The 115,343-nt window shown below is 30.1% G+C and carries 106 protein-coding genes, 1 pseudogene, 2 riboswitches and 2 other annotated features (1 of these 111 running past the window's edge); of the genes and pseudogenes, 31 read left to right on the top strand and 76 right to left on the bottom strand.

The window, feature by feature from the left end:
* The 3 genes from BET03_RS11905 to BET03_RS11895 all read left to right on the top strand — a co-directional run.
* Nucleotides 1–358, top strand: partial view of a Na+/H+ antiporter NhaC family protein gene (locus BET03_RS11905; RefSeq protein ID WP_243096931.1) — the 3' end only. The gene continues 1,295 nt to the left of window position 1, outside the view; only the last 358 of its 1,653 coding nucleotides appear in the window; the start codon falls outside the window, past its left edge; the stop codon is at nt 356–358.
* A gap of 133 nt (nt 359–491) precedes the next feature.
* Nucleotides 492–2,105 (top strand): glycosyl hydrolase family 18 protein, encoded by a 1,614-nt coding sequence (locus BET03_RS11900; protein ID WP_120170521.1) that lies wholly within the window; start codon nt 492–494, stop codon nt 2,103–2,105.
* A 91-nt stretch (nt 2,106–2,196) separates the two neighbouring features.
* On the top strand, nt 2,197–2,625 hold the full coding sequence (locus BET03_RS11895; protein ID WP_120170520.1) for a DUF2935 domain-containing protein: 429 nt from the start codon (nt 2,197–2,199) through the stop codon (nt 2,623–2,625).
* Between the two features lie 21 nt (nt 2,626–2,646).
* Here the strand turns inward: BET03_RS11895 and proC are convergent, their stop codons facing one another.
* On the bottom strand, nt 2,647–3,447 hold the full coding sequence (gene proC / locus BET03_RS11890; RefSeq protein WP_120170519.1) for a pyrroline-5-carboxylate reductase: 801 nt from the start codon (nt 3,445–3,447) through the stop codon (nt 2,647–2,649).
* Nucleotides 3,448–3,603: 156 nt separating this feature from the next.
* Between proC and BET03_RS11885 the strand changes: the two genes are divergently transcribed.
* From BET03_RS11885 to BET03_RS11875, 3 genes are all read left to right on the top strand, one after another.
* Complete coding sequence (locus BET03_RS11885; RefSeq protein WP_120170518.1) at nt 3,604–4,131, top strand: peroxiredoxin; 528 nt, start codon at nt 3,604–3,606, stop codon at nt 4,129–4,131.
* A 184-nt stretch (nt 4,132–4,315) separates the two neighbouring features.
* Nucleotides 4,316–4,762: a hypothetical protein gene (locus BET03_RS11880; RefSeq protein WP_120170517.1), complete on the top strand. Its 447-nt coding sequence runs from the start codon at nt 4,316–4,318 to the stop codon at nt 4,760–4,762.
* Nucleotides 4,762–5,190, top strand: coding sequence for a ferritin-like domain-containing protein (locus tag BET03_RS11875; protein WP_120170516.1), 429 nt, complete (start codon nt 4,762–4,764; stop codon nt 5,188–5,190). The genes BET03_RS11880 and BET03_RS11875 overlap by 1 nt, the downstream gene beginning before the upstream one ends.
* A 42-nt stretch (nt 5,191–5,232) precedes the next feature.
* Here BET03_RS11875 and BET03_RS11870 read toward each other — a convergent pair whose 3' ends face one another.
* Together BET03_RS11870 and BET03_RS11865 are read right to left on the bottom strand one after the other, a co-directional pair.
* Complete coding sequence (locus tag BET03_RS11870; protein WP_183108851.1) at nt 5,233–5,790, bottom strand: ECF transporter S component; 558 nt, start codon at nt 5,788–5,790, stop codon at nt 5,233–5,235.
* A 32-nt stretch (nt 5,791–5,822) separates the two neighbouring features.
* Complete coding sequence (locus BET03_RS11865; protein ID WP_183108850.1) at nt 5,823–6,359, bottom strand: nucleoside-triphosphatase; 537 nt, start codon at nt 6,357–6,359, stop codon at nt 5,823–5,825.
* Between the two features lie 136 nt (nt 6,360–6,495).
* Here BET03_RS11865 and BET03_RS11860 point away from each other — a divergent pair, with 136 nt between their 5' ends.
* A complete protein-coding gene (locus tag BET03_RS11860) occupies nt 6,496–7,107 on the top strand; it encodes an NUDIX hydrolase (protein WP_120170513.1) in 612 nt (203 codons plus the stop codon).
* Between the two features lie 32 nt (nt 7,108–7,139).
* On the opposite strand, the gene tyrS is transcribed toward BET03_RS11860, so the two are convergent.
* Both tyrS and BET03_RS11850 read right to left on the bottom strand, forming a co-directional pair.
* Nucleotides 7,140–8,366 carry a tyrosine--tRNA ligase gene (tyrS, locus tag BET03_RS11855; RefSeq protein WP_120170512.1) on the bottom strand — a complete coding sequence of 409 codons (1,227 nt, stop codon included), beginning with the start codon at nt 8,364–8,366 and terminating at the stop codon, nt 7,140–7,142.
* Nucleotides 8,367–8,421: 55 nt separating this feature from the next.
* Nucleotides 8,422–8,627: a binding site (T-box leader), on the bottom strand.
* 201 nt (nt 8,628–8,828) lie between these two features.
* Nucleotides 8,829–10,214: an alanine/glycine:cation symporter family protein gene (locus BET03_RS11850; protein WP_120170511.1), complete on the bottom strand. Its 1,386-nt coding sequence runs from the start codon at nt 10,212–10,214 to the stop codon at nt 8,829–8,831.
* Between the two features lie 333 nt (nt 10,215–10,547).
* Here BET03_RS11850 and BET03_RS11845 point away from each other — a divergent pair, with 333 nt between their 5' ends.
* Nucleotides 10,548–12,071 carry a phosphoenolpyruvate carboxykinase (ATP) gene (locus BET03_RS11845; RefSeq protein ID WP_120170510.1) on the top strand — a complete coding sequence of 508 codons (1,524 nt, stop codon included), beginning with the start codon at nt 10,548–10,550 and terminating at the stop codon, nt 12,069–12,071.
* An 8-nt stretch (nt 12,072–12,079) separates the two neighbouring features.
* On the opposite strand, the gene BET03_RS11840 is transcribed toward BET03_RS11845, so the two are convergent.
* The 5 genes from BET03_RS11840 to BET03_RS11825 all read right to left on the bottom strand — a co-directional run bounded on the left by BET03_RS11840 (nt 12,080) and on the right by BET03_RS11825 (nt 15,949).
* Complete coding sequence (locus tag BET03_RS11840; protein WP_120170509.1) at nt 12,080–12,889, bottom strand: nitroreductase family protein; 810 nt, start codon at nt 12,887–12,889, stop codon at nt 12,080–12,082.
* A 209-nt stretch (nt 12,890–13,098) separates the two neighbouring features.
* A complete protein-coding gene (locus BET03_RS14000; RefSeq protein ID WP_279230398.1) occupies nt 13,099–13,230 on the bottom strand; it encodes a hypothetical protein in 132 nt (43 codons plus the stop codon).
* A 176-nt stretch (nt 13,231–13,406) separates the two neighbouring features.
* Nucleotides 13,407–14,219 carry a metal ABC transporter permease gene (locus tag BET03_RS11835; RefSeq protein ID WP_120170508.1) on the bottom strand — a complete coding sequence of 271 codons (813 nt, stop codon included), beginning with the start codon at nt 14,217–14,219 and terminating at the stop codon, nt 13,407–13,409.
* Nucleotides 14,212–14,961 carry a metal ABC transporter ATP-binding protein gene (locus BET03_RS11830; RefSeq protein ID WP_120170507.1) on the bottom strand — a complete coding sequence of 250 codons (750 nt, stop codon included), beginning with the start codon at nt 14,959–14,961 and terminating at the stop codon, nt 14,212–14,214. The genes BET03_RS11835 and BET03_RS11830 overlap by 8 nt, the downstream gene beginning before the upstream one ends.
* Before the next feature lie 58 nt (nt 14,962–15,019).
* Nucleotides 15,020–15,949 carry a metal ABC transporter solute-binding protein, Zn/Mn family gene (locus BET03_RS11825; RefSeq protein ID WP_120170506.1) on the bottom strand — a complete coding sequence of 310 codons (930 nt, stop codon included), beginning with the start codon at nt 15,947–15,949 and terminating at the stop codon, nt 15,020–15,022.
* Nucleotides 15,950–16,132: 183 nt separating this feature from the next.
* On the opposite strand from BET03_RS11825, the gene BET03_RS11820 reads away from it, so the two are divergent.
* Complete coding sequence (locus tag BET03_RS11820; protein WP_120170505.1) at nt 16,133–16,567, top strand: Fur family transcriptional regulator; 435 nt, start codon at nt 16,133–16,135, stop codon at nt 16,565–16,567.
* 52 nt (nt 16,568–16,619) lie between these two features.
* On the opposite strand, the gene BET03_RS11815 is transcribed toward BET03_RS11820, so the two are convergent.
* The 11 genes from BET03_RS11815 to BET03_RS11760 form a co-directional block, all read right to left on the bottom strand.
* Complete coding sequence (locus tag BET03_RS11815; RefSeq protein ID WP_183108849.1) at nt 16,620–17,981, bottom strand: MATE family efflux transporter; 1,362 nt, start codon at nt 17,979–17,981, stop codon at nt 16,620–16,622.
* Between the two features lie 106 nt (nt 17,982–18,087).
* Nucleotides 18,088–21,300: a carbamoyl-phosphate synthase large subunit gene (carB, locus tag BET03_RS11810; RefSeq protein WP_120170504.1), complete on the bottom strand. Its 3,213-nt coding sequence runs from the start codon at nt 21,298–21,300 to the stop codon at nt 18,088–18,090.
* Nucleotides 21,301–21,335: 35 nt separating this feature from the next.
* Nucleotides 21,336–22,379: a carbamoyl phosphate synthase small subunit gene (locus tag BET03_RS11805; RefSeq protein WP_120170503.1), complete on the bottom strand. Its 1,044-nt coding sequence runs from the start codon at nt 22,377–22,379 to the stop codon at nt 21,336–21,338.
* Between the two features lie 396 nt (nt 22,380–22,775).
* A complete protein-coding gene (gene ribH, locus BET03_RS11795) occupies nt 22,776–23,237 on the bottom strand; it encodes a 6,7-dimethyl-8-ribityllumazine synthase (protein WP_120170501.1) in 462 nt (153 codons plus the stop codon).
* Nucleotides 23,238–23,239: 2 nt separating this feature from the next.
* On the bottom strand, nt 23,240–24,451 hold the full coding sequence (locus BET03_RS11790) for a bifunctional 3,4-dihydroxy-2-butanone-4-phosphate synthase/GTP cyclohydrolase II (protein WP_120170500.1): 1,212 nt from the start codon (nt 24,449–24,451) through the stop codon (nt 23,240–23,242).
* Nucleotides 24,452–24,532: 81 nt separating this feature from the next.
* On the bottom strand, nt 24,533–25,183 hold the full coding sequence (locus tag BET03_RS11785; RefSeq protein WP_120170499.1) for a riboflavin synthase: 651 nt from the start codon (nt 25,181–25,183) through the stop codon (nt 24,533–24,535).
* A 3-nt stretch (nt 25,184–25,186) separates the two neighbouring features.
* A complete protein-coding gene (gene ribD, locus BET03_RS11780; protein ID WP_120170498.1) occupies nt 25,187–26,287 on the bottom strand; it encodes a bifunctional diaminohydroxyphosphoribosylaminopyrimidine deaminase/5-amino-6-(5-phosphoribosylamino)uracil reductase RibD in 1,101 nt (366 codons plus the stop codon).
* Between the two features lie 215 nt (nt 26,288–26,502).
* A riboswitch (FMN riboswitch) is annotated at nt 26,503–26,622 on the bottom strand.
* Nucleotides 26,623–26,672: 50 nt separating this feature from the next.
* Complete coding sequence (locus BET03_RS11775) at nt 26,673–27,446, bottom strand: L,D-transpeptidase (protein ID WP_120170497.1); 774 nt, start codon at nt 27,444–27,446, stop codon at nt 26,673–26,675.
* A 95-nt stretch (nt 27,447–27,541) separates the two neighbouring features.
* The gene (locus tag BET03_RS11770; protein WP_120170496.1) at nt 27,542–27,919 is read right to left on the bottom strand and encodes a hypothetical protein; all 378 of its coding nucleotides are present in this window, start codon (nt 27,917–27,919) and stop codon (nt 27,542–27,544) included.
* A gap of 26 nt (nt 27,920–27,945) precedes the next feature.
* Complete coding sequence (locus BET03_RS11765) at nt 27,946–28,956, bottom strand: SPL family radical SAM protein (protein WP_120170495.1); 1,011 nt, start codon at nt 28,954–28,956, stop codon at nt 27,946–27,948.
* Nucleotides 28,922–29,755 carry a 5'-methylthioadenosine/S-adenosylhomocysteine nucleosidase family protein gene (locus BET03_RS11760; RefSeq protein ID WP_120170494.1) on the bottom strand — a complete coding sequence of 278 codons (834 nt, stop codon included), beginning with the start codon at nt 29,753–29,755 and terminating at the stop codon, nt 28,922–28,924. Before BET03_RS11760 ends, BET03_RS11765 begins: the two co-directional genes overlap by 35 nt.
* Nucleotides 29,756–29,994: 239 nt before the next feature.
* Here BET03_RS11760 and BET03_RS11755 point away from each other — a divergent pair, with 239 nt between their 5' ends.
* Nucleotides 29,995–30,972 (top strand): HD-GYP domain-containing protein, encoded by a 978-nt coding sequence (locus tag BET03_RS11755; RefSeq protein ID WP_120170493.1) that lies wholly within the window; start codon nt 29,995–29,997, stop codon nt 30,970–30,972.
* 16 nt (nt 30,973–30,988) lie between these two features.
* On the opposite strand, the gene cooS is transcribed toward BET03_RS11755, so the two are convergent.
* The 10 genes and pseudogenes from cooS to BET03_RS11705 all read right to left on the bottom strand — a co-directional run bounded on the left by cooS (nt 30,989) and on the right by BET03_RS11705 (nt 43,136).
* Nucleotides 30,989–32,881, bottom strand: coding sequence for an anaerobic carbon-monoxide dehydrogenase catalytic subunit (gene cooS, locus BET03_RS11750; RefSeq protein WP_120170492.1), 1,893 nt, complete (start codon nt 32,879–32,881; stop codon nt 30,989–30,991).
* A 121-nt stretch (nt 32,882–33,002) separates the two neighbouring features.
* A complete protein-coding gene (locus BET03_RS11745) occupies nt 33,003–33,416 on the bottom strand; it encodes an RrF2 family transcriptional regulator (RefSeq protein WP_120170491.1) in 414 nt (137 codons plus the stop codon).
* 98 nt (nt 33,417–33,514) lie between these two features.
* Complete coding sequence (locus tag BET03_RS11740) at nt 33,515–34,165, bottom strand: hypothetical protein (protein ID WP_120170490.1); 651 nt, start codon at nt 34,163–34,165, stop codon at nt 33,515–33,517.
* 22 nt (nt 34,166–34,187) lie between these two features.
* A complete protein-coding gene (locus BET03_RS11735) occupies nt 34,188–35,096 on the bottom strand; it encodes an amidohydrolase family protein (protein ID WP_120170489.1) in 909 nt (302 codons plus the stop codon).
* 90 nt (nt 35,097–35,186) lie between these two features.
* A pseudogene (locus tag BET03_RS11730) lies at nt 35,187–35,759 on the bottom strand (peptide-methionine (S)-S-oxide reductase MsrA); the annotation flags it as partial.
* A gap of 397 nt (nt 35,760–36,156) precedes the next feature.
* On the bottom strand, nt 36,157–37,167 hold the full coding sequence (locus BET03_RS11725; RefSeq protein WP_120170487.1) for a LacI family DNA-binding transcriptional regulator: 1,011 nt from the start codon (nt 37,165–37,167) through the stop codon (nt 36,157–36,159).
* A 31-nt stretch (nt 37,168–37,198) separates the two neighbouring features.
* A complete protein-coding gene (locus tag BET03_RS11720) occupies nt 37,199–39,553 on the bottom strand; it encodes a glycoside hydrolase family 65 protein (RefSeq protein WP_120170486.1) in 2,355 nt (784 codons plus the stop codon).
* Nucleotides 39,554–39,679: 126 nt separating this feature from the next.
* The gene (locus BET03_RS11715) at nt 39,680–41,080 is read right to left on the bottom strand and encodes an ABC transporter substrate-binding protein (RefSeq protein WP_207666072.1); all 1,401 of its coding nucleotides are present in this window, start codon (nt 41,078–41,080) and stop codon (nt 39,680–39,682) included.
* A 117-nt stretch (nt 41,081–41,197) separates the two neighbouring features.
* Complete coding sequence (locus tag BET03_RS11710) at nt 41,198–42,070, bottom strand: carbohydrate ABC transporter permease (protein WP_120170485.1); 873 nt, start codon at nt 42,068–42,070, stop codon at nt 41,198–41,200.
* Complete coding sequence (locus tag BET03_RS11705) at nt 42,060–43,136, bottom strand: carbohydrate ABC transporter permease (RefSeq protein ID WP_120170484.1); 1,077 nt, start codon at nt 43,134–43,136, stop codon at nt 42,060–42,062. The genes BET03_RS11710 and BET03_RS11705 overlap by 11 nt, the downstream gene beginning before the upstream one ends.
* Nucleotides 43,137–43,618: 482 nt before the next feature.
* On the opposite strand from BET03_RS11705, the gene BET03_RS11700 reads away from it, so the two are divergent.
* Nucleotides 43,619–45,037: an alanine/glycine:cation symporter family protein gene (locus BET03_RS11700; RefSeq protein WP_279230397.1), complete on the top strand. Its 1,419-nt coding sequence runs from the start codon at nt 43,619–43,621 to the stop codon at nt 45,035–45,037.
* Between the two features lie 80 nt (nt 45,038–45,117).
* Here the strand turns inward: BET03_RS11700 and BET03_RS11695 are convergent, their stop codons facing one another.
* From BET03_RS11695 to BET03_RS11645, 11 genes are all read right to left on the bottom strand, one after another.
* A complete protein-coding gene (locus BET03_RS11695) occupies nt 45,118–45,687 on the bottom strand; it encodes an indolepyruvate oxidoreductase subunit beta (RefSeq protein WP_120170482.1) in 570 nt (189 codons plus the stop codon).
* Nucleotides 45,688–45,699: 12 nt separating this feature from the next.
* The gene (locus tag BET03_RS11690) at nt 45,700–47,484 is read right to left on the bottom strand and encodes a thiamine pyrophosphate-dependent enzyme (RefSeq protein WP_120170481.1); all 1,785 of its coding nucleotides are present in this window, start codon (nt 47,482–47,484) and stop codon (nt 45,700–45,702) included.
* A 125-nt stretch (nt 47,485–47,609) separates the two neighbouring features.
* A complete protein-coding gene (locus tag BET03_RS11685) occupies nt 47,610–48,050 on the bottom strand; it encodes a PilZ domain-containing protein (RefSeq protein ID WP_279230401.1) in 441 nt (146 codons plus the stop codon).
* Nucleotides 48,051–48,158: 108 nt separating this feature from the next.
* Nucleotides 48,159–49,571, bottom strand: coding sequence for an amino acid permease (locus BET03_RS11680; protein ID WP_120170479.1), 1,413 nt, complete (start codon nt 49,569–49,571; stop codon nt 48,159–48,161).
* 243 nt (nt 49,572–49,814) lie between these two features.
* On the bottom strand, nt 49,815–50,840 hold the full coding sequence (locus BET03_RS11675; protein WP_120170478.1) for a lysylphosphatidylglycerol synthase transmembrane domain-containing protein: 1,026 nt from the start codon (nt 50,838–50,840) through the stop codon (nt 49,815–49,817).
* Nucleotides 50,841–50,978: 138 nt separating this feature from the next.
* Entirely contained in the window at nt 50,979–52,112 is a 1,134-nt protein-coding gene (locus tag BET03_RS11670; protein WP_120170477.1) for an MGDG synthase family glycosyltransferase, read from the bottom strand.
* Between the two features lie 175 nt (nt 52,113–52,287).
* Nucleotides 52,288–53,088 carry a M55 family metallopeptidase gene (locus tag BET03_RS11665; RefSeq protein WP_120170476.1) on the bottom strand — a complete coding sequence of 267 codons (801 nt, stop codon included), beginning with the start codon at nt 53,086–53,088 and terminating at the stop codon, nt 52,288–52,290.
* Between the two features lie 189 nt (nt 53,089–53,277).
* Entirely contained in the window at nt 53,278–54,231 is a 954-nt protein-coding gene (locus BET03_RS11660; protein ID WP_120170475.1) for a 4Fe-4S binding protein, read from the bottom strand.
* A 182-nt stretch (nt 54,232–54,413) separates the two neighbouring features.
* Nucleotides 54,414–55,295, bottom strand: a complete 882-nt coding sequence (locus tag BET03_RS11655) for a LysR family transcriptional regulator (RefSeq protein ID WP_120170474.1) — start codon at nt 55,293–55,295, stop codon at nt 54,414–54,416.
* A gap of 90 nt (nt 55,296–55,385) precedes the next feature.
* Complete coding sequence (gene asnS, locus BET03_RS11650) at nt 55,386–56,777, bottom strand: asparagine--tRNA ligase (protein WP_120170473.1); 1,392 nt, start codon at nt 56,775–56,777, stop codon at nt 55,386–55,388.
* 105 nt (nt 56,778–56,882) lie between these two features.
* Nucleotides 56,883–57,101: a binding site (T-box leader), on the bottom strand.
* Nucleotides 57,102–57,234: 133 nt separating this feature from the next.
* Nucleotides 57,235–57,933: an RluA family pseudouridine synthase gene (locus tag BET03_RS11645; protein WP_120170472.1), complete on the bottom strand. Its 699-nt coding sequence runs from the start codon at nt 57,931–57,933 to the stop codon at nt 57,235–57,237.
* A 317-nt stretch (nt 57,934–58,250) separates the two neighbouring features.
* Between BET03_RS11645 and BET03_RS11640 the strand changes: the two genes are divergently transcribed.
* A complete protein-coding gene (locus BET03_RS11640) occupies nt 58,251–59,495 on the top strand; it encodes a DUF401 family protein (protein WP_147417157.1) in 1,245 nt (414 codons plus the stop codon).
* 52 nt (nt 59,496–59,547) lie between these two features.
* Here the strand turns inward: BET03_RS11640 and pflA are convergent, their stop codons facing one another.
* The 4 genes from pflA to BET03_RS11620 all read right to left on the bottom strand — a co-directional run bounded on the left by pflA (nt 59,548) and on the right by BET03_RS11620 (nt 64,303).
* Nucleotides 59,548–60,246, bottom strand: coding sequence for a pyruvate formate-lyase-activating protein (pflA, locus tag BET03_RS11635; protein WP_279230396.1), 699 nt, complete (start codon nt 60,244–60,246; stop codon nt 59,548–59,550).
* 17 nt (nt 60,247–60,263) lie between these two features.
* Complete coding sequence (gene pflB, locus BET03_RS11630) at nt 60,264–62,492, bottom strand: formate C-acetyltransferase (protein WP_120170470.1); 2,229 nt, start codon at nt 62,490–62,492, stop codon at nt 60,264–60,266.
* A 72-nt stretch (nt 62,493–62,564) separates the two neighbouring features.
* Nucleotides 62,565–62,647, bottom strand: a riboswitch (ZMP/ZTP riboswitch).
* Nucleotides 62,648–62,791: 144 nt separating this feature from the next.
* A complete protein-coding gene (locus BET03_RS11625; RefSeq protein WP_120170469.1) occupies nt 62,792–63,220 on the bottom strand; it encodes a DUF2383 domain-containing protein in 429 nt (142 codons plus the stop codon).
* Between the two features lie 144 nt (nt 63,221–63,364).
* Complete coding sequence (locus BET03_RS11620) at nt 63,365–64,303, bottom strand: M15 family metallopeptidase (RefSeq protein WP_120170468.1); 939 nt, start codon at nt 64,301–64,303, stop codon at nt 63,365–63,367.
* A gap of 274 nt (nt 64,304–64,577) precedes the next feature.
* On the opposite strand from BET03_RS11620, the gene BET03_RS11615 reads away from it, so the two are divergent.
* Nucleotides 64,578–65,603, top strand: a complete 1,026-nt coding sequence (locus tag BET03_RS11615; protein ID WP_120170467.1) for a branched-chain amino acid aminotransferase — start codon at nt 64,578–64,580, stop codon at nt 65,601–65,603.
* Nucleotides 65,604–65,645: 42 nt separating this feature from the next.
* Here BET03_RS11615 and BET03_RS11610 read toward each other — a convergent pair whose 3' ends face one another.
* On the bottom strand, nt 65,646–67,937 hold the full coding sequence (locus BET03_RS11610) for an ATP-dependent Clp protease ATP-binding subunit (RefSeq protein ID WP_120170466.1): 2,292 nt from the start codon (nt 67,935–67,937) through the stop codon (nt 65,646–65,648).
* Nucleotides 67,938–68,013: 76 nt separating this feature from the next.
* Entirely contained in the window at nt 68,014–68,733 is a 720-nt protein-coding gene (locus BET03_RS11605) for a GntR family transcriptional regulator (protein WP_120170465.1), read from the bottom strand.
* 186 nt (nt 68,734–68,919) lie between these two features.
* On the opposite strand from BET03_RS11605, the gene BET03_RS11600 reads away from it, so the two are divergent.
* The 8 genes from BET03_RS11600 (at nt 68,920) to BET03_RS11565 (ending at nt 80,362) form a co-directional block, all read left to right on the top strand.
* Nucleotides 68,920–70,245 (top strand): 6-phospho-alpha-glucosidase, encoded by a 1,326-nt coding sequence (locus tag BET03_RS11600; protein ID WP_120170464.1) that lies wholly within the window; start codon nt 68,920–68,922, stop codon nt 70,243–70,245.
* 104 nt (nt 70,246–70,349) lie between these two features.
* Nucleotides 70,350–71,891 (top strand): PTS transporter subunit EIIC, encoded by a 1,542-nt coding sequence (locus tag BET03_RS11595; protein ID WP_120170463.1) that lies wholly within the window; start codon nt 70,350–70,352, stop codon nt 71,889–71,891.
* A 97-nt stretch (nt 71,892–71,988) separates the two neighbouring features.
* The gene (locus BET03_RS11590) at nt 71,989–72,435 is read left to right on the top strand and encodes a staygreen family protein (protein WP_120170462.1); all 447 of its coding nucleotides are present in this window, start codon (nt 71,989–71,991) and stop codon (nt 72,433–72,435) included.
* 339 nt (nt 72,436–72,774) lie between these two features.
* A complete protein-coding gene (locus tag BET03_RS11585; RefSeq protein WP_120170461.1) occupies nt 72,775–74,133 on the top strand; it encodes an NCS2 family permease in 1,359 nt (452 codons plus the stop codon).
* A gap of 119 nt (nt 74,134–74,252) precedes the next feature.
* Nucleotides 74,253–75,359 (top strand): tRNA-queuosine alpha-mannosyltransferase domain-containing protein, encoded by a 1,107-nt coding sequence (locus BET03_RS11580; RefSeq protein ID WP_120170460.1) that lies wholly within the window; start codon nt 74,253–74,255, stop codon nt 75,357–75,359.
* Between the two features lie 26 nt (nt 75,360–75,385).
* Nucleotides 75,386–77,065, top strand: coding sequence for a hydantoinase/oxoprolinase family protein (locus BET03_RS11575; RefSeq protein WP_120170459.1), 1,680 nt, complete (start codon nt 75,386–75,388; stop codon nt 77,063–77,065).
* Nucleotides 77,058–78,371, top strand: coding sequence for a histone deacetylase family protein (locus BET03_RS11570; protein ID WP_120170458.1), 1,314 nt, complete (start codon nt 77,058–77,060; stop codon nt 78,369–78,371). Before BET03_RS11575 ends, BET03_RS11570 begins: the two co-directional genes overlap by 8 nt.
* Nucleotides 78,372–78,715: 344 nt before the next feature.
* The gene (locus BET03_RS11565) at nt 78,716–80,362 is read left to right on the top strand and encodes a BCCT family transporter (protein WP_120170457.1); all 1,647 of its coding nucleotides are present in this window, start codon (nt 78,716–78,718) and stop codon (nt 80,360–80,362) included.
* A gap of 60 nt (nt 80,363–80,422) precedes the next feature.
* Here the strand turns inward: BET03_RS11565 and BET03_RS11560 are convergent, their stop codons facing one another.
* The 3 genes from BET03_RS11560 to BET03_RS11555 all read right to left on the bottom strand — a co-directional run bounded on the left by BET03_RS11560 (nt 80,423) and on the right by BET03_RS11555 (nt 81,594).
* Nucleotides 80,423–80,725, bottom strand: a complete 303-nt coding sequence (locus tag BET03_RS11560; RefSeq protein WP_120170456.1) for a spore coat protein — start codon at nt 80,723–80,725, stop codon at nt 80,423–80,425.
* Nucleotides 80,726–80,774: 49 nt separating this feature from the next.
* Nucleotides 80,775–80,945, bottom strand: coding sequence for a hypothetical protein (locus tag BET03_RS13720; RefSeq protein WP_183108847.1), 171 nt, complete (start codon nt 80,943–80,945; stop codon nt 80,775–80,777).
* 142 nt (nt 80,946–81,087) lie between these two features.
* Entirely contained in the window at nt 81,088–81,594 is a 507-nt protein-coding gene (locus BET03_RS11555; protein WP_120170455.1) for a hypothetical protein, read from the bottom strand.
* A gap of 198 nt (nt 81,595–81,792) precedes the next feature.
* Between BET03_RS11555 and BET03_RS11550 the strand changes: the two genes are divergently transcribed.
* The 4 genes from BET03_RS11550 to BET03_RS11535 all read left to right on the top strand — a co-directional run bounded on the left by BET03_RS11550 (nt 81,793) and on the right by BET03_RS11535 (nt 83,645).
* Nucleotides 81,793–81,993, top strand: coding sequence for a hypothetical protein (locus tag BET03_RS11550; RefSeq protein ID WP_120170454.1), 201 nt, complete (start codon nt 81,793–81,795; stop codon nt 81,991–81,993).
* 274 nt (nt 81,994–82,267) lie between these two features.
* Entirely contained in the window at nt 82,268–82,450 is a 183-nt protein-coding gene (locus BET03_RS11545) for a hypothetical protein (RefSeq protein ID WP_120170453.1), read from the top strand.
* A gap of 212 nt (nt 82,451–82,662) precedes the next feature.
* Nucleotides 82,663–83,094, top strand: a complete 432-nt coding sequence (locus BET03_RS11540; RefSeq protein ID WP_120170452.1) for a hypothetical protein — start codon at nt 82,663–82,665, stop codon at nt 83,092–83,094.
* A gap of 359 nt (nt 83,095–83,453) precedes the next feature.
* Nucleotides 83,454–83,645, top strand: a complete 192-nt coding sequence (locus BET03_RS11535) for a hypothetical protein (protein ID WP_120170451.1) — start codon at nt 83,454–83,456, stop codon at nt 83,643–83,645.
* A 100-nt stretch (nt 83,646–83,745) separates the two neighbouring features.
* Here the strand turns inward: BET03_RS11535 and BET03_RS11530 are convergent, their stop codons facing one another.
* Nucleotides 83,746–84,981, bottom strand: a complete 1,236-nt coding sequence (locus tag BET03_RS11530) for a serpin family protein (RefSeq protein ID WP_120170450.1) — start codon at nt 84,979–84,981, stop codon at nt 83,746–83,748.
* A 216-nt stretch (nt 84,982–85,197) separates the two neighbouring features.
* Here BET03_RS11530 and BET03_RS11525 point away from each other — a divergent pair, with 216 nt between their 5' ends.
* On the top strand, nt 85,198–86,613 hold the full coding sequence (locus BET03_RS11525) for a glycoside hydrolase family 18 protein (protein ID WP_120170449.1): 1,416 nt from the start codon (nt 85,198–85,200) through the stop codon (nt 86,611–86,613).
* A gap of 189 nt (nt 86,614–86,802) precedes the next feature.
* Here the strand turns inward: BET03_RS11525 and BET03_RS11520 are convergent, their stop codons facing one another.
* The 7 genes from BET03_RS11520 to BET03_RS11490 all read right to left on the bottom strand — a co-directional run bounded on the left by BET03_RS11520 (nt 86,803) and on the right by BET03_RS11490 (nt 94,251).
* Nucleotides 86,803–87,000 carry a cold shock domain-containing protein gene (locus BET03_RS11520; RefSeq protein ID WP_120170448.1) on the bottom strand — a complete coding sequence of 66 codons (198 nt, stop codon included), beginning with the start codon at nt 86,998–87,000 and terminating at the stop codon, nt 86,803–86,805.
* A gap of 178 nt (nt 87,001–87,178) precedes the next feature.
* Nucleotides 87,179–88,408 carry an aminopeptidase gene (locus BET03_RS11515; RefSeq protein WP_120170447.1) on the bottom strand — a complete coding sequence of 410 codons (1,230 nt, stop codon included), beginning with the start codon at nt 88,406–88,408 and terminating at the stop codon, nt 87,179–87,181.
* A 207-nt stretch (nt 88,409–88,615) separates the two neighbouring features.
* On the bottom strand, nt 88,616–89,749 hold the full coding sequence (locus tag BET03_RS11510; RefSeq protein ID WP_120170446.1) for a glycerate kinase family protein: 1,134 nt from the start codon (nt 89,747–89,749) through the stop codon (nt 88,616–88,618).
* Nucleotides 89,750–89,795: 46 nt separating this feature from the next.
* Nucleotides 89,796–91,346 carry a PTS transporter subunit EIIC gene (locus BET03_RS11505; protein ID WP_120170445.1) on the bottom strand — a complete coding sequence of 517 codons (1,551 nt, stop codon included), beginning with the start codon at nt 91,344–91,346 and terminating at the stop codon, nt 89,796–89,798.
* A 15-nt stretch (nt 91,347–91,361) separates the two neighbouring features.
* The gene (locus tag BET03_RS11500; protein WP_120170444.1) at nt 91,362–92,684 is read right to left on the bottom strand and encodes a 6-phospho-alpha-glucosidase; all 1,323 of its coding nucleotides are present in this window, start codon (nt 92,682–92,684) and stop codon (nt 91,362–91,364) included.
* 225 nt (nt 92,685–92,909) lie between these two features.
* Entirely contained in the window at nt 92,910–93,659 is a 750-nt protein-coding gene (locus BET03_RS11495; RefSeq protein WP_120170443.1) for a MurR/RpiR family transcriptional regulator, read from the bottom strand.
* A 127-nt stretch (nt 93,660–93,786) separates the two neighbouring features.
* Nucleotides 93,787–94,251 (bottom strand): YbaK/EbsC family protein, encoded by a 465-nt coding sequence (locus tag BET03_RS11490; protein WP_120170442.1) that lies wholly within the window; start codon nt 94,249–94,251, stop codon nt 93,787–93,789.
* 180 nt (nt 94,252–94,431) lie between these two features.
* Here BET03_RS11490 and menA point away from each other — a divergent pair, with 180 nt between their 5' ends.
* On the top strand, nt 94,432–95,379 hold the full coding sequence (gene menA, locus BET03_RS11485; RefSeq protein WP_120170441.1) for a 1,4-dihydroxy-2-naphthoate polyprenyltransferase: 948 nt from the start codon (nt 94,432–94,434) through the stop codon (nt 95,377–95,379).
* Nucleotides 95,380–95,579: 200 nt separating this feature from the next.
* Here menA and BET03_RS11480 read toward each other — a convergent pair whose 3' ends face one another.
* A complete protein-coding gene (locus BET03_RS11480; RefSeq protein ID WP_120170440.1) occupies nt 95,580–96,329 on the bottom strand; it encodes a DUF438 domain-containing protein in 750 nt (249 codons plus the stop codon).
* Nucleotides 96,330–96,571: 242 nt separating this feature from the next.
* Here BET03_RS11480 and BET03_RS11475 point away from each other — a divergent pair, with 242 nt between their 5' ends.
* Nucleotides 96,572–96,781, top strand: coding sequence for a zinc ribbon domain-containing protein (locus BET03_RS11475; protein ID WP_120170439.1), 210 nt, complete (start codon nt 96,572–96,574; stop codon nt 96,779–96,781).
* Nucleotides 96,782–96,850: 69 nt separating this feature from the next.
* Here the strand turns inward: BET03_RS11475 and BET03_RS11470 are convergent, their stop codons facing one another.
* The 10 genes from BET03_RS11470 to BET03_RS11425 all read right to left on the bottom strand — a co-directional run bounded on the left by BET03_RS11470 (nt 96,851) and on the right by BET03_RS11425 (nt 106,028).
* Entirely contained in the window at nt 96,851–98,161 is a 1,311-nt protein-coding gene (locus BET03_RS11470; protein WP_120170438.1) for a hypothetical protein, read from the bottom strand.
* Nucleotides 98,162–98,486: 325 nt separating this feature from the next.
* Nucleotides 98,487–100,070 carry a DEAD/DEAH box helicase gene (locus BET03_RS11465; protein ID WP_120170437.1) on the bottom strand — a complete coding sequence of 528 codons (1,584 nt, stop codon included), beginning with the start codon at nt 100,068–100,070 and terminating at the stop codon, nt 98,487–98,489.
* Nucleotides 100,071–100,271: 201 nt separating this feature from the next.
* Complete coding sequence (locus BET03_RS11460; RefSeq protein ID WP_120170436.1) at nt 100,272–101,204, bottom strand: DMT family transporter; 933 nt, start codon at nt 101,202–101,204, stop codon at nt 100,272–100,274.
* A 98-nt stretch (nt 101,205–101,302) separates the two neighbouring features.
* Entirely contained in the window at nt 101,303–101,512 is a 210-nt protein-coding gene (locus tag BET03_RS11455; protein ID WP_120170435.1) for a hypothetical protein, read from the bottom strand.
* A 139-nt stretch (nt 101,513–101,651) separates the two neighbouring features.
* Nucleotides 101,652–102,368 (bottom strand): hypothetical protein, encoded by a 717-nt coding sequence (locus tag BET03_RS11450; RefSeq protein ID WP_120170434.1) that lies wholly within the window; start codon nt 102,366–102,368, stop codon nt 101,652–101,654.
* 151 nt (nt 102,369–102,519) lie between these two features.
* On the bottom strand, nt 102,520–103,008 hold the full coding sequence (locus BET03_RS14080) for a Csac_0668 family 2Fe-2S cluster-binding (seleno)protein (protein ID WP_341255964.1): 489 nt from the start codon (nt 103,006–103,008) through the stop codon (nt 102,520–102,522).
* A gap of 494 nt (nt 103,009–103,502) precedes the next feature.
* On the bottom strand, nt 103,503–104,063 hold the full coding sequence (locus BET03_RS11440; protein WP_120170432.1) for a DJ-1/PfpI family protein: 561 nt from the start codon (nt 104,061–104,063) through the stop codon (nt 103,503–103,505).
* Nucleotides 104,064–104,282: 219 nt separating this feature from the next.
* The gene (locus tag BET03_RS11435; protein WP_120170431.1) at nt 104,283–105,101 is read right to left on the bottom strand and encodes a CPBP family intramembrane glutamic endopeptidase; all 819 of its coding nucleotides are present in this window, start codon (nt 105,099–105,101) and stop codon (nt 104,283–104,285) included.
* Nucleotides 105,102–105,192: 91 nt separating this feature from the next.
* Complete coding sequence (locus BET03_RS14075; RefSeq protein WP_279230399.1) at nt 105,193–105,390, bottom strand: 4Fe-4S binding protein; 198 nt, start codon at nt 105,388–105,390, stop codon at nt 105,193–105,195.
* A 74-nt stretch (nt 105,391–105,464) separates the two neighbouring features.
* Nucleotides 105,465–106,028: a TetR/AcrR family transcriptional regulator gene (locus BET03_RS11425; protein ID WP_120170430.1), complete on the bottom strand. Its 564-nt coding sequence runs from the start codon at nt 106,026–106,028 to the stop codon at nt 105,465–105,467.
* A gap of 454 nt (nt 106,029–106,482) precedes the next feature.
* On the opposite strand from BET03_RS11425, the gene BET03_RS11420 reads away from it, so the two are divergent.
* The 3 genes from BET03_RS11420 to BET03_RS11410 are packed head-to-tail and all read left to right on the top strand — an operon-like array spanning nt 106,483 to nt 108,920.
* Nucleotides 106,483–107,481: a 2-hydroxyacyl-CoA dehydratase family protein gene (locus BET03_RS11420; RefSeq protein ID WP_120170429.1), complete on the top strand. Its 999-nt coding sequence runs from the start codon at nt 106,483–106,485 to the stop codon at nt 107,479–107,481.
* Nucleotides 107,481–108,248, top strand: coding sequence for an acyl-CoA dehydratase activase (locus BET03_RS11415; RefSeq protein WP_120170428.1), 768 nt, complete (start codon nt 107,481–107,483; stop codon nt 108,246–108,248). Before BET03_RS11420 ends, BET03_RS11415 begins: the two co-directional genes overlap by 1 nt.
* 15 nt (nt 108,249–108,263) lie before the next feature.
* Nucleotides 108,264–108,920, top strand: a complete 657-nt coding sequence (locus BET03_RS11410) for a queuosine precursor transporter (protein ID WP_120170427.1) — start codon at nt 108,264–108,266, stop codon at nt 108,918–108,920.
* A 166-nt stretch (nt 108,921–109,086) separates the two neighbouring features.
* Here BET03_RS11410 and BET03_RS11405 read toward each other — a convergent pair whose 3' ends face one another.
* From BET03_RS11405 to BET03_RS11380, 6 genes are all read right to left on the bottom strand, one after another.
* Complete coding sequence (locus BET03_RS11405; protein WP_120170426.1) at nt 109,087–110,307, bottom strand: NupC/NupG family nucleoside CNT transporter; 1,221 nt, start codon at nt 110,305–110,307, stop codon at nt 109,087–109,089.
* A 135-nt stretch (nt 110,308–110,442) separates the two neighbouring features.
* On the bottom strand, nt 110,443–111,768 hold the full coding sequence (locus tag BET03_RS11400) for a pyrimidine-nucleoside phosphorylase (RefSeq protein WP_120170425.1): 1,326 nt from the start codon (nt 111,766–111,768) through the stop codon (nt 110,443–110,445).
* Nucleotides 111,769–111,788: 20 nt separating this feature from the next.
* A complete protein-coding gene (locus BET03_RS11395; protein ID WP_120170424.1) occupies nt 111,789–112,178 on the bottom strand; it encodes a cytidine deaminase in 390 nt (129 codons plus the stop codon).
* A 10-nt stretch (nt 112,179–112,188) separates the two neighbouring features.
* Nucleotides 112,189–113,364, bottom strand: a complete 1,176-nt coding sequence (locus BET03_RS11390) for a phosphopentomutase (protein WP_120170423.1) — start codon at nt 113,362–113,364, stop codon at nt 112,189–112,191.
* 22 nt (nt 113,365–113,386) lie between these two features.
* Nucleotides 113,387–114,055 (bottom strand): deoxyribose-phosphate aldolase, encoded by a 669-nt coding sequence (gene deoC, locus BET03_RS11385; RefSeq protein WP_120170422.1) that lies wholly within the window; start codon nt 114,053–114,055, stop codon nt 113,387–113,389.
* Between the two features lie 77 nt (nt 114,056–114,132).
* A complete protein-coding gene (locus BET03_RS11380) occupies nt 114,133–115,152 on the bottom strand; it encodes a LacI family DNA-binding transcriptional regulator (protein WP_120170421.1) in 1,020 nt (339 codons plus the stop codon).
* Between the last annotated feature and the right edge of the window lie 191 nt (nt 115,153–115,343).

Genomic DNA, 115,343 nt, shown 5'->3' with positions numbered 1-115,343 from the left:
TGTCCTTATGCCTATTGTTATGCCTATTGTTTATAATGTGTCTATTAATACTGGAATTGATCCTTTAACCTTTGTATTTCCTACTATTGGTGCAGTTTTAGCCGGAGCTATTTTTGGTGACCACTGTAGTCCAATATCAGATACAACAATTATGTCTTCAATGTTTACTGGGTCAGACCACATAGACCATGTAAAGACACAAATTCCATATGCAGTATTAGCGAGTATAGGTGCATTAGTAGGATATATTGGTGTAGCCTTAAGGATACCATCTATTATAAACATATTAGCTGGTGCTCTAGTAGCTATAATAATTTTTAGGTTTATATCTAAACCAATAAATGTTATTGAAAATTAATTACTTTATACGTAATAACCTATGGCGGCTTAAGCCGCTTTTTTTTATTTCCATCAATTGATTAGTTTACTAAAAGTTGTTTGTTGAATTGTCGAAGAATTTTATTTAAGTTATAAGCAAGGGGGTTAAGATGATGCCTAAAAAAATAATAATCATAAAATCTTTTATACTTGCTATAGCTTTTTTATTGGTTTTTAGTTCTTCAATCTCTGAACAACCAAATGTTGAAGCTAAAGCTAAAAAACTTAACATGTCTTATGTATATTTTGGAGAACCTGATATACATAAAAAATATGTTGAACGTACAAAGGGCTGTTTACACGTTATCTCTCCTAATTATTTTAATATAGAGGATGATGGAACATTAGAGCTTACCTCAGCTTTAAACGTTGATTTTATTAATGAAATGCACGAAAGAAATATAAAGGTAATTCCTTTTTTAAGTAATCATTGGAATAGAGAATTAGGAAGAAAAGCACTTGAAAACAGAGAAATTTTAACAGAAGAAATTGCCGAGGCTATTAAAAAATATAATTTAGATGGGATTAATGTGGATATTGAAAATTTAACAGAAATTGATAGAAGTAATTATACTGATTTTGTTAAATTACTGAGAGAAAAATTGTCTGAAGAAAAAGTAGTTTCTGTTGCAGTTGCTGCTAATCCCAAAGGACTTAATTCAGGATGGCACGGATCATATGATTACGAATTATTAGGAAAATATAGTGATTATCTTATGCTTATGACCTATGATGAAAGTTATCAAGGAAGTGAACCTGGACCTGTTGCAAGTCTTTCCTTTGTTGAAGAATCTATTAAATACGCTTTAAAAAGGGTTCCAAATGAGAAAATTGTATTAGGTATTCCTTTTTTTGGGCGTTATTGGAAAAAAGAATCTGACTATGGAGGATATGGTATAAGCCTTACAGATGTTAATACCCTTATACAAAAATATAATGGACAAGTTCTCTTTGACACTAAAAGCAAATCACCTAGAGCAATCATAACTATTAGACCAGAAGATGAAAGCTATTATGTATTTGGAAGAAAATTAACACCTGGAAAGTACACAATATGGTTTGAAAACGAAAAATCTATTAAATATAAGTTAAGGCTTGTCCAAAAATATAATCTAAAGGGATCAGGTAGTTGGAGCTTAGGACAAGAAACTAAAGACACATGGAACTATTATGATATATGGCTAAATGGCCATTACTTTGCTGATGTAGAAGGACATTGGGCCCAAACTGACATATGGGCTGTAAAAGAGAAAGGATGGATGGAGGGAGTATCAGATACTCATTTCTTTCCAGATAAACCTTTAACTAGAGTTGAAGCAGCTGTTACTCTAGTAAGAGCTATGGAAATTGAAAGTAATAAAACTAAACCCTCTTTTAAAGATATTCCCAAGGATCATTGGGCTGAAAGGGAAATCGCTATCGCTCAAGAAAACGGATTAATTTTAGGTGATGGTAAAGGAAATTTCCTGCCCGAAAAACATATCACAAGGGAAGAAATGGCTGTATTACTTGACAGAATCTTTTTTAATGATACTAATATAAAAACTGAAAGAACCCCATTTATAGATGTTAAAGAAAAAAGATGGTCTTATAATGCTATTATTAGAATGAAAAATGAGGGTATTTTTATAGGTTATAAAGACAATACTTTTTATCCTGAAGCGAAGATAACCCGTGCACAAATGGCTACATTGATGAACAGAATTTCTCATTATATAGAAAAGTAGATTATTTAGACATGCAATAACTCCTTAAAGTGGAATACATTTATATTAACTAATATTCCTAACAATTACTTCCCCTTAAGGAGGAAAAAATATGAGATTCTACTATGGTAATAAATCTATAAATAGAGTACTGGATGAAATGGAGTTTTGGAAGCGTCAAGAAGCTGAACATACTGTAGTAATTAGAAAGATAGTTACTGATCTAGAACATCCTTTTCAAGAGAAGCTTGAAGATTTAGAAAACGAATTTTCTAAAATAGAAGAAAGAACAGTTGAATATATCCAAGTATTAAATAGGTCAGGTTATAGTCCTACAATATATCAGGAAATAATGAATCTAGTTAATTTCGCCTTGCTTCAAAGCGAACATTTTGTTGTATTCTTAAACAAAATAATCAATGAAAGTCAAGCTGTAAAAAACAATAGACCAGCTATCATTGTTATTAATCATATTCAGAGGGAATCGGAGTATTTTATAGGAATAGCTCGGACAATCCTAGAAAACTATTGTTATTGGTAAAGGGCAAACTATGCCCTTTACTTAATTTTTCATTTTTTTAGTCTTTTCATAACACTTATTCATTCCCTCTATTATTACACCTCTAAAACCGTTCTTTTCCAAATTGGCCACTGCTTCTATAGTTGTCCCTCCTGGAGAACACACATTATCTTTAAGTTCACCAGGATGTTTACCAGTTTCTAAAACCATTTTTGCAGCACCTAAGACAGTTTGTGAAGCTAGTTTATATGATAACTCTCTAGGTAATCCCATTAAAACTCCAGCATCAGCCATTGCCTCAATAAACATATATACATAAGCAGGGGAACTGCCTGAAATTGGCACTATTGCATCTTGATACTTCTCATCAATAATTACAGTTTCTCCTAAACTTTTAAATATTTTTTTTACATCTTTAATCTCTTCTTCTTCAAATTCATCATTGGAAAAAGAAATGGCAGTCATACCTTCCCCAACTAGTGCTGGAGTATTTGGCATTGCACGAACAACTTTTATATCTTTTCTTAGTCGTTCCTTTATGTACTGTATTGTAATCCCAGGAGCAATACTAACTATAATATTTTTTTCATTTAATACAGAATCAATTTCACTTATTACTTGATCATAATTTTGAGGTTTAACCGCCAAAACTATGAACTTGCTTTTCTGAGCTAATTCTTTATTATCGTTAATATATTTTATTTTAAGTTTTTCTTTTATTCTTTCTTTTTTTTCTCTTGATTTGTCTGTAAATACTATATGTGAGTATAGATACTCCTTTAAAAGACCTTTCATAATAGCAAACCCCATATTTCCAGCACCTATTAATCCTATCTTGTACATTTTTATTCACTTTCCTTTCTTTTTTATTTAATTATATCAAATTATTACATTTTTTTAATGGAAAATAATTATTAATTAACAAAATTTATTGATTAAAATCAATTTTAATGGTAATATATAAAATAGATACCAAATTAATAAAAAGGAGGAACAATAATGGAAAGATTAGTAGGTAAACCTGCTCCAGATTTTAAGATGAATACTGCTTTTGGAAATGGTGAGGGTTTTGGAGAAGTCAGTCTAGAGGATTTTAAGGGAAAATGGTTAGTTATGTTTTTCTATCCATTAGATTTTACATTTGTTTGCCCAACAGAAATTACAGGTTACAGTGATAAATATGATGAATTTAAAAAAGAAGGAGCAGAAGTTTTAGCTGTTAGTACAGATAGTGAACATTCTCATAAAGCTTGGATAAATGGTGACCTTGGAAAATTAAATTTTCCATTGGCTTCAGACTTTACAAAGGAAGTTTCAAGAAAATATGGTGTTCTTGTTGAAGAAGAAGGGGTAGCATTAAGAGGATTATTTATAATAGATCCAGAAGGTGTTGTAAGATATTCAGTAATCCATGATTTAAATGTAGGAAGAAGTGTTGATGAAACATTACGTGTATTAAAGGCTTTGAAGACTGGAGGATTATGCCCTGTAAATTGGGAACCTGGTGATAGCCTACTTGAAGAATAAAAAACTAAATTTCAGTTAAGTTTTATATCCCCCATATATTTAAAAATATTAGCATTACATATTATTGTAGCTAGGCATATATGGGGGACTATTATGTGAAAAAATAGAAAAATATTAGAATAATTCTTATGGAATAATATTTGTCAAATTTAATTTCTATACCTATGTAAAATGGGGGACTATTATGGATAACATTAACTTTGACCAACTACTAAAAAGAATTGAAGAATGTTGTTTAACTGAGGATTCATGTGGAACATGTCAAAAAGATCAATGTCTAGTTGGATACTGTAAACATTGTGCAAAAGAGTGTCTAAAAAGTAAAGATGAATTCATAGATGATGGATTTGATGAAATACCTTTAACTGATACAAAAGTATATGATGAAGAAACTACAGTAAATACTATAGGATTTATATTAAATCAATGTCGTAACTGTAGGCTTTATCATGATGAAGATTGTATTGTTAATATATTAAGAAGTTCACTAGAGGTTATTTTATTTGGAGAACCTCTTGAATATAAAGGAAGTACTCTAGTGTATCTTGATGAAACAAAATCTATAAACTTAGAATTTGCTCAGCAAATATTTAAGTCTTTCCAAAATCATAAAAGAGGGGGTATTAAATAATGAATAAAAGAGAACTTACTATTGAAAATGTTATTGGAGAAACAAAGGGAACTGATCTAGAGAAAATAGTTAAACAAAATTTTAAGGGAGAAACTAAGGAGGTAGGCATATATTTAGCTATGGCAAGATTAGCTCAAAGACAGGGATATCCAGAAATAGCTGAAGTATTAAAAAGAATTGCAATAGAAGAGGCTGAACATGCTGCTAGATTTGCAGAACTAAACGGTATGATTTCTGACGATATCTTTGAAAATATTAAAGAAATGCTAGAAGGAGAAACTTTCGCTAATAAAGGTAAAAGGGAAGCTGCCATTGAAGCAGAAAAGTTAGGTCTTGAATCTGCAAGGGACTATTTTAATGAATCCTCTAAAGATGAGGCTAGACATGCTAGAATGCTTGAAGGAATATTAAATAGGTATAATAAATAAACTACATAATTAAAATTAAAGCGGAGGTTTAAATCCTCCGCTTTAATTTTTTAATCTTTGGTTATAAGAAAGGGATTTTTTTATTAATTCTAATCTTGTAATCTTAGCAAAAATAAATGTTGTTAAAAGACCACTTAATCCACCACTTATTAAGGAAGTAAAAATAACTATAACAAGTGGCTCAAATTGTTTTCCAATAAACATTACATATGATAAAACAGAACCTGTAAAATTTGCTACTGCCCCAGCCATAACATTAACCAAACAATCATTCCGATTTTTGAATGTATATAAAACTATTTCTGCTCCAACACCTGGAAAAACGAAGGTGATAGCTTTAATAAGGAAAATTCCATTTATTAAAACCGCTAAAAATCCTTGAAGCACACAAAAAAGAATTACAGAAAAAGGTTTATTTATAATTCTATAAATTAATGTAAGCCACATCATATAATAAACTCCACCTATTATACCAGCTGGGAGATTAAATGTTGATGTAAATAATGAAGAAAAATAAAACACAAAAGGCTTTGACACTATTGAAATCACTGCTAACAAAGTTATTAAAATTAATTCTTTTAATGTAAATTTTTTAGCCACAGATATCCCCCTTTTGTAAAACTATTTATTTTTCAATAAAGAATATTATTTAATATATCCTCTACTTTTTCAAATTGCTTATCACGATTATTAATATTTATGTGTAAAATAATAGTGTCTTGGCGGTTTCTAATTTTATTTAGAAAACTAGTTCTAATAGGTTTAATTACCCCAAGAACTATTTTCTCACTATCAAGACATTTAAAAACATAATCTTGAAATTTTAAAGATTTAGATTCAAAAAAGCCAAGTTCATCCATAAGTATCACATTATTTTCTGCCTTTAAGCTATTCTTTAAGATTTCAACACCTATAACATCAAAGGTACTATGTTGGATATTCCAATTGTTATTCTTGTTCTTCTTTGCTATTATGTGTAATTCATTTGAAGTATTACTATCATCTAAATTACTTTTTATATAATATCCTTTTATTTCTTGTTTTTCTTTAAAAGGCAAGGTCTTAAAGCCCGAAGGAATAATTTTTAGTTTATTAAGGACTTTATTTAAGATAGTACTCTTACCAACTTTTATTTTTCCAGTTAAAAATATATTTGAAATAAATACCACTTCCCCCATAAACTTCTTATTTAAAGTATAACTGGTATTTTGAAAATTGTAAATATTTTAAAGAATTCTTAAATTTCCTGTACTTTTTTATAAATAAAAATATGTTAAAATAGTTGTAAAAAAGCAGGTGATATATTTGGATTTAAAGCATATTAAAAATGTTATAAGTAAGAGAAAAAATAAACCCCTTGGAATAAAGAGTGATTTTGCTGTATTACTTCCTTTAATTTATGATAATGGGAAATTAAGTATATTATATGAAGTTAGAGCTAAACACCTTGATACACAGCCAGGAGAGATTTCTTTTCCTGGAGGTGGAGTTGAAAAAGGAGAAACCTTTCTTGAAGCTGCTATTAGGGAAACCGTAGAAGAATTAAACATAAAAAAAGACAATATTGAAATCATAGGAAAATTAGATTATTTAATATCACCTTTTAACTTTTCAATACATCCCTTTGTTGGTGTACTTAATGAAGTAGATAAAAAAAATATAATGTATAACAAAGATGAAGTTGATAATATCTTCACAGTACCTATAGATTTTTTTATAAATAACAAACCAACACTATATAATATGACCCTTAAGCCAAATCTAACAGATGATTTTCCTTATCATTTAATTCCAAATGGCAAAGATTATGATTGGAGAGTTGGGAAATATCCAGTTTATTTTTATAAATATAGGGACTATATTATATGGGGAATTACTGCTAGAATAACAAAAAATTTCATAGATATAATAAGATAGATAACAAATAAAAGACGGCAATTTGCCGTCTTTTACTTAAGTATTATTCTATGATGGTTCTTTTTACCTTTTCTTAATATAATACTATTATCTTCAAAATCTTCAAGTTTTACAGTTAATTCGATACCATCTACCCTCTCATCTTTAACGTATATTCCACCTTGCTTAATTAGACGTCTAGCTTCACTTTTAGAAGAAGCTAAACCTGTTTCAGTAAGTAAAGTGATTATATCTACTCCATCTTGAAACCTAGATTTGTCCATTTCAGTAGAAGGCATCGATTCAAGGTTACCCTTTCCTCCAAATAGTGCCTTTGCTGCTTTTTCAGCTTTTTTAGCCTCTTCTTCCCCATGAACTAACTTAGTTACTTCATAAGCTAATACTTCTTTAGCTTTATTTATTTCAGCACCCTCAAGGGAACCTAACCTTCTTACTTCATCCATTGGTAAGAATGTAAGTAGAGCAAGACATTTTTCAACATCTCTATCATCAACATTTCTCCAGTATTGATAAAAATCATACGGTGAAGTCTTCTCAGGATCTAACCAAATTGCACCAGATTCAGTTTTACCCATTTTTTTACCTTCACTTGTTGTAAGAAGCTTAAAAGTTAATCCATATACAGATTCTCCTTCTTTTCTTCTTACTAGATCAACACCACCTAAAATATTTGACCATTGATCATTTCCACCAAGCTGCAATTTACAATTATATTTTCTAAATAATTCTAAGAAATCGTAAGATTGCATAAGCATATAATTAAATTCTAAAAATGATAAACCTCTCTCTAAACGTGTTTTAAAACATTCTGCAGTAAGCATTCTATTAACTGAGAAATGCTTACCTATCTCTCTTAAGAATTCAACATAATTTAAGTCTAAAAGCCAATCTGCATTGTTTAATAATAAGGCTTTTCCTTCTCCAAAGTCAAGAAACTTAGAAAACTGCTCTCTAAATGATTCAATATTTTTATTGATTTGTTCTTTAGTCAACATTTTACGCATTTCAGTTTTACCTGTAGGATCACCAACCATTGCTGTTCCCCCACCTAAAAGGGCTATAGGTCTGTGGCCTGCTCTTTGCATATGCATCATAACCATTATTTGAATAAAGTGGCCTACATGTAAACTATCGGCAGTTGGGTCAAAACCAATATAGAAAGTAACTGATTCCTTTCCAAGAAGCTCTCTTATCTCTTCCTCATGTGTTGCCTGTTCGATAAATCCTCTCTCTTTTAAGACATCATAAATATTGGCCATACTCTCCCTCCTTACTCTTAGAATTAATTGTATTAAAAAAAGGCCTTTTCATCCCTATAAGGACGAGAAGACCCGTGGTACCACCTTATTTCGCATCAAAAGATGCCTTTATATCACGTAACGTGTGATAAAGCGCAATGCTTTCACATTGAAACTCCAGAGTGTAATTCGCAACTTTATGTACTACAGACTTTTCACCCACCAGTCTGCTCTCTGGGATTGTAACCATAAAGTGCTACTATGCTCCTTCATAGTTTACTATTGTTTTTTATTATACTAATATATATATACCTATTTTGTCAAGACTGTGAGTATCTTCTAATATTTGTTTTATAGTATTAACTATTTAGTTATAAATTATTATTTAATTAAACTTTTGTCTACCTTAAAAAAGTAAATAGATTTCCTGCACAAAAATAGTAGGCACTGGAATATTACAGTGCCTACTAAAAAATTATTTAATTATATATTCTTTTCCAATTTGTCTTGCTTCTTCTCATAATCTTTAGTCATCTTAAATATCATTGTACTTAATGTTATTAGTGCAATTAAGTTTGGCAGAGCCATTAATCCATTAAATACATCTGATATTCCCCATACTAATTTTAGAGAAGTAATGGAACCTAAGAAGCACAAACCAATCCATACATATTTATAAATTTCTACTGCCTTTATTCCTGCTATATACTCCAGACATTTAGAACCATAGTAGAACCAACCTAAAATTGTTGAGAATGAGAAGAATACTAATCCTAATGAAACTATATATGCACCAATTCCTGGCAATAGATTATCAAAAGCTGTAGCAGTTAAAGGTGCCCCAGAAAGATTATCTTGGATAGCCATTAACCCATCACTACCAATAGTTACAACATCTGATACTAAAATTACTAATGCAGTCATTGTACAAATTATTAAAGTATCTATGATTGACCCTAATGAAGCAATATAACCTTGTCTAATAGGGTCATCATTTTTAGATGCAGCATGGGCTATTGCCGCACTACCTAGACCTGCTTCATTGGAGAATACACCACGGGCAACACCAAAGCGAATAACTGTACCTAAAACTCCTCCACCTACTGCCTTGCCAGTAAAGGCATTACTAAATATCATACTAAAGGCCTTAGGTACTGCAGATATATTTGTAAATATTACTATAAGTGCACCTATAATATATCCTGTTGCCATAATAGGAACTATTTTATCAGTAACTTTTCCTATTTTCTTAATTCCTCCAACAATTACTAAGCCTACTAATGCTGCAAGAATTATACCTGATATGAAAAGTGGAACTCCAAAGGATTCTTGTAAAGAGCCTGCAACTGCGTTAGATTGAACCATATTACCAATACCAAATGAAGCCACAAATCCAAATAGTGCAAATAGCCAACCAAGCCAGTTCCAGTTGCCTCCAAATCTTTCTTTCATACCATTTGAGATATAATACATAGGACCACCAGATTTTTCGCCCTTTTCATTTGTTATCCTATATTTTATAGCTAATAAAGCTTCACCATATTTTGAAGCTCCACCAAATGCTGCACTAACCCACATCCAAAATACTGCTCCAGGTCCTCCTGATGCAATTGCTGTAGCAACTCCTGCTATATTACCAGTACCTATAGTAGCTGCAAGTGATGTCATAAGTGCTTGAAAAGGCGATATATCACCTTCACCTTTATGTTCCTTTGAGAAAAGTAGTTTTAAAGCTAAAGGTAATTTTCTATACTGAACAAACCTTGTCCCTAAACTTAAAAGTATACCAGTACCAACTAATAAAATAATCGTAAATGGCCCCCATGCAAAACCAGAAGCCGAACTTATAAATTCTTGTAAAGCGTCCAAAAAAAACCCCCCTTATTTTTCTTTAGATAAAAAATCCTTTCTTCTTATTTTGTTAACGTTTTCCAGATCTTTTCCATATCCCACCTCCTTTTTCCAATTAATAATAATTATATTACAAATTTGAAAAAAATTCAAGACTGTCCGAATATTTATAAGTCAAATATTTATCAATAGCATTAAATAACTTACTGTTACTAGTTAAATTAAAGTGTTTACTATTTTTTTAAATTTTAGTAACATCTATCATTTATTGTGTCATAATTCTTTATTTATGTTATACTATATATAGATTTTTGGTAAATAATATTATAATGCTATATAGGAGGCTGAAAAATGCTACACTCTTTAAGTGATGATTCTTTTAAAAAAGTTATCATAAACCCTGATATTAAAACACTTAGAAATATGAGTCAACATAAGGAAATAACTACAGAGTTTAATAGTCCGTGTTACATTAGTAAAGTTAGAAATAGAAGTGCAAAAAATACTTATGTTGTAAATGACATTCCACTAGGAGTAGATCAACAAGGTATTAATAGAATAGAAGCAGATAAAATAGTTAATGAAGTCAATCATTATTTAAAGAATAGGGAAGTACTTAGAATAGATAGAAAAATGGGAATGAACAATAAGTTTTCCTTTAACTGTAGGTTATATATAACTAAAGAGTATAGTAGGATAGCTTATATGTGGAATAATACTTTATTTTCTCCTATAGATAAAGATAATCCAGAACTAATTAGTGTATATGTACCAGAATGGCCTGAAAAAATTATTATAGTATATCCAGAAGAAGGAATTACATATATACTTGGAACAGATTACTTTGGAGAAGCTAAAAAGTCCTTTTTAAGAATGGCCATGTATAGGGTCAAGAAAATGGGAGGTCTTGGTTTACATGCAGGAAGTAAAGTCCTAAGAGTCAAGGATAAAAAAGGCAATTTAAATGATGTAGGATTTATAATGTTTGGTTTAAGTGGAACAGGCAAAACAACCTTAACTATACATGACCATGGATTAACCGGAGAAGAAAAGGTTATCATAAGGCAAGATGATGTTATTTTTATGGATAAGGATGGTTCATGTGCTGGTACTGAAAATGGCTTCTTTATAAAAACAGAAGGTCTAAATGAATCACAAAAAGTTCTTTACAATGCTGCAATTAGTCCAAATGCAATATTTGAAAATGTAAAAGTATATAATGATGGAAAAGTAGATTTTAACAATACTGAACTTACTTCCAATGGAAGAGGAATAGTTTTAAGAGAAGAAATAGAAAGTACAGATAAAAATATAGATTTAAATAAGGCCCATAAACTAATCTTCATAACTAGAAGAAATGATATAATACCTCCAGTTGTGAAGCTTACTGCATCTCAAGCAGTTACATTCTTTATGCTAGGTGAATCTATAGAAACTTCAGCTGGTGATCCAACAAAAGCTGGTCAATCTAAAAGATGTGTAGGAACTAATCCATTTATTATAGGACCTGAATCTGAAGAAGGACATAGATTATATCAGATTTTAAAACAAAACCCTGATATGGAATGTTACTTATTAAACACAGGAAGTGTTGGTAAAAAGGATGATTTTAAAGGTGAAAAAATAACCATTAAGGTTTCTACAACAATAATGAAAGAAGTCGCAAAGGATAACATTGAGTGGCAATTAGATAAGGACTGGGGTTATCTAGTACCTAAAAATGTTCCAGGAATTGATATACAAAAGTATAATCCAAAAAATTATTATACTAAAATAGAGTATAAGAATTTAATAAATAAATTAAAAAATGAAAGAACAGAATGGTTAAATAGATTCCATAGCTTAAATAAAAAGATTGCAAGTAGTATAGCTTAGAGTAAACTTTACTCTAAGCTATTTTTTTCTACTATACTTGTAATGTAAATATAGTTTTTATCTTTGTTAAATTCTATCTTTTTAAACTCTATATCTTTAGAAAAATACTTAGCAGCTATATCTATATGTCTTAATGCTATACCTATATCTATCATATTTGTTTTTTCAAGAAAATGTTTCGTTATTATATTCTTTCTTCTTATAACACAGGCATGTATTGCATTTTGTTCATTATCAACTATAAACCTCCAGGGCTGGCTATTTACTGCTGAAGGTGCATATCTTGCAGCATTTAATATTTTAGTCCAAGTTTCATCTATATCTCCAACAACTATTTCTGATAAGTCCTTTCTTTTAATTTTTTCAGGATTTCTTAAAAGAACTTCTTTTTCTTCAGGGTAACCAAAAGAAATAAGTAATATAGGAAGTTGCCCTTTTTCTAATTTTATAATATCTTTAACTAACTTTTTCTTCATCTGTCCACCAATCCAACATGTTGCTATTCCCATTTTGGTAAGTTGTAATACTACATATTCTAAAGTGTACCCTATATTTTCTAAGTATCCTTCCTTCTCTTCAGAAGATACTAAAAGGTAATGGGGAGCTTTTATCTTCCCATAACTTCCTATAATTCCTGATATTATTTTTCCTATACTTTCTCCGTCTTCTATCATATGAACCTGCATATTAATATCATTATATAGTCTATCTGTATTTTTTACTATTTTATTTATTTTTTCTAGTAATTCTTTAGATAATTTTCCCCTTGAATATTTCCTTATAGACTTTCTTTTAAAAATAGTATCATATAACTCCATTTTCCTATCCCCCTAAAATAAACTTTTAACTGTTCAAGCTTTTTGACTTTATTGCACTATTAAATACTTACCCTAAAGAACTTTCTTTATTTAATGTTTTATCTACTAGTTTACTAAGTATCTTTTTTACTGTCCAAAAATTAAAAAACGCCCACTTAAGTAGACGTTTTATTACGCATTGCTATTTTCCATTTATCTTATAACTATCTTTAAATCAATCCAGCCTTTCTAGAAAATAATAGTTTAACACCGGGAATAAAAAATATCCATCCTGGTAATACCGGTAAAATCATTCCCAAAAGCCCGATAGATATTAGTATTAATCCTAAAATCCTTCTCACAGACACCACCTCTAAAAAATATTATAACCATATTTAATTTGTTAATACCTTATATAAAATAATAAACGTACTTTTTCAATTTATATTTAACAAAATAATAACAACTTTATTACTTATCTATTACTTTCATCTTATATAATATTAAAAAATAAAAATATGATAACTTCCAAATCAAGTTATTTGACTAAATTACCTCCCTTAAACAAACTTCCTAATAGATATACAATCGCTGACACTATAATTATTGTTGCTCCAGATGGTATATTAAATTGATAGGATATAATTAGTCCTAAAATACAAAATACTATTCCCAGTAAAGTTGCCAAAATCATAAGTTTTTTAAAATCATATGTATAAAATTTTGCAACTGAAGGAGGTATAGTTAAAAGTGCTATTACTAATATAATCCCCACAACCTTTATAAGTACAACAATTGCTAAGGCAATTAAAATAAATAATAAATATTCTAAAAGAGTTACTTTTATTCCTAAAACTTTTAAAAATTCTTCATCAAATAAGAAAGCCTTCCAATAGTTATAAAGTGAAACAATTATAAATCCTATAATTAAATCTAAAACTATCATAAGTTTAATCCCAATTTTAGATACTGCAAGAATATCTCCAAATAAGTAAGAAGTCAAATCAGGTGGGTAACCTGGAGTTAATGCTATAAAAATAATTCCTAGGGCCATACCAACAGCCCAAAACATCCCTATTAAGGCATCTGAGTTAGTCCTTGTCTTTTTATTAATAGAAGTAATGCCTAAAGCCGCTAAAATTGCAAATAGTAATCCACCTATAATAGGTTCAATTCCTAATAAATAACCTAAACCTATACCTCCAAAAGATGTATGGGCTATACCCCCACTCATCATAACTAATCTTTTTTCTATTATAATTGTACCAATAATTCCACATACAATACTTGCTAATATTGCACTAATTAGAGCATTTTGAAGAAAATTGTATTCTAAAAATTCTTTAATCATTGCCATTCTCCTCATGTTTTCTTAATACTCTATGTGGAAACCCATGTGCTACTAAGTCAATAGGACATCCATAGGTCTTCTCTATACTTTCCCTACTTAGCTCTGTTTTTCCATGGTAAAAAAGACTTTGATTTATACATGCTATACTTTTAACATAGGAAGAAATTGTACCAATATCGTGGCTAACTAGAACAACTGTTACATCTTTATTTATACTTTTTAACAATTGGTAAATTTCAGTTTTTGAATTGGTATCTAGGCTTGCTGTTGGCTCATCTAACAATAGAATATTAGGTTCTACTGCCAAAGCCCTGGCAATTAGAACCTTTTGAAGCTGACCACCTGAAAGCTGACCTATTTGTCTATCTCTAAATTTTGAAATTTGAAGTTTTTCCATTATATAGTCGGCCTTTTCTATATCTTCTTTACTATATCTGTGAAAAAAATTTATGCCTTTTTTTAATCTTCCCATTAAAATTACATCTAAAACCTTAATGGGAAAGCCTCTACTAAAAGAACTAAATTGGGGTACATAACTAATAGTTGTTCCGTTCTTTTTGATTACTTTACCACTGGAAGGCTTAGTAAGTCCTAATATTACCTTTAAAAGGGTAGTTTTTCCACCTCCATTTGGACCGATAATTCCTAAAAAATCCCCTTTTTTTATTTTCAGATTAACCCCATTTAATGCACATACATTTCCATAGTGAACACTTACATTTTTCACTTCTACTTGACACATATGTATCGCTCCTGTGTAATTTCTTCATTTTTTCAATTATACCCATTTATAATAGCAATTAATCTTGTGGTTTAAGTACTTGCTTAAATGTATAGGCTATTTTTTTCATGTTTTCTATATAGTTAGGAGCTAGTGGTTCAATAATTTGTATTTTGCCACCTATTTCTTCAGCTAAAACTTTAGTCTGTGGACTGTCGATTTCAGCTTGATAAAAAATTACTTTTATATTCTTTTTCTTTGCAGTATCAATTATTTCTTGTATACCCTTAACAGTTGCTTCCTTTCCTTCCTTCTCAATAGATATCATTTCTAAATTATAATCATCAGCAAAATATCCTAAAACAGGATGGTATATAATAAATGCCCTATTATTAACATCACTTAAAACATCTCTAATATCTTTATCAAGATTATCAAGTTTTTCTATGTATTCCTTAGCATTTTTTTCATAAATGTCTTTATTATTAGGGTCTAATTTCCCTAACTCATCAGCAATTACATCTACCATTATCTTAACCCTTTTAGGAGATAACCAAATATGCGGGTCCCTTCCACTATGATTATGCTCATCTTCATTATCATGTGAATGCCTATCATTATCATTTTCAAAATATCTATGGGGGTATATCTTACCTACTTCATCAGCTAAAGAAACAACTTTAATTTTATTGTTAAAGTCTTTTATCTTAGGTAAAATATTAACTTCCTCCGTTGGAACACCTATACTAAAATATAGTAAAGATTTGCTTAAATCCTTCATTTCCTTTGGTGATGGCTGATAATTAGCTGGACTATTCCCTGGTGGAATCATCACTGTAACATCTACTAAGTCACCTGCAACTGCCTTTACAAATGTTTTTTGTGGCACGATTGAAACAACCACCATAGGCTTATTCTTACTGTTACTCTCTAATGCTTTATTACTACATCCAATTAACAGTATTGCCATAACAAATATTAAAATAGTTAAATTTCTTTTTAATTTCATTTCATTCCTCCTAATTGCAAATTATTTGCATTTACAATTTAATTATATCAACATTTATATTGTTGTCAATAATCATTATCATTTAAACATAAAATTGTTAATAAATACTAATCTTATACTTTTATTGCTGAAAACACAAAGGATATGTTATGATAAATTTAGAATTTATATAGGAGTGACTTTATGATAAGCTTAAAGGATTTAAAGAAAAAAGTTAAGGAAAATGGATATAAACTAACCCCCCAAAGAAAAGCAATATTAAAGGTTTTAATAGGGCATAATAAACACTTTATATCAGCTGAGGATATTCTTAAAGAAACAATTAAGATATATCCTAACCTTAATATTACCACTATTTATAGAAATTTAGAAATCCTTGAAGATATAAATATGCTTCATAAAACAAAGGATAACAATACTGCTTTATATTGTTTAATCTGTGAAGAATCACACCATCACCATATAATATGTAAAATATGCGGTAAGACAGAAATAATAGATTTTTGCCCTTTAAAAAAATTTTCCGATTTAGTAAAAGAAAAAAATTTTATATTAACAGACCATAAAATTGAACTATATGGCTATTGTGAAGACTGTAAAAAAGACCTTAACCCCTAAGTTAAGGCCTTTTTAAATTAAGAGATAATTATATTGTATAAAAATTATATATTTACATATATTCCACAACATTACGTACCCATTTTTTTGATATAATTCTAGGTATTCCAATTGTTGCTTTAACAAGTTCTTCTAATGAAACTAAAGTAAAAACCCAATAAACAGGAAGCCGCCAAACTAAAGCCCCTAAAAAAGCAAGTGGAACACCTACTAACCATACACTTCCTGTTTCAAGAAATAGTGAAAATTTTGTATCTCCACCACCCCTTAGTATTCCAACTACTAATATTATATTAAAAACTCGAATAGCCATAAATATTCCCATAATAATAAGTATTCTACTTGCATTCTGATGTACTACATTATTAACACTAAACAATTTTAATATAAAGGGAGATAGTAATATCAAAATTATTCCCATAACTAACCCGATAGAAGGTCCTAAAATTGAAAACTTTTTTGCATAGGAAATAGCTTCCTTTTCCTCATTTGCTCCTATTTTATTTCCTATCATTACAGAGCTTGCATTTCCCATTCCAATTGAAATTACCATGAATAAGTTTTGAATTGTTAATGTTATCTGAACTGCTGCAAAGGCTTCTGTTCCTATCCTTCCATATGCAATGGAATACATTGTCATACCAAGGGACCAAAAACCTTCATTTAATATTACCGGTATAGATGTTTTGAAGAATTTTACAATAAAATTCTTAGATAAATTGAACATTTCATTTATTCTACCAGCTAAAACACCTTTTTTACCATATATAATTTTAAGGGTTAAAAGCATCTCTAGTGTTCTAGATATAAGGGTAGCAAGGGCTGCCCCTTTAATTCCTAGTTGAGGAAAACCAAAGTTACCAAAAATCAAGAGATAATTTAAAATTGTATTACAGCCTAAAGAAATGGCACTAACAACCATGGGAAGCTTTGGCTCACCAATACTTCTAGATGCAAAACCATATGCAAAACTTATAGTGGTAAAAAAATAGCTTAAAGATACAATTTTTAGATATTGGCTTCCAAGATTAACAACATTACTATCCTGAGAAAAAATAGACATTATGAATTTAGGTATAAAAAAAGCACTACTTCCAAAGAGAAAACTTAAAAATCCCCCTACTATTAATGCAATTCCTAATATTTTACGTATATTTAATATATCTTTTTTACCCCAAAATTGGGACAAAAAAATAGATGCTCCACTATTTAGACCAAATAAAAGTAATACAAATAAAAAGAAAAATTGGTTAGCTAACCCCACTGATGCTAGGTGTGTTTCCCCCAGTCTACCTATCATAACATTATCGACCATATTTAGCGAGGAGGATATAAAATTCTGTAATGCTATAGGTGAGGCTAAAGAAATCAGCTTTTTATAAAAATTTTTATCCTTATCAATTCTTTCTATCATTGATATCCCCCTTTTACAAGCGAAACTAATTATTATCTATTATATACCTTTTTAACTATTTAATCCATAATTTTTAAAGGCGCCCACTTAAAAAGCGGGCGCCCCTTTATCTATATTCTTTTATATTAAAAATTTCAAGATTATCCTTATTAATATTTAACTTCATAATATTTAATAATGCTTTAACTGTATCGAGGGAGGTTATTATATCTACTGATGACTCTATTGCTGCTCTTCTTATTTTAAATCCATCTCTTTTAGAATCATTACCTTTAGTAGGAGTATTTATTACAAAATCAACCATCCCACTACGTATAACATCTAGTATATTAGGAACTCCTTCTCTAATTTTTTTAACTTCTGATACATCTATATTAATATTTTTTAACAATTCTGCTGTCCCTTTAGTTGCAATAAATTTATATCCTAGTCTACTAAATTCACTTGCTATAGACATAAATTCTTTTTTATCATAATCTTTTATTGTAGCTAATATTACTCCATTATCTTTCCTTAGTTTTTTCCCTGAACCTATTAATCCTTTGTACAATGCTTCATGGAAGTTTTTCCCTATTCCTAAAACTTCTCCTGTTGATTTCATTTCAGGGCCTAGACTTACTTCAACCCCTGGAAGCTTTTCTGTTGAAAAAACAGGAACTTTTACTGAGATCAATTCTGGTTCCTTGTAAAGCCCTACTCCATATTGGAGACCCTTTAACTTTTCACCCATCATAAGTCTTGTTGCAAGTTCTACTATTGGGACCCCAGTTACCTTACTTATATATGGTACTGTACGGCTTGAACGTGGATTAACTTCGATAACATATAGTTTGTTTTCAAATTCTATAAACTGTATATTAACCATTCCAATTACTTTCAATTCCTTTGCAATCTTTTTAGTATATTCTAGTACTTTTTCTTTTGTTTCATCTGAAATCTTTTTAGAAGGATAGATTGTAATACTATCCCCAGAGTGAACTCCAGCCCTTTCTAGATGCTCCATAATTCCAGGTATTAACACATCTTCTCCATCACAAAGAGCATCAACCTCTATCTCCCTTCCTACAAGGTATCTGTCAATTAAGACAGGATTCTTTTTATCTCTTTTAAAAGTACCTTCAAGATATTGTTTTAATTCTTTCTCATTATAGGTTATCTCCATTCCAAATCCACCAAGAACATAGGATGGTCTTACTAATACTGGGTAGCCTAATTTCTTTGCTTCTTTTAAGCCCTCTTCTATACTAAAAACCCCTTTACCTTTAGGTCTAGGAATATTTATTTTTTCTAAGATTTTATCAAATTTTTCTCTATCTTCTGCCTCATCTATCTGTTCAGGCTTTGTACCAAGGATAGATATATTCATTTTTCTTAAAAATTTCGCTAATTTAATTGCTGTTTGTCCCCCAAATTGTAGTATAACTCCATCAGGTTTTTCCTTCTCAATTATATTTAGAACATCCTCTTCAGTTAATGGTTCAAAATACAGTTTATCAGAAATATCAAAATCAGTACTTACTGTTTCAGGATTATTATTTACTATTATTGTTTCAACACCTAGTTTTTTTAATGCCTGCACACAGTGTACAGAACAATAATCAAATTCTATACCTTGTCCTATCCTTATAGGACCAGAACCTATTACCATAACTTTTTTGTTTTCTGTAACTTCCACCTCATCATACTCATCATAAGTGGAATAATAGTATGGTGTTACAGCCTCAAACTCCCCAGCACATGTATCCACCATTTTATAAACTGGATTAATATTCCACATTTTCCTCATTTCATATATATATTTTGGACTTACATTTAATAAATTCCCCAATCCTTTATCAGAAAATCCTTTCTTCTTTAGTAAATAAAGCCATTCTTTAGTAAGGTCTTCAACTTTTGACCTTCTAAGTTTTTCTTCTTGTTCTACAATCCACTTTATTTTATTTATATAAAATTTATCTATACCTGTTATTTCCGATACCTTCTCTATAGAATAGTTTCTTCTTAGCATTTCAGCTAAATCAAATATCCTCTCATCATCTGGCATTTTAACTCTTTCCCTTAATTCTCTTAAATCTCTTTTTGTAGAAGGCTCATGTAACAAAGAATATTTTCCTATTTCTAATGAACGGATTGCCTTTAGAAATGCAGATTCAAAATTATTTCCGATTGCCATGACCTCTCCTGTAGCCATCATCTTTGTGCCTAAAAATCTTTTTGCAAAATGGAACTTATCAAAGGGCCATTTAGGAATCTTTACTACTACATAGTCTAGTGAAGGTTCAAAACATGCATAAGTCTTTTGGGTAACCTCATTTTTAATTTCATCTAACCTATATCCTAAAGCTATTTTAGCTGCTACTTTGGCAATTGGATATCCAGTTGCCTTTGAGGCTAAAGCAGATGAACGACTTACCCTAGGGTTAACTTCTATTACTACATATTCAAAACTCTCTGGATTAAGGGCAAATTGTATATTACAACCACCTTCTACTCCTATGGCATCTATTATATCTATAGAAGCCCTTCTAAGCATCTGATATTCTTTATCTGAGAGAGTTTGACTTGGTGCTACAACTATACTATCACCAGTATGAATACCTACAGGGTCAATATTTTCCATATTACATACAGTAATACAATTACCATCACTATCTCTAATTACTTCATATTCTATTTCTTTCCATCCCTTTATACTCTTTTCTAGTAAGACTTGTCCTACACGACTTAATTGTAATCCTTGATTTAGTATTTCTATCAGTTCGTCTTTGTCTTCTGCAATTCCACCTCCTGCACCTCCTAAGGTATAAGCCGGTCTTACAACTACCGGATATCCTATTCTTTCTGCAAATTTTAACCCAGAATCTACATCTGTTACAATTTCACTTTCAACAACTGGTTGATTAATCTCTTTCATAAGTTCCCTAAAGGTTTCTCTATCTTCTCCCTTTTTTATAGATTCTATTGGTGTCCCAATAACTTTCACATTATATTTGTCTAAAACCCCATTATCGTAAAGCTCTACAGCTAAATTTAATCCTGTTTGACCTCCCATCCCTGGTAATATACTATCAGGTCTTTCCTTTTTTATGACTTTTTCTGCAAATTCTAATGTTAACGGCTCAATATATACTTTGTCAGCAATCTCTTTATCTGTCATAATAGTTGCTGGATTACTGTTTATAAGTACTACTTCTACTCCCTCTTCCTTTAATGCTCTACAGGCTTGAGAACCTGAATAGTCAAATTCGGCTGCTTGTCCTATAACTATAGGTCCCGAACCTATTACTAATACTTTTTTTATATTGTTATTTTTAGGCATAGAAATCCTCCTTATTATCAGTAGTAAATTATAATTTACAGCATTAGAAATTCATCAAAAATGTATTCTGCATCCTTTGGCCCTGGTGAAGCTTCTGGATGGAATTGTATACTGAATATAGGTAAACTTTTATGCTTCATACCTTCAATAGTATTATCATTTAAACTAATATGTGTTATTTTCATATCCTCTGGCACTCTATCTACTACATATCCATGATTTTGAGATGTAATATAAACCTTATTACTTTCTATATCTTTAACTGGATGATTGCATCCCCTATGTCCAAATTTTAGCTTTTTAGTACTACCCCCAAAGGCTAATGCAAGTAGTTGATGTCCTAAACATATCCCTGCTATAGGTTTTTTACCCGCTAGCTCTTTTACTGTTTCAATTACCTCTGGTAAATCCATTGGATCCCCTGGACCATTAGATAAAAATATTAAATCAGGATTAATTTTTAAAATTTCTTCTGCAGTTGTATATGCTGGAAACACTGTTAATTTACAATCTCTTTTTTGGAATAGACGTATTATATTTTTCTTTATTCCAAAATCTAATACTGCAATATGTTTGCCTGTACCCTCTAAGTTGTATATTTTTTTTGTCGTAACACTTTTAACTGCTTCTCGGTTATTAAAAGAGGTAAATTTTTGTTTCATTTCACTTTTTGTTAATTGTCTTAGTGAAATAACTCCCTTCATTGTTCCATGTTTTCTAAGTATTTTAGTCAATGCCCTTGTGTCTATTCCCTGTAATCCTACAATTCCATGTTGTTTTAAGTAGTCATTAAGTTTCATCTCATACCTAAAATTATTTGGATGGTCAGCATTTTCCCTAACGATAAATCCTTTAACTTTAGGAGTATTAGACTCCATATCTTCAAGGTTAATTCCATAGTTTCCTATAAGGGGATAAGTCATTGTAACTATTTGACCATAATATGATGGGTCTGTTAGTACTTCTTGATATCCAGTCATACCCGTATTAAAAACTACTTCCCCTATACTTTCCTTGATGTCTCCAAAGGCATTTCCTTTAAATATCACTCCATTTTCTAAAATTAAATAGGCCTTCACATTAAGTCCTCCTTTTTATAATTCCCTGTATATTATAAAAAAAGGATAGTAAAGAGATTGGCTAGCAATCTCTTTTACTATCCTTTTATATTTCTGAATCATATAAATAATATTTTCTAGATTAATTATTTCAAAAACTAGGATATTCTTAATATTTAAATATATATTTTTAGCATTATTAACATTTATACAAAAAAATTGTGTAGTAAACCCCTTCACAAAAACCATCTCCCTTTTTGGCCTCACGGGACCAATTTAAAGTTAGACGTATTAGTGTTATGAATGTTTATACCAAAATACGTATATTTATGTTGTCCTATTTCTTTAAAATTATACACAATAATTAATATTTTGTCAACATGAATTTTCCAATTTCAAAAACTTTCCTTCTATTTATTAAAGCTGCTTTAATAAATTAGCCATTTCAATAGCCGTAACAGCAGCCTCAAATCCTTTATTACCCGCTTTAGTTCCAGCCCTTTCTATAGCTTGTTCTATAGTATCTGTCGTTAAAACTCCAAATACTACTGGTAATTCAGTATCTAAAGATACTTTAGCTATTCCCTTCGAAACTTCATTTGCTACATAATCAAAGTGAGGGGTAGCTCCTCTTATTACTGCCCCTAAGCAAATTACAGCATCATATTTTTGGGATTCAGCCATCTTTTTTGCTGCAAGTGGAATTTCAAAAGCCCCTGGAACCCATACAACCTCTATATTTTCCTTTTCTGCTCCATGTCTATTTAAAGCATCTAGAGCACCATCTAATAGTTTACCAGTAATAAATTCATTAAACCTTCCAACTATAATACCAACCTTTAATCCCTGTGCAATTAATTTGCCTTCATACTTTTTCATAATTATTCCTCCTCCTTTAAATTAATCATATGTCCCATTTTTACTTTTTTAGTTTCTAAATAACCCTTATTTTTATCATTGCATCCTACTTGGATAGGAACCCTCTCTACTATTTCTATACCATAGCCTGATATCCCAGATAATTTTTTTGGATTGTTAGTCATTAACTTTACTTTCTTTATACCTAGATCTGATAATATTTGGGCTCCTATACCATAATCTCTCATATCTTCAGGAAAGCCTAATGCTAAATTAGCCTCAACTGTATCCATTCCCTTATCCTGTAGAGCATATGCTTTTATTTTATTGATAAGACCTATGCCTCTTCCCTCTTGGCGCATATATAAAAGTACTCCTCTTCCTTCATTACTTATTTTTCTCATAGCATCAGCAAGTTGGTCTCCACAGTCACATCTAAGGGAACCAAATGCATCACCAGTTAAACATTCAGAGTGTACTCTTACAAGGACAGGCTCTCCATTAGACACATCACCTTTTACTAAAGCAACGTGATGTTCTCCATTAAGTTTATTTATATAACCGATAATTTTAAAATCTCCATATTTTGTAGGCATGTTTGCCTCTGATACTCGTTCAACTAACTTCTCTCTCTTTCTTTTGTAGGCAATTAAATCTGCTATTGTTATTATCTTTAGATTATGTGCCTTAACATATTCCATAAGCTGAGGTACCCTAGCCATAGTACCATCTTCATTCATAATTTCACATATTACACCAGCTGGATAAAGACCTGCAAGTTTAGCTAAATCTATAGCTGCTTCTGTATGGCCTGCCCTTTTTAACACACCTCCCTTTTTAGCAACCAGTGGGAATATATGACCAGGTCTAGTAAAGTCCTTAGGTGTAGCTTTAGGATCAATCAATTTCTTTATAGTTAATGCCCTTTCATGGGCAGAGATACCAGTAGTAGTTTCCACTGAATCTACAGATACGGTAAAGGCTGTTTCCTTAGGGTCAGAATTTACCTTTACCATTTGTTCAATCTCTAACTCATCTAATCTTTCTTTAGTCATTGGGGCACATATAAGACCTCTTCCATACTTAGCCATAAAGTTTATAGCCTCTGGAGTTACTTTCTCTGCTGCCATAACTAGATCTCCTTCATTTTCTCTGTCTTCATCATCTACAACTACAACCATTTTTCCCCTTTTAATGTCTTCAATAGCCTCTTCTATAGTATTGAATTGACCCATTTAAATCACTCCTTATCTTTATTAAGCTAATTCTACTAAGAAGAGATAATAATTCTCTTCTTACAGTACTGTTCCTTGCTATTACATGAATCCATTTTCCCTTAGAAAGTTTATATCAATATCCTTTTTATTTTCTTCCTTTTTATCAAAGCTCATAAGTCTTTCAATATATTTACCTACAATATCACACTCAAGATTTACTTCATCTCCAACTCTTTTATTAATAAGTGTAGTCTCATCCCTAGTAAGGGGAATTAAAGAAACTTTAAAAATTTCATCGTCTACATATGCTACAGTTAAACTTATACCATCTATTGCAATAGATCCCTTGTTAACTATATATCTTAGTAACTCCCTAGGAGGCTTTATAGATATCCAAACTGCATTATCTTCCCTTTCAAAATCCTTAATTATACCTACACCATCAATATGTCCTGTAACTATATGTCCACCTAATCTATCTTCAACCTTAAGTGCCCTTTCTAGGTTTACTCTACTTCCAATCCTAAGATGTTTTAGATTACTTTTTCTCATTGTTTCAGGCATAACATCTACAGTAAAGCTATCATTATCAAAATCTGTTACAGTAAGACATACACCATTAGTACTAATACTATCTCCTAGCTTTACCCCATTTAATATTTTTTCAGCTTTAATTCTAATACTAGCTGATTTCACACCATTATTAATAGATTTAACTATACCTATTTCTTCAACTAATCCTGTGAACATAGATTATTCTTCCTTTCTTATATAACCTTCTATCATAATATCTTCCTCAAACCTTTTAACATTTATATCTTTCAGCTTAAAAGAATTTTTTATAAAGTCTTTTCCTTCTCCTCCCACAGGGGTTTTAGCATCTTGTCCACCGACTATCTTAGGAGCAATAAATGAAACAACCTTATCTACAATTCCCTCATTTAATGCTGCATAGTTTAGTGTACTTCCTCCTTCAAGAAGAATGCTATCTATTTTCCTTCTTCCAAGTTCACCTATTAGATACTTTAGATCAACTCTATTATTCTTAATTGGTGTTATTAACACCTCTGCTCCTTTTTCTTCAAGTGCTTTAACCTTATTTTCATTAATCCTTTTTGTTGTTGCAATTATCGTCTTTGTATCATCATCAATATTTAATACTTTTGCATCTATTGGAATTCTTCCACTACTATCTACGACTATTCTTATAGGGTTAGAACCCCTTTGATTTTCTAATCTAGTAGTTAACCTAGGGTCATCTGTTAAAACGGTACCTATTCCTACCATAATTCCTGTAACCCTGTGTCTTAATTTATGGACGTATCTTCTAGATTTTTCATTACTTATCCACTTTGAATCTCCTGTTTTTGCTGCAATCTTACCATCTAAAGTCATGGCAGTTTTCATTATGCAAAATGGTTTATTAGTGGTTATATATTTTATAAATATTTCATTTAATTTTTTTATTTCATCTTCTAATACACCTGCTACTACTTCTATTCCATTGTTTTCTAATATCTTTATTCCTTTCCCTGCCACAAGGGGATTAGGATCCTTCATGCCAATTACTACTTTTTTAATCCCCTTTTCAACTATAGCTTTAGCACATGGTGGTGTTTTGCCATAATGTGAACAAGGTTCTAATGTTACATACATTGTAGCTCCTTCTACATCCTCTTTTACATTACTAAAAGCATTTATCTCTGCATGGGGGCCACCATAATATTCATGATAACCTTCTCCTATGATCCTATTATTCTTTAAAATTACTGCCCCTACTAAAGGATTAGGGTTAGTATATCCTATACCTTGTTTAGATAATTCTATTGCCCTTTTCATGTATTCTATATCCATTTAATCACCACCTAAATAATTGGTTAATTATCTAAATAAAAAAGTGGGCAAAGCTCCCTTCCGCTAGAGGGACCTTAAATGCACTATTTACCTTTGTTGCAGTAATTCGTTTAAATATACTTTTTTAGAAAATAAAAAGCCCTGAAGGCTAACCTTCAGGGCTTTTTTCTATATTAATACACATTTTTATACAGATATAAGTTTACAAAAATCCTCTTAACCTTCTCCCATCCAGACTTTAACTGTCGGCTCTGGAATTTCACCAGATCAGCTGACTAAAGCAGCTCGCGGGCTTTACCGCCGGTCGGGAATTTCACCCTGCCCTGAAGGCTAAATCTATTCAGTTGTCTTTATCTAATATAACACTATATAATTTTTTTGTCAACTACTTATGAATATATACCTTAGCTTTAATTGGAATATTATCATAAATCCACTTAGCATCTTCAACCTTTAATCTTAAGCATCCATGGGAAGCTCTTCTACCTAGTTTTTCTGCTTCTTCTGGGATTATATTTTTATCTTTATCCATAGGAACTGTGTGGAATAAATACTTACCCCAATAAAGGAAAGATACCCAGTATTTTGCCCCTTCTTGATACTTGTAACTGTAAAACCATTCTCCCCTGTTCTGAATTTCAAAATTTCCTAAGGGAGTATCATAACCTATCATTCCTGAAGAGGTAATCATCTCTTTAACAAGAATATCTTCAAAATAAACCCTCACAGTCTGTTCACTAATATCAACATCAATATTTATAAATTTACTATCTGGAGTGATGATAAGGATTTCACCTGGATAGATTATATGACTTTCCACATTGTTTAGTCTTTTAATTTCTGCAATATTTATATTAAATTTCTGTGAAATTTTATACAAGGTATCCCCTTGTTTTACTATATATTCTATTTTTTCTAACCCTAAGGTTTTATGAGGAATCGTTACTTTCTGTCCTGGGTAAACTAAATTTGGATTAGGTAAATTATTAGCTTTAATAAGCTTGTTTAACTCTACATCATACTCATTTGATATCTTGTAAAGGGTATCTTCTTTTTCTATTTCATACAATGACATAATTTCTGATGCTTCACTAATTATTGGGGTAAAAATTATACCTATAAGAATTAAAACAATAGTTACTAGTTTATATTTTTCCACTAGCTATCACCTTTCTAGTTGGTTAACTTAAAACAATCTTATGTTAACATAAAATAAAAGATAAATCAATCCCATTAAAATTTTATCCTAATATTTTATATAATCCTCAATTTAGGTAAAATTCCATAGGGATCAGAATCAAACCCTCTAAACTTTAAAGCTTCTTTCTGTATATTCAAGTAGTATTGAAACTTTGTTGCAGTTTTCCAACTTTCGTTATACTTTCCAATAAGATATATTACTTTTTCTTTTAATCGATTATTTAAAGCATTTATATCTCTATTTTGTATTTGATATTTCTCATTTATATAAATTACTTCTTTTATTTCTTCTAATATATTCCTTTGTTCTTTTACTGCATTTTCAATCTTGTTTCCATATCTACCTAATGTTGTAGCAATTTCTTTTAATAATTCACCTTGTAATTTCTCATCAAATGATAAGTCTGACCTATATTTATAAAAATCTCCCATGTAATTTTTTATTTAAAACACCCCACTTATACATAAATCTTTTCTTCTGGAATATACTTAGAAACCTCATTATATACATATTCTATCATTTCCTTTGTATATCTCTTTGGATAACTACAAATACCACTTTGACACTCAAAGGGATAAGCTAATATTTTTGAATGTGGCCTTATCTTTTGGACTCTTTTAAGGTAATCCTTTGATATCCTAAAAACTCCAATACTTACATCATAAATATTTTTTAATTTTATACTTTTAAAGGTTTCTTCTATACAATTTCCATAATACTTTTTCCAATCTTTAATATAAAGTATAGGGTCAAAACAAATTCTTATCTTCCAGCCCTTTTTTATAGCATTGTTTATACTTTTAAGCCTTGTTTCCAAAGAAGGAGTCCCTATTTCATATTTCTTAATAATCTCATCATGAGATAATGTCCATGCAAGTATGAAATTATCTAAAGGTTTTATATTTTCAATAGCCTTAAAGTTTCCACTTTTTGTTCTAAGTTCTATCTTTAGATTATCATTCTTTCTAGCAAAATCTATCCACTTTGACACAAATGAAGTAATACCTTCAAAGGCTAAAAGGTCTGTCTCATAGGAAATACAAAGATAAATAGAATGACTTTTTAATAATTCTTCTACTTTTCTAAAAATATCTTCAATATTAACAAAAATAACGATATTAGCAGAAGGATACATCCCTTGAAGATAACAATACTCACAGTTGTAAAAACAATTCATTATTGTTGATGTGTAATAAAAATGTAGATTTCCAAAGTCTTCACACATTTCTGAACCCTTATATATAAAGTTATCTTTTTTAGTAGCCAAAATAAGTTTAGGGCTCTCTTTTTGTAATATTATGCTTTGATTTCCCCTACAAAAAACCTCTTTATAATGGTCAATCTCTATACAGGTAGCATCTTTAAATTTAGATATAATTTTTCTTGTATTTGGATGGTTTTTAGCATCCCTTTCAATATATATATGTGAAAACTTAGAAAGGACTAAGTCTTTTCTTAAGTCTTTCAAAGTAATCCTTCCCCTCTTTTTTTGTTTTTGAAGTAATATTTAAAAAGGGCTTAATTACTTCAATTAAATCTTTTGAATGAATTTTATAGTATTTTGCTAATTCTCTTAATTTATATTCCATTGTTATTGTAAGTTTTAAATTCTTAGTAACTATTTCAAGGACTTTTTCTTCTTCATCTGTGAAAATTTTATATGATAAAGAATAAGCATCTTCTATTTCTTTTATCCATTTACTAATCAAAGGAACTTTATTCTCTAGTAATTTTGATATTTCTTCTTTAGTTAGACTCTCAGAATCTAAAAAATCTGATACTATTTTTATGCAATATATTCTATGAGGTGGTAAAAATATAGATGCCGCTTTAAAGGTCCCTGCCCCTTCCATATCTACTATATCACCTTTTATTGTTGAAAACATATCTTTATTAACTACATTAGAAAAAGTCTCTAGACTTCCTTCTCTAAATGGATGTTTAAATATAATATCTGAATAATAGGTTCTCTTAGTATCATGATGAATAATCTTATTACATAAAACTACTTCTCCTTTATCTAAACCTTTATTTTTCCCACCACAAATACCGATATTAATAAAAGTATCAGAAGGCTTTGAATTAAACTCAGTAAGTAAATAGGTAGTAGCAATTGATGAGGAAATTACACCTGTGCCACTTATAATTAAAACAAACTGTTCGTTTTTGAATACCTGAAATTTTTTAATACTATTATCTCTTTTTAAATTTAAATATTTTATAAAAGGCTTAGCTTCACAATACATAGCAGTAGTTATATAAATCATTTTTCTTCACCTTACCTTATTTTTCTCTTTTTATTTTATATCTTTTAGCTACTTAATACAAAATAAAGATTCCAATATATTACTGTACAAAATTAATTATATACACTATTATATTACTAAGGGTTTTTTAGGTCTAAAACACTACAACTTAAACATAGGAATAGGCTTAAAGCATTATATTCTTTTTACCTGTTCAATAATATGTCAGAAATAAATATTTTCCACTGGAGGAGATTTATTTGCAATTAACGAAACTTGATGAGTCTGCAATAAACAAAAGATTATCATACCCTTTAAAAACTAAAGACGGTAGAAAATTAGTAAATGGAAATACTATACTATCAGAAAGATTAATAAAAAGATTAAAAAGCAGTGGATTTAATGCGGTATACATACAAGATGAAAATACTGATATTGAATTAAAAGAAACATTACCTGAAAATAAGAGGGCAGAAATAGCAGCTAAATTACAGGAAGTTTATGATAATATAGCCAATAATCAATATAATGATATAGAATTTGCAAGATTTATAAGAAACAACATTTTACCAGAAATTAAAAATGAACCTATAAGTATTCCTATAAATGAAACTATGGATAAAAATGATATTCTTCATCACTCTCTAAATGTATGTCTATTATCTGTAAGAACTGCTTTAACAATGGGACTTACCCAAGATAAAGTAGAGGCTGTGGCAAGGGCTGCCTTGTTACACGAAATAGGAAAAATTTTAAAGAAAAAAAGTAGAAATAATGCTTTAAAGAAAAAAAGCTATGAAGAGGTAGGATACAGTTTTCTTAAGAACAAACATAGCTCTGTTTTAGTATATACTACTGTAAGGTATCACAATGAAACTTTAGATGAAAAGGGTCCCTTCCATCTTTCAAAAGACAATCAGCATGAGCTAACCAAAATAATAAGTTTATGTAATTATTACGAAAACCTTTTAAGAGAAGCCAAGTTACTTCCCCATGAATGCTTTGAAAAAGTCCAAGCCCTAGTAAATTTTAAGTTTGACCCTGATGTTTTTAAAGCCTTTAGAAAGTCATTATACATATATCCTGTAGGGTTGCCAGTAAAATTAAGTAATGGTAATGAGGGAATAGTTGCAATGCAAAACAAGGCTTATCCATTAAGACCTATAATAAAAGCTGATGGTATATTTTATAATTTGCTAGAAAACTTGTCTTTATTTATTGAAAAAGTAACTATATAAATGAAGAGAAAACAGCTTAAGCTGTTTTCTCTTCATTAGCTTCAAGTCCTAAATCCTTTCTTCTCTCAATGACTATTTCTTCTAGCTTATCTGCCGCTTTTTTAACATTATCTTCAAGTATTAATTTACCACCCGTTATATCTGTTAATTTTTCCGTTAGCACTTCTGTTACAACCTTACTACCTGTAATAAATGGAGGTATTGCTAAATGTAGTGGTAAACCTAAAGCTAATCCAAAAGCACCATCTGCTAATGCCTGTTCTTCTAACCATTGTGGAGCTGAAAGAACAAGTGGTAATTGTGGTATATCTATATTTAAAGCTTCAGCCAATTCTGCTGCTACTATTTCAAGTCTTCCTATAGCAAGACATGGCCCAAAGTTTAGAACAGGTGGAATACCTAGTTTTTGGCATACTGCCCTTAGGTTCTCTCCTGCATACTTAGCAGCTTCAGGCGTCATAAGTCCTACATTTTCTAATCCACCACTTGAGCATCCAGCAGATAACACTATTATGTCTCTTTTAATTAATTCCTTTGTTAGTTCTACTGTAAATACATCGTGTCCTTTAGCTGTAAGATTAGAACAACCTACAACTCCTGCAACCCCTTTAATTTTTCCTTCTGCAATTAAATCAATTAAAGGTTTCCAGCTACCACCTAAGAATGATTTTAATGATTTCTCACTTACACCTGTTATCGTTTCATCATTTCCATGATCCTTTGGAATATCTACTTCTACCTTATCCCTTCTATTTTTATAGCTTTCTAATGCTTTATTAATGATATATTCTGAAATTTCTTCTTTTTTATCCATTGAAAATTTCTTATATTCTGCATTTACTTTCTTTGCAACATCATCTAAACATACCATGTCAACCATATATTTATCTGCAACTATTTCTAATCCTGGAATAGTACAATTAAATTCAGATAGTAGTAAATCTATTGCTCCTGTTGACAGTAAACTTTCACTTGTGAAGTTATTTCCTGCATGACCTGAGAATACTTCTTGGTAGTGTTCACCTCTAAGTTGTAAATCTTGACCTACACAAGTGCATCCTACAATTTTAAAACCCTTTGCTCCTACACTCTCAGCTCTTTTCTTAACATCTTCATCAATTAATCTTTCCTGAAGGTGTGATATTATTGAGTGTTGATGTCCTGTAACCATTATGTTAATATAACCTTCATCTACTACCTTAAACCCTACAGAATCCTTCCTAATTACTGGTTCACCTAGCATTATATCATTTAACAAGTTTGTTAAAGTAAGTCCATAAAGACCTGTTGAAATTCCTATATTTAAACAGTGCATTAACATATCAACTGGATCACTATTAAGGTTAGTAGAAGTCTTTACTAATGCATCAAATACTTCTGATTTAGCGCCACCTGGAAGTATATTAAGCTCTTTCCACCTTTCAAATCTAGGTTTATATGCCACTTTCTCAACTAATGTCATCTTTTCATCTCTAGGCTTATATAAATCATTAAGTACCATATCTGCAACTTTAACTGCCTTATCATATATATCTTCTGCTTCTATTCCAAATAATTTAGCCAGCTGGTTTAATGTATCAATACCTTTTATTTTTTCTCTTTTCTCTCCAACTGATTTTAAGTTTTTCGCTGTAGTTTCTACTATATGAAGATAACAAGCAGAACCTGCTGCTACTGACCTCAAAAAGTTTCTTGCAACAATTGTATCTGCTGTGGCCCCACAAACTCCTCTTGGTGATTTAGGAGTAATTCTACAAGGTCCATTAGCACATAATCTACAGCATACTCCCTGCATACCAAAGCCACATTTATTTCTTTGTTTTTCTACTCTGTTAAATGATGTCTCAACATTTTCTTTAGATTTTATAAAATTTTCTAGTCTAGTGTCAGCTGATTTACAAATCTTCATCGTATATTCCTCCTCTTAATCTATACTTATTTTGTATACTTTCCTTTAAAAAAATATATACTTTTTTAGTATACTTTTTATTAAAAAAATATAGACCAAACTAAAACAAATTATGAATTTATCAATTATTTTTTTCTATTAAGTCTTTAAAAGTTATACCATCTAACTCTTTTATTAAAACTTCTCTTACATTATCTAAAGCCTTATGAATTTCACATTTGTTTGCCCTATTTAGATTACAGTATTCTTTATCATAAAGACATCTATTTACACAAATAGGTCCATCTACTGCCTCTATTACCTCTCTTAAAGTTATTGATTCAGGCCTTCTATTAAGTGAATATCCACCTTTTACTCCCCTATAGGATTTTGTAAGGCCTGCCTTGGTTAATTTCCTCAAAATTTTCAATGTAAATCTTGATGGTATTAGTTCACTTTCTGATATTGTCTTAGCATCTACCTTAACATCAGTTCCTTTTTTCGATAAAAACAAAATAATTCTTAGAGCATAATCTGCTTCCTGTGTTATCCTCATTTGTTCACTCCTAATTCAAAGTATACCTTTTTAGTACATTTTTTATAATAATACATTGTTTTTAAATTGTCAATATTTTATCCTAATTTTTATTTATTTTATTCTTTATTTATCTTAATCCCATTAACCTTAATTTCCCCAACATTATTATTCAGTTTATGTTTATCTACATCTCCATTTATACTTATATCTCCTATATCCAATTTAATATTAACTGTACCATAATCCCCCTCTAATTTTACATCTCCTATTCTATTTTCAATATTTACTTTGTTAAATTTTCCCATTATGCCTATTTGTCCTATTCTATTTAATATATCAATTTCATTTATTTTTTTAGGGACCTCGATAATGCAATGTGAATTAATACTTGTTATATCATCATCTATAATTTTACCCTCTTTATCAAAGAGACCTTTATCATTAGAAATAATAGTTATTATTCCATTTTTTTCTGAAACTTTGTAATCAAACTTGCTTAAAAACTCATTTACCTTCTCTTCATTATTTCCTCCTATTTTTTTATCAATTTTGAATATTAATTCATCTGTGTTAGTCTGTTTAATATCTATATCTGATATAATACTTTCAATTTTTAATTTTTTTGCTTTATCAATTTCTATTTTTCTACTATAGGTATCTTCTTTAACAAATGGTGCTTTTATTGAAGACTTATATTCATCTATACAACCTACAACCAAAAAGTTTAGTAAGAATATAAAAATACTATAAACAATATATTTTTTCATATATACACTCCCCCTATCTATATCATTTTCCCATCAGTTGATTTAGATATTTTATTTCATCTTTATTTAAATTTAATGCATAAATTCCATTTTTATATGCCATTTCTAAAGCCTTTTCTTTTTTTATACCTGCTCTTTGTAGATGTTTGATTTCATCATAAAATCCCTTCACATGATATACTCCATATGCCCCTGAATCACTTCCTACAGCTATTTTAACTCCCATTTCATATGCCTTATTCACATTTTCAATCTGTTCATTGTATACCCTTTCAATTATTGGAAGCTCTTTTTTAAACTTCTCATCTGAGTAAATTACTAAATTACCTAATGGTGCAAGTGTAGGAACCCATATTACATCATTTTCAGCCATTAAATATAATTCTTTTTCTGTAATATAATATCCATGTTCTATAGTAGTTACTCCCGCTTTAATAGCAATTTTTACAGCTTCACTGGAATTTACATGTACCATTACTGGAATACCATTAGCTTTAGCATAATCCACCATATATTTTAATTCCTTTAATGTAAAAGCAATTTCACCTATATCTTGGTATTTTCTAAAGTTAACTAGCCCTGTAAGGGGGATTTTAAGGTGGTCTAATCCTCTCCTTTTTAAAATATCAAATTCCCTTTTAAAGTCCTCCAAATCATTTATAGCTTTACCTAAAAATTTCCCATAACAACCTTTTTTATATATTGCATATGCTGGTGATTTATAAATTAATCCTTCATCTTTAGCAATTTTTCTGATTATATTTGAAATCCCTAAGTTATCTCCACCATCCCTTAATGCATATATTCCATTTTCTTTATACTTTTTAAATATATTCCTAACAATAGTTTCAATATTACCGTTTTTTAGTTTCTCCCTTGCTTTTTTAAAGTTAATGCCATCTAGTGTTATATGAATGTGAGCATCTATCATTATTTCACCTTCTACTTAGACTTTATATTTCTTATCTTCTCCTCTTTATATATTCTATGACTTACTTTTAATTCCTTCATTATTAATACATTATTTTCCATATCCTTCTACAATTTGAGTAAGTCTCTTTTCTGACTTGTCGGATAATCCTAAGTCTTTTAACTCTTTTTGAAGCTTTTCATAGGTCCCGTATCCTTTAATATAGCCATTTACTCTAGCTGCTGATGTTGAATTTATAAAGTCGTTAAAATTAGAATAGATTTTTCTAAAGTCGGTCATTATTTCCCTTATATGCTGTAAATAATGCTTTTGATGATAATTTTCAGCAAGATAAAACTTAGAGTAAGGTATAATCTCTGTAAAAATTTTTTTCTTTGTTCTTTCCTCTTCCTCATTTTTACTTTCTTGAGCTAACCTTTTTTGTTCTTTATTATGATAAAATATTATGGACATATATTGCCTAGAATATGGTTGGTTAGTTGGGTTGTGACTTTTAAAAAATATTTTAAGTAACTCCTTGTATGTAATTTCTTCAGGATTATATTCAATTTGTACTGTTTCTGTATGATCACCTAAATCACGGTAGGCTGGATTTTCTTTTGTGCCACCAGCATATCCTACACGGGTTTTATATACACCCTTTGTTATCCCGAACCGGGCATCCGGACCCCAAAATCAACCTAAAGCAAAAGTAGCTATTTGTAATTTCTTGGGTACAGATAAATCTATAGATGGATATAACATAATATTACTCCTTTCTAAGTCAATATTTAGTAATAATGTACCCAAGTTTATCACTGTTTATAGACACACTACTAAAAACTAAATAATAAAAAAGTCAAAAAAATAAAAAAAGCGAGCAAAGCTCGCTCCGCTAGGGAAACCTAGTTCCCCTTCGACAGGTGCTTTTAACCCTTAAGCACCCATCTAATACGGCAAGGGATTGCATCCTGTAACCCTATTTTTTATTACATGTTATAACTTCTAATCTAATTTATACTATTCCTTCTCTTGTATTTTAATACTATGACAAAAATATATTCTTATACAATAACATTCTTTAGTTTCTTTTTTTAGTACTCTGCCTTATAACAAGTTTATGGGGCAAAATATAGTCTTCTTTATCAATTTTTTCTCCCTTAATAAGTTTATATACTAATCTCATAGCTACTGCACCCATATCATAGATTGGCTGTTTTATAGTAGTAAGAGAAGGGATAAAAAGTGATGCTAAAGGAATGTCATCAAAACCAACAACTGAAACGTCCTCAGGCACATTCAACCCATTTTCCACTACACACTTTATAACACCACATGCCATTTCATCGTTAACACAAAAAACTGCGGTAGGAGGATTTTCTAGCCTTAGGAATTTTTCCATTGCTTTATATCCACTTTTTGCTTTAAAATCCCCCTCCATAACTAGCCTGTTATCAAAAGGCACTTTATAGTCATCTAAAGCCTTTTTATATCCTTCAAATCTTTCTACTCCTGCTGTTTCATCTGTTTCAGCTGCTCTAATAATAGCTATTCTTTTATGGTTTAATTTTATTAGGTGTTCAGTAGCATCATATCCTGCTTTAAAGTTATCTATATCCACGTTAGGAATCTTAAACTCTTTTACCTTTCTATTGACAGTTACTACAGGTTTCTTAAAGCTTCTTAAAAAATTCCTATGCTCATCTGTTACACCTTTTGTCATGAAAATTATTCCATCTACTTCCTTATTAGATAGTATTTCTAGAAATTCAACCTCTTTTTTAAACTCATTGAAAGAGTTACAAAGGAGAATATTGTAATCATAAACATTTGCAACCTCAACTATCCCCTTTACTAGTTCAGAATAAAAGGGATTTGAAATATCTGTAATTAGCACTCCTATAACCTTTGTTTTTTTGTTAACCAAACTTCTTGCTATAGAGCTTGGTTTATAACCTGTCTTTTCTATTACTTTCATAACTCTGTTATAAGCCTCAGGACTTACATATTTACTACCGTTTAGGACCCTAGAAACCGTAGCCTTTGAAACTCCAGCAAGCTTAGCTATATCCTTAATTGTTGTTTTCTTCAATATTTTTTCACTCCTGTTTAATGGTGATAATTTATATCTTTTTTAAACTGAACCTTTTCTCTTCCCCTTCATTAATAGAAACTTTTTTATCAATATGATTAAACTCTAATCTATTACCATCTATTAATTTGTATATAACTTCTTTAGTGTTAACATTAACTTCCAACTGTCTACCTTTAAATCTAACTCTAAATCTATAGCTATCCCACTTTTCAGGTAGATAAGGGTTAAAACTTAATTTTCCATCATATACTCTCATCCCTGCAAATCCATTTATAACACACATCCAAGTACCAGCCATACATGCAGTATGGACACCATGATGTGAATTTTTATGGTAATTATCTAAATCAACCCTTGCAGTTTGCATAAAGTATTCATAGGCTTTATCATAATAACCTAATTCTGAAGCCATTACACTAAAAATACATGGTGATAAAGATGAGTCATGGGTAGTAATAGGTTCATAGTAATCATAATCTCTTTTTTTCTCTTCCCAAGTAAACTTATCTCCTAATAAAAAGAGTGCAAGAAGTACATCTGCTTGTTTACATACTTGGTGTCTATATATTACTAACGGATGATAGTGTAAAAGAAGAGGATATTTATCATCTGGTGTGTTTTCAAAATCCCATATTGGTTTTTCCAAAAATGTATCATCTTGAGGATGAATACCTAGTTTTTTATCATAAGGTAAATACATATTATCTGCTGCCTTTTTCCATTCCTGTACTTCTTCCTCTTTTAAATTTATCTTCTCCTTTAGTTTATTATAGATTTTAGGATATTCATTTTCCAAAAGCTTTGCTATATCATGAGCATACTCTAGATTCATTTTGGCCATATAATTTGTATAACAATTGTTATTAACTATAGCAGTATATTCGTCTGGGCCTGTTACACAATCTATGCAGAATTTATTGCCTTTATTAGGGATGTAACTGCCTAAATCAGCCCATAACCTTGCAGTTTCAAAAACTATTTCTGCACCATATTTTAAAAGAAAATCTATATCATCAGTTGCTTCTATATATTTTTTCAAAACATAAACTATATCTGCATTAATATGATATTGAGCTGTACTTGCTGGATAATATGCAGAACATTCATCTCCATCTATAGTTCTCCAAGGGTATAATGCACCTTTTTTATGGGCCATAGTTCTTGCCCTTTCCCTTGCCTTATCTAATATTTTATATCTATATCTTAATAGTTTTCTACTAATCTCTGGGTAAGTATATAAAAAGAATGGTAGAATATATATTTCAGTATCCCAAAAATAGTGCCCTTCATATCCTTCTCCTGTAAGTCCCTTTGCCGCTATATTAGTTTTACCATCTCTACCTACAGATTGCAATAGGTGAAATTGATTAAATCTAATCCCTTGCTGTAGTGCTTTATCACCATTTATTTCAACTAATGCATTATTCCAAAACTCTTCTAAAAATTCTTTTTGACCTTTTAGAATCTCTTTAAATCCCTTCTCCTTTGCTTTTAATAATGTATCCTTGGCCCTCTCTAGGAGTTCTTTTTCTTTATAATCTTTTGATGTATAATAACTTATATACTTAACTAAGGTAATTTCTTCTTCTCTTTCAGCGTTAATTACATACTTTGTTGTAACCATTTGGTCTGGATTATCATTTAATATTTCAAAGTCATTTTTTGTTTCTAACTCGTTCTCCATTCCACAAACTAATGTAAACTTTGTGTTTACAGTCTGTTGTTTTAAAGCACCAAATGTTTTGTTTTGATATTTTTCTATAAGTTTTAATACTTGACCATTAAATACAGACCCTACTCTAGGGTCTCCTTCTTCCTCATGATTCTTAACATTACCATCTAATGATGATATAAGAGTTATTTTCCCTGAAAAATTAATAGGTTTAACCTTATACTCTATTGTAGCTAGGTGTTTATTATTTAAAGATACTAATCTTTTAATACTTATTTTTACTTTTTTGCCTTTTGGAGACTCCCATATTAATTTTCTTTCTAAATATCCTTCCTTCATATATAGGGTTCTTCTGTAGGATAGCAGCTTACCACTAAACATATTAAATTCTTCATCATCTATATAAAGCTTAATAATTTTACTATTAGTAACATTAAGCATAGTCTGGCCATATTTAGGATACCCGTAGGCTTCTTCACCATAGCTTATTGGTGCAGACTCATAAAATCCATTTAAATAAGTCCCATCCAAAGATGTTTCCTTTGGACCATAATATCCTTCCTCAAAATTTCCTCTCATACCGATGTATCCGTTACCTAATGAAAATATAGTTTCATCTAAAAAATTTGTATCAATATCAAATTGTTCTTCTACAATATTCCATTCATCTAAAGGGTATGTCCAATCCTTCATTACTTTTTTTCTTGCCATATAACTTCACCCTTTTTCTAGTTATTTTTCTGTAATAAAAAGTCTTAATCACTCTTATGTCCGGAAATTCCTCCAACGAACTTCCGGACATAAGATTTAATTGAACATATTATATTTGTTTTAGGCTTATCTTGCCTTTGGTTCTCCTACTTCAAAGCCAGTTACATCTTGTAAGTCTAATTCTAATTCTTCTAATGCTGTTTGTGCGTCCTTTTCACCTGTTAGTACTGAGTAAACTGCCTTGAAGAATAATGTTGATACTTTATTGTAATTTGGTGCAGTTGCTGTTGAAGGACGAGCTACTGCATTAATGAATACATCATATAATTTACCCATAAATGGACTAGCTTCTAAAATATCCTCATCTTTGTATAAAGATTTTATTGTTGGGTTAAATGAACCTTCTGTTGCTCTCATTTTTTGAACTTCAGGTGAAGCAAAGAATAATGCAACATCTGCCGCAACATCTGGATGTTTACTGTATTTACTTACTGCTAACTGCCATCCACCTAATGTAGCTGCTCCCTTTCCACTCTTACCAGCTGGTAATGGAGCAACATCAAACTTGCCTTTAATTGCACTATCATCAGAGTTACCTAACTTATAAGCATATGGCCAGTTACGCATGAAAGCAGCATTTCCTGCTTGCCATATATTACGTGCATCCTCTTCTGCCATTCCAGTTACACCTTCAGGAGATATAGTTCCTACCCAACTAGCAGCTTTGTCTATTATTTCTACAGCATTTGGATTGTTAATAGTAATCTTTTTGTCTGGACTAATTATTGTTCCTCCGCCATTTGATGCTACCCACTCTAGAGCATCGCAAGTAAGTCCTTCATATGCATCTCCTTGCCATACAAATCCCCAAAAGTCTTCATTTCCTGCTTTTCTTTCACCTTCTTGTATAGTTTTAGCAGCCTTTTCTAGTTCATCCCAAGTTTTTGGCACTTCTAGGTTATATTTTTCTAATAAATCTGCTCTATAGTATAGAAGGCCTGCATCTGTAAACCATGGAATAGCAACTAATCTTCCGTCAACTGTATTATTTTGAATTAAAGCTTCAAAGTGATCATCTGCTACTTCCTTTGCACCATATTTATTTAAGTCTACAAAGTGATCTGCTAAATCTCCAGGCCAAATTACATCTATTTGATATACATCTACCTCTGGACTTTTGGCCTCTAAGAATTGTAAATATAATCCTAATCTGTCTTGAGCTAAGTCAGGAGTATCTAAAACTTTTACTTCAACATTTGGATGTTCTTCCATATACATTTGTGCAGCCTTTTTAGTAAGTTCTAACTCATTACCTACTGCACCACCTGCAACAGTAATAACTATCTTTTCTTCAGACTTGCCATTATCATTTGATTCTGTCTTTTCAGTGTCAGTGTTTTCAGTAGTTTCGTTACTAGTTTCATTACTAGTAGTTTCAGTACCAGTATTATTACTACATCCTACAGTAAATAGTGTAAATGTAAGTACAAATACTAACATTAAGGCTATTAATGATTTTTTCCTCATGATTAATCCCCCTTCATATCTTATTATTCTTTGTTTTGCCTAAAAATCATAAAAGTTATGTAAGTTTTATTTTGGGCATCCCCCCTATAACTTTATATTTATGTTTATATTTAATTATTAACCCTTTACAGCACCTGCAGTTAATCCTGCTATGATTCGTTTTTGGAATATAAGTACTAATACAACTATTGGTACAGTAACTATAACAGATGCAGCCATAATCTCACCTAAAGGTTCCTGTCTAGCAATAACCCCAGTAAAATATTGAATAGCAACTGGTACTGTTCTAGCTGTAGGTTCTATTGATGTAAATGTTAGGGCAAATAAATATTCATTCCATGCAGCTATAAATGATAGCAAGCCTGTAGTTACTAGGGCTGGAGCTGTTAAAGGTAATAATATCATTCTGAAAGTTTGGAATGGAGTAGCTCCATCAACTTGTGCTGATTCCATTATTTCTACAGGTAAATCTTTGAAGAAAGATGTTAAAACCCAAGTTGTAAATGGTAATGTAAATAACATATATGACAGTATCATACTAAGTCTGGCACTAAGCCCTAACTTATTTATAACTGCATATAAACCAGCTAAAACTGTTACCTGTGGAAACATTGTCATAGCTAATATTACATATAGTGCTGGTTTTTTACCTCTAAATCTTAACTTACCTAATGAAAAAGCAGCAAAAGAACCAACTGCCAAAGCTAAAATTGTTGTAGAAGTTGCTACTATTGTACTATTTACTAGTCCCCTTATGAATTGGCCATCCTTAAAAACTGATATATAATTCTTGAATGTTGGAGAAAAAGCTTTAGTTTCAGGGTCTCGTGGCACAAAAGTAGCTGGTGTCATTTGAAGTTGTGCCTCTGATTTAAGTGATGAATTTACTGCCCAATAAAATGGGAATAACATATATACAAATATAAAACATATAAGTAAATAAAATGCTGTTTTCTTAATTATGTACCCTGTCTTTTTCTTACCTCTCATCAGTATCAACCCCTAACATTCTGATATATATAACTGCAAATATAGAAATAAATATGAATATAATAACACCTATTGCTGAAGCAAGTCCCATGTTCCTATTTCCTATCAACTGAAAATAGTTATATGTTGCCATTGAGTATTTTCTACTTGATAGTAGAACTTGGAATACGTCAAATACCCTTAGTGCATCTAGTGTACGGAAAACCAAAGCAACTGCTATAGTTGGTTTTAACATTGGTAGGGTTATTGTAAAGAACTGACGAAGTTTACTTGCTCCATCAATTTCTGCAGCTTCATAAAGTGTGTCTGGTATAAGTTGTAATCCTGCTAAGATAAGTAATGCCATAAAAGGGGTTGTTTTCCAGACATCTACTGCTATTATAGATGGAAGCTGTAGTCCCTCAGTAGTTAAAAAGGCAATTTGTCCATTACCTATACCAAGCTTATCTAAGACAGTGTTAAAAAATCCTATTCTATTTGGCTGAAGCATTCCTTCCCACATTTTAGCAGATACAACTGTAATTACTGCCCAAGGTACTAACATTACTGTTCTCATTATTCCTCTACCTTTAAAATTACTATTAACTACCAAGGCTATGGCTAGTCCTAAGACAGTTTCCAATGCCACAGAAATCACAGTAAAAACAAGGGTGTTCCAAATTGCAGAGATAAAGTTCGGGTCTGTAGCACCTATAACATACCTTTTTCCAAACAAGGTAAACTGATTTAATTCCTTATATCTTCTAGGTTCCCGAGGGAGAATTCTTATAGCTCTTTCATACATAGGTTCATTTGTCTTAGGGTCAATTTTTTGTTTACCATTTTCATCTAATATTGGTGGCAATTCTTTTATAGTAATACTTAACAATTCCTTATAATTTTCTAAGCCTATAAATTGTGTTTCCTTGTCTGCACCGGCAAAGGTTTTATCTGTAAAACTTGTATAGAATACTGATCCAAGTGGATATAATGCAATTAATACTAGTATTAAAACAGTTGGTAAAAGCAATCTATAGGCCAGTTTTTCTTCCCTTTTGGCTAGTTTTGACATATTATTTTTAGCCATTTCTTTCCCTCCTTTCAGAAAAACTATACGCAAACTTTGTCCAAGTTATTACAAGATATTATAGTTTCATGAAACCGGTTTCCTGATAGTAAAAAAATATAAACTTGATAATTTTTAAAAATTATTCATCAGAAACTTTGCAACCGTTCCCAATAGTTCAAATTTTCTGATATTTTGCTTTAATTATAAGTGGAATTTTTTCCATTGTCAAGTTAAATTATATATTTTTACCATAAATTATCTGTTTTATACCTTTTAAAAACTAGAATTTTTTTTAAAATTATGACATTAATCAATTCTATTGATTTCTTTATTTATACCATGGTATCATTTTTATAAAAAATTATAAAAACTGTTCTTCCTAATCAATATTAGTAGTATCTCAAAATCTAAGCAAAACTAAATATAAAACCTATAAATAAAAAATCTAATTTTACTAGAAAACCATTATAGGAAAAGGAGTGATATCCTTGTTATTTTTTGTGCAGAAAATAATCGATATAGCTAATACACTTCTTTGGTCTTATATACTTATTGCACTTCTTATTATACTTGGGATTTATTTCACTATTAAAACAAACTTTGCCCAATTTCGCTTTATAAAAGAAATGTTTCGATTATTAGGAGATAGTACTAGTTCTATTTCATCAAATGAAAAAGATGGAGTTTCCTCTTTCCAAGCCTTCTGTATAAGTACAGCTTCAAGGGTTGGAACTGGTAATTTAGCTGGAGTAGCAATCGCAATTTCACTGGGCGGGCCTGGTGCAGTTTTCTGGATGTGGTTAATTGCATTAATAGGTGCTGCATCAAGCTTTGTTGAAAGTACATTAGCCCAAATATATAAAGTTAAAGATAAGTATGGATATAGAGGTGGTCCCGCATATTATATGGAAAAAGGATTAAATAAGAAATGGATGGGAGTCCTTTTTTCAGTTTTAATAACATTATGTTTTGGACTTGTTTTTAATTCAGTACAAGCAAATACAATAACACTTGCATTTAAAGAAGCATTTGGTATAGATAGATTGGTAATGGGATTATGCTTAACAATTATTACTGGTTTAGTAATATTTGGAGGGGTTAAAAGGATTGCTAGGGTAGCTGAATTAATTGTACCTATTATGGCTTTAGCCTATATACTAGTAGCCCTTTTTGTTGTATTTAAAAATATTTCTTCCCTTCCTGAAGTCTTCAGTATAATAATAAGTAATGCCTTCGGCCTTAAAGAAGCTGTAGGCGGAGGAATAGGTTCAGCTATTATGATGGGAATTAAGAGAGGTCTATTCTCAAATGAAGCTGGAATGGGAAGTGCGCCAAATGCAGCTGCAACAGCAGAGGTTAGTCATCCAGTAAAACAGGGGCTTATTCAAACTTTAGGTGTTTTTACTGATACACTTTTAATTTGTAGTGCTACTGCTTTTATTATCATATTATCAGGAAATTATACTGCTGAAGGTTTAACTGGGATACAACTTACACAAATTTCCTTAAGTAATCATGTTGGTCAGTGGGCAGAAATGTTTATAGCTATATGTATACTATTATTTGCTTTCAGTTCTATAATAGGAAATTACTATTACGGTGAAACAAATATTGAGTTTATGAACTCAAATAAGGCCTTAATGTTTTTATATAGAGTTGCAGTTCTTGGTATGGTAATTTTCGGTTCCATAGCAAAAATCAAAATTGTTTGGAGTATGGCAGATTTATTCATGGGTCTTATGGCTCTTACTAATCTGATTGCTATTTCCATGCTAGGCAAAATTGCTTTTAAAGCCTTAAATGATTACTCTAGTCAAAGAAATATAGGAAAAGAACCTGTTTTCTTCACAAGTAATATCCAAGGATTAAAAAATACTGATTGCTGGAATAGATCACAAAAAATGAAAAACATAGCTTAAAAAGAGGTGAAAAATTAATTTTTCACCTCTTTTTTACTAGCTTTACTATATTATAATTTTTTATTTACAGCATAAAATTATTACATATCATATCCCTTTTTAAAGGCTTTCATATTAGTATCTATATATTTAGAGGGGACATTCTCTTTTATAGCTTCTTCCCAAATATCCATAGGGATGTCTAAATATTTTGCCATTATGCCTACAAGAATAGTATTTGCAACCTTAGGTGTACCTAATAGTTTACCTTCATCTGTTGCATTTATAGTTATAACATCATACTTTTTAGATAGTCTTTCTTCTATGTCACCAGGATACTTTTCTTTTTCTGCCATAACATGGGCAGGTGGTATTTTTGAAATATTAATAATAACCTTAGCTTTTTCCTTTAATATCCCACTCCATCTTAAACCTTCAAGTGGCTCTAATGCTAATAAAATATCCCCAGATTTAGGAGGAATATTTGGGGAATAAACTTTTTTACCAATTCTGACACTTCCCCAAACCCTCCCTCCTCTTTGTGCTAAGCCTATTACATCATTACTTTTTACATCATATCCTGCTTTAAGTGCAGCTTCACATATTAGCTTTGTAGTCAAAACTAACCCCTGTCCACCTACTCCTGCTAAAATTATATTTTTATTAATCATATATACAACCCCCTATTCAGACCTTTTTATTGCACCAACCGGACAAACCTGTGCACAAACCGAACAACCTACACACATATCACTGTTTATAGAAGATTTTAATTTGTCAAATCCCTCATATTCTTTCATAAGTATAGGTGGACAATTTGTTTTGACACAACTTCTACATCCTATACAAATCTTAGGATCTACATAAAAATGTGTTTCCTTTATTTTAAATTTTAGGGCACATGGTCGTGTAGTTATTACTATTGACAAGCCGGGATATTTTATTTCTTCATTAATGATATTTTTAGCTTCCTTATACTTAAATTGGTCAACTACCTTTACCCTGTCAAATCCCATAGAATTTATAAGCTTAACCATATTTACATTCATATCATCTTCCTCAGCATAGCTACCTGAGCTTGCAGTATGCTGTCCTCCAGTCATAGCAGTAGTTCCATTGTTTAATATTATTATTGTCATATTTTCACCATCTTCCATCTGATGAAGCATATTTACCATACCTGGCATTCCAGAGTGGAAGAAAGTACCATCACCTATAACTGCTACTAGAGGCTCTCCTTTATCCTTCATATTTAGTGCTTTAGTCATTCCCTTTAATATCCCAATACTGGCTCCCATACTTATTATGGTATCTAACACTTCTAATGGATATAATGCTGCCAAAGAATAACATCCTATATCTCCTATAACCTTTTTTCTGGATTTCTTTAGAATATCAAAAACTGGTCTATGGGGACATCCTGAACAAAACATTGGAAGTCTCTGAACTGTCTTAACCTCATCATTTTCTTTATATTTTAATTTATCTATTACACCTGCAGAAAAAAGGCCTTTTTCTATATCTTCTGTACTCAGTTCCCCTGTAAATGAAAAATATTTTTTACCTTCACAGTCTATTCCATTTATCTTTAATTCATTTTCAATAAAAGGCATCATTTCTTCAATTACTATAACTTTAGAATATTCTTTAGCCAGTTGTTTGATTTTTTCTATTGGAAGAGGATAAACCATTCCAAGTTTATATATGCTTATATCAAGTCCTAATTCCTTTAGGTTGTTATAAACTAAACCAGAAGTTATAATAAGCACATCCTTGTTATTACCTTCTTCAAGTATATTTATATCCATATTTTCTGCAGCTTGTTTAAGCTTTTCAATTCTATCTTTCATTACATATTGCTTTTTATAAGTATTAGGTGGCACCATACAATAGTCTGAAAGATCTCCATTAAATCCAGTTATATCTCTTTCTTCTCTTTTTTCTAATTTAACTTTACTCCTACTATGGCACAATCTACTAGTTATTCTCAACATAAAAGGTGTAGAATACTCTTCACTTAATGAGAAAGCAATCTTGGTGAAATCCTTTGCTTCTTGACTATTACTAGGATCTAAGATTGCCATATTAGCAAATTTACCTATAATCCTATTATCTTGCTCATTTTGAGAACTAGACATTCCCGGATCATCACCAGTTACTAATAAAAATCCTCCATTTATCTTTGTTTGAGTGAAGGTCATTAAAGGATCAGCTGCTATATTTACTCCTACATGTTTCATACTTGCCATAGCCCTTGCCCCTGCAAAGGATGCTCCTATTGCTACTTCTAATGCTACTTTTTCATTGGTGGAAAATTCTGAATAAATTTCATCATAGTTTCTCTTTATACTTTCCATTATATCCACGGTAGGTGAACCCGGGTAACTAGCTGCCACAAGCCCTCCTGCTTCATAAAATCCTCTAGCAATCGCTTGATTTCCAGTTAGAACAACCTCTTTAGTTTTCAAATAATCACCCCTTTATAGCTATTTAGTTTTTTTATACCCATTTATTTTAATAAAACCCGTTTTAGGAGACTAAACATTAATTTTTATACTTTGTTAAACAATAAAAAAGCGAGCAAAGCTCGCTTTTAAAATCCTCTTAAACACCTTATTTTGTTTTCACTAGAACAAAAACTACAATCACTTAATATCTTTATCTTCTTTAATCTAATTAATAATCTATTTAGTAATCCCACATATTTATTTTGAGTTGCATCATCAACGATAAACTTGACACCATACTGCCATAATTCTGAATTCCTCTTTTTGCTCCATACAATTTCGCCATTAAAGGATTGGTTCTTTCCTAAAATCCTTGTATTAAACTGTAAAATTATTTCTGCATTATCAGGTAATTTCAAATAAGATAAAAACCTTAATCCTCCCGGACCTATATCTTCTATACATACTCTTGTAGTACCTGTATTAACTTTTTCCCCATTAACCATAATAATAGATATTTCGGAACATAAGGGAGCATTAAAATATATACGAAAAAACTTTCGTCTATTCGTTTCTTGATTATTTATAATATCACTTCCCTTATATTTTTCTTTTTAATTATAAGTATGTAGATTATAGCAAAACATTCTTAAAAATTATGTCGTAAAAAGTCAACTAATAATTTGGAATAGTAATCACTTCTCTCTATTACTTTTATTTAAAGTAAACATCATAAAATATATACTAAATATGACTAAAACAATAGATATACCTATAAGGAGACCAACCCTCTGGATTTTTCTAAAAGCACTTCCTATTAAAGAAAAAACAATAAATAATATACTTCCATAGGAAGTATATGGGGTTCCTATCATTTTAAATGATATTTTACCATCTTTCTTATAATAATATTTCCTATATTTTATCTCAGCTGATAATATTATTATCCAGTTTAATAATAAAAGTACCCCTGCTGCTGTTGTCATATATTCATAGATTGTTTTAGGTAATAAATAAGATAATACTATTACTATAACAAGTCCTATACCACTTGAATAAAGGGCATAGATTGGCACTCCCCTTTTATTCCTTTTTACAAATATTTTAGGAGCATCATCATTATCGGCAAGGGAAAACAAAATATTTGAACATGCATAAATTGTTCCTACTAAAGTAGGAAAGGTGGCAATAATAATAATAAAATTAAATATTGAATCAATATATGGTATAGAATAGTTAGATAAAGCCGTAACAAAAAAACTTTCAGATTCATTTATATTTTCCCATGATACCATATTAAGGGCTATAAAAATAGACAAAACATAGATAATTATAAGAATAGCAACCAAAAAATAAACAGATTTTAAAATATTCTTTTTATTATCTAGTTCATTTGAAGCTATACCAACTAACCCAACACCTGCATAAGAAAAAAGGGAAAATATCATAGATGACCAAATTCCCTTAAAACCATTAGGAAACCAGTTATATTTTCTCATTATAAAAAAGTTACCACTAATCCTATGATTATATGAAGTAAATCCTAATAATATAATGATTCCAAAAAAAATAAATATAATAAGTATTGAAATTTTTATAATGGCAAAAATAGATTCAATTTGTCCAAAGTCCTTTACACCAAGTAAATTAATACCAAATCCCATAAGTGAATAAATAATAGCAAATAAATACAAAGGAATATCAGGAAACCAATATTTTGTGAAAATAGATAATGCAGTAATTATACTAGACATAATAAGTATACCAGCTGTCCAATATATCCATCCAGAAACAAATCCCATACAGTGACCAAAAGCCTTCTTAGAATATTCTCTAAATGATCCAGGTTCTGGATCATTAACAGACATTTCAGCTAAAGCCCCAAAGGTAAAAAAAGCAACTAAACCTGCTAAAAAATATGATAATATTACAGCTGGACCTGTTAAACTTATTGATAATCCTGTTCCAAGGAAGAAGGCTGCTCCAATAATTGACCCTATACCAATTAAACTAAGCTGCCACCAAGTTATTCCTTTCATTTTTTTCTTTTCTTCTTTTTTATTTTTTATATATCTTATAATTTCTTTTAATGATGTCTCATATCTCATATATCCAATCCCTTCATTCCTATCTTCGGTATATTAGTATGTGTTCAGAATATATGTATATACATTCTTAAGGTAACAAAACAACACATTAAATTGTTTAATTATGTTTTTGTTTTGATGTATTACGAATCTATCAATAACGAGAATGGATTATGGTTTGTATTTTTTAATAACTACATACTACTATCCACTAACAAATATCTTAATTTTTTACATATAAAAAAGGCATCCTTATTCAGGATGCTAACTTATTGCTGATTTTTTCTTGCTTTGTACTAAAAAATCTATTAAGGTTACTGTACCACTAACTAATAGATTAAAATAATAGATAATTATTCTCCATAATATTATGGCATATAATAATACGTTCTTTGTAAAAAAAGAGCCAAAAAGAATATAAAATCCTCCCTCAGATACCCCTACATTTCCAGGAGTGGGAATAAATGAAACTGCCATATATAAAAGGGATTGGATAGAAATAATATCAATTAGAGACGCAGAATTAAACCCTAACGCTCTATATACAAAATAGGTAATGCTAAAATAAAAGGTTAATTGTATTATAGTAATAATTCCTATTTTAATAGACATTAATTTATTTTCTCTTATCTTTTCTATGTTTTCCTTATATTCGTTAAGATATCTATTAAGCTTCACTTCATATTTGGAAACATTTTTAATAATCTTTATTTTTCTACATAGATTTAAAACAGTAAATATAATTCTTTTAATTACTGTAGAATTCAAAAATAGAAAGACTATAATAACTAATCCTATAAAATTTAATATTATCCCAAATAAAATAAACAGAAAAACATTTTTTATTTTCCCATATATAAAACTAACTTTAAGAGTAAACATTGTAATAGAATATAGTGTGATTGATATTTGACGAATTAAAAGCTTGTTTACCATTACAGAAGTGGCTTTACCAATAGGAATTGAATTATTAACCATTGAATAACTCTGCGCAGGCTGCCCACCAGTTGAAAACGGCGTTATAGCACTATAGTATTGACCAATCATAGTTAATCTTAATGAATTTAACAAATTGTTCCTAATATTTAATGCTTTAGTAGTAGTATTTATTATCAATGCATCAGATATCCAAAAACCAAACATAGATAATATTCCTAGAAGGAGAAAAAATTTATTGGTTTGACCCATTAATTTAGGGATTTCCGAAAGCTCATTACTCCTTATCATAATCCATGTTGTTAATATTATTAAACATATTATTAATACATAATTAAATGTTTGTTTTTTCATATAATCGCCTTTCCTTTTTTGGCTTTCCTTTATATAGTTGTATCTATTTATATTAATACCCTTACTAACTAGATTACAATTATTTTATGATTCAATAACTACCTTGTGCAAAAACTACTTAAATAAAAATTATATCTATCATTTGTTAATTACTCTCTTATTATTTTTATTTCTTAGTATAAAATATTCTCCTAACTCTATAATTTTCTCAATGGAATATTGACAAGATAATTTTTTCATATTTAATTTCATTTTTTCTAGCTTTTCTGGATTATTTATCAGACAATCTATTATTGAATTTATTTCTTTAGCTTTATCAACTTTAATTGCAACCCCTGATTTCACAAGAAATTGTGCATTTTCTTGTTCTTGGCCAGGGATTAAATAAGGTATTATTATAGGAATATTTTTAACTATTGCCTCTGATATTGTAAGGCCCCCTGGCTTAGTAATTATTACATCACATAATTCCATTAATTCATGAATCTTTTTTGTAAAACCATATACTACTAATTTCTTGTCTGAATATTTTTTTATAAAGTTTTTTTCTATACTTCTTTTTAATACATCATTTTTGCCACATACAACTATAATCTCTAATGGATTATTGTTTTTAATAAGATAGTTTAGTACTTTTTTCATATTTCTCATGCCCAGACTTCCACCCATCAAGAGAATACGAAATTTACTATTATCATTTATTATTTGCTTTGGTGGTTTTTCAAGAAATTTCCTTTCTATAGGTATACCAAATGGATATACTTTACTCTTATCTACACCCTTTTTTATTAAACTATTAGCTGTATATTTATTAGCTGTTATATATGCATCAACCTTATTACTAATATATGTCTGATGGGCTTCATAATCTGTTACAATAGAGATAAATGGTGTTTTTAATAATCCCTCACATTTAATTCTATCAATAATATTTATTATAAAAGGATGGGTAGAAATAATTAAGTCAGGAGAATAACTTTTAATTATTTGGTAAATCTTACTATAGCAGGCCTTAGTAAATAATCTTGTTATGTATTTATTTATCCTTTGTTTATCACTAATTTTGTAAAGCTTACCATATATTTTAGGTAATCTATTTATAAGAACTTTATATCCATCCTCTATAAGTATTTCTAATATTTTACTAGTTTCCTTTAAAATATCTATCTTTTTAACTTTATATCCCTTTTGACTAAATTCCCTTCCTAGTGAAGAGGCTGCCTGATTATGGCCTCCACCTGTACTAGCAGTAAAGATTAAAATTTTCCCCATTTGTAACCACCTTCTACTCTACTATAAACTTAAGTTTTTTTAATTGATTAACATTTAACTAAACTTTATCAGAAAATAATTATAGTTTTATTAAAGGAATATTAGTTTTTTATTAAAAATCAACAAAACTGATGGATAATAAATCCATCAGCAAGGTCAGAAAGTTTAAATTTTTTTATATTACAAATAGTAGCATTCTAAGTACATCATCAAAACTATCGGAATTATAAACAATATTAGTATCTGAAATTTGTTTCATACCAGGGTAATATGATGCCTTAAAAGCTTTAGTATGGTTTTTATATGATATTTCTACCTTGAAATCTTTTGGTAATTTTATTTTAGAAAATTGAGATTTATCCTCTAATGCTTTTTTCACTTCTTCTTTAATTAGTTTTATAGATAAATTAGGACTAATATTTATAGTAGAGTTTCCTTTACCTTCCTTTACAGCTACAGTTTTTATATTACTATTTATCTCCTTTGCTTCTTTACATATAGCCTTATCGCCACTTATAAAAACTACTGGTACTCCAACCATAGAAGCTGCATAGGCATGTAATAAAAACTCACTAGCATATCTATCATTTATCTTAATATAGTTTAAGTTAGATGCATTCATTGTATGGGAAAGAGGATTGCCTGCAGAGCCTGAATATGTATGATATCCTATAAAAATTGCTGCATCAAATGAATTATCTAATTCTTGAACCATTAGAAATGGATGTTCACTCCATCCCCTTATAAGCTTTGTATTTTCAGGCAATTGGCTATGACTAATATTTCTACCTGACTCATGAGCATCTTTAATCCATATTTCTTTAGCACCAGCTTCTATAGCCCCTTCACATGCTGCTTTTACTTCTTTAGTCATTTGCTCAGCAAATTCTCCATAATCTGCCTTCGATTTACTTGCTTCACTCCAACTAGTAACACCAGTTACTCCTTCAATATCTGCACTAATATATACTTTCATTTTCCCACTTCCCCTCTTAACCAAATTATATATTTACTTCTAAATTATACCATATAAATTAGGATTATTCTAATAAACAAAGCCTACTTTCCCGATTTGTTAGTTAGTGTTTAATTTTTAATTTCTATAATTGTCAATTGCTTTTATTGGCCCACTACTAAAAAAAGACGGCTTTAAGCCGCCTTAGTTTTAGCAAGAAGAGGAAATTGCTGCTTCTCCACCTGTTTTATTTTTTAAGATTTCTTCTTTTTGCTCTAAGATATCATCACTTAATAGTTCCTTCTCTACTTCATTAAAGCCAATTCTATCTATCATTTCTCCAAATCTTTCTCCAGGAATACCATTCGCTTTATAGTATAATATTGCCTTTTCTATGATGTTTAAAGCTTCTTCTTCTGTATGTATTCCCTTTAAAGGTTCCCCTATTTTAGGGAATTTACCCCATTTACCCCCTATAAAAATCTTAACTCCTTCTTTATCTATTTTTACAGCATTTAAATGACATTCCTCTATACAAAGTCCACAATTATTACATTTATCAAAATCAATTGTTATTTTCTCATCTACTCTCTTTACAGCACCTACTTTACATACATCCTCAACTCTACATTTTTTACATCCTGCACATGCTTCATAATCAAGTTTTGGCTTTCTCTGAGCTATTATTCCAAAATCATTAAGATTAGGCTTAGCACAGTTATTTGGACATCCTCCAACTCCTATTTTAAATTTATGTGGAAGTATAACATTATTCCATCCTAGATAAAATCTATCGTGTATTTTCCTGTTTAACATTTGAGTATCCATTAAACCAAACTTACATACAGTTCCCTTACAAGATGTTATAGGTCTAACCTTAGGCCCTGTTCCTCCAGGGTAAAGACCAACCTTCTCTAACTCTCTTTTAACTTTCTCAACTTTTTCATACTTTATACCTGGGATCTCAACTGTAAGCCTAGATGTAAAACTTATATATCCATATCCATATTTTTCTGAAATATCTGCTAGTTTTTTAACTTCTCTAGGTTTTAAATTACCATCTACAGTTATTACTCTACATACAAAATGTTCCTTATCTCTTTGGAATATAAAACCTTCCCCTTTTAATCTTGATATTTCCTTAGCTGTTAGCCCATTACTCAATTTAAGTCCCCCTTTACTAATTAAATTTTGTTATTTTCTTGTCAATCTTATATAAAAATAAAATACATCTACACAACTTAAATAATATGTCTCTTTTTATATGGTATCACCTATTTATAATTAAATCTAATTATAATTAATAATAAAACCATAAAAATAATTTATAGTTGTAATATTAATTATTAGTTCGATATACAAAATTGACTAAAATCATCAATGAAGTCCCTATTAAAATCATCTAAGTATATAAAATTAAATTCCCTAGTAATTAAAAAGTTTTTAATAGGAACTACTTTTAAAGTATTATTTTTTACAGAATTTTTTATAGCTTCTTTTGAAATTACAGTACATCCTAAGTTAGACTGAACTAGAGAAATAAGAGCTGTAATATTCCCTATTTCCATATATACATTCATATCATCTAAGCTATATCCTGCTTTTAAAAGATGATTTTCAAAAACCTGTCTAGTCCCAGAGCCCTGTTCCCTTAATATTAGTTTTTCTTGTAAAACATCCTCTATATTTACAAAATCTTTTTCAGCAAAGGGATGTAACGGTGAAACTGCTAATACCAATTCGTCATCCTTAAACTTTTTGTATTTAACTTTTCCTCTATTAAATGGTCCTTCAATTACCCCTAAATCTATATCTCCATTAAATAATTTTTTTATTATATTTTCAGTATTATCAACATAAAGGATTACATCTATATTTTCATTTTTCTGTCTATACTTTCCAATAATTTCAGGAAGTACATATCCACCAATTGTAAGTGTTGCGCCAACATTATATCTTTTTATTAGGGATGTCTTATTCCTTAAGTTATGTTTTGCTTTCTTACTTAATCTATCAAGTTTTAAAGTGTATTTAAATAATAGTTTTCCTTCTTCTGTTAGCTTCATTTGTCTGTTCTTTTTGTAAAAGAGTTTCGCATTATAGTATTCTTCTAAGGCTTTTATATGTTGTGATATGGCAGGTTGTGTCATATTTAAAATATCAGCAGCTCTTGTAAAGTTCTTAGTCTTTGCAACAGTTATAAACGTTTTTAATTTAAAGTCTATCATATTTCTCCCCCTTAAATACAGAGCTTGTACTTTTATTATACATAAAAAAGGCTGATGGAAATAAACCATCAGCCTTTTTTAAAACTATTATTAAAATTCTACTGACTTTGGAGTTCTTGGATATGGAATAACATCTCTAATATTCTTCATACCTGTTAGGTACATAATTGCCCTTTCAAAGCCTAATCCATATCCTGAATGTTTAACTCCACCATATTTTCTCAGTTCTAAATACCACCAATACTCTTCTTTATCAAGACCCATTTCATCCATTCTTCTCTCTAGAACATCATATCTTTCTTCCCTTTGACTTCCTCCAATTATCTCTCCAACTCCTGGTACTAATAAGTCCATTGCTGAAACTGTTTTATCATCATCATTTAATCTCATATAGAATGCCTTAATATCCTTTGGATAGTCTGTTACAAATACCGGTTTTTTAAGTACTTCTTCAGTGATATATCTCTCATGTTCAGTTTGAAGGTCATTACCCCATTCTACAGGATATTCAAAATCTTTTTTAGCTTTTTTTAGTATATCTATTGCTTCTGTATATGTTATTGTTTCAAAATCAGATTCAACTACATTGTTTAGTCTATCTAATAACCCTTTATCAATAAATCTATTAAAGAATTCCATTTCCTCAGGAGCATTTTCTAATACATAGCTTATTACATACTTTAACATATCTTCAGCAAGCTCCATATTATCTTTAAGGTCAGCAAAGGCAATTTCAGGTTCTATCATCCAGAACTCTGAAGCATGTCTTGGAGTATTTGAGTTTTCTGCTCTAAACGTTGGGCCAAATGTATAAACTTTTCTAAATGCTAATGCATATGCCTCAACATTTAGCTGACCACTTACCGTTAGGTTAGCTTCCTTTCCAAAAAAGTCCTTTGAAAAATCAATCTTTCTATCCTTGTCTAAAGGTAATTTCCCTAAATCTAAGGTGCTAACTCTAAACATTTCTCCTGCACCTTCACAATCACTACTTGTAATTATAGGTGTGTGAACATATACAAAGCCTCTTTCTTGAAAAAACTTATGGATTGCATATGCTGCTAGAGAACGAATTCTAAATACTGCTGAGAATGTGTTACTTCTTGGTCTTAAATGAGCAATTGTCCTTAAAAACTCAAATGTATGTCTTTTCTTTTGTAATGGATAATCGCTATCAGATTCAGCCTCAATAGTTATATTTGTTGCCTTTACTTCACAAGGCTGTTTATTACTTGGTGATTCTACTAAAATTCCCTTTACTTTTATTGCTGTACTTACAGGCAACTTTGAAATTTCTTTAAAATTATCTAAATCTTCTTCAAATACTATTTGTAAGTTCTTAAAAAATGTCCCATCATTTAATTCAATGAATCCAAACTTTTTTGAAGCTCTAACTGTTCTTACCCATCCAGAAACTTCTATTTCTTTGTCTAGATACTTTTCCATGTTTCTATAAATATCTTTTATTAATACAGTTTCCATTTTATTATCCTCCCTTCAATTTTGTTTATCTTTATATTTTTTATATGCAATTTAAATACTTGCAAAATATACTTTAATATACAATAAAAAAACCTTTCATCTCCACAAAGGGACGAAAGGTTGTTTCGCGGTGCCACCCTATTTGTCGGTTTACCGACCATCTCTAATAATATAACGGTTTAGTACCGTCTAAGCCTACTCTCCATTAGGATTTCGGTTAGAGACTCCGAGATGTTCTTCAATATGGGCTTCGTGTCGGTCTCCCACCATCACCGACTCGCTTGGACTACATCCCATATCTACTCTTCTCTTCATAGTCTTTTTCATATTCTATTTTAAACTTAATTTTCTCTTAATTATAATACTTTTTATAAAACATGTCAAAGCTTTTTATATTTCTACATAAATGCTTATTTATCTTATTTTCCTTTTTCTTATACTTTATTATACATTTTGTCTACTGAAAACTAAACAAATTAAAGGGATATCTGTTTTCTGGATTTAATGTAAAAGTATAAGGAGTTTTTTTCTTTGGGTGGTTAAAAGATATCAAACTGGCCCAAAGGGCAATCGGAGTAAATTTTCTCATCTTAGCAAAAGTTTTATTATATTTTTTATCTCCCCATATCGGCATATTTGCATTTGATAATTGAACGCGTATCTGATGATGCCTACCTGTTTTTAACTTAATTTTTAAAAGGCTAAGTACACCATATTCATCAGTTTCAATACTATCAATAAACTCATATTCTAATATGGCCTCTTTTGCCCTCTTAGCATTTTTTGTAACTACCTTAGACATATTAATACTTCCAATTCTCTTTAAATAATTTCTCAATTCTTCCCTTTCTTTTTCTGGTTTTCCACATACTATTGCATAGTATTCTTTTTTTAATCTTTTTGTACGAATTTCTTCTGATAATTTAGCATTAGCTTCTTTAGTCTTTGCAAATACCATTAATCCACCAACAGGTCTATCTAATCTATGAACTAAACCAATATAAGGATTTTTAGCATTAGGATATTTACTTTTTAAATATTCCTTAAGGATAGTTATCATATCCTTGGCTCCAGTTTTATCACTTTGAGATGGAACACCTGAGGGTTTCTCAGTAACTATTATGTGTTTGTCTTCATGTATTATATTTAATTCCATAATACACTATTCTCCTTTTTGTAGATGTTCTCAGCCTTATTAATTATAGCATTATTAGCTTAAAAAGAAAATATTTTATTATTTATCGTCACTATCAAGTAATAGTTGGCAATTTCCCTTATACGATATTAATCATCCAATAATTATTATTTTTTTAATACTCTTAAAAATTACATATGCTTTTTGTTTTTTAACATATCTCTTTTTTATATAACTTAAATTAATTCTTTGATTTTGAATATATTTGGACTTTTAATACTACTTGATATACTATAATAGAGAAATTACAAATATATAATTTTAAGAAGGTGATATAATTGGTTATATTTTCTTTAATTTTCTCCATGGCTGTTATATTATTTCTTGTAAGTAAGAAAGTAAATATAGGATATTCTTTAATGATAGGAGCTGCATTACTAGCAATATTAAATGGTAAGAAACCTAATTATATCTTACAAACTTTTATAGAGACCATAAAAGAGCCGAAAACAATAACATTGGCTATTACAATAGGTTTTATTACAATTCTAGGCCATCTTATGGATAAGTATGGAATATTAGATAGAATGGTAATAGCCCTTGAAAAAATGCTAGGAAGTGCTAAAATAACAATACTTATATCCCCTGCAATTATTGGTACACTTTTAGTTACTGGTGGTGCCCTAATGTCCTGTCCTGTTGTTGAAGGATTAGGAAAAAAGCTTAATTTACCAGAAGATAGAAAAGCTGCTATTAATCTAATATTTAGACATGGTCTTTATTTCATTTTTCCCTTATCACCAGCTGTAATCTTAGCTGTAGAATTAGGGGGTTTTAATGTTTTCGACTTTATAAAACTTCAATTTCCTATTGCTCTAACTATGTATATTCTAGGATATATTTTTTATCTTAAAGATTGTAAACAAACAAATTTAAGTAAATTCCAATTAAAAGAATATCTACTATCAATTAAAGAATTCATCCTTTATTCATCACCTATACTGATTAGTTTATTAGGGGCAATACTATTTGGTTTACCATTTTATATTTCACTAATATTAGGTATTTTATCGAGCATATTTTTAAACTTGTATGATAAGAAAACAGATAGAGAATACCATGTAGATGAAAATTTATTTAAAACTATACGTGAAGGGCTAAAACTTCCTATGGTAATAGCTATAATAGGTATAATGATTTTTAAAAATATTGTTAATGACATTAATGAAATATATATGTATTTAGAGGGATTATTGAATAAAGGAATACCTTTAGAAATACTAATACTAGCATCAAGTGCTATAATATCTTTTCCATTAGCATCTACACAGCCAGGAGTGGCTATTTTATATCCCATGATATTACCACTAGCGCCAGATTATAATACAAAACTTCTATATGGAATGTTTATATATACAAGTTCATTTATGTTCTACTTTATATCACCCCTTCATTTATGCCAAGTGTTAACATTAGAATACTTTAAAGTAAAGCTTAAAAACTTATATAAAAATTATGCTTATATATTACCAATTACTTATATCGTAATGGTAATGATATATGTCATAAATAATTTACAATAAATAATTTACAATAATATTAAGCCAAAGGATAAGTTCCTTTGGCTTAATAAATTTACAATAACTTCTCAAGTTCTTTAATCCTCTCCTTAGACATCTGTTCTATCCCATTTAGTTTATATGGTATTCCCATAGCTTCATATTTATTTACTCCTAAGGTATGGTATGGAATAAGTTCAACATTCTCTACATTTTTAAACCCCTTAACCATTTCTTTAAACCTTTGTATATGTTTTTTGTTATCTGTTAAACCTGGTACAACCACATGCCTAATCCAAACATTTTTACTTGACTCATTTAACTTTTGAGTAAACTTTTTAAATTCCTTAATATCCCTTCCTGTTATCTTTTTATATCCTTCATTATCTACATGCTTTATATCAAGAATCACTAAATCCGTATATTTTAATATCTCTTCATAATTCCCTTTTCCAAAACCTGAAGTATCTATGGCAGTATGCAAACCATTTTCCTTACATAGTTTTAGAAACTCTATTAAAAATTTTGGCTGCATCAAAGGGTCTCCACCTGAACAGGTTATACCTCCTCCTGATTTTTTAAAATATGATTTATATCTTAATGCCTTTTCCAAAAGTGCCTTAGCTAAAATTTCTTTTCCACTATTTAAATCCCAAGTATCAGGATTATGACAGTATAAACATCTTAATTGACAGCCTTGAAAAAAAACTACAAATCTTATCCCAGGGCCATCTCTAAGCCCCATTGTCTCTATGGAATGAATTCTACCTATCATGATATCATCCTTCTATACTACATAGATTTATGGAAAGTCCTCTTAATAACTTCTAATTGTTGTTCTCTAGTTAATCTATTAAAATTAACCGCATAACCTGAAACCCTTATGGTTAAAGAAGGATATTTTTCTGGATGTTCCATAGCATCTATTAATGTTTCTCTCTTTAGTACATTTACATTTAAGTGATGGGCACCTTGCATAAAGTATCCATCTAAAATAGAAATTAGATTGTTTATTCTATTATCTTCATCTTTACCTAGTGCTTCAGGTACTATAGAAAATGTATTTGAGATTCCATCTTGACACATAGAGCGATATGGAAGCTTTGCTACTGAATTTAATGATGCTAATGCACCATTTTCGTCTCTACCATGCATAGGGTTAGCTCCAGGTGCAAAGGGTTCTCCAACCTTTCTCCCATCAGGTGTAGCACCTGTCTTTTTACCATACACTACATTAGAAGTAATCGTTAAAACTGATAGAGAATGTTCTGCTCCTCTATATGTTTTATGTTTTTTTAACTCACTTGTAAATTTTGTTAATATCTCAACTGCTATATCATCAACTCTATCATCGTCGTTTCCATACTTAGGGAAATTTCCTTCAATCTCAAAATCTACTGCTATTCCATCTTTTCTTATAGGTCTTACCTTTCCATATTTAATTGCACTTAAAGAATCTGCTACTACAGATAATCCCGCTACTCCAAAGGCCATAAATCTCTCAACATCTGTATCATGTAAAGCCATAAGGCCAGCTTCATAGGCATATTTGTCATGCATATAGTGTATTATGTTCATTGTATTCACATAAAGTTCAGCTACATACTCTAAAACTTTAAAATAGCTTTCCTTAACCTTTTTATAATTAAGTATTTCATCTTCAATCTTTTCAATTCCAGGTACAACTTCAATCCCTTTTTTCTCATCAATTCCACCATTTATTGCACAAAGAAGGGCCTTTGCTAGATTACATCTTGCTCCAAAAAACTGCATCTGTTTTCCCATTTCCATGGCAGAAACACAGCAGGCAATTCCATAGTCATCTCCATAAATATTTCTCATTATGTCATCATTTTCATATTGAATAGAATCAGTTATTACTGACATTTTAGCACAATATCTTTTGAAGTTTTCTGGAAGCTTCTCAGACCATAAAACTGTCATATTTGGCTCTGGAGCAGGTCCTAAATTTGTTAAAGTATGAAGAAATCTATAGGAAGTCTTAGTTACAAGGGTTTTTCCATTAAGGGCCATTCCACCTATGGCCTCTGTAATCCAATTTGGATCTCCAGCAAACAGTTCATTATATTCTGGTGTCCTTAAGTGTCTTACTAATCTAAGCTTTATAACAAATTGGTCTATTATTTCCTGTGCTTCTTTTTCAGTTAATATTCCTCTTTTTAAATCCCTCTCTAAATATATATCAATAAAAGTGCTTGTCCTTCCCAATGACATAGCTGCACCGTTATTTTCCTTTATTCCTGCTAGATAGGCAAAGTATAAAAACTGAATAGCCTCTTTGGCATCTTTAGCTGGTTTAGAAATATCATATCCATAGGATTCAGCCATTTTCTTCATTTTGGTTAATGCATTTATCTGTTCAGTTACCTCTTCCCTCTTCCTGATTAATTCATCATTCATTGGGCCTTTTAGTCCTTTTAAATCTTTCTTCTTTTCCTCAATTAAACAATCTATTCCATATAGTGGTACTCTTCTATAATCTCCTATTATTCTTCCCCTACCATAAGCATCTGGAAGTCCTGTTAATAGGCCTGTAGTTCTGGCCTTTCTCATTTCTTCAGTATATGCATCAAAAACCCCTTGGTTATGAGTTTTTCTATATTTATTAAATGTTTTATCTACTTTTTCATCAATGTCATAACCATAGGCTTTAAGGGCTGACTCGACCATTCTTATACCACCAAAGGGATTAATCATTCTCTTTAATGGTTTGTCCGTCTGTAATCCAACTACTACCTCATTTTCTTTATCTATATAGCCTGGCTCAAAATTATCTATTCCTGATACATTTTTAGTATCAACATCAAGTACCCCTTTTTCAAGTTCCTCTAATAATAACTTTTTACATATACTCCATACCTTCTCAGTTCTTTCAGTAGTTCCAGTTAAAAAGCTTTCATCACCTTCATAAGGTGTATAATTTTTTTGAATAAAATCCCTTACATCTACAACCTCAGTCCATCTGCCTTTTTTAAATCCTTCCCATTCTTTTTTAAACATAAAAAATCCCTCCTTGACTTTTACCTTCTAAGCCCAGGAGGTTTATCAAAAAACATAAAGACCCCCTAGGCTTAGTAGTGCCCAGGCGGTCGGCATTACTTATAAATCACACTCCCTTGTGGTCAATTCCACTTCCGCCAGTCGTGTGATCCTTTTAATGAACTAAGTATCAAATTTTTGTAGAATCATTATAGCATATAGCTAACGTTTAGTCAATATTTTTATTAAAAGTTCGGTTAATACCCCTAATATTATAGAATATTTTTAAAAACGGTTATTAATATTCGTAATAAATAATTTTAAATTAATGATTGGAGTTTACTTAATGACATTCTATCTTGGTGTAAAATATCACCGGCTAATTTTCTGGATTTATCATCTAATTTACCCCTTAAAACCTTCTCTGCCATATTTATTCCCTTTGTTTCACCTTCTATGGCTTTTTCAATTATATATAAATTGTCTTTATCATTTAATTGATTATTTAATTTATAATCAGCCATTATACCCTTTAAGCCTATATTTTCATCAGGCTGTCCTCCTAAATTTTGTATATAATCTGCCAATCTAAAAATATTTTTTCTATGTTGCTTTTGAACTTCCTGAAATATTTTTTTAGTTTCATTATCTTTTACTTTGGAAATGAAGATATTAAATGTCTCTACCGCCATCTGTTCTCCTTGAAGTAATTGATTAAGAGCTTTCCTCTCTTTTTCTTTGCTGTCCATCTTAATTAACTCCTTTTATATTTTTTATTTATTTTCTCCATTTATATAACATTTTATTTTTATAATATAAAACTATAGCCAAAACTAATTTATCTTCGGGTTATTGAGTATCAATTGTTTTTAATACTTTCTAATAATTTTAGTCTACTTTATTGCATTATCAATTATTTGAATATATTTTCTAACTTCTTCATTATCTAGAGGTACCCCATAGTACCATGGCTTATCTGATGGTGGTAGTTTAGAAAAATATTTTGATTTGATAATTAACTCTGGTCTATATTCAAAATGGAGTATATCAAAGTGTCCCCATTTACCTCCCCATATAAAATTATTTTTTTCAAAAATTCTAACCACTTCTTTTGGAAACTGTTTTAATCTTTCTTGTCCCTGACTATTTGAAGCCCATCTCCAATAATCCCTTTTATCTCTTTTAAGGTCTATAGCAATTCCAAAGGAATGGGCACTTAATCTATTAGTACCTGCAATATAACGGTAGTTAAATGTACCATTAGCCGGAAATATATAAGAATATATGCTTGATTTCCTCTTTATAAGTAACATTATTTCTTGCATAGCTGCATTTAGATTTTCTGATGCATTATTTTTCCCATTAAAAGCAAAATACCTATATCCAACTTTTACACTTACGAGATTTTTCTGAACTTCACTTTGTGTATAACCATAAACCTCCTTCAACAAAGGATATACTCTAATTCTGCCAGGGTCATAATTCTTTTCCATCAAATTTTTAATCTCACCTAGAGGATATACCTGCTCCATCATATCTTGAATATCAGGATTGTTAAGTTTTTGACTATAGTTTTTCTTATTTTTATCATCATAAAGTATTTTTTTACCTGATTTCATAACTACATATACCCTATCATCAAACCCTTTTTCTATTTTTTTAATATAATCTGGATATGCCACCATAAGACTTAAAAGATCCCTCTTCATAGTTATAATATAATTATCTTTTTCTAAATCATTTAAAACAAAATTTTTTATCATTTTGTTTCCACTAAACCAAAATACAATTGTAAATAACAGTAATAGTACAAAAGATATTATTCTTTTCATCGTATTTGTACCTCTCTATTTATTAAATCTGTATCTTTATATGATTAGTATGTGAAAAGAGTATAATATGTATTAACCTTGTATAAAATAAGTTAAAATATAGATCTATTTCGATATAATTCGACAAAAAGAAAACGTTATTAAGTATATTAAAAAATACAAGAGAACTATTAGTATACATAATTTAAAAATTATGCTATAATATTAATTGGTGAAACAAACTAATTTTTTGTCAAATTATTATTAATAAAAAACAATAATTTGGAGGGATATTATGAGCAAAAAGGTAAATATCGATTGGGAGAACCTTGGTTTTGACTATATTAAGACAGATTATCGTTATGTTTCAAGATGGAAAGATGGTAAGTGGGACGAAGGAAAGCTTGTTGAAGATAACAAACTTTCTATAAGTGAAGCTTCAACTGCCCTTCACTATGGACAGCAGTGTTTTGAAGGATTAAAGGCTTACAGAACAAAGGATGGAAAAATTCAACTTTTCAGACCAGACCAAAATGCTAAGCGTTTAAACAAAAGCTGTAAACGTCTTCTTATGCCAGAAATTCCAGAAGAAAAGTTCATTGATGCATGTATTCAAGTTGTTAAAGCAAATGAGCATTACGTTCCACCATACGGAACAGGAGCAACTCTTTATATTAGACCTTTTGTAATAGGTGTTGGTGATAATGTTGGAGTAAAACCAGCTCCAGAGTACTTATTCTGCGTGTTCTGTGTTCCAGTAGGACCTTACTTTAAAGGAGGATTAACTCCTGTAAACTTTACTGTTTCAGATTATGATAGAGCTGCTCCTGAAGGAACTGGAGGAGTAAAAGTTGGAGGTAACTATGCAGCAAGTCTTCTTCCTCATGAATTAGCAGTTAAAAAAGGTTTTGCAGATTGTATTTATCTTGACCCAAGCACTCATACTAAAATTGAAGAGGTTGGAGCTGCTAACTTCTTTGGAATTACTAAAGATGATAAGTTTGTAACTCCTAAGTCACCATCAATACTTCCAAGTATTACTAAATACTCATTAATGCATGTTGCTAAAGAATACTTAGGAATGGAAGTAGAGGAAAGAGATGTTTACATTGATAAATTAGATGAGTTTAAAGAAGCAGGTGCATGTGGTACAGCAGCTGTAATAACACCTATTGGTGGAATAGAGTACAAAGGAGATTTACATGTATTCTACAGTGAAACAGAAGTTGGTCCTGTTACTAAAAAGCTTTATGATACTCTTACTGGAATTCAATTTGGAGATGTAGAAGCTCCAGAAGGATGGATTGTAGAAGTAAAGTAAAGTTTTAATAAAAAAATGCCAGAGAAAAACTCTGGCATTTTTTTATTCTAATATAACCTTTCCATCCTTTAATAATACTTTTATATTATCTCCCTCTTTAAACCTATTTTTAAGGTATTCCTCTGCTATTTCATCTTCAATATACTTCTGAATAGTCCTTCTTAAAGGACGGGCTCCATACTTTTCATCATATCCCTTTTCTAAGATAAACTCTTTTACTTCATCAGAAACCTCTATGGTCATTCCCTTTTCCCTTACTTCCTCAGCTACTTCTTTTAGCATAAGGTCAATAATTTTTCTAAGTTCTTCTTTAGTAAGATGGTTAAATATAATAATGTCATCTATTCTATTTAATAGCTCTGGTCTAAATGTTTCCTTTAAAGCATCTTTTACCTTGTTTTCTAACCTATTAAACTCATCTCTTCCAAATCCAATACCATTTGATTTAAAGCTTGTTCCTGCATTAGATGTCATTATTATTACTGTATTATCAAAATAAACTGTCCTACCTTGGCTATCTGTAAGTCTTCCATCCTCAAGGATCTGTAAAAGCATATTAAAAACATCATGATGGGCTTTTTCAATTTCATCTAGAAGAATAACAGAATATGGTTTTCTTCTTACCTTTTCTGTTAATTGTCCTCCTTGGTCGTAACCAACATATCCTGGAGGTGCTCCAATCAGCTTAGAAACTGTATGTTTTTCCATGTATTCAGACATATCTAAACGGATTAAATCTTCTTCACTTCCAAATAATTCTTCTGCTAATGTTTTAGCTAGTTCTGTTTTTCCTACACCTGTAGGACCTACAAATATAAAAGATGATGGTTTTTTCTTCTTTCTAAATCCAGATCTATTACGTCTAATTGTTTTAGCTAAACTTTCAACTGCCTTATGTTGACCTACAACTCTTTTGTGGAGTCTTTCTTCTAAATTTAATAGCTTTTGGGCCTCTTTTTCTGTAATCTTTTGCACAGGAATCTTAGTCCATGCTTCAATTACAAAGGCAATATCTTCAGCAGTTATCTCTACTTCACTACATTCCTTTTCTATCTCTTCAATTTTTTCTTCAAGTCTGCATTCTTTCATTTTATATTCAGCAGCCTTTTCATATTCATTATTTTCTGCTGCTTCTGCTCTCTTTTCTCTAATCTTATCCAATTCATCTTTCAAAGCTTCAATTTCAACAAGCCCCTTATTTTTTAAGTTAGCTCTAGAACCAGCTTCATCTATTAAGTCAATTGCTTTATCTGGTAAATATCTATCAGTTATATATCTTTTAGATAATTTTACTGCAGCTTCGATTACTTCATCTGATATTTTCACTTTGTGATAATCTTCATAATAATCCTTTATTCCCCTTAAAATTTCTATAGATTCATCTATAGATGGCTCTTCAACTAATACCGGTTGAAATCTTCTTTCTAAAGCAGAGTCTTTTTCTATATGTTTTCTATATTCTTCAAGGGTTGTTGCACCAATTATTTGTATATCTCCTCGAGCTAGGGCAGGCTTTAAAATATTTGCTGCATTCATAACTCCTCCATGTACTTCTCCTGCACCCATAATATTGTGTACCTCATCTATTACTAAGATCACATTACCATATTCCTTTGCTTCATTAATAATAGCCTTCATACGACCTTCAAACTGCCCTCTAAATTGAGTCCCTGCAACAACAGCAGTTAAGTCAAGAAGGTATACTTCTGTGTCATACAATTTCACAGGAACCTGTTTATTAACTATACGCACAGCCAATCCCTCTGCAATAGCTGTTTTTCCTACTCCAGGTTCTCCTATTAATACAGGATTATTTTTAGTTCTCCTATTTAATATTTGTACTACTCTGTCAATCTCTCTATGTCTTCCTATAATTTTATCTACTTCATTTCTTTTAGCCTTTTCTGTAAGGTTTATCCCATATTTATCTAGATACTTTTTCTTTTTGCTAAAAAACTTCTTCTTAAATCTAATACTTGATTTACCTTTTTTCTCAGAAGAAGCTTTTTCCTCTTCAGTTTTATTTTCTTTGTTCTCAGTATTAGTAATATTTGAATCCTTACTAAAGTTATTGTCTCCAGTAAACAAGTTCATAAATGGATTGTTATCCATATCTTCCATGTCTACATCTTCAAACATATTATTCATTTGTTCTGTTAAGTTTTCAACTTCTTCAGGAGTCATACCAATCTGTTGCATTATTTGGTCCATAACGGGAAGTCCCATTTTTTTAGCACACTCTATACATAAACCTTTAACCTTTGGTTCACCATTTTCAACCTTAGTTGTAAATACAACTGCTACGTTCTTTTTGCATACAGAACATTTTTTCATATGAATCATCTCCATCGTTGGTAGTATTATATTTAGTTCCAATTACATTATATTATAACATAGATAGTTTTAAGAATTAATGCCTCTTTCCTACGATTGTAAATTTGTATTTATCACTTCTAAAGTAAAGTTCTGTATATTCGAAAACTATGTTATTATCTAGTGTTGACCAAAGTACAACCTTTAGTATGGGCATATTATCCTTTAATTTTAACATTTTTTTCAAATTGTCATCAGGCAAAAGGGGTATAATCTCCTGATAACTTTCTTTTATTCTTAGATTTTTTGCCTTCTCTATATACTCATATTTAGATGAAAGCATCACTTCATAAGAAAGATCTGGGAAAAGCTTTACTGGAAGATAAGTGTTTTCTAGAACAACTGGTATATCATCAACATACCTTAATCTTTTAACAAAAAATGTTTTTTCTCCCTCATCTATTTTTAATATCTTCCTTACATTCTCTTCAGGCTCTCCCATTTTAAATTCTAAAATCTCGTTAACTGGTTCTTTATTCAGTTTTTTCATCTCTTCTGTAAAGCCTTGAACAGTATATATATTATGTTCTATTTTTGCCTCTTTTACATAAGTTCCACTTCCTTGAATCTTATATAAAAGTCCTTCCTTTACTAAAGTATCTATAGCCTGTCTAACAGTAACTCTACTTACATTATACTGTTTAGCAAGTTTATTTTCAGATGGAATTGCTTCTCCATATGAATAATTCCCATTTTTAATTTGTTCCTTTATCTTGTATGCAATTTGTCTATATAAAGGTGATGAATTGTGTTCCACTAAAATTACCTCCTGTTTTAACATTTCAACTTACTATTAAGAATAAAACAAATACCCATATTTTTCAAGCTAAAAAATTTCCTATTGACAAATATAAAAATTTGTATTAAATTTGTATTGTAAATGTTAGTACAAATTTAATTCAAATCAATGTAACCTAATTATACATGAGAGGGGGACAAATTTATGAAAAAGCAAAGGCTAGTTATTGTAGGAGCAGGGAGTACATACACTCTCGGCATGATAATGAGTTTAGTAAAAGAAAAAGAAAACTTCCCTTTAAAAAGCCTTATTTTCTATGATATTGATGCGGAAAGACAAGAAAGGGTTGCTAAGGCAACTGAAGTTATACTAAAGGAAAAATATCCTGAATTAGAAGAATTTAAATACACTACTGATAAAGAAGAAGCTTTTAAAGATGTAGATTTCGCATTCATACAAATAAGAACTGGCGGACTTAAAATGAGAGAAAAGGATGAAAAAATTTCTCTTAAGAATGGTGTAGTTGGCCAGGAAACTTGCGGCCCAGGTGGAATGGCTTATGGAATGAGATCAATTCCTGACATGATAGAATTAATAAAGGATATAAGAAAACATTCTCCTAATGCATGGATATTAAACTATACTAACCCAGCTGCTATTGTTGCTGAAGCTTTAAGAAGAGTTTTCCCAAATGATAAAAAGATATTAAACATCTGTGACATGCCAGCAGCAATAATGGTAAGCTATGCAAAAATTTTAGGAAAAGAAATTTGGGACTTAGTACCAGAATATTTCGGTTTAAATCACTTTGGTTGGTTTACTAAAATATATGATAAGGAAGGAAATGACCTTACTGATGAATTGAAAGACCATATTTTAAACAAAGGCTTCCTTCCAGAAGATGCTGAAATAGCAAATGATCAATCTTGGATAAAAACTTTTAAACAAGTAGAAGTTATGTTAAGAGATTTCCCTGAATATCTACCTAACACATACATGCAATATTATCTATATCCGCAAAAAATGGTTGAAAAAGAAGATCCAAACTATACTAGAGCAAATCAAGTAATGGACGGAAGAGAAAAAAGGGTTAAAGAGTTATGTAAAACTCTTATTGAAAACCAAACTACTGAAGGAGCTCATTTAGAGCCAGATATTCATGGAAGATATATGATCAGAGTAGCAGCATCATTAGCTTACAATAATGGCGATATATTCATTGTTATAGTTGAAAACAATGGAATTATATCTAATCTTCCTGATGATGCAATGGTTGAGGTTCCAGCTATGATAACAAACCATGGACCAAAGCCATTTGCAGTAGGTAAAATTCCAACTTTCTATAAAGGCCTTATTGAAGGACAGTTAGCATATGAAAAATTAGTTGTTGATGCTTTCTTTGAAAATGATTATGATAAAGCATTAAAGGCATTAACTCTAAACAGAACTGTAGTAAATGCACCAGTTGCTAGAAAGATCCTTGATGAATTAATTGAAGCAAATAAAGAATATTGGCCTGAATTAAACTAATAAAGAACTTAATTTTTCACATCATGGAACCCTATTATAGTGGGTTCTATGATGTGAACTTACCATAAAACAACTAACAAACTAAATGACGAGGAGGAAATATGATGAAACCAGATTTTGGGAAATTACAGAAGTTTGGTAAAGCCCTTATGGTACCAGTAGCATTACTTCCAGCTGCAGGAATCCTATTAGGAATAGGAGCTGCTTTAACAGGACCTCTAGCTGATCAAGTTGCTTTCTTACAAAATCCAATATTTACGAAGATAAGTTCTGGAATGTTAGAATTAGGTATTAGCCTCTTTGAAAACCTTCCCATGATTTTCGCTATAGGAGTTGCAATTGGACTTACAGGTGGTTCAGGAATTGCCGCACTAGCATCCTTTATAGGATACATAATAATGAACAGTACTATTTCTTTTGTAATGGACCTAACACCTGAAATGGCAGCGAATAGCGGAAAAATAGGAATGGCCCTTGGTATTCCGACTCTAGAAATGGGCGTATTTGGAGGTATTTTGGTTGGTCTTTTAGCAGTGTATATATATGAAAAGTTCCATACTTTCCAACCACCGGAAGTTTTAGGATTTTTCTCAGGAGATAGATTTGTTGGTATTGCAATGGTTTTCAGTTCTATAGTATTAGGCTTTGTTTTAATGGTTGTATGGCCACCAATTCAAGGTGTAATTGATGGTCTTGCAAACATTATAGCTTCTGACACTACGAATCCATTATATATTGGATTATATGGTTTCCTTGAAAGACTTTTAATTCCAACTGGACTTCACCATATTTGGTATGCTCCTTTCTTATGGACTTCACTTGGAGGTAGTGTAGAAATAGCAGGTAATTTAGTTGCAGGAGATCAATACATTTTCTTAAAACAAATAGCTGAGGGAGTAGAAGTAACAGCAGGAAGATTTATGGCAGGAAAATTCCCTATTATAATGTTTGGTCTTTTAGGGGCTGCTTTAGCAATGTATAGACATGCTGATAAGGACAAGCGACCTGTTGTAAAAGGAATGTTAATTGCAGCTGCAGGTACCGCTTTCCTAACTGGAATTACTGAACCAATTGAATTTACATTCTTATTCGTAGCACCAGCACTATATTTATATCACTCAATATTGGCAGGAATCTCCTTCGCAGTATGCTATATTTTAGATGTACACCTAGGATGGGCAGGAGGTTCAGGATTAATTGATTATATATTAGTAAACGTTTTTCCTGGTACTCCTAATTGGTGGATGAATATTGTTCTTGGAGCAGGATTCTTCGTTGTTTATTATTTCTCATTCTCATATGCAATTACTAAGTGGAATTTAGCAACTCCTGGTAGAGGTGGACAAGAAGCAAAACTTTATAGAAGAAGTGACTATAACAAGAAAAAAGCAGGAAAGAAACAAAAAAATCAAGAATTAGCTTTACAAATAATTGATGCTTTTGGTGGAAGGGAAAACATTAAACATGTTGATGCATGTTTTACAAGACTTAGAGTAGAAGTTGATAATAAGGACTTAGTAAATGAAGAACAACTAAAATCACTGGGAGCAGCTGGAGTTGTAAAAGTAAAGAACAATATTCAAGCAGTATTTGGAGGGCATTCAGATATCTATAAAAATGAAATAAATAGAATAATAGCATCTTAATAGGGACAATGGTTACTCCATTGTCCCTATTCTTTATATTAATCACCCCACTTAAAACTAATGAATATTATAAAGAAAAAATAAAAGGTGGGATAACTTGGAAAGACTCAATCCACAAAAATTATTCGTTGAGTTTAGAAATGGAGTAACTAAGTTAAGACCCATTATACCAAGACGTTATACACTAACTCACTCTGATATTACTGCTGAATTGTTTTTAACTATAGGAAAATATTATGCTTATGATAAAATAAATCCAACAAGGGATGAAGTATTAGCAGAATGGAAAATTAGAAATAATAGATATATTTTTTGTGTATATGTATATGTAGATGGGAAGTTTAGACCCATGAATACCTATATCAGAAATAAAATTTTCATTCGTGAGTTACCTTTAGCCCTCGAAGCTATACGATTTGGTGATAAAGAGTTTTTTAATATCCATCCCTATTTAGATAACGCACCCGTTTTTGTATATTTCGATTCCATAAATCCATATTTTAACCGTATTGAATACTGGGGAACCCTTTCGGACTATAAATAGTTTTAAAAGGTGATAAAGCATTTGCTCTATCACCTTTTTTGCTTTATACACTTAATTGTTTAGTACAATCCTCTACTCTTATACTTTAATACCCGAACTATTTTATGTTGTTTAATCTATATATTCGTTATAATCCGAAATATATATATTCCCACTACAAAAAAATTCGAATTTCCTATTGACTATTAGATATTAAATATATTAATATATATTAATGTGCGAATATTAATCTAGTCTATAATAATATAATTCGTGCTATGTCTTATAAAATTTCTATCATTATATTTAATTTACGCCATTTTGTTTTTTAAAGCTATATTCTAAAGGGAGGCTTAATTTATGGAAATAACTAAAGTAAAAAACTCTACTTCACCATTGGAAAAAATGTTTAGACTAAAGGATAATAACACAAATGTAAAAACAGAAATAATGGCTGGTATAACTACATTTATGACTATGGCATATATACTAGTAGTAAATCCAAATATTTTATCTTCTACAGGAATGGATTCTGGAGCATTATTTACTGCAACGGCTTTATCTTCAATTATTGCTACATTAGTAATGGCCTTTCATGCTAATCTTCCATTTGCACTGGCACCAGCTATGGGACCAAATGCATTTTTTGCTTTTACTGTAGTATTAGGAACGGGATATTCTTGGGAAACTGCATTAACAGCTGTATTTTTAGAAGGTATTATATTTATTGTTCTAACTTTTCTTAATATAAGAGAAGCAATTGTTAATGCAATACCTTTAACATTAAAAAAAGCTGTTTCTGTTGGTATTGGACTATTTATAGCTTTTTTAGGCCTTTATAACTCAGGTATAGTAAAAAGTGGTATGTTCCATGTGGGAGATGGCAAACTGGATGGTCTTCCTGTTACCCTAGGTAATATTACTTCAGGTTCAGGACTTCTTGCTTTACTTGGACTAATTATAACTGGTTTCTTGTTAGCTAAAAAAATAAAAGGGGCATTACTACTAGGTATAATAATTACAACAATTATTGGTATTCCTATGGGGGTTACACAACTACCTGAAGGATTAAAGTTTATCGCTACACCACCATCTTTAAAACCTATATTTTTTAAGCTAGACTTTACCAATATATTTACTATAGAAATGTTAATAGTACTATTTACTTTTCTATTTGTTGATATGTTTGATACAGTTGGTACACTAGTAGGAGTTGCTACAAAAACAAACATGTTAGATAAAGATGGTAATGTGCCTAGAGCTAAACAGGCGCTATTTGCAGATTCTATAGGAACAACTTTTGGTGCACTATTAGGAACTAGTACAGTTACTACTTATGTTGAAAGTGCATCAGGGGTAGCTGAAGGTGGTAGAACTGGACTTACAGCTTTATCAACAGCTTGTATGTTTATAATAGCCCTATTTCTATCTCCATTATTTATAATGATACCATCTGCTGCTACAGCACCAGCTTTAATATTGGTAGGGCTTTTTATGATGTCACCAATAAAAGATATAGACTTTAATGATTTCACTGAAGCAATTCCTGCCTTCTTAACAATTATCATGATGCCATTAACCTATAGTATTTCAGAAGGTATAGTATTTGGTATGATAAGTTATGTAGTTTTAAAACTTTTAATAGGTAAGTATAAAGAGATTTCTCCATTAATGTATGGAACTGTGATACTCTTTGTAGTAAAAATATTATTTGGATAAAGGTCAATTATCGAGGGATGTTTTCATCCCTCGATTTTTTATTTATAAAATTGATAAAATTTATAATTGGATATATCATAATATTAGTTGTGAAATAAGGATAAGGTAGGTTGGATAATATGAATATTTTAATAATAGAACCCTATTATACTGGTTCCCACGCTGTTTGGGCCAATAGTTACAGAAAATACAGTAGACATAATGTAGAAATTTTAAGTATGGATGGTCGCTTCTGGAAATGGCGTATGCATGGTGGTGCTATCCATCTAGCTAAGGAGTTTTTATCAATTGACTTTAATCCTGATCTTATAATTGCTACAGATATGTTAGATTTAACAACTTTCATAGCACTAGCTAAAGAAAAACTAGATAATACAAAGATTTGCATGTATTTCCATGAAAATCAATTATCATATCCATGGTCCCCTAGAGATAAAGACGTTCAACTTAAAAGGGATTTACACTATGGTTTTATAAACTACTCATCAGTATTAGCTTCAGATTACATATTTTTTAATTCAAAGTATCATATGGATTCGTTTTTAAATTCATTATATTCATTTTTAAAGTCTATGCCAGATTATAGAGGACTAGATAATATTAAGTTAATAAAGAAAAAAGGTCGTGTTTTAAACTTAGGATTAGACCTAGAAAAATTTGATAAATATAAAGATATTGAAAAGATAAAAGAACCTCTTATCATATGGAACCATAGATGGGAATATGATAAAAATCCTGATGACTTTTTTAAAGCATTGAAAATAATAAAAAATAAAGGGGTTAATTTTAAGGTAGCAGTTTTAGGTAAAGACTACAAGGAAAAGCCTAAATCTTTTTTAATAGCAAAAGAAGAATTAAAAGATAATATTGTTGCATTTGGAATGACAAAAGAGTTTTCTGATTATGCTAAATGGCTTAATAGAGCTGATATACTGCCTGTTACATCTAATCAAGAATTTTTTGGCATAAGTGTGATGGAGGCAATATATTGTAACTGTTATCCTATTTTACCTAAAAGACTTACATATCCTGAATTAATTCCCTATGAAAAATATAAAAGCCATTTTTATCATGATTTTAATGAGCTTGTTGGAAAATTGGAAACTGCAATTAAAAATATCAATGAAATAAGAAAAATATCACTACGTCCTTTAGCATCTAAATATAATTGGAAGGTAATGGTTAAATTATATGATAACCTATTTGAAAAAGTAGTTAGTAAATAATAATTAACTTTTTGGGGGGATATAACTTGATTATTGGTCTTGATACTGGTGGTACCCATGTAGATGCTGTTATTGTTGAAGATGGCAAAATAATTGATACTGCTAAAAAAAACACTAACAAAGATAATTTGTTTATTTCTATTTGGGAAACATTAGAAGAGCTTTTAAAAAATAAAAACTTAAATAGTATTAAAAAAGTCAACTTAAGTACTACTATATCAACAAATGCTGTCATTGAGGGTAAAAATAATCCTGTAGCAATGTTTATAGAAAGTGGTCCTGGAATTGATCCTTCAAATTTTACCTGTGGTGATTATACTGTATTTCTTAATGGATATATAGACCATAGAGGAAGGGAAATTAAGCCCTTTAGCAGCGAACTTGTACATAAGGAAGCTAAAAAGATAATATCTAAAGGTGTTAAAGCTGCTTCTGTAGTTACAAAGTTTTCTACAAGAAATCTATCCCATGAGCTTGCAATTAAAAATATACTTAAAGATTATGGATTTTCACCTATTACAATGGGACATAAGCTTTCCGGTAATTTAAGTTTCCCTAGAAGAATATATACAGCTTATCTAAATTCTACTGTATATAACTCTTTTAATAATTTCTCTATTGCTATAAAAAATGCCTTTATAAATAAGGGAATTAATATCCCTATACATATATTAAAGGCTGACGGCGGTACACTTGAATTAGAAAATGCATCTATTTATCCAGTTCAAACTATTCTATCAGGCCCGGCAGCTAGTGTAATGGGCTGTCTTGCATTTTTTAATTTAAATAGTGATGCAATATTACTTGATATTGGTGGTACAACAACAGATATCTCTTTTTTAGCAGATGGAGTCCCACTACTTGTACCAAATGGAATAACTATTTCTAATTATCCTACTCTAATAAGATCTATTTACAATGTTTCAATAGGACTTGGAGGCGACAGTGCAATAAAGGTTAATGAAAAAGGAGAAATTGTTATAGGACCAAAACGTCAAGGTCCTCCAATGGCCTTAGATGGTCTTACACCAACTCCTAGCGATGCAATGATAGTATTAGGAAAGCTTAATTTTGGTAATAGAAAAAAGGCATTAGAAGCAATGAAAATTATTGGAGATAAGTTAAATATAAATCCTGAAGAAATGGCTAAGAAAATATATGATAAGTTCGGTGAAATAATTAAACATAAAGTATTTAGTCTTCTTAAAGAAATTAATAGTAAGCCAGTATATACAATCCATGAACTTCTTTATAGTAAAAAAATAAAACCTAAAAAGATTATAGCTATAGGTGGTCCTGCAAAAGCCGTTTCTCATATACTTGAGGAAAAGTTTAGAATACCTTGTAAAGTGCCTAAAAATTATGATATAGCAAATGCTGTTGGTGCTGCATTAGCAAAAAGAACCTTTGAAATTAATCTAATGGCTGATACAGAATGCAAAAAACTTTCTGTCCCAGAGATGGGTATTTATAAAAATATTGATAATAGCTATAGCCTAGATAAGGCAAAGAAAGATGCTATAGAACTACTTATAGAAGGTACAAAGGATTTTTATGTAGATTATAATCCAGATGACATTGAAATTACTGAAGAAAGTAGCTTTAATATGGTAAGGGGGTTCTTTACTTCAGGTAAAAATATTAGGGTAAAGGCGCAAATTAAACCTGGACTTATCCAAAGAATTGGAGGGATAAATAATGCTTAAGGCAAAAAAAAGATTAGGACTTGTTTTCTTTCCTGCCTTTGACTGGCAAATAAGTCCAACTCATCCTGAAAGAGAAGAAAGACTTTTATATACAATGGACCAGCTTAAAGAGGAGGGTATCTTTGACATAGATGGAATTGAACTTTTTAATCCAGTCATTGCCACAGAAAAAGATATTAATAGAGTTCATTTTTGCTATCCTGATGTAAATACAAAAGTTCCAAAATCCCATCTTATTTCTGCTGGAGGTGCAATAAGGGCTGCTGAAGCTGTACTAAATAACGAAACAGAAAAATCCTTTGCTATAGTAAGACCCCCCGGTCATCATGCCCATAGGATTGTATATGGTGATAGGGGGTTTTGTATAATTAACATTGAAGCAGTTATGGTTGAGTACATAAGGAAAAAATACGGTAATAAGAAAATTGCCATAATAGATACTGATTGTCATCATGGTGATGGAACCCAAGATATATATTGGAATGATAAAGATACTCTTTTTATATCCCTCCATCAGGACGGTAGAACTTTATTTCCCGGAAGTGGATTTCAAGATGAATTAGGTGGACCAGGAGCCTTTGGATATAATTTAAATATACCTTTACCTCCTAATACAGGTGAAGAAGGTTTTTTATATGTATTAGATAATCTTATTCTTCCTATACTTGAAGAATATAAACCTGACATCATAATAAACTCTGCTGGGCAAGATAATCATTATACTGACCCTATAACTAACATGAATTTCACGGCACAGGGCTATGGAAAGCTTAATGAAAAGTTAAACCCTGACATAGCTGTTTTAGAAGGAGGCTATTCAATTGAAGGAGCCCTTCCTTACATTAACCTCGGTATAATATTAGCTATGGCAGGACTTGACTATAGCAAAGTAAAAGAACCTGATTATACTCCTGAAAAAGTAAGTCAATCTGAGGAAATTACAAAATATATAAAAAGGTTATGTAGTGATATTTATTCAAACTGGAAAAACCGTGAAGCATTAGCTGAAAAACTATTTAAAGATAAAGAATATGTTATAAGGAATAAGAGAATCTATTATGACACAGATGGAATAATGGAAAATCAAGAAGAAAAGATAAAGGTATGTTCATCATGTTCAGGTTTAATAATAATAAAGTCAAAATCAGACAGGGGAGATAAATTATTAGCAATAATAATCCCTAGAGATGGTTGTGATAGTTGTATTAATAAAGGTTATGAACTATACAAAACAACACAAAAAGGTAAATTCTCAAAAATTTACCTTCAAGACAAAGTAAATGATGAATTTTTCTCTAAAATATAGTATAATAAATATGCTATAATATTACGTGGTATTAAAAATCTATATAATCTATTTTTATGAATGTGAAGTAGACAATAGTAGTAGCTAGGCTGGTGAGCTTAAATATGCATACTGCAGATTTAGGTAAACCAGCCATTTTAGAGTGAAACTATTGTCGAAAAACATTTCGTAGAGCTGGGGTCTGTTTAGGTTCAAAATGGGCCTAAACTATACTACTAAATCATATTAGTGGTATAAAGTGAGCTAAAGTTTAGCGAAACTTAGGCACTCTACCTCTATGGGCAACCATGGAGGTAGAGTGCCTTTTTTATTGTATAAAAAAACTATAAAAAAGGTGGTATGATATGCAAAAAAATATTACTGAACAATTAGAAAATAAGCTTTATAGTAGAAACTTCACAAAATTTGGATTGGATATGAATCCTGTTGTTTCTATTGTATCAGGCTTGTTTATATTACTTTTTTCATCCTATGCACTTTTTAATCTAGAGCATGCAAGCCAACTTTTTGAAAATATAAAAAATACTATTATATCTAAAGGTGACTGGTTGTTTATATTATCAAGTAACTTTTTTATAGTTATATGTTTGTTTCTAGCTTTCTCAAGATTGGGTAAAGTTAGGATTGGTGGTGTTGGTTGTAAGCCTGAATTCTCAAATTTTGCATGGTATTCAATGTTAATATCTGCAGGAATGGGAATTGGATTAATGTTCTGGGCGGTTGGAGAGCCTTTATATCATTTTGCAGTTAAGCCTCCAATCTTTGATAGTGCAAATAAAGCAACTTCAGCAATGGCTACTACATTTTTCCATTGGGGACTTCATCCATGGGGTATATACGCCTTAATATCATTAGCATTAGCATTTTTCGCTTACAATAAAAAACTTCCACTCTCTCTAAGATCTGTATTCTATCCAATACTAAAGGATAAAGTCTTTGGGATTATTGGTGATATTATTGATGTTTTAGCAGTTATAGCATGCCTATTTGGATTAGCTACTTCATTAGGTCTTGGAGTACAACAAATTAACAGTGGTTTATCTTATCTACTAGGAATAGATTTTGATGTTAAAATACAGGTTATGCTGATTACTGTTATTACTTTGATGGCTACTTTATCAGTAGTCTCAGGTATAGATAAGGGAGTTAAGATGCTTTCTAAGCTAAATATAAAATTAGCCTTTGTATTTATGAGTGCCATTTTACTTTTAGGGCCAACATCATATATATTAAAAATATTTTCTAATTCTTTAGGAGTCTACACAAATGACTTAATTAAGTATTCATTCTTTGTTTCATTAGAAAATAGTTCTTGGCAAGGTAGTTGGTCAGTATTTTATCTTGCATGGTGGATTTCTTGGTCACCATTTGTTGGAATGTTTATAGCTAGAGTATCAAAAGGAAGAACCATTCGAGAATTTGTTTTAGCCGTACTAATTGTACCTTCTCTTCTATCATTTATTTGGCTATCAGTTTTTGGTGGAAGTGCTATATATATAGACAACCAAATAAATGGCCAATTATTTGATGTAGTGCAAAATAATCTTCCAGTTGCTTTATTTGAAATGGTAAACCATTTAGATATATCAGTTTTAACTAAAACTTTAAAAGTTTTACTATCAACAATAGGTACACTATTGGTTATTTCCTTCTTTGTTACATCAAGTGACTCGGGTTCTCTAGTAGTAGATAATATTACTTCTGGTGGAAAGCTAGATTCACCAGTACCACAAAGAGTATTCTGGGCTTGTATGGAAGGTTTAGTAGCTGCAGTATTACTACTAATCGGTGGAGAAAAGGCACTCTCTGCTTTACAAACAGCTGTAATAAGTACAGGATTACCATTTTCTATTATACTAACCATTATGAGTATACTGCTTATTAAAAGTATTAAAACTTCCTATAGAAGACAAACTAGAGATAAAAAAATTAAATTATATGATAATAGTTTTGATAAATATAAATCTGGTAAAGGCGAAATATCAGCTTAAAATAGATTGGATATTTATAAAAGGAACCCTAAAAGCAGGGTTCCTTTTTTAGTATTAAAACTATCCTTCAGTTCTAACTACAAATTTTGATTTACTGTATTCACTAGATAATTGTTGCGTAGGTGAGTCATAAGGTTTTGCCCATCCACGCTTTAAAGCTAATTCTGATAAGGCAGCATGCCCTGACATTACTTGACTTAAACTAGAAGAATACATTGATCTTAATTCTGGAGTAGTGGAAATTAAAGATGCATTTAAATATGCATTTGCTGCTGCTTTGGCAGAAGCCATTAAATTATCTGCTATAACCTCATCATTTATATCTGTATTTTGTTTTACTTTATTACCTAGAAAAGATGTCATATTACTGTACCTCCTCTGTACCAGTAACTTGATTCTCATTAATAAACTGCTAAATCCCTTTTATTCTACCTTGAGCTGCTAATATACCAGCTTCTGCCTGTTTTTTTAATTCTTCATCAGTTATTAAAGTCTGCATGGCCTTCATTACTGCTAAGCCATCCTTCTCCATCTTTAATAAATTAGTTAAGGATAATATTTCACTCTCAGCAAGCTTTCTCATATTTTACCTCCATATTTTTCATGATATTGTCTAATATCTATTTATATTTTTTGTTCAAATTTTTATATTAATCATGTGAATTTATTGCTTTGCTTTGATTTTTTATATTCTATTCCATTTTTTGCAAATTATAAATATTCTATTAATCACAAAAGTCATGAGATTTATTATATTTAATTGGCATACTTTTAGTTTCAACTTCAACTGAGACATTTTCCTCCCTTTTCTCTACTTTTAAAAGATGGTTCCACAGTTTATCTGTTACTTTAAAGTATTTATTACCTATTTTCAATATCCCATTTTTATTTATAACAAAAACTAAAAGATTTCTTTTATCCTCTAACCTTTTAACTACAACTATTGCATATCTAGAAATACCCTCATATTTACTTGAATTTACTTCTTTGCTTTTTTTAAGCTCATCAAAAATAAACCTAACTTCTTCTTGACTAGTAGACCATATATTTTTAGTTGGAGAAACATTCCAAAATTCATAGGTTATACGTATTTTTCCCCTATATTCTTTCCAGTCTAGATAAGTAATTTCATCTTTCTTAAATGATTTCTTTTCAAAAAGATAATCACCTTTACTACAGCCAACACTTAAAATACTTAAAACTAAAATAATAATAGTTATTATTTTTTTCATTGTATCTCTCCTTTTTAATTTATATGATTTATCTATAAAAGTATTCAAATTCCTTATAAAAACAATCACACAAATTTAACTTTATTAATACTATATTATTGGAAAAAGGAACAAGCCTTCCTTTTAGAAAAATATAGAATGCCTGGGAAAAGCCAAGGATTTTATTCAATCTTATCAATGTAAAGGAGGTATAATAATATGACTGACAATATCAAAAAAGCAATTGAAGCTGTAGTTCAAAATGCTGAAAAGCTAGAAAATGCTCAGGGTGGCCAAGGTGCTCCAGTTTGTGATTTTGATGCTCCAAATGAAGTGCAATGCCTTTTCAATATTTGTAAGAGTCTTGTTTTAAACTTCTGTGTTGAAAAAGAAAATGACGGACCACCTTCAAATTGTTAATATATTCTCTTAATTAAATAATTAAGTATGCTTTAATTTCTAAATCCCTGGTATCCCAGGCATTTACCTTTCTTTTTTTATTTATAATTTTAAGCTAATTCTATCTGTAAGGTAAATAATATAAACATATTATAAAAATAGTCACACAAATATATCTTTGTTAATACTATATTATTGAAAAAAGGAACAAGCCTTCCTTGTAGAAAAATATAGAATGCCTGGGAAAATTCAAGAACTTTATTAAATCTTATCAATATAAAGGAGGTATAATAGTATGCCTAACAAAATTAAAACTCAAGGTGGAGTAGGTGCTCCAGTTTGCAGTTTTGAAACCCCAGAAGAAGTAAGTTGCCTTTTTAATATATGTAAGTGTCTTGTTTTAAACTTCTGTATTGAAAAAGAAGATGACGGACCACCTGGACCACCTGATAATGGCGGACCACCAAACAAAGATTAATTTATTTGTTGCAATTAAACAATTAAGTATGATCTAATGTAATTTGTAAACTCCCTAGGTATCCCAGCATTCTCCTTTCTATTTTATTAAATATCAGTCCCATTTATGGGACTGATATTTTTATATATAAGGTTAAATCATTTTATCTGTAACATAAATGATAGTGTAGACATATTATAAAAATAGATTAGTTATATAAGGAGGAAATATAAATGGATGAAATAAAGATACCTAAATTAGTCACACCTGAAATTATTGAAACTGTCCTAGAAAATGAAGAAGCTCTTAAAGCATTATTTCATTTACCAGAAGAAGAAGGATTTATTGATAATGGTGATTGTAAAATAGCTTGGAATTCTAAAATGATAAAATTTTTATTATGTGATGTTCAAATCTATGTCAAAACCAAAGATAGTAAAGAAGAAAATATCCAAGATATTAATACTAATAATATATCTCAAATTTATATAAATGTTTCTGCCCTATCAAACAAAAAAGATACTAAAGACGAAGATACTAAAAACTACGAAGAAGAAATCCAACAAATTAAAAAAGCCCTTAAAAAAATGAATAGAAAAATTGAAAAGCTAGAAAGAAAAATTAATGATATAGAAGACTTCCCATACACAGATATTCTGTTTTAAATAAAGTATTACATATTATATTAAATAACTAATTTATTTTGGAAATTCACCAAGGAGGCCCCTTTAATGGACTTAAAGGTATACAAGGATTGTAAAAAACTCTTACACAATAGGTAAAAATGAAACAACCTATTGTGTAAGAGTTTTTTATTTTATAAAAGTAGTCACACAAAACTAACTTCATTAATACTATATTATTGAAAAAAGGAACAAGCCTTCCTTTTAAACAAATCCTAAGATAAATAAGGAATGCCTGGGGAAAGCCAAAAATTTATTTTTCTCTTTTAAGTATAAAGTATGATAAAACTAAGAAAAATTTCCAAAATTTAATCATATAATTAAAAAGGAGGTATAATAATATGCCTAACGAAATTAAGAAAGCAATTGAAGCTGTAGCTGAAAATGCTGAAAAATTAGATAATGTTCAAGGCGGAGTAGCTGGCCCAGTTTGTGATTTTGATGCACCAGAAGAAGTAGGTTGTCTTTTCAATATGTGTAAGTGTCTTGTTTTAAACTTCTGTATTAAAAAAGAAGGTAATCTATATCAATAAAATATTTGGCTAATACCATATTATAAATATTTAATATATTTTAACATCTAATTCCTTGGCAACCAGGCATTCCACTATATTTTTATTAAATAGCATTCTGCTAATCTACATCATATAATTTACCTATAAATAGTATTGTTCCAGTTTCATCATCTGCAATCATAAATAAGAAGGGTCTGTTTGCTATAAAAGTTGTAGGCTCTACTGCGGCAGTTTCCTGCATTTCCACTACTGTAGCTCCTGCTGCCTCACTTCCTTCTTCATTAACCTCAATTACAGCTTTATGAAGGACTCTGCTTATAAAAATATTATCACGAATACCTGAAAAATTAGCAGAACTACTAAATGCTTCATCCATTCCTAATTCTTTTAAACTATTATTTAATTTCTTTATACCATATTCTATCTTAAAATGAGGTATTTGTAGTATGACATCTTCTGTTTTTGAAATACTTTCTCTTATTTTTTCCCATTTATCTTTATCCATGTTATCTATAAAGTTATTAATTGAAATCCCTTTATTAGGAAGTATACAATACATAGATACCTTTCCATTTCCATAGGGAAGTCTTACAGCTTTAAAGTTATCCCCTTGTAAATATTCAACAGTACCTTTTCTATTCATCATCATAACATTTTGTTCATTTTCTTTATCAACATAAAACTTAGTTCTAAAAGTATTTTCCTTATCAAACTCTTCAGTCCATTCTCCTTTAAAATAGATGGCATTTATAAGATACATCACAACTTGAGGTGAAATTGGTCCATTAATCATCTTTTTTATTTTTCCCTTTGTTGAATTATTAATCCAATTATTGATTTTATCTACTGCATCTTTTTCAGAAAAATCCAATTCATTTATATAGGCATCAAATATATCTTTATTAGTAGATAAAAAATCTTCATTAATTTTCTCACCTTTTCTAATCCATATTGAGTTATTAATATCTAATTCAATTTTAGGGTCTACTTGGTTTAAGTATCTTAATAAATTTTTATAACTTTCATTAAGAATATTAATATCAATTCCCTTATATCCCAAAACCTCAGCCATTCCTTCCTTAGTTATACCCCTTGCACCTTCATATGTCATGGAAAGGGCGGTTGATATACTTAATGGTGATATAAAAATATTCTTATTTCTATCTCCCTTGTTAAGCTCTTTGAATATATTAAAGGCAAATTGACTGTTCCCATCAACAACACTTGCTTTAATTTTATTTTTATTATAGTTTAAGTCTTTACTTGAAATGCTTCCATCTGTATTAATTGCACATCCAACCAATAAAGACCCGATTAAAATAATAGAAATCATTATGGTTAATACTCTTTTCATATTACTCAGCTCCTATCTAGCTTTTATATATTTGACCTCCTTTTTTTTAAAAAAGTTCCATATATACTTTTTCATACAATATCTTCACTGTTTACCAAAAATTTTATAGTTAAACTATTCTTTTTATATTTTTATCGTTTATATATATGTTTTTAGCACATATTATAAGAATCTACATAAACTGTGAATAGGAATAAAAAAAGGAGCTGTTAGTCCATGATTATTCATGTAGTAGAACCTGGGCAAACACTTTGGGAAATTGCTACCTATTATAGGGTTTCTCTTGGAGAAATAATAAATGTTAATGAATTACCAAACCCAAATCGATTGGTGGTTGGGCAATCGTTAATAATTCCAACTGAAGATGTTATTCATACTGTACGTCCTGATGAATCAATATGGCAAATTGCCCAACTTTATAGAACTACTGTTGAAACAATTATAGAAGCTAACAATATTGTAAATCCCAATTATATTTACCCTGGACTTAGATTATATATTCCTGCACCTAGACACCAAGTCCAACCAGGGGAAACATTATGGGAAATAGCACGAAGGTACGGGGTTTCTTTACAAACCTTATTAAAAATAAATAATATTGAAAACCCTAATCTTATATATCCAGGTACTATACTAGTTATTCCCTTAAGACCTAGACCTGTTATTGACGTAAATGGATATATTTATGAATTTGGAGAAGAAGCTGTTCCAATAGTAAGGAAAGATGGAGAGCACCTAACTTATTTAAGTCCATTTGCATATCTAGTTACAGAAAACGGAGATCTTGCACCAATAGATGATGTTCCAGCAATTATAGCAGCATATGAAGAAAATGTAGTTCCAATGATGTCTATTACAAATTTTACCGCAACTGAATTAGGAGAAAATTTAGCACACATTATTTTGGCTAATCCCCAAATTCAAGAACGTTTGCTTACAAATATCATTAATGTAATGAGAGAAAAAGGATATTTAGGTCTAAATATCGATTTTGAAAATGTACTTCCAGATGACCGTGAACTTTATAACCAATTTATTCAGCGAGCAGTAGACCGTTTACACCGGGAAGATTTTTTTGTTTCAACTGCATTAGCACCTAAAACAAGTCCAGAACAAAGAGGTTTATTGTATGAAGCACATGACTATGAAGCACATGGTAGAATTGCTGACTTTGTAATATTGATGACATATGAATGGGGTTATCGATTAGGACCTCCACAGTCAATATCACCATTAAACCAAATTAGACGTGTCCTTGATTATGCAGTTTCTGTTATACCTAGAAATAAAATCTTTTTTGGTTTTCAGATATATGCACGGGATTGGCTTCTTCCTCATGTCCAAGGTCAAGAAGCAGAAACTTTTAGTATTCAGGAAGCTATATTAAGAGCAGTAGAAAATGGGGCTACTATTATGTATGATTCAGTATCTCAATCACCATTTTATCGATATAGAGATGAACAAGGAAGGTTACATGAAGTATGGTTTGAAGACGCTCGTAGTGCTCAAGCAAAATTTGATACTGTAAAGGAATATGGTTTAAGGGGTATAAGCTATTGGGTTTTAGGATATCCCTTCCCACAAAACTGGGCTTTACTTGAAGACAATTTTATTATTAGAAAAAGAGTTTAATTAAAGTAAAAAAGTCTTCTATCAAAAATAGAAGATTCTCAAGATTGACTTTTGTGGAACATATGACGGAAATTATATTTTATCCACAATTTTTATTTATTTGTAATTTTCTATATGTTATAAAAAAGGGTCTATTCCAATTTATTGGAATAGACCCTTTTGGTCTTAAACATAAACATAGTTATTCATTTATAATTTAACTACATTAGCAGCTTGAGGTCCCTTTGCATGTTCAACAACATCAAATTCAACACTTTGACCTTCTTCAAGGCTTTTGAATCCATTTTCATTAATTGCTGTGTAATGTACAAAAACATCATTTCCATCTTCACATTCAATAAATCCAAAGCCTTTTTCAGAATTAAACCATTTTACTTTACCTACCATTAAATTTTGGCCTCCTTTAAACATAATTCTTAAAAAGTTAAATACTATAAAAACTATTTTCGACCTAAAATTTTAAATAAGAGGCCAAAACTAATTCCTATGTATTTCAAACTTTTTATCTTAACACTTCAATTGATTATAACATATTGTTCCAAAAATTACAAGGGAATATTCAACTTTAGTATGCAAAATTACCATTTTTAAATATAGGTATTTCTTCTCCTTCAGCTGTAATTCCTATTATCTCTAAATCCTTTGTTCCTATCATAAAATCTGCATGTACTAAAGAATCATTTACACCTAATTCTTTTAATTCTTCTTCACTCATATTCTCACTATTCTCTATACATACAGGATAGGCCTTTCCTATGGCTAAATGACATGAGGCATTTTCATCAAAAAGTGTATTGTAAAATAATATATTAGATTTTGAAATAGGTGAATCATATGGAACTAAAGCTACTTCACCAAGATAGGATGAACCTTCATCTGTTTCAATAAGTTTTTTCAAAGTATCATAACCTTTTTCTGCACTAAAATCAACTATTTTTCCATCTTTAAATGTAATTGAAAAGTTTTCAACTAAGTTTCCATTATGATTTAAAGGCTTAGAGCTTACTACTGTACCATTTACTCCTGTCTTTTTAGGTGCAGTAAAAACTTCTTCAGTAGGCATGTTTGCAATAAATTCTACTCCTTCTGGAGTAAAATCAGAACCTCCAACCCACATGTGTTTTTCAGGAAGCTCAATTCTTAAGTCTGTACCTAAGGAGTTTTTAAAATGAAGGTACTTAAATTTATTAGAGTTTAAAAAATCCATACTCTTTTTAAGGCTATTTTTATGTTTTTCCCAAGCAGCAACAGGGTCCTCTGTATCTACTCTCACCGCTTTAAGTATAGCCTCCCATAGTTTTTCAACCGCCTCGTCCTCTGATAAGTCTGGGAAGACCTTTTTTGCCCAAGCCTTTGTAGGAACTGATGCTATACACCATACATTCTTGTTACTCATAAGACTTTCCCTATATTCCTTAAGGGCAGAGCCAGCTACTTTGTTCTCTTTTGCAATTCTTTCAGGATTTACATCTTTCATAAGCTCTGGGTCAGAGGCAGCAATCCTTAAAAAAGCTGCTCCTTCTTTTACATAATGGTTATGAAATTCCTTCTTCCACTCAGGAAATTCTTCAAAAGCTTCTTCAGGAGCATGTATGTACCTAATCTTTGAAAACAATTCATCTCTCCAGTTTATAACTACATCCTTTGCCCCCTCTTCATAGGCAATCTTTGCTACCATTCTTGTAAATGAAGCACATTCAATTGGTGATGTTATTACAAGAATTTGATTGGTTTGAATATTAACTCCAGTTTTCACTAAAAGACGAGCATACTTTTCAAGTAAACTATTATTCATTGTAAAACTCCTCTCTTATTAATTTTTTCCTACTACTTTGTAATACTAAATTTTATAGAAATCCACTTCTAAAATACATCTTTCATTAATATCTAGTATAACACAAAAATAGCAATTAATAGATTTATATGGAAAAATTATATTATTTCTTTATCTATTATATCATCAATAAAATATGCAATAAAAAACTCTGCCCTTTAGGCAGAGTTAAAAGTTTATTAAATGTTTTTCATAAATGACTTTAGCTATTTTAAAAGTGTTTTCTTTGCCTCTTTTCATAGCTTCATCTATACTTTGTCCTTTTGGAGTTATGCATAGAACACTATGGATATCTAGTGATTTTAATACTTCTTCTTCAATATCAACTTTACCTGCAATAGCAATTGTTCTTTTATTATATTTCTTAGCAAGTGCTGAAATACCAGCTGGAACTTTACCGTGGAGGGTTTGGTTATCTATTTTACCTTCTCCAGTAATAACTAAATCTACATTTTTAATTTTTTCTTCTAAATTTGTTTCTTCTATGATTAATTTAATGCCAGGTACTATATCTGCATTTAAGTAGGCAACAAGGCCAGCACCTAAACCTCCAGCAGCTCCTCCTCCCTTTATCCTAGATACGTCTATGCCTAAACTTTCTTTTATAGCATTTTGATAATTTATCATGCCTTTTTCTAACTGTAAAATTTCTTTATAGCTTGCTCCTTTTTGAGAAGCAAATGTGTGAGCTGCTCCTTTTTTCCCTGTTAATGGATTGTCTACATCACAAGCTATTCTAAAATTTACATCCTTTAATCTAGAATCTAGGTTGGAAATATCTATTTTATCTACAAGGCCTAATTCAAAACCAAATCCCAATAATTCTTCACCTGACTTAGATAAAAATTTTACCCCTAAAGCTCTGGCCATTCCCATTCCACCATCATTAGTGGAACTTCCTCCAAGACCAATAATTACATTCTTACACCCTCTATTAACAGCATCTAAAATCAACTCACCAACACCATAAGATGTTGTTTCTATAGGATTTCTTTTATGTTTATCCAATAGATATAACCCTATTGCTGAAGCAACTTCTATATATGCAGTACTACCATCGTCTGATATACCATAAAATGAATCCACAATATTACCTAATGGACCTGTTACATTTAATTTAATTTTTGATCCATTATTAGCTGCTAAAAAGGCCTCAACCATACCTTCTCCACCATCTGAAATTGGTACTTTTGTTATCTCTAAACTTCTATCTATTTCCTTTAATCCTTTTTCTAAGTAATTGGCTACCTCTATAGAAGTCATACTCCCCTTAAAAGAGTCTGTTGCTATTAGAACTTTCATTTTTCCACCTCATCTATCTAATCATAGAAAGTATGTTAATTTATCCCTATGCCATCTTTTTGAATCTATCTTCTACACTATCTTTAATTATATTTACCTTTGGTCCATAAACAATTTGAATATGATTAGGAGTAGGTTTTATTATTCCATTAGGTCCAGTTTTATTAATTTCTTTCTCATCAACTTTACTCATATCGGCCACATCAACACGTAATCGTGTAAAGCAGTTTTCTATAGATAGTATATTTTCTTTTCCTCCTAAGCCTTTAATGATTTGTTCTGCTGTTAATTCAAGGTCTTTACTAGTGTTATTATTAGTATCATTATCTTGATTTAATGAGCCTTCATCCCTTCTTCCTGGGGTAGCTAAGTTAAATTTAACAATAGCCCATTTAAACACATTATAATATATTACAGAATAAGACATACCTATTAATAAAACCATATACCATTTAGAACCTGATTGTAATACTCCAAATACTAATAAATCAATAATTCCCCCTTGGGTATTACCAATTGCAACACCAAACATATGACCTAGCATGAATGAAAGTCCTGCCATAACAGCATGAAATACATATAGCATTGGTGCCACAAATAAAAATGAAAATTCTAAAGGTTCTGTTATACCTGTTGTAAATGCAGCAAGTGCACCTGCTAATAGTAATGGCTTAACTGTTTCCTTTTTAGAAGAATCAGCAGTTCTATACATTGCTAAAGCTGCTGCTGGTAATCCAAATACCATCATAGGTATTTTCCCTTGAGCTAAAAATCGTGTAACCTCCGTAATTGGCATATTATCTGGTATCATACCTGTTTCTAGATAGTTATTAAAGATCAATAATGCTCCTGTTACTGTTTCTTTTCCAAATTCAGCGACTCCACCTATCTCAGTAGTACGAACTAATGAATTTAATATATGATGTAACCCAAATGGTATTAAAGCCCTTTCGAAGAAACCAAATAGGAAGGTACCAAAATATCCGAAGTTAGAAAGTGATTTTCCGATCCCAGTAATAACTTCACTTACTGGTGCCCACACAAATGGAACAACTTGTCCTAAGGCTGCAAAAACAATTGTTACAGCGATAGCTACAAATCGTTTTCCTCCAAAAAAAGCAATTGCATCCGGTAATTTTACATTGTAATACCTATTATGGATTGCAGCAGTAACAAGACCTACTAAAATACCTCCTAATGCATCCATACGTACAGTAGTCATACCTAAAACATTACCTACTGCATCAATAGTAAGTTGAGTATTATCTAATACATACATCATACTTCTGTTAAATACTAAATATCCTATTAATCCTGCAAAAGCTGCAATAGGCTTTTCTTTCTTAGCCATACCTAAGGCTAATGACATAGCAAATAATAATGGAATGTTTCCAAATAGAGTTCCTGCTACCTTACGAATTAATTGTGTAACATACATAACATATTCTGAACCTAAAAACGGTGCAATCTTTTGAATTTGTGGGTTAGCAGAAGCAGCTGCTAACCCAAGAAATATACCTGTTGCTGCCAATAATGAAATTGGCAGCATAAATGACCTACCTAATTGTTGAAAATAATCTTTTAAATTTTGTTTCATTAAAATCCTCCCCTTCTACTTTAATTCTGGCCAATATTCTTTATTGGCTTCAATTAGTGCATCTAGAACTTTACGAGCCTTTTTAGCGTCAACTACAGTTCTATTTAGAGTTAATGCTTGTAACGCCTTTTCATATGATCCTTCAAAATAAGCATCTACTGTTAGTTTTTCATAGGCTAATTGTTGTTCAATTAAACCTTTATAGAAGGTTCCTATCTTACCTACTCCCATAGGTCTTGGACCATTTTTCCCAAGAATTGCTGCTACTTCAACCATTGCATCATCTTGTATATTTGATATTAAGCCATTATTTTCAGTGATAATTATATATATCCTATTTCTGTTATGTGCAATGGATTCAGCAACCTCAACAATCATATCTCCATGTGCATCATTATGTATAACTGAGCAATCTTTAGCTGTTCCCGCTTTAATGACTCTGCGACATTCTTCAAATACTCTTTTTTCTCTACCATCCATAACTTCATTTGCACGAGTATAATTTGGATTTAATTTTTTAACTTTATATTCTGGATAGTAATAATATTGTAAATAAGTATTTGGAAGATAATCTGGAAAATCTTGTAGCATATCTTTTACTAATGCATAAGTATCTAACCATGATTGATCACGCTGTTCTGCATCAACAGGGGCAAATCCCTTTTCTAGAATAATTTCTTTTATTTTAGGAACTAAGTCATTTCCATCTTTATCATATAGGTTAGTAAACCATCCAAAATGATTTAATCCAAAATATACAGGTTCAAATTCATTTGGGTCCATATCTAATAAACGTCCATATGAACGCAGTAGATTTACTGGTTGATCACATATATTTAATATTTTCTTATCATCTGGAAATACTCTTCTTAAGGCTTCAGCAACAATTGCTGCGGGATTTGTATAGTTTAATATCCATGCATCTGGTGAATATTTACGAACATCATTTATCATTTCTATCATATCTCTAATTGATCTCATTCCATAGGCCATTCCACCTGGGCCACAAGTTTCCTGACCGATAACCCCAAAACTTAGTGGAATTTTCTCATCCTTTTCCCTCATTTCATATCCACCAGTTCTTATTTGGCAGAAAACAAAATCCATATCTTTATAAGCTACTTCTTTATCTGTTGTATATTCAAAGTCTAGCTCAGGATATTTTTCTTTAAATAATATCTTTGCAAATTCTCCAATAACTTCTTGCCTTTCTGGATTTATATCATATAGTACAAGTCTTTTTAGTGGAAAAACATCTTTATTTTTACATAAGCTTTGAAGCAAACCAGGTGTCCATGTACTTCCTCCACCAACTATTACAATATTATATTTTTTCATATCAATACCTCCTAATTTTTTATTTATTTCTGTATAAGAAGGATAATCTTTGCTATGGCTTGTATAACTTTCAATATAATTTTACATAATTGAAGAGTCATATAGAAGCGTTTTCAAGTGGTTTGTTTTTTGCTTCTCAGTTTATAATAAAGTACATTTTATGTAATTTTGTACATAAAAAAACTCATCAGTTATAACTGATGAGTTTTACACATACTACAGGAATTATATTCTCTTTTTTCTTATATAAGTATCTAAAATTATTTGAAATAATATTAAAACAGTTGCACGAGATTTATTATCAAATTCAACAGTTTCATCATCTTGTGCATATACATATAAGTTTATATCAGCTAATTTAGATAGACTATTTATTCCCATACAAGTAATTGAAACTACAGTAGCTCCCCTTGATTTTGCAATTTTAGCAACTTTTAATGATTGCTTTGTTTCACCACTAAGAGATAAAACAAATACTACATCATTCTCATTCATTTTATCTGCTGATAAATAGGCTATATGTGTACTCGTATAGTTAATTGCTAGTAGATTGATTGATAAAAATTGGTTAATTATATACTCACAAGCAATACTCGATAGGCCTTTTCCAAAAAAGTGAACTTTTTTATCAGCTATTAATTCAATAATTCTACCTATTGTATCTTCATTAATTAATTCACAGGTCTTTTCTACATCTATTAAATGTTTTTTTATTAGCTCATCATAATTAAGTGAATTTAGTTTTGTTTTTTCTTTTCTTATTCTTTTTAATTCATATTTTAGTTCTGAAAAACCAGAATATCCAAGCTTCTTACATAGCCTTATAACAGTTGTTGTTGACACAAAGGTTTGTTTTGCTAAATCAGATATTGTCATTTTACTAATTTTATCAATATTGTTACTTATATAACTTAACACCTCAAATTCTGATTTGTTTAAAGTTTTGAGAACTTGAGGGTCAATTTCTTTAATCATTTTATCACCTCAAGTTAATTATACAATAAAATAGCATAGTAATTTAATTGTTGAACAAATTTTCTAAATATTAAAGAGTAAATGCGATAAGTGTATTTAAAATTTACTCAATATATTTATAGAAATTTTAATAATAAATTATTTTGTTTTCAGATACATCTAGAATCTTTTTTATATCTTTAGTTCTTATCTCTATCGTTATCTCTGGTTTTGCTGGTGAAAAGACAAATTTATCATAGCTAAATATATTTTTATCAATTATTAATGTAATTTCTTTAGAGTATCCAAATGGTGCTGCACATCCTGGAATACAGTCTGTCTTTTCTGTTAACTCTTTTCCTGAGGCAATGGATACTTTTTCACCTAATAATTTTTTCATCTTCTTTGAATCTAGTCTAGTACCCTTTACTGTTACAAATACATAATATTTACCTGATTTTGATTTTATAAATAGGCTTTTACTTTCAACACCTTCAAAATTAAATCTTTCCCTAACTTTTTTGGCCTTTTTATAATCAAGAACAGGCTCATGTTTAAAAGATTTATATTCTATATCTCCTTTATCTAGTAAATTTAGAATATGTTTATACAATTTATCATCCTTTCTGGATTTTCTTTGTACACAATGGGTCAAATAACTTCTTTTCCTATAGTTTAATTGTATTCTATATGCTAATCTACTTCAATTATGTTACAATTATATAGTAATATTAACATCATAAGAAAGTAATTAATTGGAATTATAAAATATTAACAAGGGGGATAGGTAAAAATGTCTATTAGAAGCTTTTTAAAACTGGTTGAGATTCAGACAAAGATTGCTAGTATAATTCCCTTTACTCTTGGCACACTATATGCTTATTATCGCTTTGATAATTTCAACTTTACTAATTTTAGTATAATGCTTATATCAGTATTGGCCTTTGATATGGTCACAACAGCCATAAACAATTATTATGATTATAAAAATGCAATAAAAACCTATGGATATAATTATGAAAGTCATAATGCTATAGTAAGATATGATTTAAAGGAATCTACAGTAATAGCTACTATCTTAACACTACTGGGCATTGCTACAATATTTGGAATACTACTAGTTTTCAAAACAAACATAATTGTTTTAATAATAGGAATGTTATCATTTGCAATAGGGATTTTATATTCCTTTGGACCTATTCCCATAAACAGAACCCCATTTGGTGAACTATTCTCAGGCTTATTCATGGGATTTATAATAGTGTTTTTGTCTGTTTATATTCACATATATGATAAAAATATTTTAACCTTTATCTATAATAAAGGACTAATAAATATAAGTATAAATTTCTTTGAAATTCTCTACATTTTTCTAATATCAATACCTACAATAAATGGGATTGCCGATATTATGCTTGCAAATAACATTTGTGATATAGAAGATGATATTGAAAATAGACGATATACTTTACCTATTTATCTAGGAAAAGAAAAGGCATTAATGCTTTTTAAAATAATATACTACATTATTTATATTGATTTTATAGCTCTATTTTTACTAGGAATTTTTCCTTCAGTATCATTACTTACACTACTTACTTTTATTCCAGTAAATAAGAATATTAATGTGTTTTTTCAAAAGCAAACTAAAAGGGATACATTTGTAATTTCCATAAAGAATTTTGTACTGATAAGCTTAAGTTATATATTAATAATTGGTATTTCGATAGTACTTAAATAAAATATACTTTGTTTATATACAGTTGGAAACAAATGTCTTTATAAAAAAGTCTTCTATTAAATAAAAACAGAAGATTCTCAAGGTTGACTTTTTTAAAACACATGACGGAAATTATATTTTATCCACAATTTTTATTTGTTTGTAATTTTCCATGTGTTATAAACAACTAAGCCCATTCTAATTAGAATGGGCTTAGTTGTTTAGTATGTGGGTGTGAAACTACAATAACCAATTTTATCAAATTGTCTTTTCATTTCTTGCCATTTTTTTGGATCCTTTATGGCCTCTAATGCTGTTGGATAAAGGATATAATTTTCCTTAAAAATATGATCTCTAAGATTAAATATTATATATTTTACAGCTTCATCAAGTTTAGTCTTAAATTCTTTAAAATCCAATTTTGATACATTTTCTGATAATTCTTTAATTAACTGTTTCCTTTCTCTTAAATCATCATGTTCCATTCTCATAATCCTAGTAGGTCCAGTGATCTTTCTTTCCTCCATCTGTATAAAAAGTACATCCTCTTCCCTTTGATGATGTTTTTCAGTTTCTAATAACCTATCCGCCAAATATTTTAGTTTAGTAAACTCTTTTTTTTCTCCAGCAAAACTTTTCATAGTTTGAATTTTATTATTTACTATTTCTAATTCATTTAGGTATTTTAGTATTTCATCATGTTCCTTAATAAGAATATCTAAAACATGCCCTTGATCAATTTGTTTTTTTAGTTTAACTAATTCATCCTTTAATACTTCCATATGAATCTCACAAAGATTTCTTAAATCCTCAGGTTTCATTCCCTTTTCTATAAGTTTCTGTTCAGCTAATGAAAGTTCAAGGGGATTTATCCTAGAAACTAATTCAATAGCTTCCTTCCTTATATCTTCAGTAATTTCCCCTGAATTTAATTTTTCTAATATCTCAGTAAGCTTATCTATTTTATTCATTCATTTACACTCCTTATTCCCTCATAATATTAAATATAATTTTTATAATTTTCTCATCGACTAAATTTTGTTAACTTAATTATATGAAATATTTAAAAATTAAACCGTGACTTCAATCAAAAGAACTAGACACAAATTAAATTTTATATAATAATATAATTATAATTGTAATATTTGGTAAAAGATGCTTTTTTTCATACACTAGTATTAGAGTAATAATACATTTGTAAGGAGGATAAGTTATGAACAATAATTGGGTTTGCCCTAAATGCTCAAACACTAGCTATGAAGCTGATCAGTTCCAAGCAACTGGAGGTGGATTTGCTAAACTATTTGATGTTCAAAATAAAAAGTTTACTACTGTTACATGTACAAGATGTAAATATACAGAGATATACAAGGCTGCCTCTAGTGAACTAGGTAATATATTTGATTTTTTCCTAGGGGGTTAAAAATAGAGAGTCAAGGATAATCCTTGACTCTCTATTTTTAGCCATATAAAAGTATTATAATATTTAATTTTATTCCCTACTAATAATTTCTTCAGAAAAATGTCCATAATTTCTAACTTTAGGGCTTATATATTTCTTCTTTCCTGTGATAGCATCATATACTATAGAGTAGGTTTCACCATTAAAATTAACATGTGCCTCATATTCTAAATGACCATCTATATTTCTTATTAAAATACAATCTTTAATAGGGTATTCTCCTTTATATTTAGAAATTATTTCATCTTTTGTAACCTTAGGAATAGGAATTTCTTTATCATCTAACACATTTCCTATTTCAAAACTAGATAATTTACCGTATTTATTAATTCTCATACTAAATCTCTTTGTTTCATCATAGATATCATTAATTTTCTTTATATAGTCATAGATTATTGTCTCCAGCTTATCACCACTATAATAAATAGTTTTTTTATAATTAACATAGCTCCCATCATTAAAATTTTTGACGATTTCATTGGCTATTTGTTCCATTTTTTCTTTGGAATGTTCTATATTTGGGTTATTTTGTATACGAAGTAAAACATAAACTGTATTATTTAATTTATTATAGGTAACTTCATAGGGTACTCCTTCATTAGAAAGTAACTCTGTAGTTGTATATTTATTGAATACATACTTATTACTATCATCTTGTCTTTTAGAATCAAAGGATAGTTCTACATCCCCAAGTCCTAACTTTGCCATAATTTTTTTAGATATTTCCCTTACTTCTTCTACACTTACCACATTTTTATTTTCTAATTCATCTTTATATACTTTTAATATAGTATATTTATCTTCTTTTAATATCTCATCTGCCTTTTCTGAAAAACTAACAAATATATCTCCTTTATAGTATTTTCTATTTGAATAACTACCGAAACTTTCAAGGAATTCATTTTGTAATTGGATTAACTTCTTATTAAAAGAAAATAAAGTATTTAAATATTTTCTTTCTCTATTACTTATGTGTTCATCCTTCAATATTTGATAAATATTTTTATTTGCGTCTATTAAAACATCATCTAAATAACTCTCTTTTATAGCCTTTTTATGTTTACGGAAACTTTTCCAATTAGTATCTTCAAAAATATATAGTTTTTTTCTATCTAATATTTCTTTATTATAGATAAACCTATCAAGATTTTCACTTGATAACATGATTTCTGCAATCTCTTGATTTAATTCCTCTAAAGCATATTGAAAATCCAAAAAGGTAAACCTTAATTGTCTGTTCATCTCTTGTTGTAGCTCTATGTATCCTGTAATGAAATAATTAGAAGCCATTAAAAATATAATATAAATTGTAAATTGTATGATTTTACGTTTCTTTTTCATCCCCTACCCCCTTAATCTAATTTGAAAGATAATTCCTTTTGCCTTTTTAATAAAATACAAATCCCTTTTGTCTATAAACTTTCCAATATAATTTGTTGTCCTATCTCTATTAATAATCTATTATCAATTCCATTTTTAGCCTCCTCTTATAAGTACTTTAAAATTATTGTAATAATGTTTTACTATATTTACTCATTTTGTTTCTCCTTTCAATATATAATTAACATAAATAAAAGTTAATTATATACCTATTAATTCCATAACGACAATGTTTTTCCTCTTTAAGTAAAAAAAATGAGTCAAAGGACCATCCCTTGACTCATTATCACCTAGCGTTTGCTAATTCTATATTCACCTTTTTCCCCTTTATTGTATTATTTTTCATAACTTTTAATACTTTTTTTGCATACTCCTTAGGTATCTCTACAAATGTATATTTACTATATATATCAATACTTCCAATTAATTTTCCCGGAATACTTGTTTCATCAGTTATTGACCCTAGTATGTCCCTTGGTTTTATTTTTTTGTTTTTGCCAATGTTAATAAATAACCTTACCATACCAGGTTCTGCTCCGGTATTTTTAAACTGCAATTCATCTTCTTGGCTATTTTCCTGATTTTTTCCCATATTAATTTTTAATAATGCTGCAGCTATATCAATAGCTGTGTAATCTTCATCTAAAAGTTTTTCAATAATACTAGCTTCATTACTTAAGTTTTCCTTTTCTATAATATGTGTTATTTTATCTAATAAAATATAGGCTTTACTTTCTTCTACTTCTCTTATAGAAGGTATACGTTCTCTTTTTATTTTGGTTTTTGTATACTTCTGTATATTCTTTAGCTTATATATTTCCTTCCCTACAACAAATGTAAAAGCTTTGCCAGTTTTTCCTGCTCTACCTGTACGTCCAATCCTATGAACATAGTATTCCTCATCCTGTGGAACATCATAATTAAATACTATTTCTATATTGTCTACATCTATACCTCTAGCTGCTACATCTGTTGCAACTAAGACCTCAGTATTTCCCATTCTAAAGCTATTCATTACCCTATCTCTTTGTCTTTGCTTCATATCACCATGAAGGCCATCTGCAAAATATCCCCTTCCCTGTAAGCGAAGTACTAGTTCATCAACCTGCTTTTTTGTATTACAAAATACTAATGATAGCTTTGGATTGTGTATATCTATCAATCGAGTTAGGACTTCAAATTTATTTCTTCTCTTCATTTCAAAGTAGTATTGTTCTATGCTTGGAACAGTTAACTTTTTATGCACTACTTTTATAATTTCAGGCTTATTTTGATATATTTTAGCTATTTCTAAGATAGCTTTAGGCATAGTGGCTGAAAATAAAATAGTCTGTCTATCTGTTGGTGTAGCCTTCAAAATTGTTTCTATGTCTTCTCTAAATCCCATGTTTAACATTTCATCTGCTTCATCAAGAACTGCCATTCTAAGATTAGTTAACTTTAATGTTTTACGTCTCATGTGATCCATAACTCTACCTGGTGTTCCTATAACTATCTGAACTCCTTTTTTTAATGGGTGTATTTGCCGACTAATTGGTTGTCCTCCGTAAATAGGTAATATTTTAATTCCTTTAATATATTTTGCCAGTCTTCTTATCTCTTCAGCAACTTGGATTGCTAATTCCCTAGTAGGACATAAAACTAAAGCTTGCACGTTTTTGTTATTAGAGTCTATCATCTCTAATATAGGAATTCCAAAGGAAGCTGTTTTTCCTGTTCCTGTTTGTGCCTGTCCTACTATATCTTTACCACTTAGTATTTTAGGTATAGATTTAGTCTGTATTGGCGTTGCCTCCTCAAATCCCATATCTTTAATAGCTCTTTTTAGTTTCTTAGATATTTGTAACTTGTCAAACTGTACTGTTTTCATATTATTACCTCACTTTAATTTATTATTATTAAAAAAAGCTGTAGATGAATACTATTCATCCACAGCTTTTTTAAAACCATTTATTGTATAGTATTTAAACATATTATATATCATTATATTTTTTAATCACAAATTGCTCTTAACTGTAAATTAATTTTGATCCCTTAGAACCTATTATACCATAGTTTGTTGTCCCTTAATTTATATATTAGTACTGGATACCTTCCTTACCTTTTTAGGAGCTTCTTCTTTTATCTGTGAATTAAGGTATACTGCTAAAACTATCATAAAACCACTAATAAGTCTTAAATATCCTAATTTTTCATTAAGAATAATTGCTGCTAAAATTACTGAAAATACAGGAACTAGATTAATAAAAATTGCTGCCCTGCTAACTCCAATCTCTTTAATAGCCATCTGCTGGATCAAATATCCTATTACTGTTGGGAATATAGCCATATAAACTACAGGTAACCAACCTTTAATTGAAATATCAAAAATACTAATCTGTAAAAATTCCCTTATTACAAATGGAAATAAAACTACTGTACATACAATAAAACTATAGGTTGTTAGGATTAAAGGACTATATCTATCCATTATTTTCTTAACAATTACAGAGTATGTAGCCCAACAAGTAACAGCTACTAACATTATTAAATCACCTTTATTAAAGGTGAAATTAACTAATGTTTTTATATTCCAATTAGTTATTGTTAAAATGACTCCTATTAGCGCTAATATTAAAATTATTATTCTTTTTATCACTAGTTTTTCATTGATAAAATATGACGCTAATACTGCCGTAACTATTGGATTAGTGGCAGCTAATATTGAAGCATTACTTGCTTGAGTATACTTTAGTGCAGTAAAAAAGAAAATATGATAACCTACCATCCCTACAACTCCAGTAATAATTACAGGAATCCAATCCTTACCTTTTAGTCTCCAGTTCTTTTTTTCGTATTTTACCATTACAAAAAAGATAATTATTGATGCAAAGAAAAACCTAAAAAAGGTTAGGGATATAGGGGATAATTCATTTACTCCTAGTTTACCTGCAATAAATGCTCCAGCCCAAAATAAAGCTGCCATAGTCATTAATAAATAAATTTTTTTATTATTCTTAGCCATTAATTACTTCCCCCAAGCAAATACAATTCTTAATAATATAATCTTCTCTATTATATTATAACAATCCTTTAATTGCACGATTTTTTATGAATTTATTTTTAAAATATATACTCATATCCAATACAAACCCTTGGTTTTAATGCATCATCTTCTTCTATCAAATTATATTTTTTCTTTACTTTTTCAAAATCATTTATTGCACAAGAGCCCCTCATTTGCCAACAATCAAATCCATCTTTTTTAAACATTTTCTTTTGTTCTTCTGTAGGAAAAACACTAAACTGCCAGTGTCTTTCTATTTCTTTCATACCTAATTTTTTATAATACTTTTATGCCCTCTCATCTTGAGAATACCAATAGGTTAGTTGGTCAAAAAGCCCTTGCATTATTACAAGGGCTCAAAATATTACTAATTTTTCTTGTTATCAAATTTTTCGAAGATCTTTTTTACTGTTTTTTGCCACGAGGTCTACACTTATGCTTTTTAAATTTTTTTCTTGGTAGAATTTTTCTTATTTTTTCTCCTTGTTCTTCAGTTATAATCTTATCTTGAATCATTTGGTCAATTATATCTATTTTTCTTTTTTTATGATTTTTAAAGTGTTCTCTTTTTTCTTCTACTGTCATATTTTTTATTTTTTCCAGTTCTTTTCTTTTTTCTTCTCTTTTATTTTCTATATATACCCTAATCTTTCCTACATCTTGTTCCTCAATTATTCCATTATCAACTAATTTATTTAAAAATCTGGTTAATTTTTTATCTCTTAGCTCTTTTTGCTTTTCTCTAATTGCTTGTGCTTCTTCGTTAGTTATTATGCCTTTTTCTTCTAACTCTTGTAATATATTTATCCTTAAGCTTAATCTTTTTTTATTATATTTTCTTTTTTGCTTATTCATTTCTTTTTTCTCTTTTACTCTTTTTTCTATATACTCTAATATAGTGTCAGCTTTATTTTGTGTTATTTTACCTTCTTCTACTAATTCGTCAAGTATATATTTCATATACCCATCATGTTTGTTGTATTCTTGAGATATCCCCAATTTTCTGCTATATCTAATAAAATTTTCATTGTTTAAATTATTTGCCAAAGCAGTTACACCTATAGTTAAAACTAAAACTACAATCAATACTGTAGTTACCATCTTAATTTTGGGATTTTTCATTTCACTTCCCCTTTCATTTAAAATAGATGGCTCTTTTTTATTTTTCCCCTTTAGTAATTATATTATAGACAGTTAGTGTGAAGATTTTGTGATAACAAAAATTAGAATTTAGGCAGAATACTCCATATAATTTTTTATATTAAATACTAGTTCAATAATCTTTAAGTACCCTGTTTATAGTTTGTTGGATTACAGAGCTACAACACTTTCCTGTTGGATGATTTATTTCACAATTATTATTTCTCATAGCTCCAGTTATCTTTATAATATCCTTAATATTCTTAGCATTCTTTTCTTTTATAGCATTAACAATATCTTCTTCTGTTACTTTATTACAATAACAAATATATTTAGGATCAGCGTTTTTCTTAAACCATATAGGTACTTTTATCTCTTCTGTTCTAATAATTGTTTTTATTTTGTTATTGTAATAGGCAACATTGCAATCTTCATTAACACATAAACAATATATATCAGTATTTATTTTTTCTACTAGATCTTCATTAACCATATTTTTTACTGTTATATCTTTTACCTCTATTCCCTCTATATTGCAAAGGGGACATACTTTATTTTCTACTAAACTAGTAGATTTTGTACTATTCTCTCAGCAAGATTGTTTACATTTGTTTTCCTTCATACAAAGTCCTCCTAATTTACATTTACTTAGATATTTTAGGAAAATTTAAAGTTAACTTTATTAAATCACATAATCAAAATTATATTATCTATAAATAACTTTTTAATAATTATAACTTTTATATTGTTTTAGCAGCTTTGTAACAAATAAACTCGTAATTCATATTATGTTATTAGCAAAGGATAATGTTGACTCAATAAGCTAAAAGGGTTATGAAAGGAGGATTATAATGTCCGAAAATAAAGGATTCTTAGGTGGCTTAGGTGGATGTGGTGACAGTAGTGAATTGTTATTCTTCTTCCTACTACTAGTTATATTATTTATGCCATATGGTTTTGGTAGATACTAAATCAGAGTAAAATGTAAAAGAAGGAGTCTGTTAAATGGACTCCTTCAATTTTTTTATTTGGAATAGTTTTGTATTAATCTTATTACACGATAATCTGCATTTATTGCAGTCATTGGACACCATGATGTGATAACATTCTTAATCTTTACTGCTTAATATTTTTAAACCATCTATAATCCATTAAGGCTTCATCATTATTTTCATATATACCCATTAATTTACATAACTCAAAGGTAAATTCAATAAAGGCTTGACCAGTAGATGTAACAATATTTCCATCAACAACTACATCTTCCTTTGTGATAACTGCATCCTTAAACAAATCAATATACTCTTTGTTCTCTTGAAGGCCAGATGAATCTCCAGTACATCTTTTACCCTTAAGCAGACCATATCTTGCCATAAGATATGTTCCTGCACATATACCTGCAACAAATTTATTCCTTTTGTTTAACTCATTAATAAAATTTTTAAGCTTAAGATTAGTATACAAGTATTTAGGATTTCCTCCTGGAATAATAAAAAGGTCAATTTCATCAGGATTAAGTTCATCGATAGTTTTATCAGGTAAATACTTTTGTTTTTCTTCACTTATATATACACGATTTTCTAATGCTACTGTAAAATGATTATCCCTAAATATTAATGCACTCAAAACAACCTCAAATTCACAAAATCCATCATAATAAAATATACATATTTTCATAAAATCCCCCTTAATTTTTACCCAGTATAGATAACTTCTACATTAACTTCTTTTTACCTTTAATTTTTATTCTTTTGTGTTTTTAGCCTTAGATCTTTTTCTTGTATATGCAGCTACTCTTTCAATTTAAATTCATACTAAGTAAAAAATTAGCCAGAAGATAATCTTCTGACTCACATCACCAAACACGTCATATCACTCTTTTATAAATCGAATATGTTAAACGAAATGTGCCCCTGTCATATTCTTGTTTCTATAATATATTATACAGGCTAATGCTACTAGTCCCTGTAAAACTGTTGATACTATCCCTGCATTAAATGTTGTTACAAAGGTTTCCCCTGTTAAATTACCAAAGTAATGAAATAGGATAACTGCCAAAATACTCTTATTGGTTTTATTGTAAATAACCCCATAAATAACAGAGATAGAAAAAGCACCAAACATGAAATTCCAAAATGAAGGACTAAATAATCCTAACTGATATTGATATGTACCTTTAATAAAAAATAAAGGTACATGCCAAGTAGCCCACATAAAACCAAGGAATAACACAGCTATAGTAAAACCAAACTTTTTTTGTAGCTCTGGTAATGCAACACCCCTCCAACCTAGTTCTTCAGGTATCGGCCCAAAAAATAATAATGTAATTCCATAGGTTAAGGTCATATGGGTCGATATTTTAAATTCAATATTATTAAATACAAATCCAGCATCAATAATGGAACCCAAAAATCTTATTAAAATTGGAAAACTAATAATTATTAAATACCATTTTACTGGTATCCGTTTAAAATCAATAGTACTTATCCAATATTCTTTCCTTTCTTTTTTATTATAGAAGGTATATATAACAAATAATGCAGCATATGTTGGACTTAGTAAGCCAATATATATTAATCCACTAAAAATCGGATTAGATATATAAATTGATTTTTCTAGCATCATAAATATTCCAGTCATTAAAAATGGAATACCATGAGAAATTATAAAAAAATAGATTATCCTTTTAAAAGAACTTTTTAAATTTTTAACCATAATAATATATCCCCCTCAATTAACTATTGTAAAAATTAAATTTACTTCCACTTTTAAACTATTATTTTATTTTTTAGTTCTTCCATTCCAATTATTTTTTGTTTATACTTATCATTTCATCTAGTTTTTCTATTGGACTTTCTACAGCTTTAAAGGGACATGTAGATACACAGTGATAACAATGAATACATTTGTTAAAATCTATACCTATACTATCGTCTATGCTTATAGCTCCAACTGGACACTCATTTATACATTTTCTACATTTCTTACATTCTTCAGTGTTAATATTGATCGGTAATTCTCTTTTTTTTCCTATTAAATGAACAATTTGGCTAAATAAAAACTAACACAAATTTCATATTAATCCCTCTTAACTATTCCTTTTAAAACCATTCTTTTTAGATTATCTGAAACTTCTTTAAAGGTTACTTTGTTATTTATATAGAAATCTGGGTCAAATATACTATTAGCCAGCTTAATTAATAAAAAAGCCACAATCTTGGGTTCAAATTCAGGGCTAATTTCACCTTTTTTAATACCAACCTCTATAAGCTTTTCAATTTTTAACCTCCATTGATTTTGTCCCTCTTTAATCTTTTCATATAGCTCTGGATACTTTTTTAAACTCTCAAATAGTCCATTATTAACTTTGGATACCTCTTTAGTAACAAAAGTTATTAATTTTTCATATTTTGAAATTTCATCATTTGGTTTTTCAAATATTTTTTCAATTTGGCTTATAATATACTTTTGCTTTTCAATAACTATAAAGCTAATTAATGCTTTTTTCGATGGAAAATATCGATACAATGTTCTTTTACTAATCCCAGCACTAGCAGCAATCTCATCAACTCGTAAATTCTTTAATCCATGTCTTTCTATTAAATCTAATGTTGCATTGATAATTTGTTTTTTTATATTCAATTTACCATCCCTCCAGGTAAACTTTTTTCACGAATTTAGTTTACCTTAATTATACTACTAATTTGGGTAATGTCAAGAAATAAATGGTAATATGTATTCCTTTTAAAAATTAAGAGGTTACGATAAGATGTTTCGTTTGTCATGCCACTTCTCATATATTAATTTTTTTACTATTGTCACACACTCTGTCGTTTCCCTATCACATCTAGAATCTTACTCTTTCATCCTGGAAAAATGTGTGAAACAAAACGTTTACGTCATCATTGTCATATACATATTAATTATGATATACTTATCTAGAACAATAGAATAAGACAGTTCGAAACCATCCTGTCTCTAAACAAAACTACGGGCCAGCTACCGGCAAAGGTAGTGTAATTTATAAGGGCAGGTATGCCCTTTTTTTGTTGTATCTAAAGGAAATTTTTTCAAAATACAAAGGAGATTAAAGGTTATGTCTATAATAGGAATTACTACAACAGTACCAATAGAAGTTTTAATAGCAAAGGGATATAAAGTAGTAGATTTAAATAACGTATTTATTACTTCTGAGTATTACCATAAGTATATAGATATTGCTGAAAGAAAAGGATTCCCAAAGAGTTCATGTGCTTGGATAAAGGGGATATATGGAGCATGTGTTGAGAATAACATCAAAGAAATTGTTGGTGTTGTAGAAGGTGATTGTTCTAGTACTAAAGCTCTCGTAGAGGTACTAAAAGCTGAAGGTGTTAAAATTTACCCCTTTTCATATCCCCATATCCATAATCTAAAAGATGTTAAAAAGTCAATTAATGAATTTATTTCGTCATTTAATGTTGATTTAAAAGAAATAGAAAGAATAAGAGCAAAACTTAATAAAATTAGAAATTTAGGTAAAAAATTAGATAAACTTACTTACATTGACAATAAAGCTACAGGTTTTGAAAATCATCTTTATCAAGTCAGCTTTAGTGATTTTAATGAAGATGTTGAAGGTTTTAAAAAATTGTTAGAATCAAAAATCAAAGAAATTAGCAAAAGAAAACCTAATTCTAAAAAAATAAGGTTAGGATTTATAGGAGTACCACCTATGACTTGTGATATATATGAATTTGTTGAAAAACTTGATGCACATTTTGTATACAATGAAGTTCAAAGGGAATTTGCTTTTCCAAGGGCTAATAATGCAAGAAATATATATGAGCAATATTATGATTATACTTACCCCTATGATTTAAATTTTAGACTTAAAGAAATAAAAAAACAGATACATGAGCGAAAAATAGATGGAATAATTCACTACACCCAAGCTTTCTGTCATAGAGCTATTGAAGATATTATAGTAAAAAAGGAACTAAATATTCCTGTCTTAAATATAGAGGGAGATAAGCTGAATACTCTTGATGCTAGAACTAAATTAAGAATTGAAGCCTTTTTGGACATGTTATCTGACCTAAAGGAGATGGAATAATGAAAATATTAGGGATAGACCTGGGAAGTAGGGAAGTTAAAGTAGTATTGATGAAAGAAGGTAAAATAGCTAAAAAGTTTAAGGTTAGTACTATGTCATTCTATAGAGATTACTGTTCTTATGATGGAAAAATCATTGTTAATATTGAAAAACTAAATATTGGTAATATAGATATAGGTGTATCCACTGGATATGGAAGAAATAATACAGATTTAAAAACCTTTAAACCTATAAACGAAATAAAGGCCCATGTATATGGGGCACTATATCAAACTGGATTTAAAAACTTCACCCTTTTAGATGTAGGTGGACAAGATGTAAAAGTAATAAAGGTCGAAAAAGGTGTTGTAACAGACCTTGAATTAAATGATAAATGTGCAGCATCCTGTGGTAGGTATCTAGAAAATATGTCAGCAATTTTAGAAATTCCTTTAGAGGATATGTTTAAATATCATAAAAATCCGGTAGATATAAATTCAACTTGTGCTGTATTCTCTGAATCGGAGCTAATAGGAAAGATTGCAGAAGGGGTTAATATTGAATCCTTATGTGCTGGTATAAACTATTCCCTTTATAAAAGATTAAGGCCCATTATAGTTAAGTTTAGAGGCGAAAAATTAATATTATCAGGAGGTGTTGCTTACAACACTGCATTAAAAGAATATTTATCTAATGACTTTAATGAAGTAATAACTTTAAATGAACCACAGTTTAATGGGGCTGTAGGTTGTTGTTTCTATGGAGAAAAGATATTAAAAAACAATTGATATGGAGGTATAGTTATGAAATACAGCATAAACAGAAGTGAAAAAATGTTTTTACTATTGGCTTCAATATTTATTGCCCTACTTGTTGTTAGTAATATAATAGCAAGTAAAATTATAATGGTTGGAAATTTAATAGGGCCAGCAGCAGTACTATGTTATGCATTAACATTTGCAATATCTGATACAATTGCAGAAATATGGGGGAAGGAAAGAACTAAATATGTAGTAACCTTAGGTTTTTTGGCAAGTGTTATTTCAGCAATAATGATTAAAATTGCTATATTAATGCCCCCTGCCCCATTTTGGCAAAATCAACAAGAGTATAAACTAATATTAGGAAGCAATATACGAATAGTAATAGCAAGTATGCTAGCATACTTAACAAGTCAATATCATGATGTATGGGCGTTTCATTTTTGGAAGAAATTAACCAATGAAAAACATCTTTGGATTAGGAATAACCTATCAACTCTAGTTTCTCAAATGATAGATACAATAATATTTATAGTAGTTGCTTTTTATGGAACAGGTACTCCATTAATGAGTATAATTATAGGTCAATACACGATAAAATTAATTATTGCTATTTGTGATACTCCTTTAGTTTATATACTTGTTAACTTTGTTAAAAGGTATATTAATTTTGAAGGAAAATATAAAGTAACAAGTTAATCATAACAAAATGCGACCAATTTGGTCGCATTTTTAGTACTAAAATTAGACATTAGTTATATAATATTAGTCTTAAATTAAATACACCTAACCCTGATAATTATTTAAACATAGTGGGACAGACCTGCCCTGCCCCCATCACTTCTATTTTAAAACCTTATACTTTTTATATTAATATACCTGCTATAGTAGCTGTCATAAATGCTGCTAAGGAACCACCTATTAATGCCTTTACTCCAAGTTTTGCTAAATCAGAACGTCTTTCTGGAGCTAAAGAACCTATCCCTCCAACTTGAATTCCAATTGAACTGAAGTTAGCAAAACCACAAAGAGCATAAGTTAATATAACAATAGTTCTTGGACTAAGTGAATTAGATTTAATTAATTCTCCTAAATTTGCATAAGCAAAGAATTCATTTATAACTATTTTTTGACCTAATAAATTACCTACCGCTATAGCATCACTCATTGGTACTCCCATGACATAAGCTAATGGTGCAAAAACTCTACCAAGAATCCATTCAAGGCTTAAATAGTCCATACCAAACAATCCACCAATCCATCCAATTATAGCATTAAATAAAGCAACTAAGGCTATAAAGGACAAAAGCATAGCTCCTACGTTTAGTGCAAGTTTTAACCCTTCACTTGTTCCCCTAGCAGCGGCATCAATAATATTTGCATCAATTTCATCCATTTGAACTTCTACCTTACCTTTTGTAACAGGAGTTTTAGTTTCTGGAACCATTATTTTTGAAATAACCAAACTAGCTGGTGCTGACATTATACTAGCAGCAATCAAGTGTCCAGCTTCTACGCCCATTGACACATATCCTGCCATAACTCCACCTGCAACTGTTGCCATACCCCCAGTCATAACTGTCAATAATTCTGACTTTGTCATTGTATTAATAAATGGCTTAATTACTAGTGGTGCCTCAGTTTGTCCAACAAATATGTTAGCTGTTGCTGATAAAGTTTCTGCTCCACTTGTTCCTAAATATTTAGCTAAAAACTTAGCTATAAAAGTAATAATTTTGTCCATTATACCTACATGATATAAAATTGCCATCAATGCGGAAAAGAAAACAATTGTAGGTAAAACCTGTATTGCAAATATATAACCAAAACTATCCACATTAAGAAGATCACCAACCAAAAAGCTTGTCCCTTCTTTTGTAAAATCTAGAAGTTTAGTAACTAAATCATTTAAATAATTAAAAACAATTTGACCTGGTTTCCACTTTAAGATTAACAGAGCAAAAATTAACTGCATTCCTACACCTGTACCAACTAGTTTCCAGTTTATGGCTCTCCTATTGTCTGATAGTAAATAAGCAATTCCTATCATGATAACTAATCCTACAAGACTTATTAAGTTTTTCATTTGTTTTTCTCCTTTCTTTTCTTTAGTATTTTTTACTTTTAGTTTGAATAAAAACATTTTTATGTTGGTCAGAAAGTATAATTCTTATGAGGAATAGGATAGCCTTCAAAACTATCCTATTGAGTTTAATGAAAATTAAAATCTTTCAATTCTATCTTTAGTAATTATTCCTTTTATTAGTTTATTTTTCTTTACTTCTTCAGTTACTATGTTATATGCTTTCAAAACTATATTTTCAGCCTCTTTTTGCTTCTTTTCTGAATTGGCATGTATCGTAGCAATTGCTTCTCCTTCTTTAACATAATCCCCTATTTTTTTGTGAAGTACAATACCTACTGATAAATCTATTTCACTTTCTTTAGTTTCACGACCTGCACCAAGCACCAACGCTGCTTTTCCTATATCATCAGCTTTTATTGACTTCACATATCCTTCCTTAGTTGCTAATACAGGTTGCACAATTGAGGCCTTAGGAAGTAAAGATGGATCATCTACATATGAGGGATCTCCCCCTTGTGCTTCTATTAATTCTTTTAGCTTGTCTAACCCTTTTCCTGAGTTTATAACATCCTCAAGCATATTTCTTGCCTCTTCTATAGTTTTTGTTGGCTCTGCTAATACTAGCATATGAGAACCAAGGGTTAAACAAAGTTCAGTAAGATCCTCTGGCCCTTCTCCTTTTAAGGTATCTATTGCTTCCTTTACCTCTAGAGCATTCCCAACTGCAAACCCTAGTGGTTGATCCATATCTGTTACTATAGCAACAGTATTTCTACCTACATTATTCCCTATATCAACCATCTCTTTTGCCAATTCAAAAGAATCCTCCTCTTTTTTCATAAAAGCTCCACTGCCTGTTTTTACATCTAATACTATAGCATCTGCACCTGCAGCTATCTTTTTACTCATGATACTACTAGCAATAAGTGAAATATTATCTACAGTAGCTGTAACATCTCGAAGAGCATAAAGCTTTTTATCGGCTGGAGCCAAATCAGCAGTTTGCCCTCCAATAGCAATTTTCTTTTCATTTACGTTCTTTACAAACTGCTCCCTTGACATTTCTACAGAGAAACCTTTAAAAGACTCTAGTTTATCTATAGTACCTCCAGTATGCCCTAACCCTCTACCTGACATTTTCGCAACAGGGACTCCTGTAGCTGCAACTATTGGTCCAAGAACTAATGTAGTAGTATCTCCTACACCACCTGTACTATGTTTATCCACCTTTACTCCCTCTATATCAGATAAATCTATTGTTACTCCACTATTTGCCATAGCTTTTGTTAAATCAGCAGTTTCTCGTTTATTCATCTTTTGAAAATAAATAGCCATCATCAAAGCTGAAACTTGATAATCTGGAATATTTCCCTTTGAATATTCTTCAATAAAATAATTTATTTCTTCAGTAGTAAGCTCTTTTCCATTTCTTTTTTTCATAATTATGTCATACATCCTCATTGTTATCACCCCATAATTTATTATTTTAAATCTTCAGGTCCAAAGCTATATGGAAATAACTCACTTAAAGTATATTCTCTATACTCTTCCTCTGATTTAGTAATAATAATTATTGCATTATTACCGAATTCTCTAATAACTTGTCTACAAACTCCACATGGATATGTCCACTCAGAATCTCCTGTTATTGCTATGGCTACTATTTCTCTTTCTCCATCAGATACAGCTTTAGCAATAGCTGTTCTTTCTGCACATATAGTAGGAGTATATGATGCGTTTTCTATATTGCAACCAGTAAAGATTTTTCCACTTTTTGTGAGCAAGGCCGCTCCTACTTTAAATCCTGAATAGGGAGAGTATGCTTTTTCTTTAGCCTCTAATGCCTTTTTAATAAGTAACTTTTTATCCATATCTAGCCTCCTATTTTTTTAGTATTAATTCTAAGAAACTCTCACCATTTTTTATAGGCTTAACATCAAATATATCAGCTACAGTTTGACCTATATCTGCAAAAGTCTTTCTTGTTTTAAGATTAACATTATTTTTTAATTTCTTACCATATGCTATAAAAGGTACATATTCTCTCGTATGGTCTGTTCCTTCAGTAGTAGGGTCACAACCGTGGTCTGCTGTAATTATTAGTACATCGGTATCTTTCATTGCATCAATTATTTCTGGAAGTCTTGCATCAAACTCTTCTAATCCTTTTCCATATGCTTTATAATTATTACGATGTCCCCACCTCATATCAAAGTCAACAAGGTTTGTAAAAATAAGTCCCTTTTTATCTTCTTGCATATATTCTAATGTTTTATCTACCCCATCCATGTTATCCTTTGTATGTATTGCTTCTGTAATCCCTTTTCCTGAAAATATATCTTCTATTTTACCTACTGCCATGACACTAAATCCTTTATTCTTAAGGTTATCTAGTAATGTATCATGTGGTGGAACTAATGAAAAATCTTTCCTATTTGCAGTTCTAGTGAAGTTTCCTGGTTTCCCAACAAATGGTCTTGCTATAACCCTAGCAACTGCATGCTCTCCAACTAATATGTTACGTGCTATCTCACACATTTGATACAACTCTTCTATTGGAATAACTTGCTCATGGGCAGCAATCTGGAATACACTATCAGCTGATGTGTATATTATCGGATTACCTGTTTCAATATGTTCCTCTCCTAGTTCTTCAATTATAGCTGTACCTGAAGCTGGCTTATTACCTAAAACTTTCCTACCTATCGCTATTTGAAATTTTTCGATTATATCTTTCGGAAAACCCACCGGATATGTAGGGAAAGGTTTATCTGAATATATACCAACCATTTCCCAGTGTCCTGTTGTTGTATCTTTACCATTTGACATTTCTGCAAATCTTCCATAGCATCCTATGGGGTTTTCTACCATTTTCACTCCTCTAATTCCCTCTATATTACCTAGGCCAAGTCTCTCTAAGTTCGGTATATTTAGTCCTCCTAAGGCTTCTGATACGTTTCCTATGGTGTTAGCTTCAATATCACCATATTTATCTGCATCTGGTAATGCGCCCATACCAACACTGTCTAAGACAATCCATATTACTCTATTAATCATTGGACATCACCTCTATTCTTTATTAATATCCAAACCCTGAATCTTTAGCTCCCTCAACAATTGCTATGGATGAACTAGCTCCTATTCTGTTTGCTCCAGTATCAATTAAAACCTCTGCAAACTCTTTTGTTCTTACTCCACCTGAAGCTTTTACTCCCATTTCAGGACCTACTGTTTCCCTCATAAGTCTTATATCTTCAACTTTTGCTCCACCTGTTGAAAATCCTGTGGAAGTCTTCACAAAATCTGCTCCAGCTTCTTTTGCAAGTTCACAAGCCTTTACCTTTTCCTCTTTAGTTAATAAGCAAGTCTCTATTATAACTTTTACTATTGCTTTTCCCTTTGCACTATCTACTACTGCTTTTATATCATCTCTTACTACATCATATTTCTTATCCTTTAATGCACCTATGTTTATTACCATATCAACTTCATTAGCTCCATTTTCTATTGCCTGTTTTGTTTCAAAGGCTTTCACCTCTTTTGTTGTAGCACCTAATGGAAATCCTACAACTACACATGTCTTAACGTCAGTTCCTTTAAGCTCCCTGCTCACTAAGGGAACATAATATGGATTTACACATACTGATGCAAAGTTGTATTTTTTTGCTTCTTCACAAACTTTTTTTATTTGCTCCTCCACAGCCTCAGGCTTTAGTAATGTATGGTCTATGTATCTTTCCAGCTTCATTTATATCATCTCCTTTTGTTTAATTATTTAAGCCTTAATATGTAACCGCTTACACATTCCAAAAAATATGTTTAAGGTCATCTAACATATTTTTCTGACCCCTTTAATACTAATTGAGGCGATAGATTAATTGTCTTTGTATCTGTAGCTTGACTATTATTCAAAATATCTATAAGCATTTTCATGGCAATTTTACCCATTTCAATAGTTGGACCATTAATAAAGCTTATGTTCATTCCTATTATATTTAATACTTCTACCTTGTCAAAACCTATAATTGCCATATCTTTAGGTATTTCTATATTATTTTCGCTAAAAGCCTTAATACAACCTAAAACCATCATATTACTACTAACAAAAATGGCTGTGGGTCGGTCTTTCATTTCTAGAATTTTTTTAGTTATTTCATAGGCTTTTTCATGAGTATAATCACCATAAAAAATATACTCTTCTTTTATTGGAATATTGTGTAGTTTTAAAGCTTTTTTATACCCAGCTAATCTCTCTCTAGCAGGTCTTGAATTCATTCTACCAGTTATTATTGCAATTTTTTCATGTCCTTCATCAATTAAAGTTTTTACTGCATCATAAGCACCCTTTATATGGTCAACAAATACTCCATTAAAATTAGAATATTTAACATGTCCATCTATTAAGACTACTGGGATACCTAAATTCTCTATAGTCCATAAATATTCGCTACTATAATCACTATCCGTTGACGTTGGAGTTATAAGTATTCCTTCTATTCTCTGTTCCTTAAGTAATTTTAGAGCCCTTAGTTCTTTTTTTATATCTTCGTCTGTATTACATAGTATCAGATTGAAATTATGTTCATCTGCAACTTCACTTATTCCCTTTATTATTTCCCCAAAGAAAGGATTATTTATTTCAGGAACAACAACTCCAATGGTATTTGTTTTCTTTTTAGATAAACTTCTAGCAATGGCACTAGGGGTATAATTTAACTCTTTTATAGCCTTTAACACTTTTTCTCTTGTTTCATCTTTTACATATCCAGAGTTATTTAAAACCCTTGATACAGTAGCACTAGAAACTCCTGCTGCCTTTGCAATATCATCTATTGTAACAGCCATAGTGTTCACCTCTAATTATGTAATCGCTTACATTCCATCAAAAAAATTACTTTCAAGTAAATGTTTTCTGTGTATTTTTTAACTCAAAAGATATTATGTATTTTAAAATAGCTTATTTATAAATATGAAATCGTTTTCATATAAATTATACATTATTTTTTTAAATCTTTCAATATTTTTTGCAAATTTAT

Source organism: Thermohalobacter berrensis (genome assembly GCF_003609645.1).
Taxonomy (GTDB): Bacteria; Bacillota; Clostridia; order Tissierellales; family Thermohalobacteraceae; genus Thermohalobacter; species Thermohalobacter berrensis.
This window is presented reverse-complemented; position numbering and strand designations above follow the sequence as displayed.

Excerpts from the sequence above, each read along its gene's own strand:
- BET03_RS11900 (WP_120170521.1), top strand. The coding sequence starts at position 492 with ATGCCTAAAAAAATAATAATCATAAAATCTTTTATACTTGCTATAGCT.
- BET03_RS11895 (WP_120170520.1), top strand. The coding sequence starts at position 2,197 with ATGAGATTCTACTATGGTAATAAATCTATAAATAGAGTACTGGATGAA.
- proC (WP_120170519.1), bottom strand. The coding sequence starts at position 3,447 with ATGTACAAGATAGGATTAATAGGTGCTGGAAATATGGGGTTTGCTATT.
- BET03_RS11885 (WP_120170518.1), top strand. The coding sequence starts at position 3,604 with ATGGAAAGATTAGTAGGTAAACCTGCTCCAGATTTTAAGATGAATACT.
- BET03_RS11880 (WP_120170517.1), top strand. The coding sequence starts at position 4,316 with ATGGATAACATTAACTTTGACCAACTACTAAAAAGAATTGAAGAATGT.
- BET03_RS11875 (WP_120170516.1), top strand. The coding sequence starts at position 4,762 with ATGAATAAAAGAGAACTTACTATTGAAAATGTTATTGGAGAAACAAAG.
- tyrS (WP_120170512.1), bottom strand. The coding sequence starts at position 8,366 with ATGGCCAATATTTATGATGTCTTAAAAGAGAGAGGATTTATCGAACAG.
- BET03_RS11845 (WP_120170510.1), top strand. The coding sequence starts at position 10,548 with ATGCTACACTCTTTAAGTGATGATTCTTTTAAAAAAGTTATCATAAAC.
- BET03_RS11840 (WP_120170509.1), bottom strand. The coding sequence starts at position 12,889 with ATGGAGTTATATGATACTATTTTTAAAAGAAAGTCTATAAGGAAATAT.
- BET03_RS11835 (WP_120170508.1), bottom strand. The coding sequence starts at position 14,219 with ATGATTAAAGAATTTTTAGAATACAATTTTCTTCAAAATGCTCTAATT.
- BET03_RS11830 (WP_120170507.1), bottom strand. The coding sequence starts at position 14,961 with ATGTGTCAAGTAGAAGTGAAAAATGTAAGTGTTCACTATGGAAATGTA.
- BET03_RS11825 (WP_120170506.1), bottom strand. The coding sequence starts at position 15,949 with ATGAAATTAAAAAGAAATTTAACTATTTTAATATTTGTTATGGCAATA.
- BET03_RS11820 (WP_120170505.1), top strand. The coding sequence starts at position 16,133 with ATGATAAGCTTAAAGGATTTAAAGAAAAAAGTTAAGGAAAATGGATAT.
- BET03_RS11815 (WP_183108849.1), bottom strand. The coding sequence starts at position 17,981 with ATGATAGAAAGAATTGATAAGGATAAAAATTTTTATAAAAAGCTGATT.
- carB (WP_120170504.1), bottom strand. The coding sequence starts at position 21,300 with ATGCCTAAAAATAACAATATAAAAAAAGTATTAGTAATAGGTTCGGGA.
- ribH (WP_120170501.1), bottom strand. The coding sequence starts at position 23,237 with ATGAAAAAGTATGAAGGCAAATTAATTGCACAGGGATTAAAGGTTGGT.
- BET03_RS11790 (WP_120170500.1), bottom strand. The coding sequence starts at position 24,451 with ATGGGTCAATTCAATACTATAGAAGAGGCTATTGAAGACATTAAAAGG.
- BET03_RS11785 (WP_120170499.1), bottom strand. The coding sequence starts at position 25,183 with ATGTTCACAGGATTAGTTGAAGAAATAGGTATAGTTAAATCTATTAAT.
- ribD (WP_120170498.1), bottom strand. The coding sequence starts at position 26,287 with ATGGATATAGAATACATGAAAAGGGCAATAGAATTATCTAAACAAGGT.
- BET03_RS11770 (WP_120170496.1), bottom strand. The coding sequence starts at position 27,919 with ATGGGAGATTTTTATAAATATAGGTCAGACTTATCATTTGATGAGAAA.
- BET03_RS11760 (WP_120170494.1), bottom strand. The coding sequence starts at position 29,755 with ATGATTTATATAACTACTGCTATGTATTGTGAAGCTAAGCCTTTTATA.
- cooS (WP_120170492.1), bottom strand. The coding sequence starts at position 32,881 with ATGAAGATTTGTAAATCAGCTGACACTAGACTAGAAAATTTTATAAAA.
- BET03_RS11745 (WP_120170491.1), bottom strand. The coding sequence starts at position 33,416 with ATGAGGATAACACAGGAAGCAGATTATGCTCTAAGAATTATTTTGTTT.
- BET03_RS11740 (WP_120170490.1), bottom strand. The coding sequence starts at position 34,165 with ATGAAAAAATATATTGTTTATAGTATTTTTATATTCTTACTAAACTTT.
- BET03_RS11735 (WP_120170489.1), bottom strand. The coding sequence starts at position 35,096 with ATGATAGATGCTCACATTCATATAACACTAGATGGCATTAACTTTAAA.
- BET03_RS11720 (WP_120170486.1), bottom strand. The coding sequence starts at position 39,553 with ATGGCAAGAAAAAAAGTAATGAAGGATTGGACATACCCTTTAGATGAA.
- BET03_RS11715 (WP_207666072.1), bottom strand. The coding sequence starts at position 41,080 with ATGAGGAAAAAATCATTAATAGCCTTAATGTTAGTATTTGTACTTACA.
- BET03_RS11710 (WP_120170485.1), bottom strand. The coding sequence starts at position 42,070 with ATGAGAGGTAAGAAAAAGACAGGGTACATAATTAAGAAAACAGCATTT.
- BET03_RS11705 (WP_120170484.1), bottom strand. The coding sequence starts at position 43,136 with ATGGCTAAAAATAATATGTCAAAACTAGCCAAAAGGGAAGAAAAACTG.
- BET03_RS11695 (WP_120170482.1), bottom strand. The coding sequence starts at position 45,687 with ATGATTAATAAAAATATAATTTTAGCAGGAGTAGGTGGACAGGGGTTA.
- BET03_RS11680 (WP_120170479.1), bottom strand. The coding sequence starts at position 49,571 with ATGAGATATGAGACATCATTAAAAGAAATTATAAGATATATAAAAAAT.
- BET03_RS11675 (WP_120170478.1), bottom strand. The coding sequence starts at position 50,840 with ATGAAAAAACAAACATTTAATTATGTATTAATAATATGTTTAATAATA.
- BET03_RS11670 (WP_120170477.1), bottom strand. The coding sequence starts at position 52,112 with ATGGGGAAAATTTTAATCTTTACTGCTAGTACAGGTGGAGGCCATAAT.
- BET03_RS11665 (WP_120170476.1), bottom strand. The coding sequence starts at position 53,088 with ATGAAAGTATATATTAGTGCAGATATTGAAGGAGTAACTGGTGTTACT.
- BET03_RS11655 (WP_120170474.1), bottom strand. The coding sequence starts at position 55,295 with ATGATAGACTTTAAATTAAAAACGTTTATAACTGTTGCAAAGACTAAG.
- asnS (WP_120170473.1), bottom strand. The coding sequence starts at position 56,777 with ATGGAAACTGTATTAATAAAAGATATTTATAGAAACATGGAAAAGTAT.
- BET03_RS11645 (WP_120170472.1), bottom strand. The coding sequence starts at position 57,933 with ATGGAATTAAATATAATACATGAAGACAAACACATAATAGTTACTGAG.
- pflA (WP_279230396.1), bottom strand. The coding sequence starts at position 60,246 with ATGATAGGTAGAATTCATTCCATAGAGACAATGGGGCTTAGAGATGGC.
- pflB (WP_120170470.1), bottom strand. The coding sequence starts at position 62,492 with ATGTTTAAAAAAGAATGGGAAGGATTTAAAAAAGGCAGATGGACTGAG.
- BET03_RS11625 (WP_120170469.1), bottom strand. The coding sequence starts at position 63,220 with ATGGACAGCAAAGAAAAAGAGAGGAAAGCTCTTAATCAATTACTTCAA.
- BET03_RS11620 (WP_120170468.1), bottom strand. The coding sequence starts at position 64,303 with ATGAAAAGAATAATATCTTTTGTACTATTACTGTTATTTACAATTGTA.
- BET03_RS11615 (WP_120170467.1), top strand. The coding sequence starts at position 64,578 with ATGAGCAAAAAGGTAAATATCGATTGGGAGAACCTTGGTTTTGACTAT.
- BET03_RS11610 (WP_120170466.1), bottom strand. The coding sequence starts at position 67,937 with ATGAAAAAATGTTCTGTATGCAAAAAGAACGTAGCAGTTGTATTTACA.
- BET03_RS11600 (WP_120170464.1), top strand. The coding sequence starts at position 68,920 with ATGAAAAAGCAAAGGCTAGTTATTGTAGGAGCAGGGAGTACATACACT.
- BET03_RS11595 (WP_120170463.1), top strand. The coding sequence starts at position 70,350 with ATGAAACCAGATTTTGGGAAATTACAGAAGTTTGGTAAAGCCCTTATG.
- BET03_RS11585 (WP_120170461.1), top strand. The coding sequence starts at position 72,775 with ATGGAAATAACTAAAGTAAAAAACTCTACTTCACCATTGGAAAAAATG.
- BET03_RS11580 (WP_120170460.1), top strand. The coding sequence starts at position 74,253 with ATGAATATTTTAATAATAGAACCCTATTATACTGGTTCCCACGCTGTT.
- BET03_RS11570 (WP_120170458.1), top strand. The coding sequence starts at position 77,058 with ATGCTTAAGGCAAAAAAAAGATTAGGACTTGTTTTCTTTCCTGCCTTT.
- BET03_RS11565 (WP_120170457.1), top strand. The coding sequence starts at position 78,716 with ATGCAAAAAAATATTACTGAACAATTAGAAAATAAGCTTTATAGTAGA.
- BET03_RS11560 (WP_120170456.1), bottom strand. The coding sequence starts at position 80,725 with ATGACATCTTTTCTAGGTAATAAAGTAAAACAAAATACAGATATAAAT.
- BET03_RS13720 (WP_183108847.1), bottom strand. The coding sequence starts at position 80,945 with ATGAGAAAGCTTGCTGAGAGTGAAATATTATCCTTAACTAATTTATTA.
- BET03_RS11555 (WP_120170455.1), bottom strand. The coding sequence starts at position 81,594 with ATGAAAAAAATAATAACTATTATTATTTTAGTTTTAAGTATTTTAAGT.
- BET03_RS11550 (WP_120170454.1), top strand. The coding sequence starts at position 81,793 with ATGACTGACAATATCAAAAAAGCAATTGAAGCTGTAGTTCAAAATGCT.
- BET03_RS11545 (WP_120170453.1), top strand. The coding sequence starts at position 82,268 with ATGCCTAACAAAATTAAAACTCAAGGTGGAGTAGGTGCTCCAGTTTGC.
- BET03_RS11540 (WP_120170452.1), top strand. The coding sequence starts at position 82,663 with ATGGATGAAATAAAGATACCTAAATTAGTCACACCTGAAATTATTGAA.
- BET03_RS11535 (WP_120170451.1), top strand. The coding sequence starts at position 83,454 with ATGCCTAACGAAATTAAGAAAGCAATTGAAGCTGTAGCTGAAAATGCT.
- BET03_RS11530 (WP_120170450.1), bottom strand. The coding sequence starts at position 84,981 with ATGAAAAGAGTATTAACCATAATGATTTCTATTATTTTAATCGGGTCT.
- BET03_RS11525 (WP_120170449.1), top strand. The coding sequence starts at position 85,198 with ATGATTATTCATGTAGTAGAACCTGGGCAAACACTTTGGGAAATTGCT.
- BET03_RS11520 (WP_120170448.1), bottom strand. The coding sequence starts at position 87,000 with ATGGTAGGTAAAGTAAAATGGTTTAATTCTGAAAAAGGCTTTGGATTT.
- BET03_RS11515 (WP_120170447.1), bottom strand. The coding sequence starts at position 88,408 with ATGAATAATAGTTTACTTGAAAAGTATGCTCGTCTTTTAGTGAAAACT.
- BET03_RS11510 (WP_120170446.1), bottom strand. The coding sequence starts at position 89,749 with ATGAAAGTTCTAATAGCAACAGACTCTTTTAAGGGGAGTATGACTTCT.
- BET03_RS11505 (WP_120170445.1), bottom strand. The coding sequence starts at position 91,346 with ATGAAACAAAATTTAAAAGATTATTTTCAACAATTAGGTAGGTCATTT.
- BET03_RS11500 (WP_120170444.1), bottom strand. The coding sequence starts at position 92,684 with ATGAAAAAATATAATATTGTAATAGTTGGTGGAGGAAGTACATGGACA.
- BET03_RS11495 (WP_120170443.1), bottom strand. The coding sequence starts at position 93,659 with ATGATTAAAGAAATTGACCCTCAAGTTCTCAAAACTTTAAACAAATCA.
- menA (WP_120170441.1), top strand. The coding sequence starts at position 94,432 with ATGTCTATTAGAAGCTTTTTAAAACTGGTTGAGATTCAGACAAAGATT.
- BET03_RS11480 (WP_120170440.1), bottom strand. The coding sequence starts at position 96,329 with ATGAATAAAATAGATAAGCTTACTGAGATATTAGAAAAATTAAATTCA.
- BET03_RS11475 (WP_120170439.1), top strand. The coding sequence starts at position 96,572 with ATGAACAATAATTGGGTTTGCCCTAAATGCTCAAACACTAGCTATGAA.
- BET03_RS11470 (WP_120170438.1), bottom strand. The coding sequence starts at position 98,161 with ATGAAAAAGAAACGTAAAATCATACAATTTACAATTTATATTATATTT.
- BET03_RS11465 (WP_120170437.1), bottom strand. The coding sequence starts at position 100,070 with ATGAAAACAGTACAGTTTGACAAGTTACAAATATCTAAGAAACTAAAA.
- BET03_RS11460 (WP_120170436.1), bottom strand. The coding sequence starts at position 101,204 with ATGGCTAAGAATAATAAAAAAATTTATTTATTAATGACTATGGCAGCT.
- BET03_RS11455 (WP_120170435.1), bottom strand. The coding sequence starts at position 101,512 with ATGAAAGAAATAGAAAGACACTGGCAGTTTAGTGTTTTTCCTACAGAA.
- BET03_RS11450 (WP_120170434.1), bottom strand. The coding sequence starts at position 102,368 with ATGAAAAATCCCAAAATTAAGATGGTAACTACAGTATTGATTGTAGTT.
- BET03_RS11440 (WP_120170432.1), bottom strand. The coding sequence starts at position 104,063 with ATGAAAATATGTATATTTTATTATGATGGATTTTGTGAATTTGAGGTT.
- BET03_RS11435 (WP_120170431.1), bottom strand. The coding sequence starts at position 105,101 with ATGGTTAAAAATTTAAAAAGTTCTTTTAAAAGGATAATCTATTTTTTT.
- BET03_RS11420 (WP_120170429.1), top strand. The coding sequence starts at position 106,483 with ATGTCTATAATAGGAATTACTACAACAGTACCAATAGAAGTTTTAATA.
- BET03_RS11415 (WP_120170428.1), top strand. The coding sequence starts at position 107,481 with ATGAAAATATTAGGGATAGACCTGGGAAGTAGGGAAGTTAAAGTAGTA.
- BET03_RS11410 (WP_120170427.1), top strand. The coding sequence starts at position 108,264 with ATGAAATACAGCATAAACAGAAGTGAAAAAATGTTTTTACTATTGGCT.
- BET03_RS11405 (WP_120170426.1), bottom strand. The coding sequence starts at position 110,307 with ATGAAAAACTTAATAAGTCTTGTAGGATTAGTTATCATGATAGGAATT.
- BET03_RS11400 (WP_120170425.1), bottom strand. The coding sequence starts at position 111,768 with ATGAGGATGTATGACATAATTATGAAAAAAAGAAATGGAAAAGAGCTT.
- BET03_RS11395 (WP_120170424.1), bottom strand. The coding sequence starts at position 112,178 with ATGGATAAAAAGTTACTTATTAAAAAGGCATTAGAGGCTAAAGAAAAA.
- BET03_RS11390 (WP_120170423.1), bottom strand. The coding sequence starts at position 113,364 with ATGATTAATAGAGTAATATGGATTGTCTTAGACAGTGTTGGTATGGGC.
- deoC (WP_120170422.1), bottom strand. The coding sequence starts at position 114,055 with ATGAAGCTGGAAAGATACATAGACCATACATTACTAAAGCCTGAGGCT.
- BET03_RS11380 (WP_120170421.1), bottom strand. The coding sequence starts at position 115,152 with ATGGCTGTTACAATAGATGATATTGCAAAGGCAGCAGGAGTTTCTAGT.